This window comes from Streptomyces sp. NPDC058157, assembly GCF_042884105.1.
Lineage (GTDB): Bacteria > Actinomycetota > Actinomycetes > Streptomycetales > Streptomycetaceae > Streptomyces.
Genome location: NZ_JBHVUQ010000003.1, coordinates 1 through 113988, shown reverse-complemented (window position 1 = coordinate 113988; position 113988 = coordinate 1). Strand labels below are relative to the sequence as shown.

General features: G+C 74.1%; 98 protein-coding genes. 26 read left to right on the top strand and 72 right to left on the bottom strand.

All coding sequences use genetic code 11. The features are described from left to right. Positions 1–225: 225 nt before the first annotated feature. Together ACFVXK_RS01765 and ACFVXK_RS01760 are read left to right on the top strand one after the other, a co-directional pair. Positions 226–1731, top strand: coding sequence for an AlkA N-terminal domain-containing protein (locus ACFVXK_RS01765; protein ID WP_389609367.1), 1506 nt, complete (start codon positions 226–228; stop codon positions 1729–1731). Then, positions 1728–2231 (top strand): methylated-DNA--[protein]-cysteine S-methyltransferase, encoded by a 504-nt coding sequence (locus ACFVXK_RS01760; protein WP_389609365.1) that lies wholly within the window; start codon positions 1728–1730, stop codon positions 2229–2231. The genes ACFVXK_RS01765 and ACFVXK_RS01760 overlap by 4 nt, the downstream gene beginning before the upstream one ends. Positions 2232–2235: 4 nt before the next feature. On the opposite strand, the gene ACFVXK_RS01755 is transcribed toward ACFVXK_RS01760, so the two are convergent. From ACFVXK_RS01755 to ACFVXK_RS01745, 3 genes are all read right to left on the bottom strand, one after another. After that, on the bottom strand, positions 2236–2664 hold the full coding sequence (locus ACFVXK_RS01755) for a hypothetical protein (protein WP_079430546.1): 429 nt from the start codon (positions 2662–2664) through the stop codon (positions 2236–2238). Between the two features lie 74 nt (positions 2665–2738). Further along, positions 2739–3248 carry an NUDIX domain-containing protein gene (locus ACFVXK_RS01750; protein WP_389609363.1) on the bottom strand — a complete coding sequence of 170 codons (510 nt, stop codon included), beginning with the start codon at positions 3246–3248 and terminating at the stop codon, positions 2739–2741. Between the two features lie 43 nt (positions 3249–3291). Next, positions 3292–5013: a BCCT family transporter gene (locus tag ACFVXK_RS01745; RefSeq protein ID WP_389609361.1), complete on the bottom strand. Its 1722-nt coding sequence runs from the start codon at positions 5011–5013 to the stop codon at positions 3292–3294. Positions 5014–5156: 143 nt separating this feature from the next. Between ACFVXK_RS01745 and ACFVXK_RS01740 the strand changes: the two genes are divergently transcribed. Then, positions 5157–6305, top strand: coding sequence for a glycerate kinase (locus ACFVXK_RS01740; RefSeq protein WP_389609359.1), 1149 nt, complete (start codon positions 5157–5159; stop codon positions 6303–6305). Between the two features lie 38 nt (positions 6306–6343). Here ACFVXK_RS01740 and ACFVXK_RS01735 read toward each other — a convergent pair whose 3' ends face one another. Further along, on the bottom strand, positions 6344–7009 hold the full coding sequence (locus ACFVXK_RS01735; protein ID WP_389609357.1) for a cysteine hydrolase family protein: 666 nt from the start codon (positions 7007–7009) through the stop codon (positions 6344–6346). A gap of 113 nt (positions 7010–7122) precedes the next feature. On the opposite strand from ACFVXK_RS01735, the gene ACFVXK_RS01730 reads away from it, so the two are divergent. Genes ACFVXK_RS01730 through ACFVXK_RS01715 form a run of 4 tightly spaced genes read left to right on the top strand, consistent with a single transcriptional unit; the run spans position 7123 to position 13042 of the window. Beyond that, a complete protein-coding gene (locus tag ACFVXK_RS01730; RefSeq protein WP_389609355.1) occupies positions 7123–8109 on the top strand; it encodes a GlxA family transcriptional regulator in 987 nt (328 codons plus the stop codon). Further along, positions 8106–10898 (top strand): SpoIIE family protein phosphatase, encoded by a 2793-nt coding sequence (locus ACFVXK_RS01725; protein WP_389609353.1) that lies wholly within the window; start codon positions 8106–8108, stop codon positions 10896–10898. Before ACFVXK_RS01730 ends, ACFVXK_RS01725 begins: the two co-directional genes overlap by 4 nt. Positions 10899–10922: 24 nt before the next feature. Next, positions 10923–11597: a response regulator transcription factor gene (locus ACFVXK_RS01720; RefSeq protein ID WP_389609351.1), complete on the top strand. Its 675-nt coding sequence runs from the start codon at positions 10923–10925 to the stop codon at positions 11595–11597. Continuing rightward, the gene (locus tag ACFVXK_RS01715; RefSeq protein WP_389609349.1) at positions 11594–13042 is read left to right on the top strand and encodes a sensor histidine kinase; all 1449 of its coding nucleotides are present in this window, start codon (positions 11594–11596) and stop codon (positions 13040–13042) included. The genes ACFVXK_RS01720 and ACFVXK_RS01715 overlap by 4 nt, the downstream gene beginning before the upstream one ends. On the opposite strand, the gene ACFVXK_RS01710 is transcribed toward ACFVXK_RS01715, so the two are convergent. From ACFVXK_RS01710 to ACFVXK_RS01675, 8 genes are all read right to left on the bottom strand, one after another. After that, positions 13005–13514 (bottom strand): SgcJ/EcaC family oxidoreductase, encoded by a 510-nt coding sequence (locus ACFVXK_RS01710; RefSeq protein WP_389609347.1) that lies wholly within the window; start codon positions 13512–13514, stop codon positions 13005–13007. The genes ACFVXK_RS01715 and ACFVXK_RS01710 overlap by 38 nt on opposite strands. 131 nt (positions 13515–13645) lie before the next feature. Continuing rightward, positions 13646–15709: a SpoIIE family protein phosphatase gene (locus tag ACFVXK_RS01705; RefSeq protein WP_389609345.1), complete on the bottom strand. Its 2064-nt coding sequence runs from the start codon at positions 15707–15709 to the stop codon at positions 13646–13648. Positions 15710–15873: 164 nt separating this feature from the next. After that, on the bottom strand, positions 15874–16359 hold the full coding sequence (locus tag ACFVXK_RS01700) for a DUF3574 domain-containing protein (RefSeq protein ID WP_389609343.1): 486 nt from the start codon (positions 16357–16359) through the stop codon (positions 15874–15876). A 96-nt stretch (positions 16360–16455) separates the two neighbouring features. Beyond that, complete coding sequence (locus tag ACFVXK_RS01695; protein WP_389609341.1) at positions 16456–17415, bottom strand: DNA-binding protein; 960 nt, start codon at positions 17413–17415, stop codon at positions 16456–16458. Then, positions 17412–18620 (bottom strand): MAB_1171c family putative transporter, encoded by a 1209-nt coding sequence (locus ACFVXK_RS01690; protein WP_389609339.1) that lies wholly within the window; start codon positions 18618–18620, stop codon positions 17412–17414. The genes ACFVXK_RS01695 and ACFVXK_RS01690 overlap by 4 nt, the downstream gene beginning before the upstream one ends. Next, complete coding sequence (locus ACFVXK_RS01685; protein ID WP_389609337.1) at positions 18617–19231, bottom strand: hypothetical protein; 615 nt, start codon at positions 19229–19231, stop codon at positions 18617–18619. Before ACFVXK_RS01685 ends, ACFVXK_RS01690 begins: the two co-directional genes overlap by 4 nt. Before the next feature lie 130 nt (positions 19232–19361). After that, positions 19362–20558, bottom strand: a complete 1197-nt coding sequence (locus ACFVXK_RS01680; RefSeq protein ID WP_389609335.1) for an aromatic amino acid transaminase — start codon at positions 20556–20558, stop codon at positions 19362–19364. Then, complete coding sequence (locus tag ACFVXK_RS01675) at positions 20551–21558, bottom strand: EamA family transporter (RefSeq protein WP_389609333.1); 1008 nt, start codon at positions 21556–21558, stop codon at positions 20551–20553. Before ACFVXK_RS01675 ends, ACFVXK_RS01680 begins: the two co-directional genes overlap by 8 nt. Positions 21559–21724: 166 nt before the next feature. Between ACFVXK_RS01675 and ACFVXK_RS01670 the strand changes: the two genes are divergently transcribed. Further along, on the top strand, positions 21725–22207 hold the full coding sequence (locus ACFVXK_RS01670) for an Lrp/AsnC family transcriptional regulator (protein WP_389609331.1): 483 nt from the start codon (positions 21725–21727) through the stop codon (positions 22205–22207). A gap of 48 nt (positions 22208–22255) precedes the next feature. On the opposite strand, the gene ACFVXK_RS01665 is transcribed toward ACFVXK_RS01670, so the two are convergent. Next, entirely contained in the window at positions 22256–23170 is a 915-nt protein-coding gene (locus ACFVXK_RS01665; protein ID WP_389609329.1) for a LysR family transcriptional regulator, read from the bottom strand. A 72-nt stretch (positions 23171–23242) separates the two neighbouring features. Between ACFVXK_RS01665 and ACFVXK_RS01660 the strand changes: the two genes are divergently transcribed. Next, positions 23243–24829, top strand: coding sequence for an AMP-binding protein (locus ACFVXK_RS01660; protein WP_389609327.1), 1587 nt, complete (start codon positions 23243–23245; stop codon positions 24827–24829). Here the strand turns inward: ACFVXK_RS01660 and ACFVXK_RS01655 are convergent. After that, the gene (locus ACFVXK_RS01655; RefSeq protein WP_389609325.1) at positions 24820–25782 is read right to left on the bottom strand and encodes a phosphotransferase family protein; all 963 of its coding nucleotides are present in this window, start codon (positions 25780–25782) and stop codon (positions 24820–24822) included. The two genes, ACFVXK_RS01660 and ACFVXK_RS01655, sit on opposite strands and share 10 nt — an antisense overlap. Before the next feature lie 80 nt (positions 25783–25862). On the opposite strand from ACFVXK_RS01655, the gene ACFVXK_RS01650 reads away from it, so the two are divergent. Beyond that, positions 25863–26624: a GNAT family N-acetyltransferase gene (locus ACFVXK_RS01650; protein ID WP_389609323.1), complete on the top strand. Its 762-nt coding sequence runs from the start codon at positions 25863–25865 to the stop codon at positions 26622–26624. Between the two features lie 25 nt (positions 26625–26649). Here the strand turns inward: ACFVXK_RS01650 and ACFVXK_RS01645 are convergent, their stop codons facing one another. The 23 genes from ACFVXK_RS01645 to ACFVXK_RS01535 form a co-directional block, all read right to left on the bottom strand. After that, a complete protein-coding gene (locus tag ACFVXK_RS01645) occupies positions 26650–27405 on the bottom strand; it encodes a thioesterase II family protein (RefSeq protein ID WP_389609321.1) in 756 nt (251 codons plus the stop codon). A gap of 119 nt (positions 27406–27524) precedes the next feature. Beyond that, positions 27525–27986: a hypothetical protein gene (locus tag ACFVXK_RS01640; RefSeq protein WP_389609319.1), complete on the bottom strand. Its 462-nt coding sequence runs from the start codon at positions 27984–27986 to the stop codon at positions 27525–27527. Further along, positions 27986–28768 (bottom strand): thioesterase II family protein, encoded by a 783-nt coding sequence (locus ACFVXK_RS01635; protein WP_389609318.1) that lies wholly within the window; start codon positions 28766–28768, stop codon positions 27986–27988. Before ACFVXK_RS01635 ends, ACFVXK_RS01640 begins: the two co-directional genes overlap by 1 nt. A 12-nt stretch (positions 28769–28780) precedes the next feature. Beyond that, positions 28781–29047 carry a phosphopantetheine-binding protein gene (locus tag ACFVXK_RS01630; protein WP_389609316.1) on the bottom strand — a complete coding sequence of 89 codons (267 nt, stop codon included), beginning with the start codon at positions 29045–29047 and terminating at the stop codon, positions 28781–28783. Then, on the bottom strand, positions 29041–29817 hold the full coding sequence (locus tag ACFVXK_RS01625; protein ID WP_389609314.1) for an SDR family NAD(P)-dependent oxidoreductase: 777 nt from the start codon (positions 29815–29817) through the stop codon (positions 29041–29043). Before ACFVXK_RS01625 ends, ACFVXK_RS01630 begins: the two co-directional genes overlap by 7 nt. Further along, positions 29814–31157: a class I adenylate-forming enzyme family protein gene (locus ACFVXK_RS01620; protein WP_389609312.1), complete on the bottom strand. Its 1344-nt coding sequence runs from the start codon at positions 31155–31157 to the stop codon at positions 29814–29816. The genes ACFVXK_RS01625 and ACFVXK_RS01620 overlap by 4 nt, the downstream gene beginning before the upstream one ends. 101 nt (positions 31158–31258) lie before the next feature. Next, entirely contained in the window at positions 31259–32611 is a 1353-nt protein-coding gene (locus ACFVXK_RS01615) for an MFS transporter (protein ID WP_389609310.1), read from the bottom strand. Between the two features lie 57 nt (positions 32612–32668). Next, complete coding sequence (locus tag ACFVXK_RS01610) at positions 32669–34084, bottom strand: GNAT family N-acetyltransferase (RefSeq protein ID WP_389609308.1); 1416 nt, start codon at positions 34082–34084, stop codon at positions 32669–32671. Continuing rightward, the gene (locus ACFVXK_RS01605; protein WP_389609306.1) at positions 34081–38643 is read right to left on the bottom strand and encodes a condensation domain-containing protein; all 4563 of its coding nucleotides are present in this window, start codon (positions 38641–38643) and stop codon (positions 34081–34083) included. Before ACFVXK_RS01605 ends, ACFVXK_RS01610 begins: the two co-directional genes overlap by 4 nt. Then, complete coding sequence (locus tag ACFVXK_RS01600; protein ID WP_389609304.1) at positions 38640–43091, bottom strand: amino acid adenylation domain-containing protein; 4452 nt, start codon at positions 43089–43091, stop codon at positions 38640–38642. Before ACFVXK_RS01600 ends, ACFVXK_RS01605 begins: the two co-directional genes overlap by 4 nt. Beyond that, complete coding sequence (locus ACFVXK_RS01595; protein WP_389609302.1) at positions 43088–43933, bottom strand: hypothetical protein; 846 nt, start codon at positions 43931–43933, stop codon at positions 43088–43090. The genes ACFVXK_RS01600 and ACFVXK_RS01595 overlap by 4 nt, the downstream gene beginning before the upstream one ends. Then, positions 43933–45075, bottom strand: coding sequence for a tryptophan 2,3-dioxygenase (locus tag ACFVXK_RS01590; protein WP_389609301.1), 1143 nt, complete (start codon positions 45073–45075; stop codon positions 43933–43935). The genes ACFVXK_RS01595 and ACFVXK_RS01590 overlap by 1 nt, the downstream gene beginning before the upstream one ends. Positions 45076–45215: 140 nt before the next feature. Beyond that, entirely contained in the window at positions 45216–45965 is a 750-nt protein-coding gene (locus ACFVXK_RS01585) for a 4'-phosphopantetheinyl transferase family protein (RefSeq protein WP_389609299.1), read from the bottom strand. Then, positions 45962–48379 (bottom strand): amino acid adenylation domain-containing protein, encoded by a 2418-nt coding sequence (locus ACFVXK_RS01580; protein ID WP_389609298.1) that lies wholly within the window; start codon positions 48377–48379, stop codon positions 45962–45964. The genes ACFVXK_RS01585 and ACFVXK_RS01580 overlap by 4 nt, the downstream gene beginning before the upstream one ends. Continuing rightward, positions 48376–51630 carry an AMP-binding protein gene (locus ACFVXK_RS01575; RefSeq protein WP_389609297.1) on the bottom strand — a complete coding sequence of 1085 codons (3255 nt, stop codon included), beginning with the start codon at positions 51628–51630 and terminating at the stop codon, positions 48376–48378. Before ACFVXK_RS01575 ends, ACFVXK_RS01580 begins: the two co-directional genes overlap by 4 nt. Beyond that, a complete protein-coding gene (locus ACFVXK_RS01570) occupies positions 51627–52301 on the bottom strand; it encodes a GNAT family N-acetyltransferase (protein ID WP_389609295.1) in 675 nt (224 codons plus the stop codon). Before ACFVXK_RS01570 ends, ACFVXK_RS01575 begins: the two co-directional genes overlap by 4 nt. A gap of 47 nt (positions 52302–52348) precedes the next feature. Continuing rightward, complete coding sequence (locus ACFVXK_RS01565; RefSeq protein ID WP_389609293.1) at positions 52349–52633, bottom strand: acyl carrier protein; 285 nt, start codon at positions 52631–52633, stop codon at positions 52349–52351. Positions 52634–52698: 65 nt separating this feature from the next. Continuing rightward, positions 52699–52863 (bottom strand): hypothetical protein, encoded by a 165-nt coding sequence (locus tag ACFVXK_RS01560; protein ID WP_389609291.1) that lies wholly within the window; start codon positions 52861–52863, stop codon positions 52699–52701. Between the two features lie 206 nt (positions 52864–53069). After that, on the bottom strand, positions 53070–53402 hold the full coding sequence (locus ACFVXK_RS01555; protein ID WP_389609289.1) for a hypothetical protein: 333 nt from the start codon (positions 53400–53402) through the stop codon (positions 53070–53072). A 149-nt stretch (positions 53403–53551) separates the two neighbouring features. Further along, positions 53552–54430 carry a LuxR C-terminal-related transcriptional regulator gene (locus ACFVXK_RS01550; RefSeq protein WP_389609287.1) on the bottom strand — a complete coding sequence of 293 codons (879 nt, stop codon included), beginning with the start codon at positions 54428–54430 and terminating at the stop codon, positions 53552–53554. 262 nt (positions 54431–54692) lie between these two features. Continuing rightward, entirely contained in the window at positions 54693–55211 is a 519-nt protein-coding gene (locus ACFVXK_RS01545; RefSeq protein WP_389609285.1) for an O-acetyl-ADP-ribose deacetylase, read from the bottom strand. After that, complete coding sequence (locus ACFVXK_RS01540; RefSeq protein ID WP_389609283.1) at positions 55211–56629, bottom strand: phytoene desaturase family protein; 1419 nt, start codon at positions 56627–56629, stop codon at positions 55211–55213. The genes ACFVXK_RS01545 and ACFVXK_RS01540 overlap by 1 nt, the downstream gene beginning before the upstream one ends. Positions 56630–56868: 239 nt before the next feature. Then, positions 56869–57696 (bottom strand): inositol monophosphatase family protein, encoded by an 828-nt coding sequence (locus tag ACFVXK_RS01535; protein WP_389609282.1) that lies wholly within the window; start codon positions 57694–57696, stop codon positions 56869–56871. Between the two features lie 130 nt (positions 57697–57826). Between ACFVXK_RS01535 and ACFVXK_RS01530 the strand changes: the two genes are divergently transcribed. Beyond that, positions 57827–58897 (top strand): S1C family serine protease, encoded by a 1071-nt coding sequence (locus ACFVXK_RS01530; RefSeq protein ID WP_389609281.1) that lies wholly within the window; start codon positions 57827–57829, stop codon positions 58895–58897. Between the two features lie 17 nt (positions 58898–58914). Here the strand turns inward: ACFVXK_RS01530 and ACFVXK_RS01525 are convergent, their stop codons facing one another. The 8 genes from ACFVXK_RS01525 to ACFVXK_RS01490 all read right to left on the bottom strand — a co-directional run bounded on the left by ACFVXK_RS01525 (position 58915) and on the right by ACFVXK_RS01490 (position 67921). Beyond that, positions 58915–59886, bottom strand: coding sequence for an alpha/beta hydrolase (locus ACFVXK_RS01525; protein ID WP_389609280.1), 972 nt, complete (start codon positions 59884–59886; stop codon positions 58915–58917). Positions 59887–60068: 182 nt separating this feature from the next. After that, complete coding sequence (locus tag ACFVXK_RS01520) at positions 60069–61085, bottom strand: TIGR03842 family LLM class F420-dependent oxidoreductase (protein WP_389609279.1); 1017 nt, start codon at positions 61083–61085, stop codon at positions 60069–60071. A 13-nt stretch (positions 61086–61098) separates the two neighbouring features. Continuing rightward, a complete protein-coding gene (gene hydA, locus ACFVXK_RS01515) occupies positions 61099–62499 on the bottom strand; it encodes a dihydropyrimidinase (RefSeq protein WP_389609277.1) in 1401 nt (466 codons plus the stop codon). Between the two features lie 9 nt (positions 62500–62508). Further along, complete coding sequence (locus tag ACFVXK_RS01510; RefSeq protein WP_389609275.1) at positions 62509–63804, bottom strand: aspartate aminotransferase family protein; 1296 nt, start codon at positions 63802–63804, stop codon at positions 62509–62511. After that, positions 63801–64643 (bottom strand): nitrilase-related carbon-nitrogen hydrolase, encoded by an 843-nt coding sequence (locus ACFVXK_RS01505; protein ID WP_388947405.1) that lies wholly within the window; start codon positions 64641–64643, stop codon positions 63801–63803. The genes ACFVXK_RS01510 and ACFVXK_RS01505 overlap by 4 nt, the downstream gene beginning before the upstream one ends. Before the next feature lie 191 nt (positions 64644–64834). Further along, complete coding sequence (locus ACFVXK_RS01500) at positions 64835–66082, bottom strand: MFS transporter (protein WP_389609371.1); 1248 nt, start codon at positions 66080–66082, stop codon at positions 64835–64837. Positions 66083–66244: 162 nt separating this feature from the next. Further along, positions 66245–67408 (bottom strand): hypothetical protein, encoded by a 1164-nt coding sequence (locus ACFVXK_RS01495; RefSeq protein ID WP_389609273.1) that lies wholly within the window; start codon positions 67406–67408, stop codon positions 66245–66247. Between the two features lie 261 nt (positions 67409–67669). Further along, entirely contained in the window at positions 67670–67921 is a 252-nt protein-coding gene (locus ACFVXK_RS01490; protein WP_389609271.1) for a helix-turn-helix domain-containing protein, read from the bottom strand. Between the two features lie 64 nt (positions 67922–67985). Here ACFVXK_RS01490 and map point away from each other — a divergent pair, with 64 nt between their 5' ends. Then, the gene (map, locus tag ACFVXK_RS01485) at positions 67986–68753 is read left to right on the top strand and encodes a type I methionyl aminopeptidase (RefSeq protein WP_389609269.1); all 768 of its coding nucleotides are present in this window, start codon (positions 67986–67988) and stop codon (positions 68751–68753) included. 3 nt (positions 68754–68756) lie between these two features. On the opposite strand, the gene ggt is transcribed toward map, so the two are convergent. Beyond that, positions 68757–70556, bottom strand: a complete 1800-nt coding sequence (gene ggt, locus ACFVXK_RS01480) for a gamma-glutamyltransferase (RefSeq protein ID WP_389609266.1) — start codon at positions 70554–70556, stop codon at positions 68757–68759. A gap of 101 nt (positions 70557–70657) precedes the next feature. Between ggt and ACFVXK_RS01475 the strand changes: the two genes are divergently transcribed. Further along, entirely contained in the window at positions 70658–71383 is a 726-nt protein-coding gene (locus tag ACFVXK_RS01475) for a hypothetical protein (protein WP_389609265.1), read from the top strand. Here ACFVXK_RS01475 and ACFVXK_RS01470 read toward each other — a convergent pair. The 5 genes from ACFVXK_RS01470 to murJ all read right to left on the bottom strand — a co-directional run bounded on the left by ACFVXK_RS01470 (position 71343) and on the right by murJ (position 77317). After that, positions 71343–72656, bottom strand: a complete 1314-nt coding sequence (locus ACFVXK_RS01470; RefSeq protein WP_389609263.1) for a cytochrome P450 — start codon at positions 72654–72656, stop codon at positions 71343–71345. The genes ACFVXK_RS01475 and ACFVXK_RS01470 overlap by 41 nt on opposite strands. Before the next feature lie 299 nt (positions 72657–72955). Next, complete coding sequence (locus tag ACFVXK_RS01465) at positions 72956–73462, bottom strand: hypothetical protein (protein ID WP_389609261.1); 507 nt, start codon at positions 73460–73462, stop codon at positions 72956–72958. Continuing rightward, on the bottom strand, positions 73459–74922 hold the full coding sequence (locus ACFVXK_RS01460) for an ATP-binding protein (RefSeq protein ID WP_389609260.1): 1464 nt from the start codon (positions 74920–74922) through the stop codon (positions 73459–73461). Before ACFVXK_RS01460 ends, ACFVXK_RS01465 begins: the two co-directional genes overlap by 4 nt. A gap of 9 nt (positions 74923–74931) precedes the next feature. Further along, the gene (locus ACFVXK_RS01455) at positions 74932–75612 is read right to left on the bottom strand and encodes a response regulator (protein ID WP_389609259.1); all 681 of its coding nucleotides are present in this window, start codon (positions 75610–75612) and stop codon (positions 74932–74934) included. Positions 75613–75652: 40 nt separating this feature from the next. Next, a complete protein-coding gene (gene murJ / locus ACFVXK_RS01450) occupies positions 75653–77317 on the bottom strand; it encodes a murein biosynthesis integral membrane protein MurJ (protein WP_389609258.1) in 1665 nt (554 codons plus the stop codon). Positions 77318–77651: 334 nt separating this feature from the next. Between murJ and ACFVXK_RS01445 the strand changes: the two genes are divergently transcribed. Both ACFVXK_RS01445 and ACFVXK_RS01440 read left to right on the top strand, forming a co-directional pair. Further along, positions 77652–78878 carry an Ig-like domain-containing protein gene (locus tag ACFVXK_RS01445; RefSeq protein ID WP_389609256.1) on the top strand — a complete coding sequence of 409 codons (1227 nt, stop codon included), beginning with the start codon at positions 77652–77654 and terminating at the stop codon, positions 78876–78878. Between the two features lie 140 nt (positions 78879–79018). After that, positions 79019–80611: an alpha/beta fold hydrolase gene (locus tag ACFVXK_RS01440; protein WP_389609255.1), complete on the top strand. Its 1593-nt coding sequence runs from the start codon at positions 79019–79021 to the stop codon at positions 80609–80611. Between the two features lie 29 nt (positions 80612–80640). Here ACFVXK_RS01440 and ACFVXK_RS01435 read toward each other — a convergent pair whose 3' ends face one another. The 12 genes from ACFVXK_RS01435 to ACFVXK_RS01380 all read right to left on the bottom strand — a co-directional run bounded on the left by ACFVXK_RS01435 (position 80641) and on the right by ACFVXK_RS01380 (position 90607). Further along, a complete protein-coding gene (locus tag ACFVXK_RS01435; RefSeq protein ID WP_389609253.1) occupies positions 80641–81519 on the bottom strand; it encodes an amino acid ABC transporter permease in 879 nt (292 codons plus the stop codon). Then, positions 81516–82160 carry an amino acid ABC transporter permease gene (locus ACFVXK_RS01430; RefSeq protein WP_389609251.1) on the bottom strand — a complete coding sequence of 215 codons (645 nt, stop codon included), beginning with the start codon at positions 82158–82160 and terminating at the stop codon, positions 81516–81518. Before ACFVXK_RS01430 ends, ACFVXK_RS01435 begins: the two co-directional genes overlap by 4 nt. Positions 82161–82177: 17 nt before the next feature. Then, on the bottom strand, positions 82178–83086 hold the full coding sequence (locus ACFVXK_RS01425; RefSeq protein ID WP_389609249.1) for a glutamate ABC transporter substrate-binding protein: 909 nt from the start codon (positions 83084–83086) through the stop codon (positions 82178–82180). 11 nt (positions 83087–83097) lie between these two features. After that, positions 83098–83841 (bottom strand): amino acid ABC transporter ATP-binding protein, encoded by a 744-nt coding sequence (locus ACFVXK_RS01420; RefSeq protein WP_389609247.1) that lies wholly within the window; start codon positions 83839–83841, stop codon positions 83098–83100. Positions 83842–83981: 140 nt separating this feature from the next. Next, positions 83982–84425, bottom strand: coding sequence for a DUF6278 family protein (locus ACFVXK_RS01415; RefSeq protein WP_389609246.1), 444 nt, complete (start codon positions 84423–84425; stop codon positions 83982–83984). A gap of 63 nt (positions 84426–84488) precedes the next feature. Further along, entirely contained in the window at positions 84489–85268 is a 780-nt protein-coding gene (locus ACFVXK_RS01410) for an exodeoxyribonuclease III (protein WP_389609244.1), read from the bottom strand. Between the two features lie 30 nt (positions 85269–85298). Further along, a complete protein-coding gene (locus tag ACFVXK_RS01405) occupies positions 85299–85931 on the bottom strand; it encodes an MBL fold metallo-hydrolase (protein WP_389609242.1) in 633 nt (210 codons plus the stop codon). Between the two features lie 24 nt (positions 85932–85955). After that, positions 85956–86546 (bottom strand): hypothetical protein, encoded by a 591-nt coding sequence (locus ACFVXK_RS01400; protein ID WP_389609241.1) that lies wholly within the window; start codon positions 86544–86546, stop codon positions 85956–85958. Next, positions 86543–87706 (bottom strand): ROK family glucokinase, encoded by a 1164-nt coding sequence (locus ACFVXK_RS01395; RefSeq protein WP_389609239.1) that lies wholly within the window; start codon positions 87704–87706, stop codon positions 86543–86545. The genes ACFVXK_RS01400 and ACFVXK_RS01395 overlap by 4 nt, the downstream gene beginning before the upstream one ends. Then, on the bottom strand, positions 87703–88560 hold the full coding sequence (locus ACFVXK_RS01390) for an ATP-binding cassette domain-containing protein (RefSeq protein ID WP_389609237.1): 858 nt from the start codon (positions 88558–88560) through the stop codon (positions 87703–87705). Before ACFVXK_RS01390 ends, ACFVXK_RS01395 begins: the two co-directional genes overlap by 4 nt. Beyond that, the gene (locus ACFVXK_RS01385; protein WP_389609236.1) at positions 88557–89600 is read right to left on the bottom strand and encodes an ABC transporter permease; all 1044 of its coding nucleotides are present in this window, start codon (positions 89598–89600) and stop codon (positions 88557–88559) included. The genes ACFVXK_RS01390 and ACFVXK_RS01385 overlap by 4 nt, the downstream gene beginning before the upstream one ends. After that, on the bottom strand, positions 89597–90607 hold the full coding sequence (locus ACFVXK_RS01380; RefSeq protein ID WP_389609234.1) for a sugar ABC transporter substrate-binding protein: 1011 nt from the start codon (positions 90605–90607) through the stop codon (positions 89597–89599). Before ACFVXK_RS01380 ends, ACFVXK_RS01385 begins: the two co-directional genes overlap by 4 nt. A gap of 143 nt (positions 90608–90750) precedes the next feature. Between ACFVXK_RS01380 and ACFVXK_RS01375 the strand changes: the two genes are divergently transcribed. Further along, positions 90751–91755 (top strand): Gfo/Idh/MocA family oxidoreductase, encoded by a 1005-nt coding sequence (locus ACFVXK_RS01375; protein WP_389609232.1) that lies wholly within the window; start codon positions 90751–90753, stop codon positions 91753–91755. A 90-nt stretch (positions 91756–91845) separates the two neighbouring features. Here ACFVXK_RS01375 and ACFVXK_RS01370 read toward each other — a convergent pair whose 3' ends face one another. Together ACFVXK_RS01370 and ACFVXK_RS01365 are read right to left on the bottom strand one after the other, a co-directional pair. Next, positions 91846–92772 (bottom strand): DMT family transporter, encoded by a 927-nt coding sequence (locus ACFVXK_RS01370; RefSeq protein ID WP_389609230.1) that lies wholly within the window; start codon positions 92770–92772, stop codon positions 91846–91848. Between the two features lie 185 nt (positions 92773–92957). Further along, positions 92958–93575, bottom strand: coding sequence for a dihydrofolate reductase family protein (locus ACFVXK_RS01365; RefSeq protein WP_389609228.1), 618 nt, complete (start codon positions 93573–93575; stop codon positions 92958–92960). 166 nt (positions 93576–93741) lie between these two features. Between ACFVXK_RS01365 and ACFVXK_RS01360 the strand changes: the two genes are divergently transcribed. Beyond that, positions 93742–94476, top strand: a complete 735-nt coding sequence (locus tag ACFVXK_RS01360; protein WP_389609226.1) for an SDR family NAD(P)-dependent oxidoreductase — start codon at positions 93742–93744, stop codon at positions 94474–94476. Positions 94477–94646: 170 nt separating this feature from the next. Here the strand turns inward: ACFVXK_RS01360 and alc are convergent, their stop codons facing one another. Further along, the gene (gene alc / locus ACFVXK_RS01355; protein WP_389609224.1) at positions 94647–95765 is read right to left on the bottom strand and encodes an allantoicase; all 1119 of its coding nucleotides are present in this window, start codon (positions 95763–95765) and stop codon (positions 94647–94649) included. A 2-nt stretch (positions 95766–95767) separates the two neighbouring features. Beyond that, the gene (allB, locus tag ACFVXK_RS01350) at positions 95768–97102 is read right to left on the bottom strand and encodes an allantoinase AllB (RefSeq protein WP_389609369.1); all 1335 of its coding nucleotides are present in this window, start codon (positions 97100–97102) and stop codon (positions 95768–95770) included. 335 nt (positions 97103–97437) lie between these two features. Between allB and ACFVXK_RS01345 the strand changes: the two genes are divergently transcribed. Then, a complete protein-coding gene (locus ACFVXK_RS01345; RefSeq protein WP_389609222.1) occupies positions 97438–98241 on the top strand; it encodes an IclR family transcriptional regulator in 804 nt (267 codons plus the stop codon). Positions 98242–98340: 99 nt separating this feature from the next. On the opposite strand, the gene ACFVXK_RS01340 is transcribed toward ACFVXK_RS01345, so the two are convergent. Together ACFVXK_RS01340 and ACFVXK_RS01335 are read right to left on the bottom strand one after the other, a co-directional pair. Next, on the bottom strand, positions 98341–99051 hold the full coding sequence (locus ACFVXK_RS01340) for an ABC transporter ATP-binding protein (protein ID WP_389609219.1): 711 nt from the start codon (positions 99049–99051) through the stop codon (positions 98341–98343). Further along, complete coding sequence (locus tag ACFVXK_RS01335; RefSeq protein ID WP_389609217.1) at positions 99048–100136, bottom strand: ABC transporter permease; 1089 nt, start codon at positions 100134–100136, stop codon at positions 99048–99050. The genes ACFVXK_RS01340 and ACFVXK_RS01335 overlap by 4 nt, the downstream gene beginning before the upstream one ends. Before the next feature lie 134 nt (positions 100137–100270). Here ACFVXK_RS01335 and ACFVXK_RS01330 point away from each other — a divergent pair, with 134 nt between their 5' ends. The 3 genes from ACFVXK_RS01330 to ACFVXK_RS01320 are packed head-to-tail and all read left to right on the top strand — an operon-like array spanning position 100271 to position 102578. After that, positions 100271–101536 (top strand): sensor histidine kinase, encoded by a 1266-nt coding sequence (locus tag ACFVXK_RS01330; RefSeq protein ID WP_389609215.1) that lies wholly within the window; start codon positions 100271–100273, stop codon positions 101534–101536. A gap of 2 nt (positions 101537–101538) precedes the next feature. Then, on the top strand, positions 101539–102168 hold the full coding sequence (locus tag ACFVXK_RS01325) for a response regulator transcription factor (protein WP_042815756.1): 630 nt from the start codon (positions 101539–101541) through the stop codon (positions 102166–102168). A 44-nt stretch (positions 102169–102212) separates the two neighbouring features. Then, on the top strand, positions 102213–102578 hold the full coding sequence (locus ACFVXK_RS01320; RefSeq protein WP_389609213.1) for a peptidoglycan-binding protein: 366 nt from the start codon (positions 102213–102215) through the stop codon (positions 102576–102578). A gap of 11 nt (positions 102579–102589) precedes the next feature. Here ACFVXK_RS01320 and ACFVXK_RS01315 read toward each other — a convergent pair whose 3' ends face one another. Beyond that, on the bottom strand, positions 102590–104062 hold the full coding sequence (locus ACFVXK_RS01315) for a PLP-dependent aminotransferase family protein (protein WP_389609211.1): 1473 nt from the start codon (positions 104060–104062) through the stop codon (positions 102590–102592). Positions 104063–104341: 279 nt separating this feature from the next. Here ACFVXK_RS01315 and ACFVXK_RS01310 point away from each other — a divergent pair, with 279 nt between their 5' ends. From ACFVXK_RS01310 to ACFVXK_RS01295, 4 genes are all read left to right on the top strand, one after another. Continuing rightward, the gene (locus ACFVXK_RS01310) at positions 104342–104983 is read left to right on the top strand and encodes an NTP transferase domain-containing protein (protein ID WP_389609209.1); all 642 of its coding nucleotides are present in this window, start codon (positions 104342–104344) and stop codon (positions 104981–104983) included. Between the two features lie 283 nt (positions 104984–105266). Next, positions 105267–106886: a malate synthase A gene (aceB, locus tag ACFVXK_RS01305; RefSeq protein WP_389609207.1), complete on the top strand. Its 1620-nt coding sequence runs from the start codon at positions 105267–105269 to the stop codon at positions 106884–106886. Positions 106887–107176: 290 nt separating this feature from the next. Continuing rightward, positions 107177–108460: a GDSL-type esterase/lipase family protein gene (locus ACFVXK_RS01300; RefSeq protein WP_389609205.1), complete on the top strand. Its 1284-nt coding sequence runs from the start codon at positions 107177–107179 to the stop codon at positions 108458–108460. Positions 108461–108563: 103 nt separating this feature from the next. Beyond that, positions 108564–109220, top strand: a complete 657-nt coding sequence (locus ACFVXK_RS01295) for a 1,4-alpha-glucan branching protein (RefSeq protein WP_389609203.1) — start codon at positions 108564–108566, stop codon at positions 109218–109220. Between the two features lie 11 nt (positions 109221–109231). Here ACFVXK_RS01295 and ACFVXK_RS01290 read toward each other — a convergent pair whose 3' ends face one another. Both ACFVXK_RS01290 and ACFVXK_RS01285 read right to left on the bottom strand, forming a co-directional pair. Continuing rightward, on the bottom strand, positions 109232–110299 hold the full coding sequence (locus tag ACFVXK_RS01290) for a saccharopine dehydrogenase (protein WP_389609201.1): 1068 nt from the start codon (positions 110297–110299) through the stop codon (positions 109232–109234). Between the two features lie 436 nt (positions 110300–110735). Continuing rightward, the gene (locus tag ACFVXK_RS01285) at positions 110736–112670 is read right to left on the bottom strand and encodes an ATP-binding protein (RefSeq protein ID WP_389609199.1); all 1935 of its coding nucleotides are present in this window, start codon (positions 112668–112670) and stop codon (positions 110736–110738) included. A 179-nt stretch (positions 112671–112849) separates the two neighbouring features. Between ACFVXK_RS01285 and ACFVXK_RS01280 the strand changes: the two genes are divergently transcribed. Continuing rightward, positions 112850–113917, top strand: a complete 1068-nt coding sequence (locus ACFVXK_RS01280) for an Lrp/AsnC family transcriptional regulator (RefSeq protein WP_389609197.1) — start codon at positions 112850–112852, stop codon at positions 113915–113917. Positions 113918–113988: the final 71 nt, after the last annotated feature.

Below are 113988 nucleotides of genomic sequence, written 5' to 3'. Positions count from 1 at the left end.
GACCCCGTTCCGTGCGCTCCGCGCCCGGTGCGCTCAAACGCCGCGCGGGCTACATATAGCCCCGCCGGCGTTTGAGGCGCGGGGTCAGGGGCGGAGCCCCTGGGAACGGTGGAAGGGCGGGGAGGGGCAAGCCCCGCGCAGCGGTACCCCCGCCCCCTGGGAGGGCTAGCCTTGATGTCGGAAAACCGCCAGCCCGGACACCCCCCGGGCCGGGATGCTGGAGCCATGTACACCGACACCGACCGCTGCGTCAGGGCCGTGCAGTCGAAGGACGCCCGTTTCGACGGGTGGTTCTTCACCGCGGTCCGGACGACCGGCATCTACTGCCGGCCCAGCTGCCCGGCCGTGCCGCCCAAGGTCGAGAACATGAGCTTCCTGCCCAGTGCCGCCGCCTGCCAGCAGGCCGGCTACCGGGCCTGCAAGCGGTGCCGGCCCGACACCAGTCCCGGGTCGCCCGAGTGGAACGCCCGCGCCGACGCCGTCGCCCGCGCGATGCGGCTGATCCAGGACGGGGTCGTGGACCGCGAAGGGGTCCCGGGGCTGGCCGCGCGCCTCGGGTACTCCGCCCGGCAGGTGGAGCGGCAGCTGAACGCCGAGCTCGGCGCCGGCCCCCTCGCCCTGGCCCGCGCCCAGCGCGCGCAGACCGCCCGACTGCTCATCGAGACCTCCGAGCTCCCGATGGGCGACGTGGCCTTCGCCGCCGGGTTCTCCTCCATCCGCAACTTCAACGAGACGGTCCGGGAGGTCTTCGCGCTCACCCCCGGCGAGCTGCGGGCCCGCGCGGCCCGGGCGGGGCGGCGGGAGCCGCGCGTCCCCGGGACCCTCAGCCTGCGGCTGCCCTACCGGGCCCCGCTCACCCCCGACAACCTCTTCGGGCACCTCGTCGCCACCGCCGTCCCCGGCGTGGAGGAGTGGCGCGACGGGGCCTACCGGCGGACCCTGCGCCTCCCCCACGGCTCCGGGATCGTCGCCCTCACCCCCGGCCCCGAGCACATCGGCTGCCGGCTCGCCCTCACCGACCTGCGGGACCTGACCATCGCCATCAGCCGCTGCCGGTGGATGCTCGATCTGGACGCCGACCCCGAGGCCGTCGACGGCCAGCTGCGCACCGACCCGCTGCTGGCCCCGCTCGTGGACAAGGCCCCCGGACGCCGGGTGCCCCGTACCGTGGACGCGGCGGAGTTCGCCGTACGGGCGGTGCTGGGCCAGCAGGTGTCCACGGCCGCCGCGCGGACCCACGCGGCCCGCCTGGTGACCGCGTACGGGGAGCCCGTCGAGGACCCGCAGGGCGGGCTGACGCACCTGTTCCCCTCCCCGGAGGCCCTGGCGGGCCTGGACCCCGAGGCGCTGTCCATGCCGCGCAGCCGCCGCGCCACGCTCACCACCCTGGTCGCGGCCCTCGCGGACGGCTCGCTGCCGCTGGGCATCGACAGCGACTGGGAGGCCGCCCGCGCCCGGCTGGACGCCCTGCCCGGCTTCGGGCCCTGGACCACCGAGATCATCGCGATGCGGGCCCTGGGCGACCCCGACGCGTTCCTGCCGTCCGACCTCGGCGTCCGCAAGGCCGCCCGGGGGCTGGGGCTGCCGTCCACGCCCGCCGCGCTCACCGCCCGGGCGGCCGGCTGGCGGCCCTGGCGCGCCTACGCCGTCCAGTACCTGTGGGCGACCGACGACCACGCGATCAACCGCATGCCCGCAGTACCCGTAGCAGGAGAAGGAGCACCGTCGTGAACAGCGCCAGGCAGCACACCGTGGTCGAGAGCCCGTACGGGGCGCTCACCCTCGTCGCCACCGACGGGGTCCTCAGCGGGCTGTACATGACCGGCCAGCGCCACCGCCCCGACGAGGAGTCCTTCGGCGAGCGGGTGGCTGCGGACGAGGAGCCGTTCCCGGAGGTGGTGCGGCAGCTGACCGCGTACTTCGCCGGGGAGCTGACCGAGTTCACCGTGCCGGTGAAGCTGGAGGGGACCGCGTTCCAGCGCAGCGTCTGGGAGCAGCTCGTCCGGATCCCGTACGGGCAGACCTGGTCCTACGGGCGGCTGGCGGCCGAGCTCGGCAAGCCGGGCGCCTCCCGCGCGGTGGGCCTGGCCAACGGGAAGAACCCGGTGGGCATCATCGTGCCCTGCCACCGCGTGATCGGCGCCTCCGGCTCGATGACGGGCTACGGCGGCGGGATCGAGCGCAAGGTGCGGCTGCTGGAGTTCGAGAGCCGCGGCGCCGGCGCCCGGTAGCGGGTCAGACCACCGCCAGGGGGACGAGCAGGGCGAAGCCCGCGCCCGCTTCGACGGCGTAGGCGTAGAGCGACGGGTGCTGGACCGGCGCGGCGAGCAGGACCACGCTCTGCTGGGTCGCGGCGGCCTTCACCCATTCGTCGTCGGCGCCGAGGCGGCCCTGGTACCAGCCCTCGCAGGGGCCCGGGCCGGTGACGGCGAGGACGTCGTCCTCGCGGCGGTAGAAGGCCTGCCAGCCCTCGGCGGGCGCAGACCAGGCCTCGAAGTCCTCGAAGGAGGCCCAGCCGCCCTCGCGGATCGCGGTGTCGAACAGCCAGACCGGCATCCCCTCGGGGGAGAGTTCGCCGCCCGACTGCTCCTCGGTGGTGAAGTGGACCATGGGAAGTGCGTCGGGACCGTCGGCCGTGCTCGGCCAGGCGTACATCGTGATCATCTGTTGATTCTGCCCTGGGTGGAGGAGTTCGGGACAGGCCGGCGGCCGGGCCTCGTCAGGTGGTCTTCCCCCAGCTACCGCTGGGAGGTGCCCCCAGGGCGGCGGCCGTTCTCCAGTTCCACGGTGCCCTCGCCCGACTCCAGTACGCGGCAGGCCTCTTGGGTGCGCAGGCCGAGCGATCCGAGGAGGTACGCGGGGAGTTCGGCCGGCTCGACGAGCTTCCAGGAGAGCAGTTCCTCCTCCTGGAGGGTGATCGAGGCCAGCTGCGCGGCGTCGAGCACTCCGCCGTCGTAGAGGTAGGCCGCCAGCGGCGGGCGGCCCGGGCCCACGCTCCAGTCGACGGCGAGGAGGCGGCCCAGCGGCAGGTCGAGGCCGATCTCCTCGGCGCTCTCCCGGCGGGCCGCCGTGCGCGGGGACTCGTTCCGGTCGGATTCGATCGTGCCGCCCGGCAGGGCCCAGCCCTCGCGGTAGTTGGGCTCCACGAGCAGGACGCGGCCCCGTTCGTCGCGGAAGAGGGCGGCCGCGCCGGCCAGGACCCGGGGCAGGCTCGCGATGTAGCTGGCGTAGTCATCCGTGGTGGTCACGCCGCCACCCTAACGGGCCCGCCCGGGCCCCGTTCCGGGTGGTTCACCCCTGCGGGTCCGGGCCGTCCCCGCGGTCCCGGGCCCGGGTCTCGGCGACGCGCCGCAGGCGGGGGTGGCGGTCCGGGCCGCTCTCGCCGACGGCCTCGCCCACCATGGCCCGGACGGCGTCCCGCAGCCCGTGCAGGGCGGGGTGGCGGGCGGGTCCGGCGCCGGGGTCCGCGCGCAGTTCGCGCAGCAGCGCCCAGCACAGCAGCAGCATGACGATCACGAACGGCAGGGCGACGAGGATGGTCGCGGTCTGCAGGGACTTCAGGCCGCCCGCGACGAGCAGGACGGCGGCGACGGCGGCCATCAGGACGCCCCAGGTGACGACGAGCCAGGTGGGCGGGTGCAGGGAGCCGCGGCTGGTGAGGGAGCCCATGACCAGGGAGGCGGAGTCGGCGCTGGTGATGAAGTACGTCATCACCAGCGCCATGGCCACCCAGGAGGTGAGGGTCCCGAGCGGCAGGGCGTCGAGCATCCCGAAGAGGGAGGCCTCGGCGCCCTCCTTGGCCTTGGCGGCGAGGTCGGCGGCGCCGGTGGAGTCCAGGCGGATGGCGGTGCCGCCCATGACGCAGAACCAGACGACGGTGGCGCCGGAGGGGACGAGGAGCACCCCGACGAGGAACTCGCGGATGGTGCGGCCCCGGGAGATCCGGGCGATGAAGGTGCCGACGAAGGGGGCCCAGGACAGCCACCACGCCCAGTAGAAGATCGTCCACGCGCCGAGCCAGGCGCGGTCGGTGAAGGCGCCGGTGCGGCTGGCCATGGGCAGCAGCTCGTGCAGGTAGCTGCCGACGCTGGCCGGGATGACGTCGAGGACGTAGACGGTGGGGCCGAGCACGAAGACGAACAGCATCAGGGCGGCGGCGAGCACCACGTTGAGGGTGCTGAGCCATTTGACGCCCTTGTGCAGGCCGGAGAAGGCGGACAGCACGAAGGCGGCGGAGAGGGAGCCGATGATGACCAGCTCGACGGTGGTCGAGTCCTGGAGGCCGGTGGTGAGGTTCAGGCCCTTGGCGACCTGGAGGGCGCCGAGGCCGAGGCTGGTGGCGGTGCCGAAGACGGTGGCGAAGACGGCGAGGAGGTCGATGGCCTTGCCGGGCCAGCCCGCGGCGCGGCGGGCTCCCATGAGGGGGACGAAGGCGGAGCTGAGCCGGTTGCCGCGGCCCTTGCGGAAGGTGGCGTAGGCCAGGGCGAGGCCGGCGATGCCGTAGATGGCCCAGGGGGTGAGGGTCCAGTGGAAGAAGGAGTAGTCCAGGGCCGCGCGGGCCGCGTCGCCGGTGCGGGGGGCGGCGCCGCTGGCGGGGGGCGGGGCCAGGTAGTGGGTGAGGGGCTCGCCCACGCCGTAGAACATCAGGCCGATGCCCATGCCGGCGCTGAACATCATCGCGATCCACGCGAGGTTGCCGAACTCGGGCTCGGAGTCGTCGGCGCCCAGGCGGATCCGGCCGAAGCGGCTGACCGCGAGGACCACGCACAGGACGAGGAACACGTCGGCGGCGATCACGAACAGCCAGGCGAAGTTGTCCAGCACCCAGGACAGCGCGGAGCCGGAGGCGCTGTCGAAGGAGTCCTTGCCGAGGGCGGCCCAGGCGACGACGGCCAGCACGGCGACCACCCCGACGATGACGACCGTGCGGTCGGGGCTGTCGTCCGGCGGGCCGCCGCCGGGCCCCGCGCCGGGGGCGTCCGGACGTGCCTGTTCCAGTGATTCCGCGCTCATCCGGCCACACTATGCAGACGTATATCCGTATTTAGGCGTATGACGCGCCGCATGTGGCCCAGGCCACTCATGGGCATAGGAGGATCCTCCGGATAAGCTCATGGTGGCGCGACTGCACTGTTCGATAGCAAGGGATTAGCAAGGTGACGGACGGAGCAGTAACTGAGGCCGCGCGCGTGCTCATCGCCGCGGACAAATTCAAGGGCTCGCTCACGGCCGTTCAGGTCGCGGAGCGGGTGACGGCCGGTCTTCGCCGGGCCGTACCGGGCGTGGAGGTCGAGACCCTCCCCGTCGCGGACGGCGGCGACGGTACGGTCGCGGCCGCCGTGGCGGCCGGGTTCGAACGCCGGGAGGTCCGGGTCACCGGTCCCGTCGGCGAGCCGGTCACGGCGGCGTTCGCGTTCCGTGACGGCACCGCCGTGGTCGAGATGGCCGAGGCCTCCGGGCTCCAGCTGCTCCCCGCGGGCACCTTCGCCGCGCTGACGGCGACCACGTACGGCTCCGGCGAGCTGCTGAAGGCCGCGCTGGACGCGGGCGCGCGCTCGATCGTCTTCGGTGTGGGCGGCAGCGCCACCACCGACGGCGGCGCGGGCATGCTCGCCGCGCTGGGCGCGGTGTTCCTGGACGCGGACGGCGAGCCGGTGGGCCCGGGCGGCGGGGCGCTGGCCTCGCTGGCGTCGGCGGACCTGTCGGGCGTGGACCCGCGGTTCGCGGACGTGGACTTCGTCCTGGCCAGCGACGTGGACAACCCGCTGACGGGCCCCAAGGGCTGCGCGGCGGTGTACGGCCCGCAGAAGGGGGCTTCGCCGCAGGACGTGGCGACCCTGGACGCGGCGCTCGGCCACTACGCGCAGGTGCTGGAGAAGGCGATCGGCCCCAAGGCCGCCGAGCTCGCCGCCTCCCCCGGCGCGGGCGGCGCGGGCGGCATCGGCTACGGCGCGCTGCTGCTGGGGGCGAGCTTCCGCCCGGGCATCGAGCTGATGCTGGAGGTGCTCGGGTTCGCCCCGGCGCTGGAGCGGGCCACGCTGGTGATCACCGGTGAGGGCTCCCTGGACGAGCAGACCCTGCACGGCAAGGCCCCGGCCGGTGTCGCCGCGGCGGCGCGGGCCGCCGGCAAGCCGGTGGTGGCGGTGTGCGGGCGGCTGCTGCTGGGCCAGGAGGCCCTCGAGGCGGCGGGCATCCGCAAGGCGTACCCGCTGACGGACCTGGAGCCGGACCCGGCGAAGTCCATCCCGAACGCGGGGCCCCTGCTGGAGCGCGTCGCGGAGAACATCGCCGCCGAGGTCCTCTGACCCCGTCCCGGCTACGACTCCCGAGGCCCGGTACCCCGCTACGGGGTACCGGGCCTCGGCCTTATGAGGCGCGCCCGGCGGTGCCGCTGCGCGGGGCGGAGGTCCCCTACCCGCCCTTCCGCCGTTCCCCGGGGCTCCGCCGTCGTCACCACGCGGGCGAAGCCGCCGCCGTGGAGGTTGACGGCGGTGGCGGCGGCCAGCTGGGCGGCGGTGAGGGTGAGGCCCCCCGGACCCGTGAGGTCGAACGTGTGGGTGGCGTCCAGCGGGACGAGGACCTCGTAGCCCAGGTTGCCGCCCATCCGGGCCGTGGTCTCGACGCACATGTTGGTCTGGATGCCGACGACCACCAGCTGGCGGATCCCCCGCGCGGTCAGCCACTCCCCGAGGTCCGGGGTGCCGTAGAAGGAGGAGTTCACGGTCTTGGTGACGTGCAGGGCCTCCTGGCCGAGCCGGTCGGCGACGAAGTCCTTGAAGGCGTGGCCGGGCTGGTCCTCGGCGAGGACGGACCCGGGCCGCAGGGAGGCGTGCCGGACCAGGACCAGCGGGCGGCCGGACGCCTGCCAGGCGTCCATCAGCGCGGCGATGTTCCCCTCCGCCGCCGGGTTGTCGCGGGGGCCCCAGAAGGCGGCGTCGTCGAAGCCCTTCTGCACGTCGACGACGATCAGGGCACTGTCGGGGGCGATCTCGATCGCGTTCTCGGTCATGGATCGATCATGTCGGGCCCGGAGCGGGCGCCCCAGGGGTGCCCGGGACCCGAAACGATGGGTTCCTGCCAGGCTGGCAGGAACCCCGGGCGGCACTCTGGCAGAGTGGCCGCATGCACCGCGTCGCGATCGTCGCCCAGCCCGGGATCCGCGCCTTCGACCTCGCCGTCATCACGGAGGTCTGGGGACCCGACCGCAGCCGCAGCGGGGTGCCCCCGTTCGAGCTGCGCCGCTGCGCGCTGGAGCCCGGGCCCATCGCCCTGCCCGGCGGGCTCACCCTGGCCCCCGACCGGGGACTGGACTGGCTCGACGAGGCCGACCTGGTCGTGGTGCCGGCGCTGGCCGAGCCCGCCGACCCGACGCCCGGGGCGGTGCTGGCCGCGCTGCGGCGGGTGCACGCCCGGGGGACGCCGGTGGCGGCGCTGTGCGCGGGGGCGTTCGTCCTCGCCGAGGCGGGGCTGCTGGACGGGCGGCGGGCGGTGACGCACTGGTGGCTGGCCCCGCAGCTCGCCGCCCGGTATCCGGCGGTGCTGGTGGAGGAGGCCCCGCTGTTCGTCGAGGACGACGGGCTGTGGACCTCCGCCGGGGTCGCCTCGGGCATCGACCTGTGCCTGCACCTGGTGCGCGAGGCCCACGGCGCGGAGGCCGCCGCCGCCGTCGCCCGTTCGATGGTGACGGGCCCGTTCCGCGCCGGGGACCACGCCCAGTACCTGGACCGGCCCGTCCCGGCCGCCGACCGGACCGCCGAGGCGCTGGCCGCCGTACGCCAGCAGGCCCTGCGCCGGCTGCACGAGCCGCTGGACGTGGCCACGCTGGCCCGCTGGGCGGGGATGTCCCCGCGCTCCTTCGCCCGGCACTTCGCGGCCTCCACCGGCACCACGCCCCACCAATGGCTGCTGGGCCGCCGGCTGGACGAGGCCCGCAAACTCCTGGAGCGGACCGACCACCCGGTGCCCGAGGTGGCCCGCCGGGCCGGGTTCGCCAGCGAGGTCACCTTCCGCCAGCGCTTCGCGGCGGCCTTCGGGCGCAGCCCGCGCGCGTACCGCACGGCGGCGGCCAACGCTCCCATAACCGGTGACAGTGTTAGAAATGGCTCATGACCGGACGTTCGGGTCGGCACAGGGAGACGCGGCCGGCGAGCCTGCTCGCGCGCCTCTCGCTGGCCCGGAACAGTCTCGCCGGCCAGGTCTTCTCCCTCCAGGCGCTCATCGTGCTGCTGCTGATCACGGCGGCCTCGCTGGCCCTGTTCTTCCAGGCCCGCTTCGACAGCGAGAAGGACGCCCGCAACCGCTCGCTGGCCGCCGCCGAGGCCTTCGCCCACGCCCCCGGGCTGCCCGCCGCGCTGGCCTCCCCGGACCCCACCGCCGAGCTCCAGCCCCTGGCCGACGCCGCCCGCAAGGCCTCCGGGGTCGACTTCATCTCCGTCCTGAGCACCGACGGCGTCCGCTACACCGACGCCCGGCCCGACCTGATCGGCAAGCGGGCCACCGGCGACCTCGCCCGGGCGGTCGCCGGGCAGCCCTTCACCGAGGTGTTCCGGGGGGCGCCCAGTGACGCGGTCCGGGCGGTCGTCCCCGTGCGGGACGCCGGGGGCCAGGTGGTCGGGCTGGTCTCCACCGGCATAGAGATCGAGAACGTAGGCCACGTGGTCGAGGGGCAGCTCCCGCTGCTGATCGGGGCCGCGGCGGGCGCCCTGCTGCTGGGGACCGCCGGGGCCGCCCTGGTCAGCCGGCGGCTGCGGCGCCAGACCCGGGGCCTGGGGGCCGCGGAACTCGCCCGGATGAACGAGCACCACGAGGCGGTCCTGCACGCCGTGCGCGAGGGGGTGCTCATCGTGGACGCCGACCACCGGCTGCTGCTCGCCAACGACGAGGCCCGCCGGCTGCTGGACCTGCCGCCCGACGCCGAACAGCGGGACGTCGGCGAGCTGGGCCTCGACCCGCGCACCGCGGAACTGCTGCTGTCCGGGCGGGTGGCCACGGACGAGGTCCACCTGGCGGGCGACCGGCTGCTCGCCGTCAACGTACGGCCCACCGCGCCCTTCGCCGGACGGCCCTCGGGCAGCGTGATGACCCTGCGCGACACCACCGAGCTCGCCGCGCTCTCCGGCCGCGCCGAGGTGGCCCGGGAGCGGCTCCAGCTGCTGTACGACGCGGGGGTGCGGATCGGCACCACCCTGGACGTGGTGCGCACCGCGGAGGAGCTGTCGGAGGTGGCCGTGCCGCGGTTCGCGGACTTCGTCACCGTCGAGCTGCTGGAGCCGGTGCTGCGCGGGGACGAGCCCTCGCCGGTGGCGGGGATGCACGCGCGGATGCGCCGGGCGGCGATGACGGGGGTGCGCGCCGACCAGCCGCTCCAGCCGGTCGGCGACACGATCTTCTTCGCGGTGCCGAACGCCCCGATGGCGGAGGCCCTGGACGCCGGGCAGGCGGTGCTCGCCGCCGACCTGCACGCGGCGATGGGCTGGCGGGCGGCCGACGCGGCCGGGACGCGGACGGCGCTGGAGTACGGGTTCCACTCGCTGATCTCCGTACCGCTGCAGGCGCGGGGCGTGGTGCTGGGGATGGCGAACTTCTGGCGGGCGGCGGACACCCCGGAGGCCTTCGACGAGGAGGACCTGTCCTTCGCGGAGGAGCTGGGGGCGCGTGCGGCCGTCTCCATCGACAACGCCCGCCGCTTCACCCGCGAGCACGCCACCGCCGTGACCCTCCAGCGCAGTCTGCTGCCCCGGGTGCTGCCGGACCTGAGCGCGGTGGAGACCGCGTTCCGCTACCTGCCGGCGAAGGCGGGGGTGGGCGGGGACTGGTTCGACGTGATCCCGCTGCCGGGGGCGCGGGTGGCGCTGGTGGTGGGGGACGTGGTGGGGCACGGGGTGCACGCGGCGGCGACGATGGGGCGGCTGCGGACGGCCGTGCACAACTTCTCGACCCTGGACATGCCCCCGGACGAGCTGCTGGGGCACCTGGACGAGCTCATCGACCGGATCGACCAGCTGGAGGCCGGGGAGCCGGCGGGGGGCGGGGAGTCCGACGAGGGGGTGGTGGAGGAGCCGGCCGGCATCACCGGCGCCACCTGCCTGTACGCCGTCTACGACCCGGTGTCGGGGCACTGCGTGATGGCCAGCGCCGGCCATCCGGGTCCGGCCCTGGTCCACCCCGACGGGCGGGTGGAGTTCCCCGAGCTGCCGACGGGGCTGCCGCTCGGGGTGGGCGGGATGCCCTTCGAGGCGGCGGGGCTGGCACTGCCCGAGGGGAGCCGGCTGGTGCTGTTCACGGACGGGCTGCTGGAGGACCGCGACCGGGACTTCGACGCCGGGCTGGAGCTGCTGGGCCGGACCCTGGCCCGGCCGGGCCGCAGCCCCGAGCAGGCCTGCGCGGACGTGCTGGCGGCGATGCTGTTCCCGGCGCCGAGCGACGACATCGCCCTGCTGATCGCCGAGGCCCGGCGGCTGGATCCGCACCGGATCGCGGAGTGGGAGGTGCCCGACGACCCGTCGGCGGTCTCCCGGGTGCGCCGGGCGGCGGCCGGGCAGCTGGAGGCGTGGGGGATGGAGGAGCTCTCGTTCACGGCGGAGCTGGTCCTGAGCGAGCTGATCACCAACGCGATCCGGTACGGGAACGAGCCGATCCGGGTCCGGCTGCTGCACGACCGGAACCTGATCTGCGAGGTCTCCGATGGCAGCAGCACCTCCCCGCACCTGCGCTACGCGGCCACCACCGACGAGGGCGGCCGCGGGCTGTTCCTCGTCGCGCAGTACGCGGAGCGGTGGGGCACCCGCTACACCGAGCGGGGCAAGGTCATCTGGGCCGAGCTGTCGCGCACGGCGGGCGCGGAGCCGCAGCTGCCGCCGGGGCTGGACCTGGACGCGCTGGAGGACCTGGCCTGGTGATCGGGAGCGCTTAGGGTTCGGCTTGTGGACGTTCTGCTGGTGGAAGACGACGAGCCGGTCGCGGAGTCGCTCAGGCGCGGTCTGCTGCGCTACGGGTTCGGGGTGGAGTGGGTCACCACCGGGGCGGCGGCGCTGGCCGTGACCGCCCCCTACGACCTGGTGCTGCTGGACCTCGGGCTGCCCGACACGGACGGGCTGGACGTCTGCCGGGAGCTGCGCGGGCGCGGGGACGTGCCGATCATCGTGATCAGCGCGCGCAGCGACGAGACCGACCGGGTCGTCGGGCTGGAGATCGGGGCGGACGACTACGTCTCCAAGCCGTTCGGGGTGCGCGAGGTGATCGCCCGGATCCGGGCCGTGATGCGCCGGGCCCGGCCCCAGAGCGAACCGCAGGGGCCGCAGCGGTACGGGTCCCGGCTGACCCTCGACCGGAAGTCGGCGCGGGTGCGGCTGGACGGCGCGGAGGTGGCGCTGACGCCGAAGGAGTACGACCTGCTGGCCTTCCTGACCGAGGAGCCGGGGGCGCTGATGTCCCGGGAGCAGATCATGGAGGCGGTCTGGGACGCCAACTGGTTCGGGCCGACCAAGACGCTGGACGTGCACGTGGCGGCGCTGCGGCGCAAGCTCGCCGGGGCGGTGGTCATCGAGGCGGTGCGCGGGGTGGGGTTCCGGCTGGTGCCGGCCGGGGACCCGGCGTGATCAAGCGGCTGATCATCAGCTACGTGCTGCTGGTCGGCGTGGCCCTGGCCGCCTTCACCGTGCCCGTCGCGTTCACGCTGACGGCCCAGCTGCGCGGGGACACCGAGGAGTCCGTGCGGCGCGAGGCGACCACGATGGCGCTGCTGCTGGGCAACGGTGACGGGCCCTCGCGGCAGGCGCTGGCCCGGGTGGCGGCGGCGTACGCGGACGAGACGCCGGGGACGGTGGAGGTGGTGGCGGCCGGCGGGGGCGCGGCGGCCCCGCTGCTGCCGGCGGCGCACCCGGGCGACCGGGCGTTCACGGCGGCGCTGCGGGAGGGCCGGACCACCGTGGACTGGGGGTCGCGGTGGGTGTGGGGGCCCGAGCTGGTGGTGACGGTGCCCGCGCACGCGCGGCCGGGGGCGGGGGCCGGTTCGGAGCAGGTGGTCGGGGCGGTGCGCGTGCGGTACGCGACGGCGGCGCTGACCGACCGGCTGTGGCGGATCTGGGGTTTCCGGGCGGTCCTGGCGGTCGGGGTGCTGGCGATCGCGGCGGCGATCGGCGCGGTGGTGGCGCGGCTGCTGACGAAGCCGCTGCGCCAGCTGAACGAGATGGCCAGCCGGTTCGGCGACGGCGATCTGACGGCCCGCTCCCCCGTGACCGGCCCGCAGGAGACGCAGACCCTGGCGCGGACCCTGAACCAGGGCGCGGAGCGGCTCGACACGCTGGTGGCCTCGCAGCGGATCTTCGTCGCGGACGCCTCGCACCAGCTGCGCACCCCGCTGACGGCGCTGCGGCTGTCGCTGGACAACATCGCGGACGGGGTGGACGACCCGTTCGTGCGCGAGGACGTGGAGCAGGCCACGGCGGAGGTCGTGCGGATGAGCCGGCTGGTCAGCGGGCTGCTGGTGCTGGCCCGGGCGGAGGCCAAGGTGTCGGTGCCCGAGCCGCTGGCGCTGCGGGAGCTGGTGGCGGAGCGGCTGGGTGTGTGGCGGCCGGCGGCGGACGAGCGCGGGGTGACGATCGTGCTGGCCGGGGACGCGGACGACCGGCTGCGGGTGCTGGCCGGGCCGGGCAACCTCGACCAGGTGCTGGACAACGTCCTGTCCAACGCGCTGGAGGTGTCCCCGGACGGGGGGACCATCACGGTGCGGCTGGAGGCGGGTGGGGCGGCCGGGGCGGAGGAGACGGTGCTGGAGGTCCTCGACCAGGGGCCCGGCATGTCCGCCGCCGAGCAGTCCCGCGCGTTCGACCGGTTCTGGCGTGGTCAGGGCCTGACCGGCCGGTCGGGTTCGGGCCTGGGGCTGGCCATCGTCAAGCAGCTGGTGACGGACGACGGCGGGAGCGTGGCCCTGCGGGACGCGCCGGGCGGCGGACTGTGCGTGCGGATCAGCCTGCGGACGGGGGCCGAGGCCGCGCCGCGGTGGATCAGCCCTCGGCCGGGAGCACCGAGGAGTGGTGGTTGACGATCAGCCACTTGCCGCCGCGCTTCTCGTACTCGTACGTGTAGCGGGCCTCGACGGGCTTGGTGACGCCGGTCTTGGGGTCGGTGAGGTGGAAGCGGTAGAGACCGGCGTCGATGGCGGAGTTCGCGTCGAGGACGTTGATCACCGAGCGGATCTTCTCGCCCTTGGGCTTCTTCTGGAGGAAGTGCTCGAAGTAGTCGCTGATCTCGGCGCGGTTGGTGCGGATCTTCGGGGAGGCGGTCGGCAGCAGGACGGCGTCGCGGGCGTAGCGGTCGGCCACCTTGCCGGCGTCGCCGGTCTGGAGGGCCGCGTTCCACTGGTCGAAGAGGGCGGCGATCTCGCGCTCGGTGGGCTTGCCGGGCCCCCGGTCGCCGGCCTGTGCGACACCGGCGCCGATGCCCGCGGTGAGGGTGGCGGCGGCCGCCACGGCGATGGCGGTACGGGCCGCACGCGTACGGAATATACGGTTCATGGGCTCCTGCTTCGAGTGAACTTCCCCCGGACGTCCTTGCGTTCGGGTGGTTCCACTCTCGCGGGGGCAGGGTTAGCCCCCGTACAGCGCAGGTGCAGTGGCCGGACAAGGATCGGCCAGGACGGACCGGCCTACGCCGTGGTGCGGGCCAGGAGGACCGCGACGTCGTCCTGGGGGGCGGTGGGGAGCAGGCGGGTCAGGATGCCGTCGCAGAGTTCCTCCAGCGGCCGGGCGGGCCGGCGCAGGGCGCGGGCGAGGCGGTCCATGCCCTCGTCGAGGTCCCGGTCGCGGGCCTCGATCAGCCCGTCGGTGTAGAGGGCGAGGAGGCTGCCCGGGGGCAGCCGGACCGTCTCGGTGCGGAAGTCCTGGCCGCCGGTGCCGAGCGGGGTGCCGGGCGGCCCCTGGAGGAAGGCGACGGTGCCGTCGGCGGCGACCACGGCCGGCGGCGGGTGGCCGGCGCGGGCGATGACGCAGCAGCCGGTGGCCGCGTCGTGCACGGCGTAGACGCAGGTGGCCATCTCGTCCTCGCCGAGGTCGCGGACGGCGGCGTCCAGGGAGCGGAGCATCCGCGCGGGGGGCACGTCGTGCCGGGCGAGGGTGCGCACGGCGGTGCGCAGCTGTCCCATGACGGCGGCGGCGTGGATGCCGTGGCCCATGACGTCGCCGATGACCAGGCCGGTGCGGCCGCGGGGCAGCTGGATGACGTCGTACCAGTCGCCGCCGACGTCGTGGTCGCTGGCGGGCAGGTAGCGGCCGGTGAGCTGGAGGCCGGGGACGTCGGGGAGGGCGCTGTTGGTGAGGCTGCGCTGGAGGGTGAGGGCGGCGTGCCGCTGGGTGGTGTACATGCGGGCGTTGTCGATGTTGAGGGCGGCCCGGGCGACGAGTTCGTCGATCAGCACGCAGTCCTGCGCGTCGAAGGGCTCGCGGCTGCGCAGCCGGGTGACGGCGACGGCGCCGAGCACCTTGCCGCGGGCGACGAGGGGGACCATGCGGGCGGAGCCGAGGGTGGCGAGGTAGGCGCGCAGGGCGCCGGCGCGGGGGTCGGTGATCAGGGCGGGGACGTCGGAGGCGTAGAGGTTCATGGGCACGCCCTCGGCGATGACCCGTTCGTAGACGGAGCCGGCGGGGATCTGGAGGGTCTGGCCGGGGGCCAGGCGGGCGGTGGGGGCGGTGGGGTCGGGGAAGGTGGCGGCGAGGCGGCGCATGACCCCGTGGGCGGCGGCGGGCGCGGCGTGGGTCTCGTCGGGGTCGAGGACGGCTTCGAGGAGCTGGACGTCGGCGGAGTCGGCGAGCTGCGGGACCAGCAGGTCGACGATCTCCTGGGCGGTGCGGCCCAGGTCGAGGGTGGTGCCGATGCGGGTTCCGGCCTCGGCGAGGAGGGCGAAGCGGGTGCGGGCGCGTTCGGCCTCCAGCTGGGCGCGCTGTCCTTCGGTGATGTCGATGAGGGAGGCGATCAGGCCGAGGGTGCGGCCGCTGCCGTCGAGGAGGGGGGCGTAGGAGCAGGACCAGGTGTGGTCGTGGCCGGGGTCGGCGGGGGTGCGGCCGGTGCGGCGGACGTCGAGGACGGCGGTGCCCCGCTCCAGCACCTGGCGCATGGTGGCCTCCAGGGCGGTGGCGTTGACTCCGGGGACCACCTCGGAGAGGCGCCGGCCCAGGTGGTCGGCGGCGGGGACGCCGTTCATCCGGGCGAGGGCGTCGTTGACGCGCAGGAAGCGCAGGTCGGGGCCGAGGGTGGCGAGGCCGATCGGGGACTGGGTGAAGAGGCTCTGGAGGGCGGCGAGGGAGTCGCGCATGCTCAGGACCTGGGAGGTCTCGACGGCGATGAGCATGGCGCCCGTGCGGCCGCGGGGGTCGGCGGCGGGCACGATCCACATCTCCATGGCGACCCGGTGGCCGTCGCGGTGGCGCACGGGCAGGGTGCCGACGACGGTCTCGCCCGCCTGGACGCGGCGGGTCAGGTCGTCGGCGAGCCCGTGGTTGGCCTCGGGGACGAGGACGGCGGTGCCGGGGCGGCCGAGGATCTCCTCGGGGCGGTGGCCCAGGAGCTCCTGGGCGGCCAGGGACCACTCCACGACGATGCCGTCCGCGTCCTCCCGCCACAGGGCGATCGGCAGCAGCTCGCGCAGGACGCCCGCGTACCCGACGGCCGCTTCCGGCGGATCGGGCACCCTGCTCGCCGACTGGTACGTGTCCAAGGCACCGACCTCACCCCGAGGGGTCCGATTCGTACCGATTCACCCTATCCGAGCGCTCGGTGCGGGGCGCTGCGGCGGGGGCGGAACGGCGGGGGCGCGGCGGCGCGCGCGGGGGCGCCCGGTGCCGGGGCCGCTCCCCCGGCGCCGGGCGTCCGCCGCGGCGGTCAGAAGTCGACCTGGGCGCGGACGTCGGCCCGGCCCACGGACTCCAGCTCCCAGGTCTTGCAGTACAGCTTGCGGATGTACTCGATGTCGGCGTTGCGGGCGGCGGCCTCGCGCACCGGGTACATCACGGTGAGCTCGTACGATCTCTCGCTGTTGATGTCGCCCTCCTTGTCCCGCCACTGGCCCCGGCCCTCCTGGAGGGTGAGCCCGGAGGGGAACCGGGGGGTGATGACGTCGGCGAGGAACTTGTTGAACTCCGCCTCGGTGATCGGCGGGTTCCCGTTGTGCCGGCCCGTGCCGAAGTAGAGGTGCGTGGAGATGTACGGGGTGCCCTGCAGGTCGGCGGCGGGCTGTGCGGCCGGGGCGGCGGCGGAGGCCGTGGGCGTGCCGAAGGCGGCCTGCGACACCGGGCCGCCGAAGGCGAAGAGGAGGGCCGCGGCGGCCAGCAGGCCGGCGGCGGGCGTCGAGATCCGTGGAGAGCGCATGTCGTCGTCCGATCTGTGAAGTGGTGGGTGGTGCGTCCGTGTCGCGCGTCGTGGGGGCCGGCCGGCGGGTCCGTTCCGCCCGGGGGCGGCCCAGGCCTAGGCCGGCAGGGATTCCCGCAGGTGGACGGCCGCGTCCCGCAGGGAGGCCGGGGCCCCTCGGCGGTGGTGCAGGCCGGCCGCGGTGGCGGCCAGCGTCTCGGTCGTGCGGACCGATCCGATGGCGGCGGCCCGGGGGGCGATCCGCCCGATGAGCTCCTCCGCCTCCCGCCAGGCCCCGGCTCCCGCGTAGGCCGCGAGGAGCTCGGCCGTGAACAGGTGCCGGTAGGAGGGGCCGGGGGCGGTGGCGGCCTCGTACAGCAGCGGGATGGCCCGGTCCCAGCGGCGCAGCCGGGCGTGGACCCAGCCCTGGTGGCCGAGGAGCTCGGTCTGGTCGATCCACCACGCCCAGTGCGGGTCCCGGGGGGAGATCCCGTCGAGGAAGCGGCTCTGGGCCCGGGCGATCAGCCGCAGGGGTTCGCGGTCCGCGCCGAGCAGGGCGGTGGCGTGGGCCCTGCGGATCAGGACGAGGCCGGCGACGCGGGCGGGCAGCGGGCGCGGCCCGGCCACCCGGGCGGCGGCGTCCAGGGCGGCCCGGGGGTGGCCGGTGTGGGTGGCGAGCATGCTGTGGTTGAGCAGGGTGAGCCGGGCCGTCCAGCGGTCCCCGCACAGGGCCGCCAGGGCCAGGGCCCGCGCGTTCATCCGGTGGGCGCGGCGGTAGCGGCCCGCGTCGAAGAGGATCCAGCCGATGACCTCGGCCAGCTCGGCGAGGGCGGCGAGCGGGTCGGGGCCGAGCCCGCGCAGGGTGTGCGGGGCGGCCGACAGCTGCGGGAGCGGTCGCAGGGCCTCCCGTACGGCCGCCACGGCGGCGGTCGCGCCCCGCCCGGCGTCGAGGGCGACCAGGCGTGCGACGGCCCCCGCGGCCAGGGGGACCAGGCCGTCGGGGTCTGCGGGGGCTGCCGGGTCTGCGGAGCCGTCGGGGTCTGCGGGGGCCCCCGCCTCCCGCCCGGGTGCCGTCATGACGGCAGGCCCGCGTCGACCGGCCCGGGGCGGCCCTGGCCGAGCCGGTTGAAGGAGGAGGCCACCTGGCTCAGCCACTCCACCTCGTCGCGGAAGTCCTCGTACGGGGGCCGCGCGGGGATCTCGGAGGCGTCGGCGCGCTCGGCCCGCTCCTCGGCGGGCCGGCCGAGGACGGCGCGCACCTGGAGGGCCTCACCCAGGGGCGAGGTCGGGTCCTCGGGGAGGTCCAGGGAGCGGGCCACCCGGGAGAAGTCCTCCAGGGAGAGGGAGGTGCGCAGGATCAGCTGGCCGTCGCGGATCTCGATGACGCGGCGGTAGAGGCGGTAGTGCGGGTCGCGGGGCGGTACGAGGTCGCGCAGCCGCGAGCGCGGCGGGTCCAGGGCGATGTCGGGCGTGGCCTGGTAGAGCGCCCACCACAGGGGCCGCAGCCGGCGCCAGGAGCGGTAGGAGCGGATCCAGCCGCGGGCGCGGGTGATGCGGATGCCCCAGGAGGGGATGGTCCAGCCGGCGATCTGGAGGAGGGCGCCGACGCTGCCGGCCGTCCACTGGATGGGGTCGAGGGCGCTGCCGTCGAAGTCCAGGCGGGTCCCGGCGATCTGGACGCCGCGGGTGACGCAGTAGACGAGGATCATGCTGGCGCCGACGGTGACGGTGCGCATGCCGACCTTGAGCCACTGGCGGTTGGCCATCGTGGTGAAGCGCAGCGACAGGCGCACGGTCTCGAACTGCCCGACCGCGCAGATCAGCAGGTAGAAGGACATGTACACGGCGTATCCGCCGTGCTGGATGCTGAGCAGGATCGTCGAGGTCGCCGTCTCCGAGTGGGCCACGGGGCCGACGTAGAAGGAGGAGACGACGAGCACGGCGAGCGCGCCGCCGAAGCCGAGGACGCGGCGGCGGGCCATGCGGCGGGCCTCGGCGGGCGGCGAGGACCAGTAGACGAGGACCACCTGCTGGGCGGCGGTGAGCACCACGACCGCCGACTGGGTGATCAGCGAGGTGATGTTCGGCAGCCCGAAGAAGGCGGAGATGTGCAGCCGCAGCAGGTCCAGGTCGACCAGGAAGCTGATCCCGGAGCAGAGGAAGTAGGTGCACAGCGCCCACAGGGCGACGTCGTGCCGTCGGCGCAGCAGGTCCGGGAGCCGGTAGGCGAAGGCCGCGAGGCCGACGAAGGCACAGACCCACGCGAGGATCGCGTAGATCACGCCGGCCCCTGCTCGGGCCTGCCCAGGCCGCTCTCTATCCGGGCCACTATCTCGGCGGCCGCCTCCGGCACCCCCCAGGCGGGCTCGGTCCAGCGCTTGTTGGCCCGGGCCAGGATCAGTGAGGCCATGGTCTCGGCCTCCTGCTCCTCGTCGTCGCTGTAGCGGGAGCGCATCAGCACGCCGCGCACGGCCTCGGGGTCGACGTCGGAGAACAGCCCGCCCGCGCCGCCCGCCCCCTCCGGCTCCGGCGCTGCCGGACCGGCCTGGTCCAGTTGCAGGGACCCCTGGTGGTCGAAGGCGATATGGGCGAGTTCGTGGGCGATGATGTGTTCCTTGTGCGACGCCGAAGCCGCCTTCTCGAAGGCGATGATGTCGAAGTCATCCGTTTTCAGCCAGATCCCGAACAGGTGGCGTTCGGGGAAGGCCGTCGGGATGAGGTGGATGGGACGCCCGCGCCGCTCGCTGAGGTGCGCGTGGAGCTCGTCGATGCCGCAGCCGTGCTCCATGCCCCATTCCGCGAGCAGCCCTTCGCAGGTCCGGCGCACCTTCTTCAGCCGCCGCCTGAGCCTGCGGTCCTCCGACGCCGGTAACGCGGAGCCAGGTAACTTCATCCCTCAGTCCTCCGGCGAACCCAGCGGTCGACAACGCGGCCATGATGCCACACGGCCAACTGCCCACCGCTCTCTGTGAGTTCTATCCGGCCATTCTCCAGGGGCCTTCGACCTGCACCGCTCCGTCCGGTCAGCGGCCGGCGAGTACGCCCGCCACCGCGCGCGCGAGGCAGGGGATCCGGCCGGCCTCGATGCCCGCGATGTTGATCCGCCCGGCGGTGGTCCCGTAGACGGCGTACTCGCGGCGCAGCCGGAGCATCTCCCCGGGACTCAGGGGCAGCATCGAGAACATCCCCCGCTGCCGCGCGAGCGAGGCGGCCTGCGCGCCCCAGCCGAGCTCCGCCAGTTCTGCGGCGAGGCTCGTGCGGTTGGCCTCGATGCGGCCGCGCATGACCTCCAGCTCGGCCCGCCAGGCGGCCCGCAGCCCCTCGTCCTCCAGGACGGTGGTGACGACGGCGGCCCCGTGCTCGGGCGGCATCGAGTACAGCGTCCGGGCGGCGTTCTGCAGGGCCGTCTCGGCGTGCCGCACGGCCTGCTCCGAGGCGCCCAGGACGATGGCGCAGCCGGTGCGGTCGCTGTAGAGGCCGAAGTTCTTCGAGCAGCTGACGGCGATGAGCATCTCCGGCACCCGCTCGGCGAGCAGGCGGGTGGCCGCGAGGTCGGCCTCCAGCCCGTCGCCGAGTCCGTGGTAGGCCAGGTCGACGAACGGCACCCAGCCGTCGCGGGCCGCCAGCGCGGCCAGGGCCTCCCAGTCCTCGGGCTCGGGGTCGACGCCGGTGGGGTTGTGGCAGCAGCCCTGGAGCAGCACCACGTCGTCGCGGCCGGCCGCCGAGAGGTCGCGCAGGACGCCGGCCGCGTCGAAGCGCCCCTCGGCGTCGCGCCAGCCGTAGCTGCGCACCTCCAGCCCGGCCGCCTCCAGGATGGGGCGGTGGTTGACGTACGCCGGGTCGCTGATCCACACGGTGGCGCCCGGGCGGGTGCGGCAGATCAGGTCGGCCAGCAGCCGCAGCGCGCCGGAGCCCGCGACGGTCTGGACGGCCGCGGCCCGGCCGGCCGGGCCCTGCGGGCCGGTGTCGCCGAGGACCAGGGTGAGCAGGGCCCGGTTGAAGGCGGAGTTGCCGGACAGGCCCCGGTACTCCTTGGACTCGGAGCGGTCGGCGAGCCGTATCTCCGCCTCGCGGACGGCGGCCATGACCGGCGTGCGGCCCGTGTGGTCGCGGTAGACGCCGAGCACCAGGTTCAGCCGCTCGGCCCGCTCGTCGGAGCCGAACTCGTACGTCAGGTCCCACAGCGGGTCGGTGGGCGGCGGGGGGAGGAGCTCAAGCATCTGCGGGGACCTCGGGACGGGGGCGGGCGGAGGGACGGGGCCGGGGGCCGGGGCGCCGGTTGGCGAGGACGACGCCGGCGGTGATCAGGGGGACGCCGACGAGTACGGCGGCGGTCGGGGACTCCCCGAGCACGGGGACGGCGAGCAGGACCACGGCGACGGGACTGAGGCTGCCGACGGCGGAGCTGCGTTCGGCGCCGAGCCGGCGGATGGCGAAGGCGTACAGCAGGCCCGCGCACAGTCCGACGCCGAGCCCCTGCACCACGAGGAACAGGGCGATGTCGGCGCCCGCCGCGTGCGCCAGGCCCGTCGGGAGGACCCCGGTGAGGACCAGCAGCGCGATCACGGCGAACGAGGGCAGGCACAGCAGGCCGATCGAGCCGACGGGGTCGAGCTCCACCTCGCGCAGCCCCACCGTGTAGAGGGCCCACAGGCCGCTGGCCACGAGCAGGGTGCCGGTCCCCTCCAGTACGGCGGCGTCGACGGGGACGACGTAGCGCCAGACCAGGGCGGCCACGCCGGCCGCGATCAGCGCCAGCCCGGCCGCCTGGGCGCCCCGGGGCAGTCCGCGGCCGCGGGCGGCCATCAGGGCGGAGACGAACAGCGGGACCATCCCGGGGACGATCGAGCCGACGAATGCCGCCGAGGTCAGGGAGCCGCCGTGCATGGCCGCGAGGAAGAAGGGCACCCCCGCCCCGCAGACGATCTTCAGGGCGGCGCCGGGGCGGACCGCGGCGATCGCGCGCCTGCGCCGCCACAGGGCGGGGGCCAGGACGAGGAGGGGGACGCCGAAGCGCAGCAGGGCGGCGTCGGCGGGCAGCAGGGTGGAGGCGCTCAGGGCGCGGGCGCTGAGCGCGAAGGCGGCCCAGATGGCCACGGTCACGGCGAGGGCGAGCATGCCCTCGCCGTTCGGGGAGAGCCCGAACCGGCCGGTGTTTCCGGCCGGCGGGCCCGCCGGTTCGACAGGCGCGGACGCGCCGGTGGTGTTGGTCGCGACCAAGGAAGGGACTCCAGCCTGTGAGAGCGGACCGGTCCGGCCCGTTCACCGGCAACGTTAGGGCGTGGGCCGGGGCAGCCGATTGCCAGTTCTGCCGCTCGGACATACGTTTGGGGCAGGATCTGCCAAGAATCGCCGAAGAGGGCGCCGAGGAACCGCGGGAGTGGACATGGACGCCGTCGACCTCCAGATCATCCGGGAGCTGCAGGCGGACGGGCGGCTGTCCAACCAGGACCTCGCCGACCGGGTGCGGCTGTCCCCCTCGCCGTGCCTGCGCCGGGTCCGCCGGCTGGAGGAGGCGGGGCTGATCCGCGGCTACACGGCGGTGGTGGACCAGGTGGCGTTCGGGCTGCCGATCACCGTCTTCGTCCGGATCCGCCTGGAGCGGCACACCAAGGAGGCGGTCGCCGAGTTCGAGCAGCACGTGGCGGTGATCGAGCACATCCAGGACTGCTATCTGATGGCGGGCAGCAGCGACTACCTGCTGCGCGTGGTGATCGAGGACCTGGAGGCGTACGAGGCCCTGGTCCGCCACCGGATCCACGCCATCCCCGGGATCGCCTCGATCGAGTCGAGCTTCGCGTTCGGCAGCGTCAAGCGGTCCCTCACCTACCCGCGGCCCACCCCGGGCACCGCCGCCCGGACCGTCTGACGCCCGCCTGGCGGCTCGTCCGGCGGCCCGTCCGGCGGCCCGGTGCCCTCAGGCCTCCCGGGCGGCGGGCGCCGCCGTGAAGTGGGCGACGGCGAAGGCGGCGAAGTCCCGGACGGCGGCGGGTGCGAAGGCCTCGCGGTCGCGGACGAGCCACAGCACCCGCCGGGCCCCGTCGTCCGCCAGCCGGGCCCAGGTGACGTCCGCGCGCAGACCGGCGTCCCGGGCCATCGCCGGGAGCAGGGCGACCCCGAGGCCCGCGCCGACCAGGTCCAGGAGCGCGCCCGGCTCGTTCCCCTCGCAGACGACGGCGGGCCGCAGCCCGGCCCGGGCGAACAGCCGGTCGGCGAGTTCCCGCTGCCAGTGCCCCGGCCCGGGGGTGAGGAACGGCTCCCCCGCCAGCTCCGCCACGGCGACGTCCTCCCGCCCGGCCAGCCGGTGCCCGTCGGGTACGGCGAGCAGCACCTCCTCGCGCAGCAGCTCGACCGACTCCAGTCCCGGCCCGGTGAGCGGCTCGGAGGCCAGGCAGAGGTCCGCCCCGCGGGTGCGCAGCAGGTGCGCCATCGCGTCGGCGGGGCACTGGCGCAGCCGCAGGTCCACGCCCGGGCGGGCCCGGCGCCAGCCCGGCAGGAGCGCGGCCAGGGTCATCAGGGTCTCGGAGGCCACCGTCAGACCGCCGCTTCCGGCGCCGGCCGCCTCCGCCAGTTCTCGGCGGCCGTCCTCCAGTTCGGCCAGCGCCCGGTCGACGCGGCGCAGGAAGGCGGCGCCGTGCCGGCCCAGGCGGATGCGGCGGCCGCGGCGCTCGAAGAGGTCCACGCCGAGCTCGGCTTCCAGGCGGGCGACGGTGCGGCTCACCGAGGGCTGGGCCACGCGCAGTTCGGCGGCGGCCCGGCTGATGTGCTCGTGGCGTGCGACGACCTGGAAGCAGCGCAGGGCGAGCAGGTCCATCGCGGTGTCCCCCTTCATAACGGTGGGGGCATCCTTACATGGCCGAACCGGTCTTGGACCGCATGAGCGGTGCGCTCCTAGCCTGCGGACATGACCGAGAACACCGAGAAGAGGCCCGACGGACGCGAGGCGTACACGAGTTACGTGGAGGCCGTGCTGGAGGTGCTGGCGCGCGACCCCGGGCGGGAGGTCCTGGTCCCCGCCGACGGAGGCGCCGTCCGCGCCGGGGAGTTCCGCGCGGGGGTGCTGCGGACGGCTGCGGAGCTGGCGGGGCGCGGTGTCGGACGGGGCTCCTCCGTCGCCTTCCTGACGGGAAATCAGCCCGGGGCGCTCATCGCCCGGTACGCGGTGAACCTGCTCGGCGCCCGGGTGGTGTTCCTGGGCGAGGGCATGGCGGCGGAGGCCCGGGCCCGGATCGCGCGCGGCGTCGAGCCCGTGACACTGCTGACGGCACCCGGAGCGGAGGCCGCCGCCGGGGAGCTGCTCGCCCGGGGGGCGGTGCCCTCCGTGCTGTCGCTGGGGCCCTCCCCGGACTTCGAGGACGTCACGGCGGCCGCGGCACTGCGGCCGCTGCGGCCGGTGGCGGGCGCGGCGCGGCCCGGGGACGACTGGTGCGTCCGGTTCACCGGCGGCACCACCGGGATCCCCAAGGGCGTCCGGATGGCGCACGGCCCGTACGCCGGGGCGCTGGCCCTCTACGCGGGCCGGATCCCGGCCGGGAGCCGGCCCCGGGCGCTCGCCTGCACCCCGCTCGCGCACATGGCCGGCATCCTGGCGGACATCACCCTGCTGGCGGGCGGCACGGTGGTGCTCCGGCCCGCGTTCGAGGCGGGCGAGGTGCTCGCCGCCCTGGCCGGTGAGCGGGTCACGGACGTCTGGCTGCTGCCGCCCCTGCTCTACGAGCTGCTGGACCATCCGGACCGCCCGGCGGCCGACCTGTCCGCCCTGCGGCGCGTCTTCTACGGCGGCACCGCCGCTTCGGCGGGGCGGCTGCGGGAGGCGGCCCGGGCGTTCGGGCCGGTGCTGCACGGCTGGTACGGGCAGACGGAGGCGGGCAACATCGCCGAGGTGCTGCCGCACGAGCACGGGGTGACGGGCCCCGGGGGCCGGCCGACGGCCGGGCGGGCCGCGCCCGGCGTCACCATCGAGATCCGCGGTGCGGACGGGCGGCCCCTGCCCGCCGGGGAGGCGGGGGAGATCGTCGTGCGGACGCCGATGACGATGAGCGGGTACTGGCGGCGGCCCGGTGCGACCGCCGAGGTGCTGCGCGACGGCTGGATCCGTACCGGGGACGTCGGCTGCCTCGACGCCTCGGGGCACCTGTTCGTCGTGGACCGGCTCGGGGGCCAGGTCGTCGTGGTCGGCGGGCACGTCCACCCGGCGGAGGTGGAGGAGCTGCTCCTCGCCCATCCCGCCGTCGCCCGCTGCGCGGTGTTCGGGGTGCGCCGGGCGGACGGGACCGAGGAGGTGCACGCCGCGGTCGTGCCCGTCCCGGGGCGGGACGCGGGAGCCGGGGTGATCCGGGAGTACGTGACCCGGCACAAGGGCGCGATGTACGCGCCCCGGGCCGTGCACACCGTGGACCGGATCCCCCTGACCGAGGTCGGCAAGCCGGACAAGCGGCTGCTGGCGGCGGTCCTCGGGGCGGCGGGCGGGCCGCCCCCGGCTCAGCCGTAGCGCGTGAAGAGGGCGTCGAGGTAGTCCTCGAGCCGGCCCGCCGTCACCGCCGGGGTGAGGTCGGTCCGGCCCAGCGCGCGCCAGGGGACGGCGACCTTCTCGGCGTCCGGGGCGAAGGCCAGCGCGTCGAGCAGCCGCCAGTGGAGGTGGTCGGCCGGGTCCTCGGCCAGGGTCCCGCCCGCCGCGAGGTAGCGGTCGGCGAAGCCCATGCCCGCCGGCACCCCGTGCAGCAGGGCCAGGGCGGTCGAGCAGTGGGCCACGTCGAGGTCGGCCGGGCCCCAGGAGGTCTCCACCCAGTCGACGACCCCGCCGATCCGCAGCTCCGCGCCCGTGCCCTCGAAGAGGACGTTGCCGGGGTGGAAGTCCCGGTGCAGGAAGCAGGCCCGGTACCGCGGGGGTTCGCGGCGGATGACGTCCACGGCCCGCCGCCACAGCTCCGGCCGGCGGGTGTGCGCGGGCACGGCGACCCGCTCGGGGGAGGTCCACGCCTGGTAGGCGCGGGGCCGGTCCCGCTCGTCCACCTCCAGCCGGTGGACGGCCAGCAGTTGACGGGCCATCAGGTCGGCGCGCCGGTCCGCCTCCTCGCCGTCGAGCCGGACGGTTCCCGGCAGCAGGGACATCAGCAGCGAGGGGTGGTCGCAGTGCTCGGCCGTCGCGTCCACGGCCACGAAGGCCGCGGCGGGCACGTCCGTGCCGGCGAGCAGCCGCAGGACGTCCGCCTCGCGCGTCAGCAGCCCTTCGGCGGCCCGGAGGTAGAACGGGCGGACGAAGGAGCGCAGCACCAGTGTCCTCGGACCCGCGGGCCCGCCCGTCAGCTCCAGTCCGCGCATCCGCGAGGTCCATCCGCCCCGCAGCAGGGAGGCGCCTCGGACGCGCTCACCGCCGGACAGCGTCTTCTCCACCCAGGCGCGCGTGGCCGCCCAGTCCTCTTCGGTCTCCACTGACGTCTCCACGGCGCCACCCTAGTTGTACGAGCCACGGACCGGGGGAAATTCGGCGGCGGTCACGGGGTCCGGGCGCCTAGGCTCGCCCCATGGCCGGCTCGCAGATGCACCAGATCAACACCTTCCTCGTGGCCTTCGCGCGCCGCAGGGCGGGGCGGACCGTCGCGTTCCCCGGCGGTTTCGCCGCGCTCGACGACGAGTTCGCGCTGTCCTACTCCAACAACCACGTCGTCGTCGACGGGGCGCCGGATCCCGAGGCGCTGCCGGCCCTGGTCGACGGGGTCATGGGGCACCTGTCGCACCGCCTGGTCACGGTCCTGGACGACGAGGTCGGCGAGGCCTGCGCCGGACCGCTGGTGCGGGCCGGGTACACCCGCTCCACCTATCTGGTCATGCTGCACCAGGGCCCGGTACCGGTCGGCGGCGGCGCCGAGGAGGTGGACCTGGAGGCGCTCCGCGCTCCGCTGGCCCGCCGCTGGCGCGGCTATCTGCCCGACGTCGGCGAGGAGGTGATCCGCCAGCTCGTGGACCGGCGGGAGACCGCCCGGCGCGGGGCGGACACCGTGCGGTTCATCGGGGCCCGCACCCCGGAGGGCGAGGTCGCCTCGTGGGCCGACCTCTACGTGGACACCGCCTCGGGCACGGCCCAGATCGAGGACCTGATCACCTCCGAGCTCCACCTCGGGAAGGGCTACGCCGACGCGGTGCTGGCCACCGCCCTGCGCGGGGCCGCCGACGCGCACTGCGCCACGCGTTTCCTGACCGCCGACGCGGACGACTGGCCGCGCCACTGGTACGAGCGCCGCGGCTTCACCGTGATCGGCCGCCACCACGGCTTCGAGCGGACCTGACGCCGGCGCCCGGGCCGGGGCGGCCTCAGACCGGGGCGGCGAGCCGCCCCGCGAGCTCGCTCAGCAGCGCCTCGCGCTGTTCGACCAGGTAGAAGTGACCGCCGGGCAGGACCCGCAGCCGGAATCCGGCGGGCGCGACATCGGCCCAGGCCTTCATCTCTCCCGGCGGCAGGGACGGGTCCGCGTCGCCGATCCAGGCGTGGACCGGGCAGCCGACCGGGGCGGCCGGGCGCGGGCCGTAGGTGTCCGCGACGGTGAGGTCCGCCCGCAGCGACGGCAGGACGAACTCCTGGACGTCCGGGTCGTCCAGGAGGGCGGAGTCGGTCCCGCCGAGCCTGCGCAGTTCGGCGATCAGCGCCGCGTCGTCCCCGCGGTAGAGGTCCCGGGGAGGCACCCGGTGCGGGGCCTCGCGGCTGGAGACGTGGAGGGCGGCGGGCCGGACGGCGTGCCGCTGTTCCAGACGCCGCACCACCTCGTAGGCCAGGGAGGCGCCCATGCTGTGGCCGAAGAGCGTCAGGGGCAGGTCCGCGAGGGGCAGCAGTGCGGCGGTCACCCGGTCGGCGAGCTCGTCCATGGTGTCGACGAAGGGGTCGGCCAGCCGTTCGTAGCGGCCGGGGTACTTCCCCACCAGGACCTCCGTGCCGTCGTCGAAGGCGCGGCCCCAGGGGTGGAAGAAGTTCGCGGAGCCTCCCGCGTGCGGCAGGATCAGCAGGCGGCGGCGGGGTGTTCCCGCCGCGCGGTACCTGCGGAACCACGTGTCGGCTTCCAGGCCGGTGGTCATGCTCGTGTGCACCTCGTCGTCGCGTCGGTCGTGTGGTCGTCCTCGTTCACGGGGTCTGCCCCGGAGGCCGGGCGGGTCCACGCGGCGAACCCGCGCGGACCCGGCCTCCGGCCCGTGCCCTACGGCGTGTCCGACGGTGCGGACAGGGTCGCCCGGACCGAGACGGGCAGGTCCAGGGCGATGACGAGGAAGCACTCCCGGTGGGCGGTCAGGGACAGTTCCCGGAACAGCTCCGGCGGCAGGTCCGCGTCGCCGCGCACGGTCAGGGAGCCCGAGGTGAGGGAGTGGCGTCCGGGTTCGACGAGCTCCAGGTGGAGGGTGGCCTCGACGTCGAGCTCCCGGGCGAGGTGACCGCGCTCCTCCAGCTTGTGGGTCAGGCACTGCGCGTAGTCCATGGCCAGCGCGGCCGCCACCAGCTCCTCCGGGGTGCTCTCCCCGGCGGGCTCGGAGATCCGGCTGCTCCACCGCATCGGCAGGCCGGCGCCGACCGAGTCGAGGGAGACCGACCCCTCCCCGGCGTCCTGCGGCCGTTCACCGAACAGGGGGCCCCGCCATACGGCGCGGGCGGATCGGGTCGCCATCAGCGGACTCCTGTCGTCTCGGTACGGGCGGCTGCCGCGGTGATGGCGCCGACGATGCCGGCGGACACCTCCGGGGCGCGGTCGAAGAGGTAGAAGTGGTCCCCGGGCCAGCTGCGGAACTCCGTGGTGTCCGCGTGGTCGGCCCACGGCCGCATCTCCTCGGCGGTGACCAGCGGATCGCCCTCCCCTCTCATCACGGAGAGGGGGGAGGCCAGGGGCGTGCGGTCCTGGTACCGGTATCCGTGGTTCACGACGAGGTCGTTGCGCAGTGCGGTGATCATGCGGTCCGCGAGGAGGGTGTTGTTCCACAGCTCCTCGGGGGTGGCGCCCAGCCAGCGCATGTACGCGACGTACTGCTCGCGCGTCCAGTCCTCGGGCCGGCCGCCGGCCGGTTCGGGGACGACCAGTCGCGGCGCCGGGCTCCCCGACACGCCGACCCACAGGGGCCGTCGGTGTCCCCGTGCGGCGAGGGCGTGGACGAGCTCGAAGGCGATCAGCGAGCCGAGGCAGTGGCCGAAGACCGCGTAGGGGCCGGCGAGTTGTCCGGTCAGCTCCTCGGCGAACGAGTCCACCGCGCTCGTGACGCTCGGGCAGACCGGCTGCCGGGGCGCGGTCGCCCGCGCCGGCAGCTCGGGGGCCAGGATCCGCCAGCTCTCGGGGAGGTGGGGCAGCAGGGGCACGAAGCTGCCCGCCGACCCTCCCGCGTGGTGCAGGAGGATCAGGGTCAGTTCAGCGGGTTCCACGGCGGCCGTCGACCGGCCGCGCAGGACGCAGATGCTCAAGGTCCCCCTCCCTCACCCTCGCGCGGACTCTGCGGCGAGCGCGTCGTCGTAGGCCGTGACCAGGTCGCCGACCGTCCGCATCTCGACGATGGAGGTCTCGCCCTGGAACGGGTCGACCCCGAGCTCCATCTCCATGCCGATGAGCAGTTCCGCGAACATGAGCGACGTGAGGCCGAGTCCGACCAAGTCGGTGGTCAGGGACAGCGCGGGCGCGTCCCCGCCCGCTCCCTGCACCAGCCGGACGATTTCCGCCTCGATCGACTCTCGTGCGTTCAGCATGTAAGACCTCCGTCGATGACCATGGATTGCCCGGTGACGAATTCCGCCCGGGGGGAGCTGAGGTAGAGGACGGCGTCGGCCACGTCGTCCGCCGCGGCGAGGCGGCCGAGGGGGGTCCGGCGTTCGATGCGCGCGCGGGACGCGGCGGGCATCTCCGCCGTCATCGCGCTGTCGAAGTAGCCGGGCACCACGGAGTTGACGCGGATGCCGTGGCCGCCGAGTTCACGGGCCAGGCTGCGGGTGAACCCGTCGAGGCCCGCCTTGGCCGCGGCGTAGACCGAGACGCCCCGGTAGCCGCGGACGGCGTTGATGGACGAGATGTTGACGACGGACCCGCCGCCCTGGCGGGTCATGACCCGGGCGCAGGCCTGGGTGAGCATGATGGGAGCCACCAGGTTGGCGGTGATCAGTGCTTCGATGGCCTTCGGCGGCATGGTGAAGAGGAGTTCCTCGCGCACGATGCCGGCGTTGTTGACGAGCAGGTCCAGCCTGCCGAAGACGCGGTGGACGTTGCGGACGAAGGTCCGGGCCGTCTCCGGCTCGCCCAGGTCGACGGCCTCCCAGTGGAAGGACCCGGGATGGGCGGCCCTCGCCTCGGTGACGAAGTCGGAGGCGGAGCGGCTGAAGGTGGCGACGCGCCAGCCGTCGGCGAGCAGGCGCTCGACCAGGACGCGGCCCAGCCCTCGGCTGCCGCCGCTGACGACGGCCACCCGGCCCTCGCCGGCGGTCTTGTCCGCCGTGGTGCCGCTGGTGTCGGGATTCTCTGTCATGCGGGAGTACGCACCTTCTTGAACCGGTCGGAGTGCTGGTCGGCGTCGGAGACCTCCACGACGAGCGGCACCTTGTACGCTTCGAGCCTTCGGCCGCAGTACTCGCGGACCTGGCGGGTGACTTCGCGCGGGTCGGCGGGGGCGACCAGCTTCACGGTGGCCTTCACCACCATGCCCGTCACGTGGCTGGGCCTGCCGGAGACCGTGGCCTCGGCGATGTTGGGGATTTCGAGCAGGACGCTCTCCACCTCGCTCGGGTAGACCTTCTCCCCCGCCACGTTGATCAGTTCGCTGACCCGGCCGAGGATCCGCACGTAGTCGCCGTCGGTCTCCACGGCGTCCTGGGTGTTGAAGTACCCGTCCGCGTCGAAGGGGGCGGTGGCGTTGAGGTAGCCGAGCATGGCGGTGTCGGAGCGGATCCAGAGGATCCCGTCGACGATCCGGTGGTCGAACCCGGCGCCGCCGAGCTTGACCCACAGGCTCCCGTCGCCCTTCGACTTGGTCGACATGATGCCGAGCTCGGAGAGGCCGTAGGTCTGCTTGAGCCGGACCGACGGGAGGGTCTGGTTGAGGAGTTCGAGCGTGCGCTGGGGCATGGGCTCGGTACCGTAGGTCACCAGGCGCAGCGAGCTCAGGTCGTGCCGTTCGTGGGCGTGCGAGATGAGCAGCATGTTAAGGAACGTCGGGGTCGTGGGGAGGACTTCGACGCCGTGCGAGGCGATGGCCGCGCACACCGTGTCGGGCCGGCGGTCGGAGACCGTGACCAGGGTGCCGCCGTGGTTCAGGGTGTGCAGCAGGGTGTTGATGCCGCCGATGTGGTCGATGCTGAGGAAGCCCAGGGTGCGCCGCGCCCGGGACGGCTCGCCGTACTGCGCGAGCATCTTGCCGAGGTCGAGCACGATCGCCTTGCTGCGCCCGGTGGTTCCCGAGCTGAACAGCACCAGGCCCGCCGTCCCGGCGTCCCGCAGCCGTCCGTGGAGCGGGTGCATCGCCGTCAGGCCGGTCCGTTCGAGGACCCGTCCCCCCGCGCCGTCCACGACGACGGCCACTTCCACCTCGGCGCTCTCGTGGTACTCCGCGCGCCGGGCGTCCGTGGAACGCGGCAGGGGCACGGCGATGGCGCCCCGGCCGGCCAGTGCGACGAACGCGGCGCACACGTCGGCGTCGCAGGCGCCCTCCAGGGCGACCACCTGGCCGGCGCGGACGTCGTGTTCGTCGAGGTAGGCCTGCCAGTCGCGGACGCGGTCCGCCAGGGCCGCGTAGGTGTGCCGGACCCCGTCGACGACGAGGGCGTCCGTGTCCCCGAAGTCACGGAACCGGTCGATCAGTGGGCTCGTCACGGTTTCCTCGCTGCAGTGGTCATGGTGCTGTCTTCCTTCGGGCAGGGGCGGGGCGCCGGGCCGGAATGCGCGGGGCTCGCGGCCCGGCGCCCCGTCGGGGATCAGGCCGTGGCCGCGGCCGGTTCGCCCTCGGGGGCGGCCTCGGCCTCGGTCCCGGCCTCGGTCCCGGCCTCGGTCTCGGCCTTGGCCTCGGCCTTGGCCTCGGGGAGGTCGTGCTCGTCCGTCAGGCTCCGGCGCAGCCGCAGGCCCGCCAGCGGGACGAGCAGGCTCCCGATCGCCAGGACCACGATCAGCACCCGGCCGTGGTCGACGTCGAGGAGGGCGGTGGTGAGCAGCGGGCCGAGGATCATCCCGCCGGAGATGACGAAGGAGAACAGGGCGTTGGTGCGCCCGCGGACCTCGTCCGTGACCAGTCCGTTGATCAGCGCGGCGACGACGGGGATCACGATGACCTCGGCGACCGAGAAGATCGCGACACCCGCGACGAGCGTGACCACGGCGGCCGTCCCGGAGGTCAGGCCGGCGAAGTAGACGCACGCCCAGCTGGCCGCCGAGAGCACGCCCGAGGCCGAGATCAGCGCGCTCCTGCGCACCTTGGCCAGCCGCGGCATGAGCAGGAACTGGGCGAGGACGATCACCACGACGTTGGCGATGAAGGCCACGGAGATCCCGCGCGGGGTGACCGCGTCGTTGACGGTGACGTAGCCCGGCAGGGCGGACTGGAACTGGCTGAGGGAGACGGTCGCGCACAGCAGCATGCCCAGCAGGGCCAGCGCGAGCGCCGGGGTGGCCAGGACGGTGCGGTAGGAGGGCTTGGGCGCGTCGGGGTCGCCGCCGGCCTGGGGGCGGCTCGGCTGCGCGGACTTCGGCAGCAGGACCAGGAAGGCCACCGCGGTGATCAGGAAGGAGAGCCCGTCACCCACGTAGAGCAGCTGGTAGCTGCGCAGGGTGCCGGCGGCGACGAGGCCGCCGACCAGGACCCCGATGCCGACGAAGGCGTTGAAGAGGGTGAACTCAAGGCCGAAGGTCAGGGTGCGGTGCTCCTTCGGGACCACCGTGGCGAACATCGTCTTGGTGACCGTGCCCACACCACCCATGCCCAGGCCGTACAGGGCCGCGACCGCCAGGGCGATCCACGGCCGGTCGGCGACGGCGTAGAGGCTGGTGCCCACACCGGCGATGATCATGACGACCGGCATCACGATCCGGTAGCTGAACTTGTCCAGGAGGTGGCCCCATACCAGCCCGGAGCAGAACGAGCAGAGGCCGGTGACGGCGATCGCGGCGGGGCCGGTGCGGATGTCCAGACCGCGGACGTCGCCGAAGTACACCAGCAGGAACGGCATGACCAGGCCCGCGCCGAAGGAGTTCACCGCGTTGGCGACCAGCAGCGCCTGGGCGCGGCGTGGCAGCAGGCCGATCACGTGGAGCGGGTGTTGCTTGGTGGAGGACATGGGAGGCAACTTTCGGTTCGACGGGTGCGGCCGGTGCCCTGGCGCCGGCGCGGGGGGTCAGGCCTGGGGAGCGGCGGTGCCGAGGGCGAGCCGCCAGATCGTGCGGCCGCTCTCGCGTACGAAGCCGGCCCGGACGAGGGCCTCGGCGAGTTCGGGCTGCCCCTTCTCCTCGATGACCGCGGTGATCGTGATCCCCTCGCGGTCCGCCCGCGCGGCCGCGGAGGCCAGCAGCGCCTGCAGCACACCGGTGTCGGCGAACTCGGCGAGCACCTGCGCGTCCACGAGGCGCACGCCGCCCTCCTGGACCGAGTCCGACGCGACCCAGCCGGCGGGGCGCCCGTCCTGGCGGCAGAGGAACAGCAGGCCGTCGCCCCCGCCCTTGCCGAGGACGATGTGCCGCACCGTCTCCGGCTCCAGCTTGAGCTTGACGCCACCGGGCAGCACCACTTCGGAGCAGGTCTGCACGGCGAGGGCGACGAGCTCCTCCACGGCCTCGGCGTCGGCCCGGTCCACCTGCTCGACGACCAGGTGGGCGGCGGCCCCGGCGGCCGGGGCGCCGGGGGCGCGCTTGCTCACGCCGTGCAGGCCGATCACCTCGAAGCCGTGCTTGCGGACCCAGTCGCCGGATATCGCGTCCTCGTCGGCGGTGGCGGCGATCAGGCCGCTCTTGCCCTCCGCCCGGCCGAAGGCGCGGGCCTCGGCGAGCAGGCGCGACGCGAGGCCGCGGCGGTCGGCTCCGGGCCGCACCACGATGTCCAGGAAGTGGTTGTCCTGGTCGTCGACGCCCTTGATGGCTCCGCACTGGACGAAGGCCAGCGCGGCGCCGTCCTCGCGGATCACCCGGACCAGCGGCTCGGTGCCGGGGGTGAAGACCAGCTCGTGGCGGCGGCCGTCCGGCAGGCGCGCTTCGATCAGCCCGGCGATGACGGCGGCGCCCTCGTCGTCGAGGCCGAGGGGCTCGGAGGCGGGCGCGAGGTCCGCCGGGCCGAGCACGAAGCGCTCGATGTCCCCGTCGCGGGACTCGTGGCGGAAGCCCGCCCGGGTCAGCACGCCCTGGGAGGGGGTGTTGGCGGTCAGCGTGCGGCCGACGACCTGGTCGACCCCCGGCTGGGAGAAGGCCCAGCGGGCCAGCCCGGTCAGGGCCTCGGTGGCGTAACCCGCGCCGCGGCAGGACTCGGCGAGGCCGAAGCCGACCTCGACGGTGCCGCCGCTCGGCGGCTGGTGGAAGCCCATCTCGCCGATCACCAGGCCGTCCTCGGCGCGGACGAGGTGGTACATGCCGAACCCGAACCGCATCTGGTCGGGGGTGCGGCGCCCGAAGCCCGTGGCGGCGTTCTTGCTGCCGGGCAGCGGGTAGCCCTCGGTCCAGTCCTCGGACGCGGCGTTCTCGTCGAGGAGTCCGGCCACCTGGGCGGGCGTCAGCTCCCGCAGGACCAGGCGCTCCGTACCGAGGGTGTTGACTTCGTGGATCACTGTGCTGCTCCAAACGCGTTCGGGTTGTCGAGGTGGGTCGCGAAGTCCCAGAGCCGGGACTTCGGGAAGAAGCCTGTTTCGATGCCGTGGCCGATGAGGGTGCGCAGCAGGGCCGCGTCGGGCCGGGGGCAGCGCAGGTCGCCCAGGGCCTGCGCGGTGGCCTGCGCGTCGTAGGCGACCAGCGTCTGCACCGGCTTGACGAACTGGGCGAGGAAGGCGTGGGCGTTGGCGTCGGTCGCGTCGGCCCCCGGTCGTCCCAGCCACTCCCCCACCGCCTGCGGCGCGGCCGGGATCACGGCGTAGCCGAGGTCGCGGAGGATGACCGCGAGGTCGGTCGAGGGGAGGCTCACCGGGTTGGAGACGTGGAAGGTGCGTCCCGAGTGGGCGGGGTCGCGCGCCAGGCGCAGGATCGCGTCGGCCGCGTAGTCGACGGGGGTCAGGTCCATGCCCCAGCCCGGCGCCGAGGGGACCAGGCCGCAGCTGAGGATCACCCGCAGGATCTGGTACATCATGTTCACGCTCGGGTCGGGCAGGAAGGTGCCGGTCCGGGTGTTGCCGACCAGCGTGCCCACGCGGTGCACCGTGGCGTCCAGGCCGTCGGCGATCGCCTTCCTGACGGCCAGTTCGGCCTCGTACTTCGAGCGGGCGTAGGGGCTGTCGAAGTTCTCGCCGCGGTCGAAGTCCTCCTCCCGGAGGGTGACCAGGGGCCCGTCGCCGGGGGCGGGGCCGACGGCGGAGAGCGTGGACATGTGGGCCATGCGCCAGCCGCGGTCCAGGGCGAGGCGGGCGAGCAGGGCGGTCGGGGCGACGTTGTTCGTGGCGTAGCGGTCGTCGGGACCGTAGTGGCGCACCTCGGCGGCCGCGTGGATGAGCTCCCGGACCCCTCCGGTGGCGGCCGCCAGCTCGTCGGCGCCCAGGGTGCCGAGGTCGCCCTCGACGATCCGTACCCGGTCCCGCAGTGCGGGCAGGACGTCCGGCACGTAGTATTCGACGACCCGCGCGAGCCGGTCCCCGGCCGGGGCGTCCGCGTTGCCCCGCACCACGCAGGTCACCCGGCGGCCGGGCTCGCGCAGCAGCGCGGCCAGCAGGTGCGCGCCGAGGAACCCCGTGGCGCCGGTGAGGAGGACCTCGCCGCCGTCGGCCGCCGGTCCGCGGGAGCGGACCGGACGCGGCTCGGGGGCCGTCCCGGCGGGCGCGGCCGGCTCCGCGGCGGGGGCCGCGGGCGCCTCCGCGCCCAGTTCCGCCAGCCGGGCGGCGAACTCCGCCACGGTGGGGTACGCGAAGAAGTCCTGGATGGTGGTGTCGGGGTAGCGCTCCTGGATCTCGACCAGACAGGCCAGGACCTGCAGGGAGTGGCCGCCGATCGCGAAGAAGTCGTCCCCGGGGGCGGTGACTTCGGTGTTCAGGGTCTGGGACCAGAGGTCCGCGACGTAGCGTTCGAGATCGCCGAACGGCTGGTCGCCGTCTTCCGTCATGTGCGTGTCTTCCGTCGTTGCGGTGTCGTCCGCGGGTGCCTCGGGGGCGGGCAGGGACGGCGGGCTGCCGGGGTCGGCCACCACCGCCTCCAGCAGGCGGGTGTAGTCGGCGCCCCACTGCCGGACCGTGGCCTCGTCGAACAGGGCCGGGTCGTACTCCAGGTCCAGGTGCAGACCGCCGTCGGCGGCCGGGGTGACGTACAGGGTCAGGTCGAACTTGGCGCCGAGGCCCGGCAGTTCCACGGGGCGGCTGGGGTGGCCGTCGAAGTCCGGCAGGGGGAAGTCCACCGGCATCGCGAACATCACCGAGAACAGCGGGGTGCGGCCCGGATGCCGCTTCGGGTTGAGCTCGGCGACCAGCCGGTCGAACGGGAACGCCGAGTGCCGGATCCCGTCGAGGACCACCTTGCCCACGGACCGGGCCAGGGAGGTGAACGACTCGTCGTGGGCGGCCTCGACCCGGAGCACCAGGGTGTTCAGCATCAGTCCGAAGACCCGCTGCGCCGCCTCGCCGGACCGGCTGGTGACCGGTGTCGCGATCGCCATGTCCTCGGCGCCGCTGTGGTGGCGCAGCAGGACGGCGTAGGCGGTCAGCATGGTGCTGAACGGTGTGGTGTTCAACTCCGCGGACAGGCCGCGGATCCGGGACGCCAGGGCGGGGTCCAGGTCGCAGCCCCACATCGCGCCGGCGCCCGCCCGCACCTCGGGCCGGGGCCGGTCGGTGGGCAGGGGCACCAGGTCGGGCGCGCCTTCGAGCCGGGCCCGCCAGTAGGCGCTGCTCCCCGTGGTGTCGCTGCGCTCGGCCCGCTCCAGTTCGGCGAGGACGTCGTGGAACTGGTGGCGGTCGGCCCGGGCGGGGGTGTCGTCGCCCGCCCGGCGGCGGTGGTAGTCCTGCGCCAGGTCCTCGACCATGACGCCCATGGAGGTCGCGTCGGTCACCGCGTGGTGCACCGTGGCCACCAGCAGGCTCCGCTCCGGGCCGAGGACCAGCGTCGCGCGGACGGGCGGCTCGGCGAAGCAGCGCAGGGGAGGCGCTCCGAGCTCGCGCACCCATTCCCGGGCGTCCTCGTCGCAGGCGAGCGGCCGCGGGGTGGCGGACGCCGGTCCCGCGTGTGCCGTGTCGAGGACGGTGAGCTCCACGCCGGGCTCGGCGAGGATCTCCGTCGCGAACCGGCCGCCCTTCCGGTGGAAGACGGTGCGCAGGCCGGAGTGGCGGCGCTGCGCGTCGGTGAAGGCCTCCCGCATCGCGGCCGGGTCCACGCGGCCGGCGATGTCCACGGCGAGCGTGACGTTGTGCTGGTTGGAGTCCTCCTGCATCAGGTCCACGAACAGCATCCGCTGCTGGGCCAGGGAGGGCTGGTAGGACGCCGTCTCCGGGGACCCGGCCGGAACCGCGACCGGAACCGGGTCGGCGGCCGGATCCGGGGCCGGGGGCGTGGCGGAGGGCTCCGCCGCCTGCTCGGGCAGCAGGGCGAGGATCGCCTCGAAGGTGCCGGCGTCCAGCAGTTCGGCCAGCCCGGGTGCGCCGCCCAGCTCCGCTTCGAGGCGCTGGCGCAGCCGCAGCAGGGCGAGCGAGTCGCCGCCCGCCTCGACGAACGAGGCGCACGTGTCGGGGGTGACGGCCAGCAGGTCGGTCCAGATGCCGCTCAGCACCTCACGCGCCGCGGGCCGGCCGGCGGCCGGCGCCACGGCCGCGACCGGGGTCGTCGCCGTGGCCGGACCCGTGCCCGCGCCCGTGTCCGGCGCGTGTTCCGGTCGCTGCGAGTGGACCCGCCGGTCGAACCCGTAGGCCGGCAGGTGGATCCTGCGGCCGGACACGCCGCCGGTGAGGTCCGCGGGCACGCCCAGGCACCAGGCCTGCGCCGCCGCTCCCGCCAGGGCGAGGGCCGCGTCGCGCTCGCGGTCGAGCGTCTGCACCAGGCCCGGCGGGTCGGCCAGCTGTCCGGCGAGCTGGAGGAGCGTGGGGTGGGGGCCGATCTCGACCAGGACGGTCGGGGTCGCTCCGGCGCACACCCGGGACAGCGCGTCCCAGAACTCCACCGGCCGCAGCAGGTGCTCCCGCCAGTACGCGGCGTCGGGTGCCGCGTCCACCGGCCCGGCGGCGCAGCCGAACCACTCGGCGGAGGCGGGCGCCGACCAGGCGACCGCTTCGGCGGCCCGCTGGAACCCGTCCGCCATCGGGTCGAGGAGCGGGGAGTGGAAGGCGTGCGAGACCGACAGCCGGCGCGTGCGCAGGCCCTCGCCGTCCAGCAGTTCCCCGATCCGTTCCAGGACCCGGCTGTCGCCGCTCAGCACCAGGTCACGGGGGCTGTTGACGGCGGCGACCGACGCCAGGGGCTCGTCGGCGACCAGCCGGGCCACCCCGGCCGCGTCCCAGGCGGAGCCCGGGCGGCAGCGGACCGACAGCATGGTGCCGGGCTCGGTCCGCTCGACCATCAGCCGGCCGCGCTCGGCCACCAGCAGGAGGGCGTCCTCCTCGGACACCGCTCCCGCGACGGCCGCGGCGGCGAACTCGCCGACGCTGTGCCCCAGTACGGCGTCGGGACGGATCCCGTACCGCGCGAGCACGCGCACCAGGCCGAACTGGACGGCGAGCAGCGCGGGCGCCGCGATGTCCGTCCGGGCCAGCCGGTCCGCCATGTCCGGGTCGAACAGGCAGTCCCGCAGCGGGTACGGCAGCACGCCGTCCAGCAGCGCGTGGGCCCGGTCGATCCACTCCCGGAACTCGGGGTACGCGGCGTACGCGCCCGCCGCCATGCCGGTGTACTGGCCGCCCTGGCCGGTGAAGGCGAAGACCGTGCGGCACCCGCCCGCGCCGGCCACGCCCGTGCGGACGGCCGCCGAGGGGTCCCCCGGGTGCCGCAGCAGGGCCGCGGCGGTCCCGGTGTCGCCGGCGAGGACGGCGAGGCGGTGCTCGAACCGCTCCCGGCCGTGGACCAGCGTGTGCGCCGCGTCCCGCAGGCCGGTGTCCCCCCGGTCTTCGAGGAAGCCGCCGAGAGCGGCCGAGGTGCGGGCGAGGGCGGCCGCGCCCCGCGCGGAGACGGGAAGGATGAAGGGTGGTTCCACCCTGTTGTCTTCAGTCACTGATGGGTCCCCCCAGTCGGCTCGGTGAATTCCTCCACGAGCACGCAGGCATTGGTGCCGCCGATTCCGAACGAGCTCACCCCGGCGAGCCGCGGTGCGTCCCCGGCCGGCCACGGCTCGTTCGCGGTCAGCAGCCGAAGGCTCCGGTCCGTGAGCTCCTCGATGGGCTGTCCGGAGTTGACCGTGCCCGGGAGGACCCGCTCCCGCAGCGCGTAGACCGCGGTGAGCAGCCCGGCGACGCCGGCCGCCGTGTTGCAGTGGCCGATCGCGGACTTCACCGAGCTGACGGGCAGCGGAGCGGCCCGCTCCCCGACGACCTCGCCGAGCGCCGTCGCCTCCACCGCGTCGCCCAGCCGGGTGCCCGTGCCGTGGGTCTCGACGAAGCCGAGGTCGTCCGCCCCGCGGCCCGCGACCCGCAGTGCGCCGCGGACCACGGCCACCTGGCCGTCGGCCCCGGGCGCGGTGTAACCGGCCTTGCGGTTGCCGTCGTTGTTGACGGCCGAGCCGACGATGACGGCATGGACCGGGTCCCCGTCGCGGAGCGCGTCGGAGAGCCTGCGGAGCAGGACGGCACCGGCGCCGTCCCCGCCCACCGTTCCGGTGGCGCGGACGTCGAAGGGGCGGCAGACCCCGTCCGTGGCGTAGATCATGCCGGGTTCGTAGACGTAGCCGCCGTGCTCCGGGTCGAGGATCGACACCCCGCCGGCGAAGGCGTAGTCGCTGGCGCCCGAGCGCAGGCTCGCGCAGGCCATGTGGACCGCCACGAGGGAGGTCGAGCAGGCCGTGTCGACCATGACGCTCTCGCCCTGGAAGTCGTGCCGGTAGGAGTAGCGGGTGGCGGCGAAGGAGGGCCGGGAGGTGAAGGCCCGGGAGAGGTCCTCGGCGAGGGAGCCCTCGCCGGGGGCCGCCTGGGCCCCGGTCTCCGCGCAGCCCGCGTAGAGGCTGGTGCGCCCGCGCAGCCGGTCCGGGGTGACCGCGGCGTTCTCCATGGCCGACCAGAGGCATTCGTGGAGCAGGCCGTGCTGCGGGTCGGTCGCCCGCGCCTCGTCCGGGGACATCCGCAGCAGCTCGGCGTCGAAGGCGCGCGCCCGGTCGAGCAGGCCCCAGCGGTCGACGCGCAGCCGCCCGTCGCCGAGGTCGACCGCCGGAGCGTCCGCGCCGGCGACGCAGTCCCGGGCGTCGCGCAGGTTGTCCCAGAAGGCGTACACGTCCGGCGCCTGGGCGAAGCGCGCGGCGACGCCGATGATGGCGATCGGCTCGTCGGTTCCGGCGGTGACGGCGGCCGGGGCTGCCGGCGCGAGGGCGTCGGCGGTGCCCAGCCGTCCCGCCTGGGCGCGGACGGTGGTGTACCTGAGCAGTTCGGCGACGCCCAGCTCCAGACCGGCGTGCCGCTTCAGCATGGCCTGGAGGCGCACCAGCAGGAGCGAGTGGCCTCCCGCTTCGAAGAAGTTGACGTCGTCGTCGGCGGGGACCTCGCCGAGGACCTCGCTCCACGCGGCCCTGACGGCTTCGAGGCCGTGTCCCGCGGGCGCCGGGCGGGCCGTGGCGGCCGCCGGGCGGGCCGCGGAGCGGCGCTCCGGGGCGGGCAGCCGGCGCCAGTCGACCTTGCCGTTGGCGTTGAGCGGGAGTTCGTCCAGTTCCGCCCAGGCGGTCGGCACGGCGAAGTCCGGGAGGACCGCGCCGATCCGGGACCGCACGTCCTGCCCGCTGCCGCCCGGCCGCATCACCAGGTAGGCCGCGATCTCCTTCTCCCCGCGCGGGTTGCGCCAGGTGGTGACGTGGCAGGCGCGGACCGCGGGGTCGGCGAGCAGGGCCGAGCGGATCTCGCCGAGTTCGATGCGCTGGCTGCGGATCTTCACCTGGTCGTCCATGCGCCCGACGAACTCGATCTCACCGCCGGGCAGTCGGCGGACCCGGTCGCCCGTGCGGTACAGCCGGCTGCCGGGCCGTCCCCCGAAGGGGTCCGGCACGAAGGCCTCGGCGGTGCGGCGCGGGTCGCCGAGGTAGCCCCGGGCCAGGCCGACGCCGCCGAGCAGCAGCTCGCCGGGGCAGCCGACGGGGGCGGGGTCGAAGGTCCCCTCGTGGACGACGTACGCCTCCGTCCCCGGGACGCAGCGGCCGATGGAGAGGGTGCGGCTGCCCTCCTCGACCGCGTCGACCTCGGTGAACATCGAGGTGAAGGAGTTCTCGGTCGGTCCGTACCCGTGCAGCAGCACGCCGGGGCCGCACCACTTCACGGCGCGCGCCACCTGCGGTATCGCGGCCGTGTCACCGCCGAAGACCATGACCCGCAGGTGCTGGAAGAGGTCGGGGGCCTCGGTGACGAGGTTGTGGAACAGGGGGGTGGTGACCATGAGCATGGTGACGCCGTGGTCCGCGACGGCGTCGCGGAGCGCCGCGGGTGCGAGCGCCAGCTCCCGGTCGAGGATCACCAGGCGTGCACCGTGGGTCAGCGCCCCCCAGATCTCGTAGGTCGCGCCGTCGAAGTTCAACGGGGACAGGTGGGCGATCCGGTCGTCCGCTTCGAGGCGGACGTAGCCGTCGCCGCGCATCAGCCGGGAGACGCCCAGGTGCGAGAGCATCACGCCCTTGGGCCGTCCGGTCGATCCGGAGGTGTACAGCACGTTGAGGAGCATGTCGGGGTGGAGTGCGACGCCGGGCGGGTCGGCCGGCAGGCCGGCGGCCGCCGCGCGCACGTCGGTGACGGAGTGCGCGGGGTGGCCGAGACGGGCGACGCGCTCCACGCCGTCGGGCGAGGTGAGCACCCGGCGGACGCCGGAGTCGCGGAGGATCGCCGCGAGCTTCTCGTCGGGGTATCCGGGCTCCATCGGCAGGTACGCCTTGCCCGCGAGGGCGATGCCGAGGAAGGCGACGACGGCGTCGACGCCCTCGCCGAGCAGGACCGCCACGATCTCCTCGGGGTCCTGCGGGCGGCCGGTGGCGTGCGGGTCGTCGCGCAGGAGCCACCGGGCGAACCGGGAGGATGCCGCGACCAGTTCCCCGTAGGTGAGCGACTGCGTGCCGTGGACCACCGCGATGCGGTCGGGGTCGCGCCGCGCGGCGTCGAGGACCATCTGCGGCGGTGTCACCGTCGGGTGCGGGGTCACGGGCTCGGGGTCCGCCGCGGGCGTGGCGGCGGCGTCGGCTGCCAGCAGGAGGGTGCCCAGGGGCTCCGAGGGGCCGGCCGCGGCGGCGAGGAGGAGGCCGAGGACCTGGTCGAGCATCGCCCGGGCGGTCGAGGGCCGCAGGATGCCGGCGTCGTAGTCCAGTTTCAGGGTGAGGCCGCCGTCGCCCTCGACCGCCATCAGTGCCACGTCGTGCTTGACGGCGCCGAGCCGCACGTCCGTCCGGGTGACGGTGGTGCCGCAGGACAGCAGCCGGACGCCGGGCTCGGTGCGGTGCGTGTAGGTGGCCCGGAAGGCGGGGTGGCGCCGGCCCCGCGCCGCGAGTTCCGCGCGCAGGGCGCCGGTGTCGACGCCCGAGTGCTCGAAGGACTGGAGCACTTCGGCGCGGACGGCGGCCAGGTGTTCGCTCCACGGGGTCCGCGGGGCGAAGGACGACCGCACCGGGAGCACGCGTGCGACGAGGCCGACGGTGTCGTCACGGCCGGAGCCGGTCCGCCCGCTGAACGGGATGCCCAGCAGGCCCTCGGACTGTCCGCTCCACTGGTGGAGGACGGCGGTCCACGCCGCGAGGACCCCGATCGCCGGGGAGACCAGGGCGGTCTCGAAGTGCTCCCGGAGGGCCGACAGCGACGCGCCGGTGACCGACGCCTCCTCGCAGCCGGCGGCCGAGGGCCGCACGCCGCGGACCAGGTCGGGCAGGGGCTCCAGCGTCTCGGAGGACTCGTGGAGGACCGCGAGCCAGTGGGCCAGGTCCTCCGCGGCCCGCCCGTACGGCTCCTCGCCGTCGTCCTCGTCCTCGTCCTCGTCCTCGTCCCGCGCGCTCTCCCCGGCCCCGTGCGGCCGCGCTCCGGTCGCCTGCTCGTAGAACGAGCAGAGGTCGTCCACGAGGACGTCGACGGAGGCGGCGTCGAGCACGATGTGGTGGCCCGTCATGACCAGCACGGCACCGGCGGGCTCGACCAGGAGGTCGGACCGCAGGAGGCCGGGCGTGGTCATGTCCAGGGGGCGCAGCCCGGCCTGCTCGGCCCAGGCCGTCCTGCCCGCGTCGTCGAGGTCCCGGACGGACCGGACGGTCCTGAGGGACGGTTCGACGTGCTCGGCGAAGATCTGGCGCACCGTGCCGTCGTCGTCCGTCCGGAACGACGAACGCAGGGCCGGGTGGCGCTCGTGCAGCCGCGCGAGGGCCGCGCGCAGGGCCGCCTCGTCGACCCGGCCCAGGAACCGCAGGCAGACGGGGACGTTGTAGCGGGAGGATTCCGGTTCCTGGCTCGCGGCCAGCCAGAGGTCGAGCTGTTCGGCTCCGGCGGTGACGACAGTGCTCATATCTGCGGGGTCCGGTCCGGGGTCGCCTGCCGGTAGGCGTCGTCGACGCTCTTCCACAGGAGCGGGAAGACGGAGCGCTCGGACAGCCGCTCGAGCTCGTTCACGGGTTCACCGCGCAGGCTCGTCGGGCCGTCGGCGGCCGCGGGGGCCTGCTCGGTGCGCGCCGCCGGGTGACCACCCAGGTGCTGGCGGACCAGGCGCAGGTGGAGCTGGTTCCACTCCATGAGCTTGCAGTCGAGCGCGTGGAGTCCGGTCTGGACCGTCGAGAGCCCGCTCAGCCACGCGGCGGGTGCCTCGCCGCCCTCCCGGGCGAACTCCTCGATCAGGTCCTTGGAGGTCACGCCGCCGCGCTGCATGGCGGCTTCGAACGACTTCCACACCGCGCGGCAGACCCGGCGCAGGTTGCGTCCGCCCGGCGAGTCCAGTCCGCTGGTGTTCGCCGGGAGGTGGTCGCGCATGCGCAGGAAGCTGGCCTGGGGCAGGTGGTCCATCAGGATCCGGACGCACTGGACGGGCAGTTCCGCCAGTGAGTTCGTCCGGGCCACGAGCCGGGCGGCCAGGCCGAAGTCGTCGTCGTCCAGGGCTCCGGCCACACGGCCCAGTTCGTTGTGCATCGAGCACCAGACGTACTCGTTGACCAGGTGGACGATCTGGAACATCCGGTGGTCGGAGTTGATGAGCTCCTCCTCGGGGACCAGTGCGGCCATCGCGAGGGTGATCCGGGTGTCCATCTCGTAGTTGCTGCCGCGGTCGTACTCGAAGCGCAGGAGCGGGTTGGGCTCGCTGGGGTTGAGAACCGCCTTGGCCTCGCCCGGCCGGCCTTCTTCGATGCGTCGTGCCATTAGTGCGTTGTCTCCTCAGCTCGGCGGAACAGCCTGTTGTCGATGACGGATCTCAAGTAGGGGGTGCCCTCGGTGTAGCCCGTGCCGCTGACCGAGCCGATCATGCGGACGGCCAGCCGGTAGTGGGTGCGCTTCCAGCGCTGGTGGACGGCCTCGATCTGGGCCATCTCCCGGGCCAGGCGCGCCTCGGTCTCCGGGTCGTGGGCGCGGCTCGCGATCAGCGCGTCCGCGGCCCCGCGCACGGTGGTCATGCTCTCCAGGACGCGGCCGCGCACCTGGGGGACGGACCGGAAGGCCGGCGACTCGACGCGTTCGGGCGCGGGCGTGCCGCACAGGGCTTCGAAGGTCTTGTAGTTGACGGACTGGATGGCGCTGGCGCCCTCGGTGAACTTCCTGAAGAACTCGAAGGACTCGCGCTGCATCGTGGCGAGCAGGGAGAACAGCGGGAGTCCGCCGCTCAGCACCCGGGAGATCGCGGAGAGGCTGCGGAGGGCTTCCTCCGCGTCCCGGGCCTCGAGCCTGCGGATCGCCTCCGACGCCAGCCGGGCCAGGCACTCGAAGATCGACTCGAACGACTGGAGCACCCGGATGAAGAGGTACTCGTCGTGGATGACGTAGACCGGCATGAGGGTCTGGTCCAGCCTGGCGGCCATCCCGGACGGCGCCGTCCCGATCACTTCGGTGAGCTGGTCGAAACGCTCCTGCAGACCGGAGACCTTCGGGGTCAGCGGCTTCCCGCTCAGCATATCCATTTCGACGGCGACGCGGAGCCCGTGTCGCAGTCTTTTTTCCACGACTTCTCGGGACGGCCGCATGCACGGCAGTTGGGAACGGTGACCCAGCGCCGCACCGCTTTCGAATGCGAGGGCGTCGTAGAGCAGGAACGCTATGCGCGTGCCGACCTCGTCCTCGAATTCCGGGAGCGGCGGCGCCTGCCGCGGGCGCAGCAGGTCGAGGGCCGTGTAGGTGGTGTAGTCGTAGGTGCCGTCGTGCTTGTCCAGCACCACCGAGAGGAAGCGTCGCAGGTGGTCACGGGCCTTGTCGTCGCCGGCGGCCCCGGACCCGGCGGCGCGGGCCCGGACGAGCGCGTCGACGACGGGCGTCGCGAGGAAGTGCTTTCCGACGGATCTGACATAACGCACGACATTGGCGTAGGGAAACTCTTCGGCCAGTGGCGACTGCTGCCAGGAATCGAGCTCCATCAGCAGGAGTCCCGGGAGACCGAATTCCCCCTCGTCGAAATACATACAGAATCCCCCAAAGAATAAGCGAAAGGATTGCCTTACGGCAGTGAATCGCGCATGTCGACGGCCGGCGTCAGCGGCGAATGCACCGCGAGGGCCGCCGCGTGCCCGTCGTCCACCGGCAGGTCGACGAGCCGCCAGCCCGCGATGGGGGACCCGGTGTCGTCCTTGCCGAGGTCGCGCCCCAGGCCGGTGCCGATGCCCTTGAGGTACGCCTCCTTGCGCGCCCACACCCGGGCGAAGGCGGCCGCCCGCCCGGCGAGCGGCACCGACGCGATCGCGGCGCGCTCCGCGGGGTGCAGGGCGCGTCCCACGTCCATGACGGTCGTACCGCTCGGGATGCCTTCCACGTCGACGCCCACCGTCGGCTCGGCGACGGCGATGAGCACGCGCCGGCCGCTGTGGGACAGGGAGAACCGGGGCCGTGCGGCGGGCCCCTCCAGTACGGGCCGCCCGTGCGGCCCCGAGCAGAGCGGGCAGGGGTCGCGGCCGAACCGCACCGCGTACGGCTCGACGTCCAGCCGGGCGCCCAGGACCCGCCGCAGGGCGACGTGGGCGAAGGCGTAGCGGACGCGGTCGGCCTCGTGCCGGAACTTCGCGATGCGGCGGTGTTCCTCCGCGTCGAGCACGGACAGGTCGAGTGCGTCGAGTTCACGGGCGGGCGGCACGCGCACCGACCAGACGGAGACGTGGGGAGCGGGACCTGCGGCGGGTTCCGCCGGGGCCGTCGCCGCCGCCGTCGCAGCCGTCGCCGTCGTCGTCGCCGCCCGGGTCGCGGCCCGGGTCACCGGGCGTCCGTGCGCGCGTTCCCCGCCGCCGCGTCCGCGAGGAGCCGGTCCCGGGCGATCTTGCCGGTGGGGCCGACCGGGAAGGAGTCGACGGCCTGGAGCCGGCCGGGCACCATGTACGGGGGGAGCAGGGTCCCGAGGACGGCCAGGACCTCGTCCGGCGCAGCCCCGGCGGCGGCGCCGTCCGCCGTCCGCTCGGGGACGTAGAAGGCCGCAAGCTCCCGCCCGTGTCCGGTCTCCGGGGCGAGGACCACCGCCGCCCTGACCCCGGGACAGCGGGCCAACGCGGCCTGCACCTCGCCCAGTTCGACCCGGTACCCGCGGATCTTCACCTGGTCGTCGAGACGGCCGAGGAATTCGAGGTTCCCGTCCGGCAGCCAGCGGGCCCGGTCGCCGGTGCGGTACATCCTGGCCTCCGTCCCGTCCGGTGCCCCGGCGGGGGCGAACGGGTCCGGCAGGAACCGTGCGGCCGTGAGTCCGGGAGCCCCCGCGTAGCCGAGGGCCACGCAGGTGCCGGCGATGTGGAGGTCACCGGGGACGCCGACCGGGCAGGGCCGCATCCCGGCGTCGAGCACGTAGTACCGGGCGTTCTGCATCGGGCGCCCGTAGGGGACGCTCGGCCAGGAGGGGTCCACGTCCGCGACCGGGAAGCCGTTGGACCAGACGGTGCACTCGGTCGCGCCGCCCAGCGCCAGCACGCGCGCTCCGGGGAACTCGCCCCGGATCTCGTCCGGCAGGGTCACCGGGATCCAGTCACCGCTGAGCATGACGAGGCGCAGGTCCTCGCGTCCCCGCGGGTCACGGCATTCCAGGAACGGCATCACGTGCGCCATCGCCGCCGGAGCGGAGTCCCAGATCGTGACCGGCTCCTGTTCGAGCAGGTCGACCAGGAGGTCGGGCTCCGTCAGCGCCGCGTCCGGCACCACCCGGACGGAGCCGCCCGCGGCGAGCACGCCGAACATGTCGTACACCGACAGGTCGAAGCAGAAGGAGGTGACGAACAGCAGCCGGTCGGCCTCCCCCACCTCGTGGACGCGGTTGATCCAGTCGACGAGGTTGACCACGGCCCGGTGGTCGACCATGACGCCCTTCGGCTCCCCGGTGGACCCGGAGGTGAAGATGACGTAGGCGACGTCCTGCGGAGCCGGCCCGTGCGGCACCGGCGCGGCCGGGCGCCGGTCGACGTGCCATCCGGTCCAGGAACGCAGCGCGCGCAGCCCGTTGTCCTCGGGGATCCGCGCCCGGGCGGTGATCACCACGTCGTAGCGCGCGGCCAGTTCGGCGGGCCACTCCTCCCCGTCCCGGCCGAGCACCCTGACCTCGGCTCCGGGGACGGCCCGGCCCAGCGCCGCGAAGAACGACCGCGGCACGCCGAGGCCGGTGTGCCGCCCGAGCTCCGGGTCGACGAGATCGGCGAGCACGACGGACCCGCCGGGGGCCAGCTTCGCCAGGACGTCCGCCAGGACGCGCACGAGGTAGTCCATGTCGGGGAAGAACTGCACGGTGCTGGCGAGCAGTACGAGGTCCACCGGGTGGTCGAGGGCGCCCGCGGCCTCGTGGGCGAACGCGGTGGCGCCGGTGAGCGCGACCCCCGCCCCGGCGGCCCGGTCCCGGACGGCCGCCACCGCGGAGGCGGCGGGGTCGACGGCGGTGTACCGCGCGGCGTGCGGCGCGAGGGCCCGCGTGATCAGACCCGAACCGCAGCCGATCTCCAGGACCGCGCCTCCCCCGGAGGGCAGCGCCTCCCGGGCCAGCCGCACGACGTGGTCCCGGTAGGCCGTGACCTCGTCGGCGGTGTAGACGTGCCCGGGGGTGGTGGCGAGGTTGAAGCCCGCCGCCTGGAGCGGGTCCGGCAGTTCCGCCACGTAGTTCCAGAGGTCGCCGACGGCTTCCTCGTCGAACGAGTCGGCCCAGGTGTCCTCGGTCGCCAGGTCGTGCACGACGACGTGCCGCAGGCTGGGGACGTCCCAGCGGACCGCTGCGACGGTCGGGAGCTGGTCGCGGGAGGTGAGCAGGGCGCCGACGCCCAGCTTGGCGAGGAGCGAGCGGATCCGCGACGCCGGCCACCGGATGTCGAGCGGTACGTAGGTGGCGCCCGCCTTGAGCACGGCGAGGAGGCTGATCACGGCCTCCGCCGACCGGGTGGACAGCAGGCCCACGTGGGAGCCGCGGCCGATGCCCAGCGTGCGCAGGTGGTTGGCCAGCCGCTCGGCCCGCTCGTCGACTTCGGCGTGGGTCAGGGTCCGCGTACCGTCCAGGAGCGCCGGCCGGCCGGGCACCCGGCGCGCGGCGTCGGCGAGCAGGGCGGGGAGGGTGGTCTCCCGGTCGAAGGGGCGGAGCGTGTCGTTCCAGGCTTCCGGGGGGAGGTCCCGCGCCCCCACGGGGCTCGGTACGGCTTCACTCGGGGGGTTCATCGGGTGGTGTCACTTTCTGTGGGACAGGAAGGCCGCGCGGGGACGTCCAGCGCGCCGAGCAGCGCGTCGAGCCGCTCCCGCAGCGAACGGGCCGTGGCGGCGGGGAAGGCCCCGGTGCGGAACTGCAGGGTGCCCGTGAGCCCGTCGCCGGCGGCCGCGCCGTGGTGCGGCCACAGTTCCCAGGTGAGTTCGAAGCCGCCGTCGCCGGCCGGGGTCGGCGCGGGGTGCGAGCGGGCGGGCGGCAGCGTCAGGGTGGCGTCGGCGTCCGTCTGGTAGGCCATGCAGACCTGCACGAGCGGCATCCGGTGGCCGCGGTCCCCGCCGGCCGCCGCCACGACGTCGTTGAACGGCAGTTCGTCGCGCAGCGCCCGCAGGAAGCGCCGCCGGAGCACCGGCACGAGCGAGAGCGGGTCCGTTCCCGGCTCGGTGTCGACGCGTACGGGGACGGTGTTCACGCAGAAGCCCACCGTGCGGGCGAGCCGGGGGTCCGACCTGCCCGCCACCGGGACGGCCACGCAGAACCGGCGCGCGCCGGTGATGTCGGAGACCGCCTGGGCGAACACCGCGAGCAGTACGACGGCCGGGGTCGCCTCCGTCGCACGGGCGAGGCCGCGCACCACGGCTCCGGCTCCGGGCGCGACGGGCGCCGGTATGACGCCGACCTCCCCGCCGCCGGCGGGCCCGGCGGAGGCGGGCGGCGCGGTCGGCGGTACGTCCTGGACCCCCGCGAGCTCCTCGCGCCAGGCCCCGAGCCGCCGCTCCCGTTCGGCGGGGTCGGCCGCGGCCGCCTCCGCGCCGTGCCAGGCCGCGTATCCCACGGCCTCCGCCGGCAGGACGGGGGCCTCCCCGCGCGAGCGCGCCTCGTAGGCGGAGCGCAGGTCCTCGACGACGACGGGGAGGGACCAGCCGTCGACCGCGATGTGGTGCACGGCCAGCACCGCCGTGGCGCGTCCGGGTGCCTGCGGGTCGTGCAGCACGCCGAGCCGCAGCACGGGGCCCGTGGTGAGGTCCACCGGGGCGGCGGCGAGCGCCCGGGCGCGTGCGGGCAGCTCCGCCGCCGGGACGCGGACCTCCTCCAGCGGCGGGACGCCGCCGGCCGGCAGGATCCGCTGGAACGGAACGCCGTCCTCGTCCTCGAGGTAGACCGTCCGCAGGACCGGATGGCAGTCGATCACGTCGCCCAGGGCGGCGCGCAACGCCTCGATGTCGAGCGGTCCTTCGAGCGCGGTGGTGCGCTGGACCAGGTTCTGCGGGCAGCCCGGGGCGAGCTGCTCGGTGAGCCAGATCCGGATCTGTCCGGCGGACAGCTCCGGCTCGGCGGCCGCGCCCTGCGCGGCGGCGGACACCGGGGGGAGTTCGGGCAGGCGCGCCGCGAGTTCGAAGACCCGGGGCGAGGACAGCACGTCGGCGGCGGTGACCCGGCGGCCGGCCGCGAGCGTGAGCCGGTGCGCGATCCGGACGGCGGCCAGGGAATCGCCGCCGGAGTGGATCAGGTGGGTGTCCGCCCAGGCCCGCGGGGCGCCCAGTACGGCGGCGAACACGCCCGCCACCAGCTCCTCCTCCGGTCCCCGCGCGGGCGTCGAGCCGCTCGGCGCGGTGACCTGACGGGCGGCGAGGCGTTCCAGCTCCGCGTAGTCCGTCTTGCCGGAGCCGCCGCGCGGGAAGGCGTCGAGCCGGCCGATCCAGCGCGGCGCCAGCGGCCCGGGCAGCAGCTCCGCCAACCGTTCCCGCAGCGCCGTGACGTCCAGTTCCCGTCCGCCGGTGACCCAGGCGGCCAGCCCGACGGGGCGCTCGCGCACGTCGCGCAGCGGCACCACGGCGGCGTCGTGCACGCCCTGCTCGCGGCGGAGCGCGGCCTCGGTCTCCGTGGGCTCGACGCGCACTCCGCGGATCTTGAGCTGGCGGTCCACGCGGCCGCGGTACCAGAGCACCCCGTCCTCGTCGACCGCGCCGAGGTCGCCGGTGCGGTAGAGCCGGACGCGGGTGTCGGCGGGCAGACCGGTGCTCCGTGCCGGGAGCACCGACTCTACGAAACGTTCCGCCGTCTGTGCCGGGTCACCGAGGTACCCGCTGACGAGTCCCGGGCCGCCCAGCCAGATCTCGCCGGTCTCGCCCCGGTCCGCGACGGCGCCGTCCTCGCGCAGCACGGCCACGAGGGTGCCGGGCAGCGGCGTGCCGATGGGCGCGTCGACGGCGTCCTGGAGGGCCGCCGCGTCGTGGACGCGGACGGTGGTGGCCAGGATGGTGCACTCCACCGGCCCGTATCCGTTGACCAGGTGGATCCCCGGGTGGGCCGTCAGCAGCCTCCGCGCGTGTTCCGTCGACATCCGCTCGCCCCCCGACAGCGTCTGGGTGATGCCGTCGAAGCACTCGGGGGCCTCGTCCACGAGGGTGTTGAACAGCGACGCCGTCATCAGCAGCGTGTTGACGCCGTGGGCCCGCACGGCTTCCCGGACGGCGGCGGGGGTGAGCGGACCGGGAGGGCCGTAGACCACGCAGCCGCCGTTCAGCAGCGGCCCCCACGTCTCCATGGAGGCCAGGTCCCAGGCGACCGAGGAGGTGCGCAGCGCGACGGTGCGCGGGCCGAAGTGCGCGAGCGGGCCCCGCCCGGGGAACAGGTCCGGGCAGTCGTCGAAGGGCGCGCCGGGCTCGCAGGAGTAGGGGGCGGGCGTGAAGAGGCGCAGGGTCGCCGCGTGCGGTGACACGGCCCCCTTGGGCTCTCCGGTGGAGCCGGAGGTGAAGAAGACGCAGGCCGGCGAGTGGGCCGAGCCGGCGGCCGGGACCGGTTCCCCGGTCCGCTCCGGCGCGAGGGCCGCGACGTCCGACGGGACGCGCACGCTGTGCGGTCCGGCCGGGGCGCTCGCCACACCGTCCCCGACGACCTGGACGCGGGCGGCACACCGGTCGGCGATCTGCCGCAGCCGCCCGGCCGGCCAGTCCACCGGCAGCGCCACGTAGGCCGCACCGGTCTTGAGCACCGCGAGGAGCACGGCGGGCAGGACCGGCCCGTCCGGCACCAGGACCGGTACGAAGTCGCCTTCGCCGACGCCCCGTTCCAGGAGCTCGGCGGCGAGCCGGTCGGCGGCCGCGTCCAGCTCCCCGTAGCCGACCGTCCGGCCGTCCCCGTACCGCAGGGCGACCGCGTCGGGGCGCAGCGCCGCGACGGCGGCGACACCGCCGTGGATCGTCGCGGAGGCCGGGATGTCCTTGGGGTGCACGAGCACGGCGCCCGCCCGGGTGGCCACCGTCATGCGGCACCCCGGACGCACGCGTAGTGGAACAGGTCCGCGTCTTCGGCGCGGCGGTGGAAACCGGCCCGCTCCAGCACCGCCTGCGACGCGGCGTTGTCCTTCGCGGTGCGCGCGACGACGGTGGTGACGCCGGGCTGGTCCAGTGCCCAGCGGGTCAGCTCCTGGAGCGCGCCGGTCGCGTAACCGGCGCCGCGGCCGGATTCCACGAGGCCGAAGCCCACCTCGACGGAACCCTCGTGCGGCGGGGCGTGGAAGCCGATGTCGCCGATCACCCGGCCGTCCGCGCAGCGTACGACCTGGTACATGCCGAACCCGCGGGGGTGCTGGTCCGCGGTGCGCGTCCCGAACGCGGTGGCCGCGGCGCGCGACCCCGCGGTGGGGTAGCCCGGGGCCAGGTCGTCGCCCGGCACGTCGTCCCGCAGCAGCGCGGCGACCTGGCCGGCGGTCAGCTCCCGCAGGACGAACCGCTCGGTCGCCAGGACGTTCGGTCCGGCCGCGGACAGCTCGCGCAGGGAGCGGGGGCGCATGTCGGTCCAGATCTCCGCGATGTGCCCGAGGCACTCGTCCTCGGTCCCGGAGAACCCGGTGGCCCGCCAGCCGGAGGGCACGTCCAGGGCGTGCGGCCAGAGCGAGTGCTGGCCTTCGCCGTTGGCGACGACGTGATGAGACATGGGGTGGCTCCTGGGAAGGGTGGGGGTGGTCCGCTGTCACGCGGGGGTCATGCCGTCGGCGTCTCCGGGGCGGCCGCGGCGGCGGCCGCGGCCAGCTGGGCGTGGACGGCGGCCGCCAGCTGCTCCACCGTCCGGTGGTCGAAGATCAGCTGCATGGGGAGCCGCGTCCCGACCGCACGGCCGAGCCGCGCCATGACCTTGGAGGCGAGGAGGGAATGCCCGCCCGTCTCGAAGAAGCTCTCGCTGTCGCTGAAGTCGGAGCGGCCGAGGACCTCGGCCCAGATGGCCCTCACCCGGTCGGTGAGTTCGCCCGGCGTCGTGTCGGTCTGCATCAGTGGCACTTCTTTCTCGGCTCGTGCCGGGAGTCGTCGATCGGGGGGGCCTCGGGGGACGGGGGTCAGTCCCAGGCCCAGTTGACGGGCGCCGCGGGGGCCGCCAGGACCACGCCGTCCTCGGCCGCCGGGGCGGACGCCGTGGTCGCGGTGCCGGATCCGCCGCCGGAGAAGAGGACCGGAAGGGCGAGGAGGAGGGAGAGGACAGCCATCCGGAACAGTCGGTTCATGCGGTCGTGCACGGTTACCCCTCAAGGAAAATGGCATGCCGGAACCACACGGGTGGGTGTGGGAGGCAGAAGAGAAAGCGATGGGCTGGGCTGGTCTTCGCAAGGGACCGGCGCTGTGCGGCGTCCCGTCCTGATCGATACTCGTCGCAGCCGCTAGCCGGTGTCGACGGTTCCGCATGGCCCATGTAGGTCATGGCACCAACCGGTCAATTCAAGCCAGTTTCCTGAACGAAAGGCTCCGCGGCCGCCCAGACCCCCAGCAGCAGATCGGCGCCGCAGGAGGACATCTTCCAGTCGGCGGACCATTCACGGCCGAGCCAGGTGTCCCAGGCCTCGGCGGCCAGCCGTTCGGCGGCTCCGAGATCGGCGGCGACCACGAAGGTCATGGCCACGACCTGCGAAGACAGGGGAACCAGGCTCACATGGGCGATGCCCGGCTGGGGGTCGACGAGGATCCGCTCCCCGATGTCGGCGCTGCTGCGCGCGCCGGCGGTCCGGGCGTCGTACGGCGATTGCAGTAATACCTTGATCGCATACACGGGCACACCATAGCCATCCTTTGAGCACCTCAAAGGAGAACTGATCCGGCCACCTGGTGCCATGGCATAAGGAGGCCAGCAGGCGGGCTCATACGGCCGGCCGGCCATATGAGCCCGGCGGATGCGAAAAGGGCTGAGGGCTTTTCGGCTCAGATCCAGCCGCGCCGCGTGGCCTGTACGCCGGCCTGGAATCGGCTTTCGGCGTTCAGCGTCTTGAGCAGGTCGGCCATCAGACGGCGGACCGTACGGATCGAGACCCCGAGCTTGCGCGCGACGACCTCGTCGGTGTGGCCGTCCTCGAGCATCCTGAGCAGGGCCAGCTCGCGCTCGCTGGGCCCGTCGCAGGGCAGCGCACAGGGCTCTCCGAGCGGGGTGGCGCGCTCCCAGGTCAGGTCGAACAGCTGGTTGAGCGCGGTGACGATGCTGGTGAGCCGGATGACGAACGCCCCCTGCTCGCTCGCGTCCGGCTTCACCGGGAGCACGGCCACGGAGCGGTCGCAGAGGATGAGGCGCATGGGCAGCGAGGGCATGGTCCGCGTCTGGCCCCCCTGCTGGGCGAACCAGGTGGCGTACTCGACCGTCGCGGGGTCCTTGCGCACGGTCTCCAGGTACACGGTCTGCATCCGCACGCCCCGCGCCAGGTTCTGCACGTCGAGGGGGCGCGACGCGTCCAGCGCCGCCTGGCTGAGCGCCGGCCCCGGCATGAACGCCCGCACCTCGGAGGTGGCCTCCCGGGCGAGCTGCGAGAGGCGCGAGCGCACCGCCTCCAGCCCCACGAGACGCTCGACGCCGGCCACGTCGTTCTGCACGCGCCGGGCGGTGTACTCCGACGTCAGCGCCGTCAGCATCGCCCGGTCCCGGGAGAGCTTGGCCCGGTGCTCGTCGAGCTCGGCTTCCATGACCTGGAGCAGGGGAAGGAGTCCGAGCTCGGGGCTGGCCGGCACGAGCGGTTCGGTTCCGGAGGTGGAACGCAGGAGCGAGAACCCGGTCAGCCGGTCGAGCGTCTCGCGGACCTCGGCTTCGTCCATGCCCAGATTCTGCGCGATGTCCCGCATATCCCAGTCGGGGTGGACGAGAAGTGCCCGATAAACGTCGCGGTCGCGATTCTCAAGGCCGATGCTCTCGAGCACTTACCTCTCCCCCTGTGGTCGTTCCTCAGCGGGATCACCCTGCCTCCCCCGAAGCGCGAGCACAGCATACCCGCCCGTATGTGCAGGTCAACAAGGGTATTCGTCCGCACTACGGGCCATTCACGCCCATTCACGGAGGTCGGGGGAATTCGCCCCCTTGTCAGGAAGGAGAACCGATCGCTTCAGCGAACACCCGGTACGCGTGCTCGTCGTAGAGGACGAACCGGATCTCCTCGACATCGGTCCGGGCGCCCCGCGCCGTCTCCACGGCGATCCGGGCACCGTCGTCCATGGGCCAGCCGTAGATCCCGGTGGAGATGGCGGGGAAGGCGACCGTGCGGGCCCCCAGCTCGTCGGCGACCCGCAGCGACTCCCGGTAGCAGGAGGCCAGGAGCTGCGAACGGTCCTCCGTGCGGGACCAGACCGGGCCGACGGTGTGGATGACGTGCTCCGCGGGGAGGCGGCCCGCGGTCGTGGCGACGGCCCGGCCGGTCGGCAGGCCCTTGCCGTAGTGGGAGCGGCGCAGGTCCTGGCAGGCGGCGAGGATCTCGGGGCCGCCGCGCCGGTGGATGGCGCCGTCCACGCCGCCGCCGCCGAGCAGCGAGGAGTTGGCGGCGTTGACCACCGCGTCCACTTCCTGTGCGGTGATGTCGCCCTGGACGAGGGTGATCCTGGCCATCACTGTCCCTTCCTGAGGTGGCGCCAGACCGCCTTGGCGGCGTTGTGCCCGGACATGCCGTGCACGCCGGGGCCGGGCGGGGTCGCCGAGGAGCAGAGGAAGACCGCCGGGTGGGCGGTGGTGTACGGGGAGAGGGTGGCCTTCGGCCGCAGCAGCAGCCGGAGTCCGGCGGCGGAGCCGCAGGCGATGTCCCCGCCCACGTAGTTGGGGTTGCGGGCGGCGAGCTGGGGCGGTCCGGCGGTGGCGCGGGCCAGGACCAGGTCGCGGAAGCCCGGGGCGAAGCGCTCCAGTTGGCGCTCGACCGCCTCGGTGAGGTCGCCGTCCCAGCCCGCCGGGACGTGCCCGTACGCCCAGAAGACGTGCTTGCCCTCCGGCGCCCGGCCGGGGTCGACCAGGCTGGGCTGGGCGGTGATCAGGAAGGGGTTGCGCGGGGGGCGGCCGCCCGTGGCCAGTTGGAGGGCGGCGTCGATGTCGCGGCTGCCGGGCCCGATCTGGACGGTGCCGGCCCGGCGGGGGGCCTCGGCGGTCCAGGGGACGGGGCCGTCCAGGGCGTAGTCGAGCTTGAAGGCGGCGGCCCCGTACCGGTAGCCGTCGTAGGCCCGGCCCAGTCGGGCGATCCGGGCCAGCGCGGTCGGGGAGGTGTCGAAGACGTACGCGCGGGCGGGCGGGAGGTCGTCGAGCCGTTTGACCTCGAAGCCGGTGTGGACGGCGCCGCCGAGGTCGGCGAGGTAGCCGGCCAGGGCGTCGGAGACCGACTGCGAGCCGCCGCGCGCCACCGGCCAGCCGCCCGCATGCGCGGCCAGCGCGAAGACCAGGCCGACGGCGCCGGTGCCGATCCCGCCGAGCGGGGCGATGACGTGCGCGACGAGCCCGGCGAACAGGGCCCGGGCCCGGTCGTCGTGGAAGCGGCGCATCAGCCACGTGGAGGGCGGCAGGCCGGTGAGGCCGAAGCGGGCGAGGAGGAGCGGGTCCCGGGGCAGGGCGGTGTTCGGCAGGGACATGAAGTCCCGTGCGAGGGTGTCCCAGTGGCCGAGGTACGGCTCCACCAGACGCCGGTACGCGCCCGCGTCCCGGGGCCCGAGGGAGGCCGCCGTCTCCGCGACGGAACGGGAGAGGACGGCGGCCGTGCCGTCGTCGAAGGGGTGCGCCATGGGCAGCGGGGCGTGCAGCCACTCCAGCCCGTACCGCTTCAGCGGCATCGTCTTGAACACCGGGGATCCGGCGCCCAGCGGGTGCACCGCCGAGCAGGGGTCGTGGCGGAAGCCGGGGAGGGTGAGCTCCTCGGTGCGGGCCCCGCCGCCGACCGACCCGGCGGCCTCGAACACGGCCACCGAGTGGCCCCGGCGGGCCAGTTCGACCGCGGCCGTCAGCCCGTTGGGCCCCGCCCCCACCACGACTGCGTCGAGAATCGACGGCACTGAGAGCTCCTTCGTCCGACGTCGGCCACTGCCCCCAGCCTAGGCCCTGTCGTCAAAGTCCCGCCGTCGCCCGGAGGGCGGCCCCGCGGCGTCTGGTGCGTGCTCTCGGCGCGCCGGGCGTAAGACCTCGTACTGGACGTACTTGGTCTGGCGCCCGGTGCGGCGAGAGTGCGTGCCAGGCGTCGCGGGGCAGGCGGGACTTTGACGACAGGGCCTAAGGGGTGGGGCCGGAGGGCTTCTCAGTCCTCGCCGCGCAGCAGTTCGCGGACGCGGAGCGTGGTGGCCTCGTCACGTCCCACCGCGAACGGCAGGGCGTTGTCCCGGTCGATCCGGAACGGGACCCGGTCGACGGTGCTCTGCGCGCCCCCCGCCTCCGCCACCAGCAGCAGCCCGGCCGCGTGGTCCCAGGCCGAGGGCCAGGTGAAGGCCAGCGCGTCCATCTCGCCGCGCGCCACCCTCAGGTACTCCAGGCCCGCCGAGCCGCAGGGCCGCGCCGCGACTCCGGGCACGTCGAGCCGGGCGAGGTGGCGCCGGTCCTCTTCGGAGGTGTACAGCGGGTGGGCGGTCGCCACCCGCAGGTCGGCGCCGGGCTCGGGCGAACCGCTGTGGATCCGCTCGCCGTTGGCGTACGCGCCCTGCCCCCGCACGGCGGTGGCCAGCAGGTCCAGGGCCGGGGCGTAGGTCCAGGAGGCGAGGATCTCGCCGTGCTGCGCGAGGGCGACGAGGGTGCAGAAGTGCGGGTCGCCCGCCACGAACTGCCGGGTGCCGTCGACCGGGTCGACGATCCACACGGGCGCGTCGCCGCGCAGTGCCGTGTAGACCTCCGGGTCGGCGTGCACGGCCTCCTCGCCGACGACGGCGGAGCCGGGCAGCAGCCGGGTCAGCGCGGCCGTGAGGTGCTCCTCGGCCTTGCGGTCCGCGACGGTCACCAGGTCGTGCGGGCCGTTCTTCTCGTCGACCTCGTGCTGGGCGAGCTGCCGGAACCGCGGCATGATCTCGACCGCCGCCGCCTTGCGGACGGCCTCTTCCACGTCGGACAGGCCCTGGGCCAGGAACTCATCGATCATGCCCTCCATCACATCATGGCGGGCCGGACACCGGGTGACGGGGAGGTGAACCCGTCCGGCAGGACACCGCCCGGAGCCGGGGCTAGCCTGGGAGCGGGGTCGTCCGTGCGGGGAGAGAGGCGGCGGGCTCATGAGGGGACGCGCCAGGAACGCCGTGGCGGTCGCCACGATGGTGGTACTGGGAACGGGCAGCGCCGGGGTGGCCTTCGCCGACGACCTGTCGCCCAAGGAGATCTACGCGCGCGCGGCGCCCGCGACGGTGCACATCATCGGGACAATGGGGTCGGGGACCGGGTTCGTCTACGACGCCGAGAAGGGGCTCATCGTCACCAACGCCCACGTGGTGCTGGACGAGCCCTCCCTGCGGGTCGGCGTCGGCGACCGGGCCCCGGTGGCGGCCCGCCTGCTGGGGATCGACCCGTGCGAGGACGTGGCGGTGCTGACGTTCTCCAACCCCCAGCCGGACCTCAAGGCACTGAAGTTCGCCGACAGCAAGAAGGTCTCCTTCGCCGACAACGTCACGGCCCTCGGCTACCCCGCGTCGATCGAGGCGCAGGGCTCGCAGACGCCGGTGTTCACGACCGGCGCGGTGCAGAACCCCGACGTGAAGGACTCCACCCCGGACCCGGACCTGCCGCGCTACCCCGAGACCATCCAGCACTCCGCCACCATCAACCCCGGCAATTCCGGGGGCCCGTTGCTCAACGGCAGGGCCGAGGTGGTCGGCATCAACACCCTCTCCCTCACCGGCGGGGGCGTGCAGGGGCAGTACTACGCCATCAGCAGCGACCACGTCCGGCCCCTGCTCGACCAGTTGGCCGCCGGCGACGTCAAGAACGACCCCGGCTGGCAGCTGGTGTCACTGCGGAACCCGGACCTGGCGGACTACTTCCCCGAGGAGGACGCCCCGAAGGTCGAGGCCACCCAGAAGCAGTTCAAGGGCCAGGACGGCATGGTGGTGACCTACTCCCGGACCAACTCCCCGGCCGACAAGGCGAAGCTGGAGCCGGGCGACGTGATCACCGGCCTGAAGGACACCACCGTCGCCTCGTACGCGGACGTCTGCGACGTACTCCAGTCGGCCGCCCCCGGCGAGACGCTCCCGGTGACGGGCGTGTACTCCCCCATCACGGCGAACGGCAAGGACATCAAGGCCGGCGAGGAGTGGACCACCGACCTGGTGGTGGCCAAGGCCAAGTAGGGCGCGGCCGAAGGGGGTCAGTCGTGGGCGGGGCCCTCCAGGTTCTTGGTGAACCACTGGAGGGCGTCCGGGATCATCTTCTTGAAGTCCGAGGTCAGGTGCTTGCCGCCGGGCTGCTCGTAGTACTCGACGGCGACCGGCGGGGCCGCCTTGGCCATCCAGGCCTTGACCACGCCCTTCTCGTACGGGTCGGCACCGCCGGCCGTGACCAGCATCTTCACGTCGGCCTTGCCCTGGGTGACCAGCTGGTCGGGGTTGTTGGCGGCCTTCTCCGCTTCGTGGCCCTGCCACAGGCGCGAGTCCGGGGTGAAGTAGCCGTCGATCGGCACCGCGGCCCTGTAGACGTCCGGGTACTGCAGGGCGAGCTTGGCGCTGCAGAACCCGCCCGTGGAGGCGCCCATGACGCCCCAGCTGTCGCGGCCCTTGAGGGTGCGGAAATGGGCGCGGACCCAGTCCGGTATGTCCTGGCTCATCCAGGTCGCCATCTTGGGCTGGCCGGGGATGTCCGAACAGTCCAGCGCCCTCTTCTCGTCGCCGCTGAAGTTCTGCACCGGCATGACCATGATGAACGGATGGGCCTTGCCCGCCTTGGCCAGCCGCGCGTTCTCCTCCTGGATCGGAAGCTCGCTGCCGGCCCAGGTGTTGTAGCCGTTGCTCTGACCCCCCGCGAACAGGGTCAGCACCGGAAAGCCGGTCGTGGCGTACTGGGGGTCGTTGTACTCGGGAGGGAGCCAGACCCAGACCTGTCCGGTCACCCCGGACTTCGGGCCGGTCAGTCTGATCACCGATATCGGGCCGGCCGCGGTCTCCCGGGCCTTGGTCATGGCGGGGGCCGGGCCGGTCGGCATCCGCACCTTCCCGTCGGGCGAGGGGGAGGCGGCCGCGGCGGGACTGTTCGCCGCCGCCGGGGTCTTTCTCCCCTTCTCGCCCTGGGGACCGCCACAGCCCGCGAGCGAAGCGGCCAGTACCGCCACGGCGACGCCGGTCATGACGGCATGCGAACGGGAAGGCTGTCCGAACACGGCGAGATCTCTCCAAAGCGCTGGGCGTGACGCCCGTACGGAATCGCACCTACAGCAGCTTTGCGACAGGGGCCGCGATGGGCAGGTTGCGTGTGCCGTGGCATATTAGCCCGGCCGTTCCGGGTTGCCGGACATGCCCTCCCCGGTCGTCATCCGGCGAATGCCGGGATGATGCCCGCGCCGTACGCGTCGATGGTCGCCTCCCTCGCGTCGTGCATGGCGTAGACGGCGAACTGGTCGACGCCCAGGTCGCGCAGGGCGCGCAGCTTCTCGATGTGGGCCTCGGGCGGGCCCAGGAGGCAGAAGCGGTCGACGATCTCGTCCGGGACGAAGTCCGTGGAGGGGTTTCCGGCGCGGCCGTGGTGGCTGTAGTCGTAGCCCTGGCGGGCCTTGATGTACTCGGTGAGTTCGTCCGGGACCATGCCCGAGTGCTCGCCGTAGCGTGAGACCAGGTCGGCGACGTGGTTGCCGACCATGCCGCCGAACCAGCGGCACTGGTCGCGGGCGTGGGCCAGGGCGGCCGGGGAGTCGTCGGCGGTGACGTAGGCGGGGGCCGCGACGCAGATGGTGACCGAGGCCGGGTCGCGGCCCGCCTCGGTGGCGGCCTGGCGGACGGCCTTGACCATCCATTCCGTGAGGAAGGGGTCGGCGAGCTGGAGGATGAAGCCGTCGGCCTTCTGCCCGGTCAGGGCGAGGGCCTTCGGGCCGTACGCCGCCATCCAGACGGGGAGCCTGCCGTCCTTGATCCACGGGATGCGCAGCGGCTTGCCGTCGACCTCGGCCTCTCGGCCTTCGGCCAGGTCGCGGATGACCTCGATGGCCTCGCCGAGGCGGGCCAGGGTGTTGGGGGCGCGGCCGGCGACCCGCATCGCCGAGTCGCCGCGGCCGATGCCGCAGACGGTGCGGTTGCCGTACATGTCGTTGAGGGTGGCGAAGGTGGAGGCGGTGACCTCCCAGGTGCGGGTGCCCGGGTTGGTGACCATCGGGCCGACGTGGAGCTTCCGCGTGTTGGCGAGGATCTGACTGTAGATGACGAACGGTTCCTGCCACAGGACGGCGGAGTCGAAGGTCCAGCCGTAGCGGAAGCCGTTGCGTTCGGCCCGCTTCATCAGGCTGATCACCTGCGAGGCGGGCGGGTCGGTTTGCAGGACGAGGCCGAAGTCCATGCGGGGACTCTCCTTACAGGTACTGGCAGGTGGAGCGGTGGACGAAGGCCCCGTGGCCGGCCCGGCCGGTGTACTCGCGGCGGTCGATGACGAGTTCGCCCCGGGAGAGGACCGTGTCGACGCGTCCGGTGATCCGCCTGCCCTCGTACGCCGAGTAGTCCACGTTCATGTGGTGGGTCTCGGCGGAGATGACCTGCTCGGCGTGCGGATCGTAGAGGACGATGTCGGCGTCGGAGCCCGGCGCGATGGTGCCCTTCTGCGGGTAGAGGCCGAACATCCGGGCCGGGGTCGCGCAGCCGATCTCGATCCAGCGGCGGCGGCTGATGTGCCCGTCCAGGACGGCCTGGTGGAGGAGGTCCATGCGGTTCTCCACGCCGGGGAGACCGTTGGGGATCTTGGAGAAGTCGCCCCGGCCCAGTTCCTTCTGGCCGCGGAAGCAGAACGGGCAGTGGTCGGTGGAGACCACCTGGAGGTCGTTGGTGCGCAGGCCCCGCCAGAGGGCCGCCTGGTGCTCGCGGGGGCGCAGCGGGGTGGAGCAGACGTACTTGGCGCCCTGGAAGTCCGGCTCCGCCAGGTTGTCGGTGGACAGGAAGAGGTACTGGGGGCAGGTCTCGCCGAAGACCGGCAGGCCCTTGTCGCGGGCGGCGGCGAGTTCCGCGACGGCCTCCTCGGCCGAGACGTGGACCACGTAGAGCGGGGAGCCGGCGACCCGGGCGAGCTGGATCGCCCGGTGGGTGGCCTCGGCCTCCAGGAGCACCTTGCGGACCTCGCCGTGGTGGCGGGGGTCGGTTTCGCCGCGGGCCAGGGCCTGTTCGACGAGGACGTCGATGGCGATGCCGTTCTCGGCGTGCATCATGATCAGCCCGCCGTTGCCGGAAGCCCGCTGCATGGCGCGCAGGATCTGTCCGTCGTCGCTGTAGAAGACGCCCGGGTAGGCCATGAACAGCTTGAAGGAGGTGACGCCCTCGCCGACGAGGTGGTCCATCTCCTTCAGGGTGTGCTCGTTGACGTCCGAGAGGATCATGTGGAAGGCGTAGTCGATCGCGCAGTTGCCGTCGGCCTTGTCGTACCAGGTGTCGAGTCCCTCGCGCAGGGAGCGGCCCACGCTCTGGACGGCGAAGTCGACGATCGTGGTCGTGCCGCCCCAGGCCGCGGCGCGCGTGCCGGTCTCGAAGGTGTCGGAGGCGGAGGTGCCGCCGAAGGGCAGCTCCATGTGGGTGTGCGCGTCGACCCCGCCCGGGATGACGTACTTGCCGCTCGCGTCGATCGTGCGGTCGGCCGTCCAGGCCCCGGCGGCGGCCGAGCCGGTGGCGGCGAGGGCCGCCACACGGCCGTCCTCGACGAGGACGTCCGCGTGGAGCTCGTCGGCGGCGGTGACGACCAGGCCGCCTCTGATCAGGGTGCGGATGCTCATTCGGTCCCCCTACTCGATGCTGCGGAGCGCCTGTCCGAGGATCTCGGCCCCCTCTTCCGCCTCGGCGACGGTGAGGGAGAGCGGCGGCGCGATGCGCAGCACGCTGGTGTCGTGCCCGCCGCCCTTGCCGATGAGCAGGCCGCCCGCGCGGGCCGCCTCCAGGACGGCGGCGGCCGCCTGCGGGTCGGCGCGGTCGGTGCCGGGCTCGGTGAGCTCCAGTCCGGCCATCAGGCCCCGGCCGCGGACCTCCCGCACGGCGGGTGACGTGGCGGCGATGGCGCGCAGCCGCTCCAGGAGGAGGCCGCCGACGCGGCGGGCGTTGCCCTGGAGGTCGTGGTCCAGGAGGTAGGCGAGGTTGGCGAGGCCGGCGGCCATCGTCACCGGGGAACCGCCGAAGGTGGAGATGGAGTTGGCGTCGAGGCAGTTCATCACCTCGGCGCGGGCGACGACACCGCCGATGGACATGCCGTTGCCGATGCCCTTGGCGAAGGTGAGCATGTCCGGGGGGCCGCTGCTCGCATGGGCCTGCCAGCCCCAGAAGTTGTCGCCGGTGCGGCCCCAGCCGGTCTGCACCTCGTCGCTGATCCAGAGGATGCCGTGCCGGTTGAGGACCTCGCGGAAGGCCCCGTAGAGGCCGTCCGGGGGTGAGGTGAACCCGCCGACGCCCTGGACGGGTTCGGCGATGAGAGCGGCCACTCCCCCGCGGGCCTGGCCGAGCACGTCCTCGAGGTCGGCGACGGCCGCGGCGGTGAAGGCGGCGTCGTCGAGGGCGGCGAAGGGGCCGCGGGTGCGGACGGCGCCGTGGACGTAGTACGTCTGGAGCGGGGAGAGGCTGGTCGGGGACCAGCCGCGGTTGCCGGTGATGCCGACGGTGGAGAAGGACCGGCCGTGGTAGCTGTTGCGCATCGCCAGGATCTGGTTGGAGCGGCGGTAGGTGGTGGCGAGGAGCAGGGCGGCGTCGTTGGCCTCGGTGCCGGAGGTGGTGAAGAAGACCCGGGCGTCGGGGATGCCGGACAGGGCGGCGATCCGTTCGGCCAGCTCGATCATGGGCCGGTTGAGGTAGAGGGTGGAGGAGTGGATGATCCGCCCGGCCTGCTCGGAGACGGCCTTGGTGACCTCGGGCAGGGCGTGGGCGGTCATGGTGGTGAGGATGCCGCCGAAGAAGTCGAGGTACCGGTTGCCGTCGGCGTCCCAGACGTGGCGGCCCTCGCCGTGGGTGAGTTCGATGGGGCGGTCGTAGTAGAGCGCGAGCCAGTCGGGCAGGACGGTGCGGTGGCGGCTGTGCAGGGGGGTGGGGTTGGTCACGGCTGAACGAGCCCTCCGTAGGCGTCGGGGCGGCGGTCGCGGTAGAAGGCCCACTGGTCGCGGACCTCCTTGATCAGGTCGAAGTCGAGGTCGCGGACGAGGAGTTCCTCCTCCTTGTCGCTGGCGACCTCGCCGACGAACTGGCCGCGGGGGTCGACGAAGTAGCTGGTGCCGTAGAAGTCGTTGTCGCCGTACTCCTCCTGGCCGACCCGGTTGATGGCGGCGACGAAGTACTCGTTGGCGACGGCGGACGCCGGCTGTTCCAGCTGCCACAGGTAGGCGGACAGGCCGCGGGAGGTGGCGGACGGGTTGTAGACCAGCTGGGCCCCGGCCAGGCCGAGTTGGCGCCAGCCCTCGGGGAAGTGGCGGTCGTAGCAGATGTAGACGCCGACGCGGCCGACGGCGGTGTCGAAGACCGGCCAGCCGAGGTTGCCGGGGCGGAAGTAGTACTTCTCCCAGAAGCCCTTGACCTGCGGGATGTGGTGCTTGCGGTACTTGCCGAGGTAGCTGCCGTCGGCGTCGATGACGGCGGCGGTGTTGTAGTAGAAGCCCTCGCTCTCCTTCTCGAAGACCGGGACGACGATCACCATCCCGGTCTCGCGGGCCAGCTCCTGCATCCGGCGGACGGTGGGGCCATCCGGGACGGGCTCGGCCCAGCGGTAGTGCTCGGGCTCCTGGACCTGGCAGAAGTAGGGGGCGTTGAACACCTCCTGGAAGCCGATGATCCGCGCGCCCTGGGCGGCCGCCCTGCGGGCGTGCTCCTCGTGCTTGGCGATCATCGACTCGGTGTCTCCGGTCCAGGTGGCCTGGACGAGTGCGGCGCGGACGACTTGGGCCATGGGCTGCTCCTCGCGACGGTACCGCCGACTTCTACGCACGTAGACGGTGTGCGTAGGGAGTCGAAGGTAGGCCCCGGCTCAGCGTGGGGCAAGAGCGCCGTGCGCGGTTGGAGTAGTCGATCAAGTTACGTCGCCGGGCGGTCGTTCGTGGTTGTTTGCGGTCACCCGATGGACGTTTGACGCGGGTCGGATCAGCCGGATCCGGCGGTGCGCATACGGCCGTAGGCGTACACGCAGCCGGCCAGCGCGAGGTCGGACAGCAGCATGAAGCCGATGGCGTACGAGGACTGGGCGCTGTAGACGGCGCCCATCACCAGCGGCGGGACGAAGCCGCCCAGGCCGCCCACGGCGCCCACGATGCCGGTCACGCTGCCGACCTGCGGTTCGGGAGTGACCCGCGAGACGAGGGCGAACACGGCGCCGCCGGCCGTTCCCAGTCCCGCGGCCATCAGCAGCAGGCAGACCGTGGCGGTGGGCGCCAGCGGCGGGTCGAAGGCCTGCAGGACCGCGAGGACGGCCACCGCGCCCAGCGCCCAGGCCGTCACCACCGCCGGGTGGACCCGGTCCGCCAGCCAGCCGCCGATCGGCCGGAACACCACGGTGACCAGGGCGAATCCGGCCGCCTTGGTGCCGGCGTCGGTCGGGCTGAGGCCGTACCAGGTCTTGAGGTAGGTCGGCAGGTACACCCCGAACGCCACGATCCCGCCGAAGCCGATCGCGTACAGGGCCGACAGTTCCCACGTCACCCGCAGCCGCCCGGCGGCGGCCAGCCGGGCGGCCAGGGGGGAGGTCGGTACGGGCCGTCCGGGCCGGTCGCGCAGCAGGAGGGCGGCGAGCAGGGCGTACCCGGCCAGGGCGGCGGCAAGGACGAGGAACGGCAGGTCCTCGCCGTGCCGGTACAGCCGCGGGGTGAAGTAGCCCGACAGGGCGACGCCGCCCATGCCCATGCCGAAGACGCCGAGGGCCGCGCCGCGGTGGCGGGGCGGGAACCAGGAGTTGACGAGGGGGACCCCGATGGCGAAGGTCGTGCCGCCCAGACCCAGGAGGAAGCCGACCGCGAGCAGGGCCCCGTACGAGCCCTTCGCGGGGACGAGCAGCAGGACGGGCACGATGGTCAGGGCGCTGACCAGCGGGAACATCCGCCGGGCGCCGAACCGGTCGGTCAGGGCCCCGACCGGCACCCGGCCGACGGAGCCGACCAGGACGGGCACGGCGACCAGCACGGACTGGGCGAAGGAACTCATGTGCAGCCGCTCGTCGAGATCGCTCGCCAGCGGGGCGACGAGGTCCCAGGCCCAGAAGGTGAGGGTGAACCCGACGGTGGCGACGGCGAGGTTGAGCCAGGCGGCGGACGAGGGCCGCTCCGCCCCGGCGCCCGGACCGGCGTCCGGACCGGGCGCGACGGCCGTCGCGGGGGCGGGGGGCCCGCCGCCCGTCATGGCGGGGACCCCCGTGTCGTCGTGACCGGCCATCGGCACGCTCCCAGGCCCGCCCGCGGGCATCGGGCGGGCCCGCGCGGCCCGCGGAGTGCGGTGACGCCACCCATGATCGGCGTCGGCGGGCGGGGGCGCATCTCGGGCCCGCCCCCTCGCGGGTGCCGCTCAGGCCGCCGTCAGGCCGACCGCGCGCAGGGCGTGGACGAGGTCGCGGTGGCGGTGGGCGGAGAGGGCGCGGGCGGCCCGGAGCAGGCGCGGAGTGAGCCGGTGCGGGTCGTGACGGGCCAGGGCGGCGCTCTCGTCGGCGGTGCGCAGCCGCACGTAGGCCTCCAGCAGGGCCCGGGTCTCGCGGTCGTGGCCGGCCTCGCCGAGGGCGAGGGCGGTCGCAGCGACCTCGGCGGCGGGGCGGGCCACGCCCTGGCGCAGCAGCCGGGCCGCATCGTCCTCCCGGCCGGCCTCCCCCAGGGCCCCGGCGGCCGCGGCGAGCCGGTCGGGCGGGAGCGAGGCGGTCTCCCACAGGAGGGTGGCCCAGTCGGCGGCCAGCCCGGCGTGCCCGAGCTCCTCGGCGAGGCCGGGCAGCTCCCCCGCGGGCCACAGGGCCGCCTCGCACAGCAGCGCGTGCGCCTCGCCGCTGCGCCCCTGGGCCCGCAGCGTGAGCAACCCGGCCACGAAGGCCCCCCGAGCGACCCCGCCGGGCACGGCCCCGGCAGGGTCGGCGCCGGTGGGCGCGGCCCACGCGGGTGCGGTGGCGGCCGGGGCCGACGCGGTGGGGCCGGGGGGACGGGGTTGCCGGCGGGGGTCGGGCAGGCGGTCGCGCTGGCGGGGGACGGCCGGGAGGGGGACGGCCGAGAGGCGGGCCTGGAGGTCCGCCTGGCGGGACGCCGCCCGGACGGCGTCGTCGTGGGTCCACGCCAGTTCGCGGGACAGGGTCTCCGCCTGCGCCGGGTCGGCCGTCGCGTCGAGCCGGGCGGTCAGGGTCCGCAGGGCCTCCTCCGTGGCGGCCCGCTGTGCGGCGGCCGCGGCCAGCAGGGTCCGCAGCTCCCGCGCCCCCTCGGGCCGGGCGTCCCACGCGGCGACGGCGGCGGCCCGCAGCCCCTGCGCGTACGCCGCTTCCCGCGCGGCGGCGGCCGGCTCCCCCGGCAGGTCCAGCAGGAGGGATTCCAGTACGTCCCAGGGCGCTACCGCGACCCCGTCGAGGCAGGCCCGCATCCCCTCCGGGTCCCGCCGCAGGAACTCCCCGTACCATCCGCTCCCGGGGTCCAGCCTCCGCGTCAACTCCCTTAAATATTGCGTGAGTTGACCGATCACCAGCGCAGTCGGCGTCTCCATCCCCGCATTGCACCGCACCAGCGTTACGGGCGCGCTACGGGAGCCTCAAACCTTGACGGCGAGCCCGCGTCCGCCGGAGTGGAGCAGGCGGCGGCCAGCAGGCCGGCCGCGAGGACGGCACCCAGGAGCGCGAGACCGAGCCGCTTGGACGAGTTCATGGTCGACACGCCTTCACCCTGCCCCGGACCGGGCCGCGCCGATCACCCGTTGCGCCGTCCGGCCGCCGGAGACGACCCCCGAGGGGCCCGGAGGGTCGCGGCGTCAGGCGGGTACCAGCGCGCAGCGGCGGATGACCTCGTCCAGCGAGAGGCCCAGGGTCCCGGCCAGGGCCGCCACCGTGAAGAAGGCGGGGGTCGGCGCCCGGCCCGTCTCGATCTTGCGCAGGGTCTCGGGCGAGAGGCCGGCTCCGGCGGCGACCTCGACCATGCTGCGGCCGCCGCGCGCCTCGCGCAGCAGCGCGCCCAGCCGTTCGCCGCGCTCGCGTTCTTCAGGGGTCAGGGGGGTTCGCACCATGCCCCCATCCTACCCCGCGCGCCGATAACTATCCCGTTAAACTTATACCGGTATAGTTATCGGCATGGTGAAGCTCAAAACGGATGAAGCGATCGACGAGATGCGTGCCGCCGGCCGGGTGGTCGCGCACGCCCTGACAGCCGTACGGGAGGCGGCCCGCGTCGGGGTGTCCCTGCTGGAGCTGGACGCGGTGGCCCGAGCGGTCCTGCGCGAGGCGCGGGCCACCTCCCCCTTCCTCGGCTACCGCCCCCACTTCGCGCCGGTGCCCTTCCCGGCGGTGGTCTGCGCCTCGGTGAACGACGCCGTCGTGCACGGCATCCCCGACGGCTACCGGCTGCGCGACGGCGACCTGGTCAGCATCGACTGCGGGGCCCGGCTGCGCGGCTGGTGCGGCGACGCGGCCGTCAGCTTCACCGTCGGCCGGGCCCGCCCCGCCGACCTGCGGCTGATCGCCACCGCCGAGGCGGCCCTCGCGGCCGGTATCGCCGCCGCCGTCCCCGGCAACCGGATCGGCGACATCGCGCACGCGGTGGGCAGCGTCTGCCGTGCCGCCGGCTACGGCATCCCGGAGGGCTTCGGCGGGCACGGCGTGGGCCGGAGCATGCACGAGGACCCGGGCGTCCCCAACGAGGGCCCGCCGGGGCACGGCATGCGGCTGCGCCCCGGCATGGTCCTGGCGATCGAGCCGATGCTGATCGCGGGCGGCGGGGACGACTACGTCTGCGACCCCGACGGCTGGACCCTGCGCACCACCGACGGCTCCCGCGCCGCGCACGTGGAGCACACGGTCGCGATCACCGCCGGCGGGCCCAGGATCCTGACGGCGCTCTAGTGGCTACGGCCTCCCCTGCGGGTGGACGACCATCGCCGAGCCGCCGCCCCGCCGGGTGGTCTCGGCGGCCGCCAGCCAGCGGCCGTCCGGCAGCCGCTGGACGCCGGTCGCGGCGCCGATCTCCGGGTTCTGCCGGAACGCCTGCCCCAGGCCCTCCAGTTCGGTGCGCAGCGGACTGTTCCACAGCGCCGGTTCCAGCTCGGTCGTCGTCTGGTTGCGCTGGCTGGCGCGCGGCGCCTTGATCGCGTCGACCAGGGGCAGGCCCCGGTCCAAGTGGCCGATCAGGGTCTGCAGGACGGTGGTGATGATGGTCGCGCCGCCCGGGGAGCCCACGGCCAGGACCGGGCGGCCGTGCTCCAGGACGATGGTCGGGGACATGGACGAGCGCGGCCGCTTGCCCGGGCCGGGCAGGTTGGGGTCCGGGACGCCGGGGGCGGCCGGGGCGAAGGAGAAGTCGGTCAGCTCGTTGTTGAGCAGGAAGCCGCGCCCGGGGACCGTGATGGCGCTGCCGCCCGTGGACTCGATGGTCAGGGTGTACGAGACCACGTTGCCCCAGCGGTCGGCGACCGTCAGGTGCGTGGTGTTCTCCCCCTCGTAGGTGGTCGGGGCGGCCTGCCCGGTGCCGCCGCAGGCCGCCGGGTGACGCGGGTCGCCGGGGGCCAGCGGGCTGGTCAGGGTCGCGTCCGGCCGGATGAGGCAGGAGCGCGAGTCGGCGAACCGCTGGGAGAGCAGCTCGCGGGTCGGCACGTCCTGGGCGGCCGGGTCGCCGACCCAGCGCCCCCGGTCGGCGAAGGAGATCCGGGAGGCCTCGATGAACCGGTGCAGGTACTGGGCCTCGGAGAGCTTCGAGAGGTCGGTGCGCTCCAGGATGTTCAACGCCTCGCCGACGGTGGTGCCGCCGGAGGAGGAGGGCGCCATGCTGTAGACGTCCAGGCCGCGGTAGTTCACCTGGGTCGGGGCCTGCCGCTTCGTCCCGTACGCCCGCAGGTCGGCGGCGGTCAGGTCGCCGGAGCGGACCTTGCGGGTGGCGGCCGGGTCGACGGGGGGCTTGCGCACGGCCTGGACGATGTCGTCGGCGATCGGGCCCCGGTAGAGCGCCCCGGTGCCCTTGCGGGCGAGTTCGGCGTAGGTGGCGGCGAGGTCGGGGTTCTTGAACGTGGAGCCCACGACCGGGAGTTGCCCGCCGGGCAGGAACAGCTCGCGGGTGGCGGGGAAGTCCTTGAACCGGTCCTGGTTGGCCTGGGTCTGGGCCCGGAAGGTGGCGTCGACGGTGAAGCCGTCACGGGCCAGCTTCTCGGCCGGGCGCAGGAGTTGGGAGAGCGGCTTGCTGCCCCAGGCGTCGAGGGCGGTCTTCCAGGTGGCGGGGGTGCCGGGAACGCCGACACTGCGGCCGCTGGTCTGGCCCTCCTCGAAGGGGATGGGGACGCCGTTCTCCTGGAACAGGGTCGCGGTGGCCGTGGCGGGCGCGGTCTCGCGGCCGTCGATCGTCTGCACCCGGCGGGAGGCGGCGTCGTAGTAGACGAGGTACCCGCCGCCGCCCACGCCGGCCGAATAGGGTTCGGTGACCCCGAGCGCGGCGGCGGTGGCGACGGCCGCGTCCACGGCGTTGCCCCCGGCCCGCAGGACGGCGATCCCGGCCGCCGAGGCGTCGGCGTCGACACTGGCGACGGCCCCGCCGTAGCCGACGGCCACCGGCACCTTGGCCGGCGCGGCCTCCGCCGAGGGCGGGGCGGCGGCTCCGGTGGAGACGAGCGCCCCGGCGAGGGCTGCGAACGCTAACTGACGTGCTGCGGAAGCGCGCATCCGGTTCCTCCAGTCGACTGCCTGTCAGACCATGGACCGGCAGCCTAGCTTCGCCGCACCCTCCGCGTCATGGAGGCGGTCCGGCCGCTACCATCCGCCGCATGAACGACGACGTGCGCAACATCGTGCTCGGAGTGGTGGCGACCGCCATCAGCGGCGGCTCCGGCTGGTTCACCCGTACGTACCTGTGGCGCAGGGCGCTGCGCCGCAAGCAGGCCTTCTTCGGGCTGCCGGCCGGCTCGGACTGCCTGTTCGTGGTCAACCGGCAGATGGGCGGCACGGAATCCTCCCTGCACCGCAGCGACGCCTTCGCCCTGCTGGAGATATCGGCCCTGATCAAGGACTGCGGGGCGACGGTGCGGATCGTCACGCACGAGGCCCGCCAGGGATTCGGGGAGCGCGCCGAGTTCTGTGTCGGCGGCCCCGCGTCCAACTCCCGTACGGTGGCGCACCTGCAGTCGATGCTCCCCGGGGTGCGGGTCGACCTCTCCGCCGAACCGGGGCCGGCACACCGGGGGTCGATCAGCGTCGGCGGGGAGACCTACCGGTGGGAGCCCGGCCTGGTCGAGCACGTGCTGCTGGCTCGGCTGACGACGGACCAGGGCGCGCGGCCCGTGTTCCTGCTGTCGGGGCAGACCGCCAACAGCAACCAGGCCGCGGCCCGTTACCTGGCCCGCCACCACGAGAAGCTGGCCCGCACCCACCGCAACGCGCCGTTCTGCCTCATGCTGAAGGTGGTCAACTCCGATGCATACGGCCCGGACGTGACGGAGCTGGTCGCGGACGTCACCGCGGCGGCCCGGACACCCGTAGCGGCAGCCGCGTGATCCCGTTGATGAAGTTGGAGACCAGCCGGCGCGGCTCCCCGGCGAGTTCGGGCGCGGGCATGGCCGCGAGCCACTCCTCGTAGAGGGTGCGCAGCTGGAGCCGGGCGAAGTGGGCGCCCAGGCAGACGTGCGGGCCGTCGCCGAAGGAGACGTGCGGGTTCGGGGAGCGGCCGAGGTCCAGGCGGTGCGGGTCGGTGAAGACGCGTTCGTCGTGGTTGGCGGAGGCGTGGAAGACCACCACCTTGTCCCCGGCGCGGATCCGGGTCCCGGCGAGCTCGGTGTCCCGGGCGGCGGTGCGGCGGAAGCTGAGCACCGGCGGGTGGACGCGCAGCAGTTCCTCGACGGCCCGGTCGACCGGGACGCCGCCCTCGGCGAGGGTGCGGTAGGCGCCGGGGTCGCGGGCCAGGGCGAGGAGGCCGCCGGGGGCGGCGCTGCGGACGGTGTCGTTCCCGGCGACGGTCAGCAGGAAGAAGAACATCTCCAGTTCGGCGGGGTCGAGTCCGCCTCGGGCGAGGGCGGTCATCACGTCGTCGCCGGGGTGGCGGAGCTTGTGCGCGGCGAGTTCGCGGGCGTAGCCGAACATCTCGCCGAGCAGGGCCGGCGAGCGGGGGTTGAGCGGTCTGCCGTCGGGGCCGAGGAGCGGGGCGGGGGCGTCCTCGGGGTCCTGGTAGCCGATGACGCGTACGGTCCACTCCAGCAGCAGGCCCCGGTCGGCGGCCGGGACGCCCAGCAGGTCGGTGAGGTTCAGCAGGGCGTACTCGTCGGTGACGGCGCGGACCAGGTCGGCGGAGCCGTCCTCGGCCCCGTCCCGGGCGGCGGCCAGGAGCGTACGGGCGCGCTCGCGGACCCGGGCGCCGAAGGCGTCGACCCGGGCGGGGGTGAAGGCCCGGGAGACCAGGCGGCGCAGCCGGCCGTGCTGCGGAGGGTCCTGGTTGAGCATGGTGCGGCGCAGGAAGGGCAGGTCGGCGGGGTCGGGGTCGCGGATCTGGGTGGCGCCGAGCCAGGAGGAGTACGCGGTGTGGTCGCGCAGGACGCGGACGACGTCGGCGTGCCGGGTGACGGCCCGGAACCCGGTCCCGGCGGGCCATCCGTCCACCTCGGGCTCCTCCTGCCAGGCCACCGGGTACCGCTCGCGCAGCACCCGGTAGCTCTCGTGGGGGACGCCCGCGGCGTAGAGGCGCGGGTCGAACACGTCGGGCACGCCGGGCAGGCGGCGGGCGCCCGGGGCGGCGGGCCGGCCGGGCGGGGCGGAATCGGGTGCGGCGGGTTCCATGGTCCACAAGGTGACGGCACCCGGGGCACGACCGCAAGGGAACGACACGCCCGCCGGGCCTGACAGGCAAACCGGCCGGATCCCGCACCCGGCAGGGCAGGGCAGGGCCCGGCAAGCCGAGCCGGGCCCCGTGTGCACGCGCGGCGCGCGCCGGGCCGGGTAGCGCCAGGCACCGCGAAGGCGGGCCGGCCGCCCGAGCCACGCCGGGCACGGGCGTGGGGACGGACCGCCCGCGCTCGGCCGGAGCCGGCGAGCCCGCGGGACGGCCCGCTCCCCCACCCCCTGCCCGCACCGGCCGGTCAGTGCCCCGCGTCGCAGCCGGCCGGGTCCAGGGCCGTGTCGGTGCCGCGCAGGACCACCTCGTACAGCGGGTCCACCGTGGACAGGGCGCTGCACACCAGCTGGCGGCGGCCCAGCGGGTCGAGGCCGGCGACGGGGAAGGGCAGGCTCACCTCCAGCCGGTCGGTGACCGTCACGCTCACCCCGCCCTCGGCCGCGTCCTCCCCCAGCACCGGCACCCGGGTGCGCAGCCCCGCGTCCTGCTCCGCCGGGCCGGGTCCGCGCAGCAGTCCGATCACGCTGCCCCGGGGCCCGCCCTGGGTGTACTCGGGCTGCGGCGCGGGGGCCAGGCGCCCCTCGGGGGTGACGAAGTAGGCCGTGGCGGCTCCGGCCCGCGCGACGGCCACCCGTGCGGCGGCGCCGCTCTCCACGACCCCGGTGGGCTTGATCCCGCAGGCGGTGGCCGCGAGCAGCGGGGCCAGCAGGGCGGCGGCCACGGCCGGGCGGCGCAGCGGCCGCGGGCTCACGGGGCGGCCTCCAGCGGCATGTCGAGGGTGAACACCGCTCCCCCGAAGCCGTCCGCCCCCTCGGGGGCGTTGGCGGCGCCGAGGGTGCCGCCGTGCAGCCGGACGTTCTCCAGGCTGATCGCGAGGCCGAGGCCGCTCCCGGCGGAGCGGGTGCGGGCGGCGTCGGCCTTGAAGAAGCGGTCGAAGATGTGCGGCAGCACCTCGGGGCCGATGCCGGGCCCGCTGTCGGCGACCTCCACGACGAGCCGCTCCCCCTCCGCCGCCGGGGCGGTGCGCACGGCGACCCGTACCGGGGCGGCGCCGTGCCGCAGCGCGTTGCCGACCAGGTTGGCGAGGACCACGTCGAAGCGGCGGGGGTCGAGGCGGGCCCGGACCCCGTCGGGCAGGTCGGTGACGACCCGTCCGTCGTCCCAGTGGCGGCGCTGGAGGGTCTTGCCCACGGCCTCGGCCACGTCCACCTCGTCGAGGTTGAGTCCGGCGGCGCGGGCGTCGAAGCGGGAGATCTCCATCAGGTCCTCGACGAGCACGGCGAGTTTGCCGGTCTCGGCGCTGATCAGCCGCAGCGCCTTGGCGGTGTCGGGGTCGAGCTGTTCGGCGTCCTCGTCGAGGACCTCGGTGACGGCGAGCATCCCGGCGAGCGGGGTGCGCAGTTCGTGGGAGACGTCGGCGGCGAACCGGCGGGCCCGGGCCTCGGCCTCCCGCAGTTCGGCCACGGACTCCTCCAGGGCTCCCGCGGTCTCGTTGAAGGTGCGGGCCAGGCCCGCGAGTTCGTCGGCGCCGCGGACCTCGATCCGGGTGTCGAGGCGGCCGCGGCCCAGGTTCTGGGCGGCGCGGCGCATGTCGCGCACGGGCCGCAGCACGCTGCGCGCGGCGAGCAGGGCGGGGACGACCGAGATGGCCAGGCCCGGGACGGCGCCCTGTTTGGCGGCCTGGACCATGGCGTCGACGGTCTGCTGTTCGGTGGAGAGCGGCATGACGGCGTAGAGGACGGCTCCGGTGGCCTCGCGGGCACCGTTGTGGAGGAAGACGGCGGGCATGCCGATGGTCAGGTAGGGCTCGCCGCGGTCGTCGGTGACCCGCTGGAAGGCGCCGTGGGGGTGGGTGGACACCTGGGTGCGCAGGGTGTCGGTGACGACGTCGGAGACGGCGGGGCCGAGGTCGGCGGAGGTGGCGCGCAGGGTGCCGTACTCGCCGAAGACCACCCAGGGGTGGGGTTTGCCGCGCCGGCCGACGTCGTCGACGACGCGCTGGAGCTGGCGCTGGTCCAGCGGGAGGGTCAGGGCCACGGCCTCCAGCTGTTCGCGCAGGGTGCCGACGGCGGTGTCCTGGCTCTGGGTGAGGACGGCGCTGCGCGCCTGCCGGTAGGTGAGGGCGGCGGTGCTGACCGCGCAGATCGCGGCGACCAGGAGGAACGCGGCGATCAGGCGGGTGCGCAGGCCGAAGGGCGCGCGGCTGGACACAGGGGTCTCCTAGAGCGGCCCGAAGCGGTAGCCGAAGCCCCGCACCGTCTGTATGTAGCGGGGGCCGTGGGCGGGGTCCTCGATCTTGTGGCGCAGCCGGCGGACGCAGGCGTCCACGAGCCGGGCGTCGGCGTGGTAGCTGTGCTCCCACACGCCCTCCAGCAGCTGCTGGCGGGAGAAGACCTGTTCCGGGTCGGCCGACAGGTGGAGCAGGAGTTTGATCTCGCTGGGGGCGAGGGCGAGCCGTTCGCCGTTCCTGGAGACGGTCAGTCCGGCGCGGTCGACGGTGAGCTCGCCGTGGTGTTCCACGCCGGGGCGGCCGTCGGGCGCGGGTCGGCGGCGCAGCACGGCGCGGACGCGGGCTTCGATGATGGCGGTGCGGGCGGGTTTGACGATGTAGTCGTCGGCTCCGGCCTCCAGGCCGACGACGATGTCGAAGTCGTCGCCGCGCGCGGTGAGCATGATGATCGGGACGAGGCTGGTCTCGCGGATCCGGCGGCAGACCTGGACGCCGTTGATCCCGGGGAGCATCAGGTCGAGCAGGACGAGCTCGGGGTGGAAGGCGCCCATCAGGGCGAGGCCTTCCTCCCCGGTGCCGGCGGCTCTGACCTCGTGTCCCTTGCGGCGCAGGCCGAGGGCGACTCCTTCCCGGATGGAAGGGTCGTCCTCGATCAGCAGTACGCGTGGCATCCGGTCCAGTATCCCAAGGTGCTCTGTCGCCTTTCCTCCGCTATCGGCCGGTCTTGCGGCGCAGGGAGTCCAGCAGGTCGGTGATCTCCGTCAGGCGCAGGGGCCTGGCGAGGAGTACGACGACCAGGGCGAGCGCCGCGGTTCCCGCCCCGGCCGCGGCGAAGGCGCCCAGGCCGTCGGCGGCGCGGGCGGCCGCGTACCCGGCGGCGGCCGCGGGCAGGCAGGCGGCGAGCAGCCGCAGGTGGGTGCGCAGGGCGGTGGCCCCGCGGGGGGCGGGGCGCGGGCCGAGCCTGCGGGAGAGGACGAGGGCGGTGACGGCGGCGCCGCCGATGAAGGCGAGGGAGGTGGCGGCGGCCATGCCGGTGACCGCCCAGCGGGCGGGCAGCAGCAGGTAGGCGGCGTAGGAGAGGCCTGCGTTGAGGGCCACGACGACCAGGTTGAGGAAGAAGGGGGTGCGGGTGTCGGAGAGGGCGTAGAAGCCGCGGGCGAGCACGTACTGGGCGGAGTAGGCGACCAGGCCGGGGGCGAAGGCCATGAGCATGCCGGCCATGGCGGTGACGCCTTCGGTGGTGACGGATCCGTATCCGGAGACGCAGTCCATCACCCAGGGGGCGAGCGCGGCGAAGAGGGTCGCCGCGGGCAGGACGAGGGCGGCGCTGGAGCGCAGGGCGTAGGAGACGTCCCGGCGGACGGCGCCGAGGTCGCCGGAGGCCGCGGCGGAGCTCATCCGGGGCATGAGGGCGGTGACCAGGGAGACGGTGACGATGCCCTGCGGGACGATCCACAGCTGGTAGGCGCTGCTGTAGGCGGCGTAGCCGAAGCCGGCGCCGCCCGGCTGGTCCTGGACGGTGGTCGAGAGGCTGGTCACCACCCAGTAGGCGAACTGGTTGGTGAGCACGAGCATGACCAGCCAGCCCGCGTTGCGCAGGGGCCGGGTGAGGCCGCTGCCGCGCCAGTCGAAGCGGGGGCGCCAGCGGAAGCGGGCGGCGCGCAGGGCGGGGACCAGGGCGAGGGCCTGGACGACGATGCCGGCGGTCGTACCGAGGCCGAGCAGCCGGGTCTCGGCGGCGGTGAGGCCGCCGCGGCCGCCGCCGGAGGCGTAGAGGAACCAGCCGAAGACGGCGATGATCACGAAGTTGTTGAGGACCGGCGTCCACATCATCGCGCCGAACCGGCCGCGGGCGTTCAGGACCTGGCCGAGGAGGGTGAACAGGCCGTAGAAGAGGATCTGCGGCAGGCAGAAGCGGGCGAGGGCGACGACCGTGCTGCGCTCCGCGTCCGTATAGGAGGCGGGGGTGTACGCGTCGACGACCAGCGGGGCGGCGAGGACGGCGGCGGCGGTGAGGACGAGGAGCGCCACCGTGCAGGCGGTCAGCAGCCGGTCGGTGTACGCGGCCCCGCCGTCGCGGTGCTCCTTGGCCGCGCGGACCAGCTCGGGGACGAAGACGGCGTTGAGCGCGCCGCCTATGAGCAGCATGTAGATGATGTTCGGCACGGTGTTGGCGACGGCGTAGCCGTCACCGAGGAACGCGGTGCCCAGCGCGGCGAGGACCACCGCGGAGCGGACGAAGCCAGTGGCGCGGGAGACGACGGAGCCGGCCGCCATGAGGGCGCCGCTGCGCAGCACCGAGGTCTTCGCGGGACTGCGCCCCGAAGCCGGAGCCGGTGGGTCCGCCGCGTCCGGCCTGGTGTCGGTGGCTGTCACGCGGGTCTCCCAGTGGTTCGGGTGTGCGGGGTCGAAGGGGGAGGGTACCCCGCGCGGGGCGGCGGTCCGTGCCCCGGAATTCGCGTCCGTCAGGTGCTGTTCGCCCCTTTCCGGGTGGCCGAAGGTCCTTTATCCGCAGCCGACACGGTTTTCGGACAGGGGCCTTGAGGACCGGTCACCGCCCCGCCCCTAAGCGGAATGTGACCGTTCGGCAACCGTTTCGCTGCGGCCCATGTCACAACGGCGATCGCGAGCTTTTCCGGGGAATCCGCAACCTAAAGTCGTCCCGTTCACTCCTCCCTTGTGGACGATCATTGCTTCGGAGGGATTTTCCTTGAGCCGCTCACGCCGTACCGCACTCCCGCGCCGCCGGGCCCGCCATGCCGCGCTCGCCGGCACCGCGCTGCTGGCCGCCGCGCTGACCGCCTGCTCGGGCGGCTCCGGCGACGGTGCGGACGGCGGCGGCAAGGCCGCGGACGCGAAGAACAAGGCGCCCATGGCCGTGTCGGTGAACCTGACGGACGGCCAGGTCAAGTCGGGTGAGCCGGTCAAGGTGACCCTCGCCGACGGCAAGCTGGCCCAGGTGAAGGTGACGGACGGCAAGGGCGGGGAGCTGGCCGGGCAGATCGCCTCCGACGGCAAGAGCTGGACCTCGGGCCGCAACGCCGCACCCAACACGGACTACAAGGTCGAGGCGCAGAACACCGACAGCCAGAGCGCCGGCACACAGTTCAAGACCTCGGCCGCCGACAAGGTGAACAAGGTCTCCATCAACATCCCGAAGGACAGCACGGTCGGGGTCGCGATGCCGGTCTCGCTCGTCTTCGACAATCCGGTGAAGAACAAGGCCGAGGTCGAGAAGCAGCTGAAGGTGACCACCTCGAACAACACCGAGGGTTCCTGGGGCTGGGTCAAGGACTATTCCGGCAACGACCGCGTGGACTGGCGGCCCAAGGACTACTGGAAGTCCGGCACCGACGTGAAGGTGGAAATGAACCTGAACGGCGTGGACTCCGGCGCCGGCGGCGGACTCTTCGCCCGTGATTACACCACCGAGTTCAAGATAGGCAAGGACCACCGGATGGAGGTCAGCCTCGACACCAAGAAGATGTCCGTCACCGAGGACGGCAAGGTCGTCAAGACGGTTCCCGTCTCGGCGGGGACTCCGGGCGGCGAGAAGGCCTCCTGGTCCGGGAAGATGGTGCTGATGGCCAAGGAGGGCACCATCTTCATGGACTCCCAGACGGTGGGCCTCGGCAACTCCTACGCCAAGATGGTCGACTACTCGATGCGGCTGACCTGGTCGGGCATGTACGTGCACGCCGCACCGTGGAACGACGACAAGTTCGGCAAGACCAACGCCAGTTCCGGTTGCGTGGGGATGAGCGACGCCAACGCCAAGGCCGTATACGAGCAGGCGCAGCCGGGCGACCCGCTGGAGGTGGTCGGCAGCGGCTCGAAGGGCAAGGCGGACGTCGGCAACGGCTACGGCGAGTGGAACCTGTCCTGGGACCAGTGGAAGGCCAAGAGCGCGCTGACCGGAGCCACCCAGGCGGGCTGACGGCCCTGCGGGGACGCGGGCGGAGCCTGACGTTCCACCAATTGTTACCGCTACGTAACTTACTGGCGGGTTACCTCGAGTAAGCCCCTCCCGTTACCGTCGGGTCACTTTCGGACACCGGCGCACGCGAGGAGCGTTCGATGAGAGCCCGCCCCCACACCGCAGCGGCAGCGGCCGCCCTGATCGCGGCGACCGCCCTGGGCCTGGCCCCGCACCAGGCCCGGGCGGCGACCGCCGCCACCCCGCAGCCCTCCCCCCAGGCGTCGTCGCCGGACCTGACCTTCCACGACATCCCCGGCTCCGGCGGCATCACCCTCAAGGGCAACGTCTTCACCCCGGCCGGCGCGGAAGCGGGCCGGCGGTACCCGCTGATCGTGCTCCCCACCAGCTGGGGCATGCCGCAGGTCGAGTACCTCGCCCAGGCCAAGCAGCTGGCCGACTCCGGCTACACCGTGGTGAGTTACACCTCGCGCGGCTTCTGGCTCTCCGGCGGGCAGATCGAGACGGCCGGCCCGGCCGACGTCGCCGACGTCTCCGCCGTCATCGACTGGGCCCTCGCCCACACCCCCGCCGACCCGGACCACGTCGGCCTGGGCGGGGTCTCGTACGGCGCGGGCATCAGCCTGCTGGCCTCCGCGCACGACCCCCGCGTCAAGGCCGTGGTCGCGCTCAGCGGCTGGGCCGACCTCATCGAGTCCATCTACTCCGGCCGCACCCAGCACCTCCAGGCCGCCGGACTGCTCGGCGCCGCCGGCTACCTCACCGGCCGCCCCGGACCCGAACTCCAGAAGGTCCTCGGCGACTTCCTGGGCTCCCGCCTGGAGAACGAGCAGGCGATGATCGACTGGGGCCGCAAGCGCTCCGCCGCCGGGCAGGTCGACCGGATCAACGCCAACGGCGCCGCGGTCATGCTGGGCAACGCCTGGGGCGACACCATCTTCCCGCCCAACCAGTACGCGGACTTCTTCGAGAAGCTCACCGGCCCCAAGCGCCTGGAGTTCCGCCCCGGCGACCACGCCACCGCCGAGGCGACCGGCCTGCTCGGACTGCCCGACGACACCTGGACCGACGCCCACCGCTGGTTCGACCGCTACCTCAAGGGCGAGCGCAACGGGGTGGACACCGAGGCCCCCGTCCGGATCAAGTCCCGCAGCACCGGCGGCTACGAGGACTACCCGGACTGGAAGTCGGTCGGCGCCGGCGGCGAGGAGCGGATCCCGCTGGACGGCAGCGAACACCTCTGGGCGAACGTCGACTCCGGCGCCGACGGCGGGGTCGTCCTGCTGTCCAGCGTCCTCGACCAGTTCGCCAAGGCGCCCCCGGTCGTCTCCGTCCCGCTGCTGCCGCGCGCCTTCGCCGCCGTCTGGCAGTCCCCGCGCTACGAGCGGGAGCGCCGCGTGCGCGGCACCGTCCGGCTGCACACCACCGTCACCCCCACCAAGGGCGACGGGACCTTCGTCGCCTACCTCTACGACGTCGGCCCCCTCGGCGTCGGCAAACTGGTCAGCAACGCCCCGTACACCTTCCACGGGAAGACCCCCGGACAGTCCTTCGGCGTGGACCTGGACCTCTTCTCCACCGCCTACGACGTGCCCGAGGGCCACCGGCTCGCCCTCGTCGTCGACACCGTCGACCCGCTCTACATCGAGCACAACCCCACCGGCGCGCAGCTGACCTTCTCCTCGCCGCGCACCGACCCCTCGTACCTCTCGGTGCCCCTGCGCGAGCAGTGATCGCCGGCTGCCGCCGGGGGGCCGCGCGCCTACCTCCCCGGCAGCACCGGCCCCGGCTCGGCGGGTGCGACCTCGACGGCCCTGGTCTTGAGGCTGCGGCGCTCCCGCCGGGCCACCCAGGTGGCCAGCCAGGAAAGGAGCATGCACATCCCGATGTAGATCGGCGAGATGATCATCACCACGGGGATGAACGGCAGGTCGTAGTCCAGGTTCGAGGCGATCAGCTTCCCCGCGTGCAGGAACTCCTCGTAGGTGATCAGGTAGCCGAGCGAGGTGTCCTTCAGGGCCACCACCAGCTGGCTGATGATCGTCGGCAGCATCGCCCGGACCGCCTGCGGCGCCAGCACGAAGGTCATCACCTGGGTCTTGCGCATGCCGAGCGCGTACGCGGCCTCGCGCTGCCCCCGCTCGACGGAGTTGATGCCCGTGCGGAAGACCTCGGCCAGTACCGAGCCGTTGTACAGGGTCAGCCCCGCCACCAGGGCGGGCAGCGGCTGCACCTTCAGCGCGACGAAGATGAAGAAGATCATCACCAGCACGGGCATGGCCCGGAAGAACTCCACGCACAGCGTGGCCAGCCAGCGCACCGGCCGGTGCACCGAGAGCCGGCCGGTGGCCAGCACCGCGCCCAGCACCAGCGAGAGCACCGACGCGTACAGGAAGGCCTTGAGGGTGTTGGCCAGGCCCTTGAGCAGCAGGTCCTGGATGCCCTCGTAGGCGAAGGGGCGCCACTTGGCGGCGGTGAACTGGTGGGTGTCGAACAGCAGGTAGAGGATCCAGGCGAGCAGGCCGAGGATCACCACCGTCGAGACGATCCCGTAGAGGAAGTGGCGGCGCAGGGTGTTCGGGCCGGGCAGGTCGTAGAGGGCGGTGGACTGCTGGTCCCCGTGCAGCGCGTGGGCGGTCATCGGGCGACTCCGTAGCGCTTCTCCAGCACGTTGAAGATCGCGCTGATGGACAGGGTGATGATCAGGTAGCCGACGGCGATCCAGACGAAGGTCCAGATGATGCTGTAGCCCAGCTCGTTGAGGGTCTTGTAGGTGCCCAGCAGCTCGGTGACGCTGAAGGCGCCGGCGATGGCCGAGTTCTTGGCGAGGGCGATCAGCGTGGAGCCGATGGGCGGGATGACGGAGCGGAAGGCCTGCGGCAGCACGACCGTGCCCAGGGTCTGGCCGAAGGTCATCCCGAGGCTGCGGGCGGCCTCCCCCTGCCCCTTGGGCACGGTGTTGATGCCCGAGCGCAGGGCCTCGCAGATGAAGGCCGAGGTGTAGCAGCCGAGCGCGAGGACGGCGAACAACTGGAACGGCAGGACCAGTCCGAAGCGCGGCAGGCCCAGCAGCACGGCGAAGAACAGCAGCGTGAGCGGGGTGTTGCGCAGCACGGTCACCCAGACCGTGCCGAAGACCCGGAAGGAGCCGACGGGCGCGACGCGGAAGGAGGCCATCAGGAAGCCGAGGACCAGGGCGAGCAGCGAGGCGTAGACGGTGAGCTCGACGGTGCCGAGGAAGCCCTTGCCGTAGAGCGCGAAGTTCTCGGTGAGTACGTCCATGGTGGTGCGCTCTCCCCTCAGCCCGCGGGGTAGCGGTCGATGGCGGGCGGTTGCGGGGCGGGCTGGCCGGAGAGGCCGAGGGTGGCCTCGTAGGCCTTCTTCCAGTCGCCGTTCTTCTCGTGCGCCTCCAGGGCGTCGTCGAGGGCGAAGCGCAGGGCGTTGTCGGAGCGGGGGACGCCGATGCCGTAGGGCTCCTCGGAGAAGGGCTTGCCGACGACCTTGAGTTCCTCGGGGACCTTGGCGGCGTAGCCGAGGAGGATGGAGTCGTCGGTGGAGACGGCGTCGACCTGGTAGGTCAGCAGGTTGTCCACGCAGACCGAGTAGGTGTCGTAGGCGACGAGCACGGCCTTGGGGTAGTCGCTCTGGAGGCGCTGGTACGGGGTGGATCCGGCGGCCGAGCAGACCCGCTTGCCGGCGAGGTCCTCCGGTCCCTTGATGTCCTTCTCGTTCCGGCGGACCAGCAGGGACTGGCCGGCCAGGTAGTAGGGCCCGGCGAAGCCGACCTGCTTCTTGCGCTTGTCGTTGATCGTGTAGGTGCCCACGTAGTAGTCGATCTGACCGTTCTGCAGGGCGGTCTCGCGGTTGGCGGAGGCGATGGTCTTGAACTCGATCGTCTTGGGGTCGAAGCCGAGCGAGGCGGACATCATCTTGGCGATCTCGATGTCGAAGCCGGAGTAGCGGCCGCTGGCGGGGTCCTTCTCCCCCATGTACGGCTGGTCCTCCTTGGCCCCGACCACCAGGTGGCCGCGCCGCTTCGCTTTCTCCCAGGTGGGCGAGGCGGGCAGGGTGAAGCCGGTGTCCACGTGGTAGACGGGCAGGTCCTCGGGCTGCGGGCCCTTGACCGGGGGGCTGCCGCTCCTGCCGCAGCCGGAGGCGGCCGCGAGCAGGACGAGGGCCAGGGCGAGGGCGCGCAGGGTGTGCTTCATCGGGCCGCCCCTCAGTGCTTGAGGATCTTGGAGAGGAAGTCCCGGGCCCGCTCGCTCTCCGGGGCGGTGAAGAACGCCTCCGGGGTGCGGTCCTCGATGATCCTGCCGTCCGCCATGAACACGACGCGGTTCGCGGCGGAGCGGGCGAAGCCCATCTCGTGGGTGACCACCACCATGGTCATGCCCTCGGCGGCGAGCTGCTGCATGACCTCCAGCACCTCGTTGATCATCTCGGGGTCGAGGGCGGAGGTGGGCTCGTCGAAGAGCAGGGCCTTGGGGTTCATGGCCAGGGCGCGGGCGATGGCCACGCGCTGCTGCTGTCCGCCGGAGAGCTGGGCGGGGAACTTCTCCGCCTGACCGGCGAGGCCGACCCGCTCCAGGAGTTCCCGGGAGCGCTTGTCGGCCTCCTCCCTCCCCCGCTTCCTGACCTTGACCTGGGCCAGGGAGACGTTGGCGAGGACGGTCTTGTGCGCGAAGAGGTTGAAGGACTGGAAGACCATGCCGACCTCGGCGCGCAGCTGGGCCAGTTCCTTGCCCTCGGCGGGCAGCGGCCGGCCGTCGAGGAGGATCTCGCCGGACCCGATGGTCTCCAGGCGGTTGATGGTCCGGCAGAGGGTGGACTTCCCGGAGCCGGAGGGGCCGATGATCACCACCACCTCCCCGCGGCCGACGGTGAGGTTGATGTCCTGGAGGACGTGCAGATTCCCGTAGTGCTTGTTGACGTCCCGCAGCTCGATCAACGGTTCGACGGCCATACGCTGCCCTGCCCACTTGTCGGTGTGTCGAGGTCAGCGCAAACTATCCAGCGCGTGCAGGGCACTTCACCACGACACGCCCGAAAGGTACATAAAGCACATCGGCTCTTTGATGCGGCCCCCAGGGAGCGGCGGCGTGCTCAGCCCTCGGAGGCCTCGGCGTAGGCCTGGCTGAGCTCGGGGGATCCGGTCATCGCCCAGGACACCCCCGACTCCACCACGTTCAGCTCCCGCCCCGAGGCCAGCCGGATCACTGGCTGGCCGCCCGGCCGGATCTGCCAGCCGGTGCCGGGCACGGTCCGGACGATCACGGTCCCCAGGTAGAAGCCCGCGTCGTTGCCGAGCCAGGGCACCGCCTCCGGGTCGCGGCGCCAGCGGGGCATCAGCTGGTCCAGGGCCTCCAACGAGGCCGGGGTCTGGTCCAGTTCCAGTCCCGCGGACCTCGCCTGGACGCGCAGCAGCTCGCACTCCGCGAACAGTTCGCCGATGCCCTCGGGATCCTCCGCGAGGGCGGCGGCCAGTCCCGCGGCGCCGTGTTCCGTATCGTCCCGGTGGAGCCAGTTGGCCAGGAAGGGGATGCGCATACCGACCAGCGTGGCACCCGGACGCGCCGCCGGCCACAGGGCGCGCCCCGGTTCCGGAGGCTTCTACAGGTCGAGGTCGACCACGACCGGGGCGTGGTCGGAGGCGCCCTTGCCCTTGCGCTCCTCGCGGTCCACGTAGGCGTCCTTGACGGCCTTGGCGAAGGGCTCGTTGCCGTACACCAGGTCGATGCGCATGCCCCGGTTCTTGGGGAAGCAGAGCTGGCGGTAGTCCCAGTACGTGTACGGGCGGTCGTACTTGAGCGGGCGCGGCACCACGTCGGTCAGGCCGGCGCCGCGCAGCGCCTCCAGGGCGGCGCGCTCGGCCGGGGTGACGTGGGTCAGGCCCTCGAAGACGGCCGGGTCGTACACGTCCTCGTCGGTGGGGGCCACGTTGTAGTCGCCGAGCACCGCGAAGGGGCGGGGGCCGGCCGCGTCCTCGGCGACGGCGGCGGTCAGGGCGCGGAACCAGTCCAGCTTGTAGCCGTAGTGGTCGTGCTCGACCTCGCGGCCGTTGGGCACGTACACCGACCAGACGCGCACCCCGCCGCAGGTGGCGGAGATCGCCCGGGGCTCCTGCACGCCCTCGTAGTCCGGGCCGCCGGGCAGCCCGACCACGACGTCCTCCAGCCCGACCCTGGACAGCAGGGCAACGCCGTTCCACCGGCCGGTGGCGTTGACGGCCGACTCGTAGCCCAGCTCGCGCAGCGCGTCGGCCGGGAACTGCTCGGCCGTGCACTTGGTCTCCTGGACGCAGAGCACGTCGGTGCCGGAGGACTCCAGCCAGGCGAGCAGGCGGGGCAGCCGGGCGGTGATCGAGTTGACGTTGAACGTGGCGATACGCATGCCCACCAACCTACCGCCCGCCGCCGACAGTCAGAGGGCGGCGCTCTCGCCGGCCCCGAGGCGGCTGTGAGGGGCGCCGCCGAGGTTGGCCAGGGCGGTGTCGTAGATCGGCCGGGCGATGTCCGCGAGGTAGGCGTCGTGGATGTCGATCGCCCGGCGCGGCTTGACCTCGCGCACGTAGTCGATCACTTCGGCGATCTTGTTCCAGGGGGCGTGCACCGGCAGCATCAGGGTGTCGACGGGGGCGCCGGGGACGGTCAGCGCGTCCCCGGGGTGGAAGAGGGAGCCCTCGACGAGGTAGCCGACGTTGGTGACGCGCGGGACGTCCGGGTGGATCTCGGCGTGCAGTTCGCCGTGGACCTGGACCTCGAACCCGGCGGCGGTGAAGGTGTCCCCGTGGCCCACGGTGTGCACCCGGCCCGGATAGGCGGCGGCCATCCGCTCCGCGACGCTGCGCAGGGTCCACAGGCCCGCCGCCGGGTTGGCGTCGAGCGCGGCGCGCAGCCGGCCCTCGTCGAAGTGGTCGGGGTGCTCGTGGGTGACCAGCAGGGCGTCGGCCCCGAGGCCCGCGTCCGGTTCGCTGAAGGCGCCCGGGTCGATGACGAGCGTGTGCCCGTCCTTCTCCAACTGGACGCAGGAGTGCAGCCGCTTGGTGAGCTTCATGATCCCCACCCTATGCGGCCCGGGTTACGGAACGGTGGTGGAGACCACGTAGACGCGGGGGGCCTCGGGGTTGGTGAAGTCGACCGTGACGTCCCGGGTGGGGCGCGGGTCCTGGGCTTCCAGCGTGGTCCCGGACCACTGGTGCTCCGGGCTCCAGCTCCAGCCCGCCACGTGCGCGTCGCGCTCGGAGACCGAGACGCCCGGGGTCAGCGCCCCGCGGCTGGTGCCGACGTCGGCCAGGAAGGTGTCCAGCTGCTGGGGGGTGACCTGGAACTGGACGTACAGCCGGCTGGTGTGCCAGTTGTTGGTCTCCAGGTAGCCGACGTGCGAGGCCATCAGCGGGATCGGCACCTCGTAGATGCTGCGCTGCACCTTGGACGGCCAGTCCGGGCGGACCTTGACGGCGCCGACCCGCGCCGCCTTGTCCCGGCCGCTCTCGCGGCTCTGCTGGGCGGAGATGGCCAGGTAGCCGGCCGGGACGCCGACGAGGAGCAGGATGACGATCGCGGTGATCCAGCGCCGTCGCACGGTACGGCGCCGCTCCTCGGCGGTGGGCGGCCGGTCGCCGCCGGCCTCGGGCGAGGAGGCCTGGCGGGGCAGGATGGGGGGTGTCACGGCTGCTGTTCCTGGTCCTCGGGGCCGGCGGCGCCGCGCCGGCCGAACTGCGCGTAGCGCTCGTGGCGCTCGACGCGCCGGCGGGTGGCGCGCCGGAAGCGGCGGGCGACCAGCCGGGCGAGGTCGGCGGCGCCGACCATGCCCGCCTCGGGGCCCAGCTCGGCCTTGGTGATGCGGGCCTCGGGGCGGTAGCCGCGGCCGGTGAGGTGGCGCCGGAAGGCGTCCCGGGCGGGGCCGATGAGCAGGTCGTCGGCGGCGCTGACGCCGCCGCCGATGACGAAGCACGAGGGGTCGAGGGCGGCGGCGAGGTTGGCGATGCCGACGCCGAGCCACTGGCCGATGTCCTGGAGCAGCTCGACGCACATGGCGTCGCCCTCGCGGGCCAGCTCGGTGATCAGCGGCCCGGTGATCTCGTGGACGTTGCCGCCGACCTTGGCGATGATGTTGTACGCGACCGGGGAGTCGGCGGCCGCCAGTTCGCGGGCCTCGCGGACCAGGGCGTTGCCGGAGCTGTACTGCTCCCAGCAGCCGCGGTTGCCGCAGGGGCAGCGGTGTCCGCCGGGGACGACCTGCATGTGGCCGAACTCGCCGGCCACCCCGTAGCGGCCGCGCTTGACCTGGCCGCCCTCCAGGATGGCCCCGCCGATGCCGGTGCCCAGCGTGATCATGACCAGGTGGTCCTCGCCGCGGCCGGCGCCGAAGCGCCACTCGGCCCAGGCGGCGGTGTTGGCGTCGTTGTCCACCATGACCGGGACCGCGAGGCGGGACTGGAGGGCGTCGCGCAGGGGCTCGTCCCGCCAGGCGAGGTGGGGGGCGAACAGGACCCGGGAGCGGTCGGCGTCGACCCAGCCGGCCGCGCCGATGCCCACCGCGTGCACGTCGTGCCGGTCGGAGAGGTCCAGGACCAGCTCCACGATGGTGTCCTCGACGACCTTGGGGCTCTTGGACTTGTCGGGGGTCTCGGTGCGGATCTTCTCCAGGATGACCCCGTCGGCGTCGACGACGCCGGCCATCACCTTGGTGCCGCCGATGTCGATGCCGACCGTCGGGACGCGCGGGGCGGTCAGGTGGGAGCGGCGCTCACGGGTCCCGATGGTCCGCAGGACGGTGCCTCGCGCCGACCCGCGGTGGGTGAGCGAGAAGTCCCGGTAGGTGGTCATCGAGTCGTGTCGTCCCTGTCGGAGGCGGTGGCGGGGGTGGCGGGGAGGGGGCCGGACGGGGTGTCCGGTGCTGATTCTGCCACCCGCTCCAGTTCGTGGCTCAGCTCCTCCAGCTCGGAGCCCCCGGCCATCTGCCGGGTGAGCTCGTCGAGGGTGATGGAGTCGCGGGTGTGACTGCCCGCCATGGTGCCGCGCTTGAGGAGGACGAAGCGGTCCCCGACCAGGTGGGCGTGGTGCGGGTTGTGGGTGATGAGGACCACGCCGAGGCCGGCGTCGCGGGCCGCGGCGACGTACTTGAGGACCACGCCGGACTGCTTGACGCCGAGCGCGGCGGTGGGCTCGTCCAGGACGAGGACCTTCGCGCCGAAGTGGACGGCGCGGGCGATGGCCACGCACTGGCGCTCGCCGCCGGACAGGGTGCCGATGGGCTGGTCCACGTCCCGCAGGTCGATGCCCATGCGCAGCAGCTCGGCGCGGGTGGTCTCGCGCATGAGGGCCACGTCGAGGCGGCGGAAGGGACCGCGGCCCCTGGTCGGCTCGGAGCCGAGGAAGAAGTTCCGCCAGACCGGCATCAGGGGGACGACGGCCAGGTCCTGGTAGACGGTGGCGATGCCGCGGTCCAGGGCGGCGCGCGGGTTGGCCAGGACGGTCTCCTCGCCCTCGATCTCGAAGGTTCCGGCGTCGTGCCGGTGCAGCCCCGCGATGATCTTGATGAGGGTGGACTTGCCGGCGCCGTTGTCGCCGAGGACGCAGGTGATCTCGCCGGCCGACACCTCCAGGGAGACGTCGCGCAGGGCGCGGATGTTGCCGTAGTACTTGCTGACGCCGGTCAGCTTGACCAGGGGCTCGCTCATGACCGTGCCTCCGCCCGCTTGCGGACCCATGCGTTGAGCAGCGTGGCGAGCAGCAGCATGGCGCCGAGGAAGAACTTGAACCAGTCGGGGTTCCACTGGGCGTAGACGATGCCGTTGCTGGCCATGCCGAAGATGAAGGCGCCGACGGCCGAGCCGATCGCGGAGCCGTAGCCGCCGGTCATCAGGCAGCCGCCGATGACGGCCGCGATGATGTAGAGGAACTCGTTCCCGACGCCCTCCCCCGACTGGACGACGTCGAAGGAGAAGAGGATGTGCTGCCCGGAGATCCAGGCGCACAGGGCGACGCCCATGTAGAGGCCGATGCGGGTCTTGACGACGGGGACGCCGGTGGCGCGGGCCGCGTCGGCCCCGCCGCCCACGGCGAAGATCCAGTTCCCGGCGCGGGTGCGCAGCAGGATCCAGGTGGCGACGGCGACCAGGGCCAGCCACCACAGGATGGTGACCTTGAGGGTGACCGAGCCGACGTTCCACTGGGAGGCGAACAGGGCGCGGGCGGAGGGGAAGCCCTCCATGTCGGCGATGGTCTTGGTGGAGACGGTGCCGCTGATCAGCTTGGTGAAGCCGAGGTTCAGGCCGGTCAGCATGAGGAAGGTGCCGAGCGTGATGATGAAGCTGGGCAGCTTGGTGCGGGTCAGCATGAACCCGTTGAAGAACCCGATGGCGAGGGTGACCAGCAGGGACACCCCGACGCCGACCCAGACGTTGGCGGTCATCTGGTAGCTGAACATCGAGCTGAACAGCGCCGAGGTGGTCACCATGACGCCGGCGGACAGGTCGAACTCGCCGCCGATCATCAGCAGGGCCACCGGGACGGCCATGATCCCGATGGTGGAGGCCGAGTACAGGACCGTGCTGAGGCTGGCGGCCTTCAGGAAGCTGTCGGCGGCGAAGGAGAAGAACACGAAGACGGCGGCGGCGCCGACGACCGCGCCGAGCTCGGGGCGGCCCAGCAGCCGGCGCACGTAGGAGACGGGGGCGAGCCGTTCGTCGGAGGCGGGGGCGGGGGCGGCGGCGCTCATCGGCTGCCCCGCTTGATGAACGGCTCCAGCTTGGCGACCTGGTCGGCGGTGACGATCTGCGGCCCGGTCAGCACCGGGCGGCCGCCGCCGAGCACGTCCCCGTTGTAGCGGTAGAGCCACAGCAGGTCGACGGCCTCGTAGCCCTGCAGGTAGGGCTGCTGGTCGACGGCGAAGCCCAGGGCGCCGGACTTGAGGTCGCGGGCGACGGACTCGTTGAGGTCGAAGGTGTCCACCTCGGCCTTGCTGCCCGCCGCCTCCTTGGCCTTGACGGCGGTGGGGGCGAAGGGGGCGCCCAGGGTGAGGATGCCGTCGACGGACGGGTCGGCCTGGAGCTTGGCCTGGATGGCGGCCTGGACGGAGGGCATGTTGGTGCCCTCGACGTAGAGGTTCTCCATGGTGCCGCCGAAGGTCTTCTTCGCCCCCGCGCAGCGCTGCTCGTGGCCGACGTTGCCCTGCTCGTGCAGGACGCAGACCGCCTTCTTCAGGCCCCGCTTGGTCATCTCGGTGCCGACGGCCTCGCCCGCGATCTCCTCGTCCTGGCCGATGTGGGCCAGCGCCCCGTACGCGGCGGACTGGGCGGAGCCGGAGTTGACCGTGATCACGGGGATCCCCGCCTTCACCGCCTTGCCGACGACGTCCTTGAGGGCCTCGGGCTTGGCGAGGCTCACGATGATCCCGTCGACCTTCTGGTCGATGGCGTTCTGCACGAACTGGGCCTGCTGCTGCGCCTGGTCGTCGTGCGAGTAGACGAAGTTGATGTTGTCCTTCGCCGACGCCTCCTTGGCGCCCTTCTGCACGATGTCCCAGAAGGTGTCGCCGTCGCCCGCGTGCGTGACCATCGCGAAGGTCCAGCGCGGCGTGGACACGGCGGGCCGGCCCGCCTCCGCGGCCTTCGCCCGTTCCTCGGCACGCTTGCCGCCCGTGCTGCTGCAGCCCGCGAGGGAGGCCCCCAGTACCGCCGCGAGGACGGCGCCGACGACGCGTACCCCTGTCCGAACCCTAGCCACGTCCCCGTGCCCTTCCCTCGTCCGTCATGAATCGGTCATTTCCGGTGTCAGCCGCCCAGTATCCGCCACAGTGGACCATGAAGGGTCATCGGGGCGTGCGGGCGCGGATTGACAGGTCCCCCGTACGGGGTCACGTTGAGTGCATGCGCATCGGGCTCATCGGAACGGGCCGGATCGGCTCCTTCCACGCGGCCTCCCTGGCCCGCCACCCGGACGCCGGCTCGCTGCTGCTGGCCGACGCCGAGCCGGGGCGGGCCGCGCGGCTCGCGGAGCGGCTGGGCGCCACCGCCGCGCCCTCCGTCGACCAGGTCTTCACCTGGGGCGTGGACGCGCTGGTCGTGGCCTGTGCCACGGACGGGCACGCCGGCCTCGTCGTCCGGGCGGTGCGCGGCGGGCTGCCGGTGTTCTGCGAGAAGCCGCTGGCCCCCGACCTGGAACGGACCCTGGCGGTGCTGCGCGAGGTGGCCGCCGCCGGCGGGGTGCTCCAGGTGGGCTTCATGCGCCGGTTCGACGCCGGGTACCGGACCGCGCGGGAGCTGGTCCGTTCGGGTGCCCTGGGCCGGCTGCACACCGTCCGCACGATGACCGCCGACCCGGCGCCGCCGCCCGCCGCCTACCTCGCCGCCTCCGGGGGCCTGTACCGGGACTGCCTGGTGCACGACTTCGACATGGCGCGCTGGGTGACCGGGCGGGAGGTCACCGAGGTGTACGCGGCCGGTTCGGACGCCGGGCCGGCCGTCTTCCGCGAGAGCGGGGACGTGGACACGGCGGCGGCCGTCCTCACCCTGGCCGACGGGACCCTGGTGACCTGTACCGGCACCCGCTGCAACGGCGCCGGCTACGACGTGCGGATGGAGCTCGCCGGGGAGCGGGACCAGGTCTGCTGCGGGCTGGACGACCGTACGCCGATCGCCTCGACGGAGCCGCACGGGCCGCCCCCGGCGAGCAAGCCGTGGACCGGGTTCCTGGAGCGGTTCGCCCCCGCCTACGAGGCGGAGCTCGCGGCCTTCGTGCGGCTGGTGCGCGGCGAGGGGGCCAACCCGTGCGACGGGCGGGAGGCACTGGCCGCCTTCCGGGTCGCCGAGGCGTGCGAGCGCTCGCGCCGGGAGCGGCGCCCGGTACGGCTGGAGGAGCTCCCGGACCTGTAGGGCGGGCATGCGGGCCACAGTAGGCCTGGTGATCGAATGCGCTGAGGCGATTGTCGGCCAATCGCCCCCGCCGGTCGGCCCGTCAGGGGTTCATTCCGGGTTCCGGTCCGCCGCGCGCCGCCCCCAGGCGGTACCGGCGAGGACGAGCGCCGCTCCGGCGAGACCGGCCGGGCCCGGATGGTCGCCGCCGAGGGCGATCCCGGCGGCCGCCGCCCACAGCGGTTCGGTGCCCAGGAGCAGGCTGACCCGGGAGGGCGAGGTCCGGCGCACGGCCCACATCTGCACGAAGAAGGCGAACAGCGTGCAGCACACGGAGAGGAAGGCGAGCCCCGCCCACTGGGCCGGGCCGAAGTCCGCGGCAGCGGCCCACGGGCTCGCGCCGGTGCCGGGCAGGGCGGCCAGCAGGACGAAGACGAGGACGGCGGAGCCGAGCTGGACGGTGGTGAGCGAGAGGGAGTCGGCGTCCCGCACGGCCTCGATCCGGGCCATCAGCAGCACGTGCAGGGTGCGGGCGAGGGCCGCGCCGAGGATCAGCAGGTCCCCGGCGCCCGGAGCGGTGAATCCGGCGCCCTGGGTGAGCAGGACGACACCGGCGACGGAGAGCCCCGCGGCCGCCAGGAAGGCGGCCGGGGGCGCCGTGCGGCGCGCGGCGGACTCGGCGAGCGGGGTGAACACCATGGTCAGGCTGATGATCAGCCCGGCGTTGGTGGCGGAGGTGTGCACCACCCCGTAGGTCTCCAGCAGGAAGATCCCGCCGAGGACGAGGCCCAGCAGGGCGGCGCCGCGCAGCTGGGCGGCGTTCAGCGCCCGCAGCCGGCGGCGTCCGGCGAGGGCCAGGGCGGGCAGGACGAGTGCGAAGCGCAGGACGAGCACGGCGACGACGGTGTGGGAGGCGGTGACGCCCTTGGCCGCGAGGTAGCTGCAGCCCCAGAAGACGGCGACGAGCAGGACGGGCAGGTCCGCGAGCCGGGCCCGGCGGGGGGCGAGGGCGGGGGCGGGGGTGACGAGGCTGGACACCGGGGCGGCTCCGACGGCGGGAAGGGGTGGGAGACGTCGGCGGCTCGCACGGATGCGGGGCCACGGTAGCCCGGGGTGGTCGTGCGGTCGAGCGGATATCACCGCCGCCCGCGGCCCCGGCCCGGGCCGCCCCGGGCCGCCTGGGCCCGCCTCGACCCGCCCCGGGCCGCCCGGCCCCGGCCTCCTCAGGCCTCGAAGTCCTGGAACGGGGCCCGCCCCGTGGGCCGGTAGGTGTGGATGGCCGTGCCGCGCTCCGTGGTGCGCGAAGCGGTCAGCTCGCAGGCCGTGGGCAGCCCGCCGGTGGGGAACAGGCGCCGGCCCGCGCCCAGGAAGACCGGGAAGACGAGCAGGTTCAGCTCCTCGACCAGGTCCCGCGCGAGCAGCCACTGCGCGAGCCGCCCGCTGCCGTGCACCTGGAGCTCCCCCTCGGTGGCGTCCTTGGCCCGCACGACCTCCGCCTGGAGCTGCTCCCCGTCCAGGACGGCGGCCGGCCCCCAGGCGGGCTCCTTGAGCGTGGTGGAGGCGACGTACTTCGTCAGCCGGTTCAGCCGGTGCGCGATCGGGTTGGCGGGGTCGTCGTGGTGGGGCCAGTACGCGGCGAAGATCTCGTACGTGCGCCGGCCGAGCAGGAAGGCGCCCGCGCGGCCGAAAACCTCCTCCATGAAGGCCTGCATGCCCGCGTCGGCGTGGGGGGCGAGCCAGCCCCCGTAGGCGAAGCCGTCGCCGTCGTCCTCCTCACGCGCTCCGGGGGCCTGCATCACCCCGTCGAGGGTGAGGAAGGTGGTGAGGGTCAGCTTGCCCATGGGTCGGCGCTCCTCGTGTCGGTGTCCTGTCCCCTTCCAGCCTCCCGGGCGCCCCGGCACTCGGCGCCGCGGCGCGCGTGAACGCGAGGTCGGATTCCCGCCAGCGCCACCGGGAGCGCCCGGATTTGATTGAACTCGCAACCAATCAGTACGGGAGGGAACGGGAATGAACGGCAACACGGTGGCCCTGGTGACGGGCGGCAGCCGGGGGATCGGGGCGGCCACGGCGCTGCGGCTGGCGGAGGACGGCTTCGACGTGGCGCTCACCTACGTGGACGGCGCGCGGGCCGCGGCGGAGGTGGTCGCCAGGATCGAGGCGCTCGGCCGGCGGGGCCTGGCGGTACGGGCGGACGCGGGCGCCCCCGAGGGCCCGCGGGAGGCGGTGGAGGAGACCGTGCGCACGCTCGGGCGGCTCGACGTGCTGGTCAACAACGCGGGCGTGGGTGTGCTCGGCCCCGTCGGGGCGCTCGGCGCGGCGGACGTGGACCGGGTGCTCGGCGTCAACGTCCGGGGCGCGTTCCTGGCCGCGCAGGCGGCGGCCGGGCACATGGGCTCCGGCGGACGGATCGTCACCGTCGGCAGTTGCATGGTGGCGCGGGTCCCCGGCCCGGGCGGCACGCTGTACGCGATGAGCAAGGCGGCCATGACGGGCCTGACGAAGTCCCTCGCCCGGGAACTCGGCGGCCGCGGCATCACGGCCAACCTGGTCCACCCGGGGCCCACGGACACCGACATGAACCCGGCCGACGGCCCGTACGCGGACCCGCAGCGGGCGATGACCGCGCTCGGCCGCTACGGCACACCGCAGGAGGTGGCGGCCATGGTGTCCTTCCTCGCCGGACCGGACGCCGCGTACGTCACCGGGGCGGAGTTCTCGGTGGACGGCGGCCACGCGGCGTAGCCCTCGGAGCCGGGCGTGCGGACGGGTTCCGGGGCCGCTGCGGGCCCCGGCCCCCGGCGGTCCCGGCCGGGGAGCGCCGATGGGGCGCACCACGAAAGCGGTGCTCCCCTTCGGCGTCTTCCTGACCCCGGGGGTGTCGGCCCCCGGGGCGGGTCGAAAGCGGGCCCGGATCAGCCGCCCAGCTCCTGGTGACGGGCGGCCAGGGCGGCCGCGCCGTTCTCCGTCAGCGAGCCGAAGAGGCGCAGGCGGGAGAAGCCGCCGTCCGGGAAGATGTCGATCCGGACGTGCGTGCCGACCGCCGGGACGTCCAGCACGAAGCGGTGGTTGGTGTCGGGCTGCAGGCGGGTGCGCGGCAGGAACTCCGTCCACTCGCCCTCCTCGCCCGTCTTGACGGAGAGCGAGGCCCAGCCGGCCGAGTTGCCCTTGAGGTAGGCGGTGTCGATCTCGACGGCGCGGATCTCGGACTCGGTGACGAGCTGGTAGCGGATCCAGTCGTTGCCGTTGTCACGACGGCGCGCGGTCTCCCAGCCGTCGTCCATCTTGCGGGAGCGGCCCGGGTTGATGGTGTTGGTCGGCGGGGAGTAGAAGCGGTTGGACGCGTCCTGGACCGAGCCGCCGTTCTCCAGCGCCACCACGTCGAAGGAGCCGAGCGCCGCGAGCCACTTCGGGTCCGGGAGGACCTCGCCGTAGACGCGCAGGCGGGCGATGCCGCCGTCGGGGTGCTGGTTGACGCGCAGGTGCGTGAAGCGCTGCTCCACGGCGATCTCGAAGCCGTTGGCCGCGTGGCCGCCGACCGGGGTGCGCTCGACGAGGGTCGTCCACTTCACGTCGTCGCCCAGGAGCTCCTCCGGGGTCGGCGCCAGGGCGCCCTCCCAGTTGGTGCCCTCGACGGAGACGGCCTGCGGCATGTTGCCGCGGAAGTGGGCGGTGTCGACGACGATGCCGCGGATCACGCCGGGGGCGCCCAGGCGCACCAGCGCCCAGTCGTGGTCCTCGGGGGTCGGCCAGGGCTGAGTGGCGGAGACGCCGCGGCGGCGGCGGGTCTCCCAGCCGTCCATGACCTTGCCCTTGTGGCCGAAGTCCTCGGGGTCGAAGTGCGCGGCCTCGGAGATCAGCAGGTTCTCGCGCTGGGCGAAGAACTCGTCGTTGGCGGCGATGACACCGGCGCCCAGCTCACGCGCGGCGAGGTTCGCGTACTGGGTGAACGGGAAGTCCGCGGTGCGGTAGTCCGCGTACGGGTCGCCGCCCCCGTACGGGTTCGCGTTACCGGTGAAGGATTCAATCGCCACTGTCAGTTCTGCCTTTCAAGGAGGAGGCCCGTGGGCTCGGTCGGGGTGCCGTGGTCGGCGATCTGCGTGCCGCGCAGCCAGGTGGACTTCACGACGCCGTGCAGGGTCTTGCCCGCGTACGCCGTGACCTGGTTGCGGTGGTGGAGTTCGGCCGGGTCCACGGTGAAGGTCTCTTCGGGGGCCAGGACGGCGAAGTCGGCGTCGCGGCCGGCCTCGATCGCGCCCTTCTGCGCCAGCCCGGCGAGGGCGGCCGGGGCGGTGGACATCCAGCGGACGACGTCCTCCAGGGTGCGGCCGCGCCTGCGCGCCTCGGTCCAGATGGCGGGCAGGCCGAGCTGGAGGGAGGAGATGCCGCCCCAGGCGGTGGCGAAGTCACCGGTCTTGAGGTCCGCGGTGGACGGCGAGTGGTCGGAGACGATGCAGTCGATGGTGCCGTCGGCGAGCGCGTCCCACAGGACGTCCTGGTTGGCGGCCTCGCGGATGGGCGGGCAGCACTTGAACTCGGTGGCGCCGTCGGGGACTTCCTCGGCGGTGAGGGTGAGGAAGTGCGGGCAGGACTCGACCGTGATCTGCACGCCCTCGGCCTTGGCGGCGGCGAGCAGCGGCAGCGCGGAGGCGGAGGACAGGTGCAGGACGTGGACGCGGGCGTTCAGCCGCTTCGCCTGGGCGATCAGGTTCTCGATCGCGGTGTTCTCGGCGTCCTGGGGACGGGAGGCGAGGAAGTCGGCGTACTTGGGGCCCGGGTTCTGCGGCGCGGACTCCAGGTGGTGCGGGTCCTCGGCGTGCACGATCAGCAGGCCGCCGAAGCCGGTGATCTCGGCGAGGGAGGTGGCCAGCTGCTCCTGGTCCAGCAGCGGGAACTCGTCCACGCCCGACGGCGACAGGAAGCACTTGAAGCCGTAGACCCCGGCGTCGTGCAGCGGGCGCAGGTCCTTGACGTTGTCCGGCAGGGCGCCGCCCCAGAAGCCCACGTCCACGTGCGCCTTGGCCCGGGCGACCTCCTGCTTGACGCGGAGGTGGTCGACCGTGGTGGTCGGGGGCAGGGAGTTGAGGGGCATGTCGAGGATGGTGGTGATGCCGCCGGCGGCGGCCGCGCGGGTCGCCGTCCAGAAGCCCTCCCACTCGGTGCGGCCCGGGTCGTTGACGTGGACGTGGGTGTCCACGAGACCGGGGAGCAGGACGTCGTCGCCGAAGTCCTCGAGCCGGGCTCCGGCCGGTACCTCGGCCCCGTACGCCAGCACGGCCGCGATCTTCCCGTCGGCGACGGCCACCGAGGCGGCGCGCGTCCCCTCGGGGGTGATGACGCGCGTCGAGCGCAGTACCAGTTCCACAGGCACGTCGGCCACCGGAACCTCCCCATCTACTTCCACAGAGCGAAATTCAACGTTCTGTTGACGGAGTCTCCATCCCGATCCGGGGCCAGTCAAGAGCGCCCGGAGGGACTGCTGACACGTATGCACCGCAATTGGATGTTTCCACGAGATGGAATTAAGATTTCACTATCCAGAATGTAGCTACCACCACCGGCACCCGGACCGGTAACTTCCGAGGACGTCCGCCACCAGGACAAACCGCCTCTGACCGGCGGGGACGGCCGAGGCCCGGCTCTAGGGCCGACGTCGACCGACCGGTAGGCTGCTTCCTTGCCTGCCAGCACCGAAAGGACCGCGCCGTGCCGACGTCCAGCGCCAGCACCACCGACGCTTCCGCCAAGCCCACCGCCGCCAGCGGTGGCGTCCAGTCCCTCGAGCGCGCCTTCGATCTGCTCGAACGGATGGCCGACGCCGGGGGCGAAGTCGGTCTCAGCGAGCTCTCCGCCGCGAGCGGCCTGCCGCTGCCCACCATCCACCGTCTGATGCGCACCCTCGTCGCCTGCGGCTACGTCCGGCAGCAGCCCAACCGACGGTACTCCCTCGGCCCCCGCCTGATCCGCCTCGGCGAGTCGGCGTCGCGGCTGCTGGGCACCTGGGCGCGCCCCTACCTCGCCCGGCTGGTCGAGGAGACCGGCGAGACCGCCAACATGGCCCTGCTCGACGGGGACGAGATCGTCTACGTCGCCCAGGTGCCGTCCAAGCACTCCATGCGCATGTTCACCGAGGTCGGCCGCCGGGTGCTGCCGCACTCCACCGGCGTGGGCAAGGCGCTGCTGGCCCACACCCCGGCCGAGGAGGTACGGGCCCTGCTGGCGCGCACCGGGATGCCGGCCGCGACCGAGAAGACCATCACCACGCCCGAGGGCTTCCTGGAGGCGCTGGAGCAGGTCCGCAGGGCCGGGTACGCGGTCGACGACAACGAGCAGGAGATAGGGGTCCGCTGCCTGGCCGTGTCGGTGCCGAACTCGCCGACCGCCGCCGCGATCTCGATCTCGGGACCGGCCGGCCGGGTGACGCAGGAGGTGGCCGAGTCCTTCGTGCCGATCCTGCAGGGCGTGGCCGCGGAGCTGTCGGTGGCCCTGCAGAGCCAGAGCCCCGCGTAGGGCCCGCAGGCCGTCACGCGCGCACGAGAGCCCCGGCGTCCCTCCCCCTGTGGGGGGCGCCGGGGCTCTCGCGTGCGCGGGCCCGGGTGGGCCGGGGGGTCAGGCCGCCGGGGCGGCCGCGGAGGGCTCGGCGGGCCGGGCGCCGCGGGTGAGGCGGCCGTCGGTCATGGTCGCCGTGCGGTCCATCCGGTCCAGGTGGGCGTGGTCGTGCGTGACCAGCACGGTGGCGGTGGAGCGCTCGCGGGTCAGGGTGACCAGCAGGTCGAGGACGGCCGCGCCGCGCTCGTGGTCCAGGGCGCTGGTGGGCTCGTCGACCAGCAGCACGGAGGGCTCGTTCATCAGGGCGCGGGCGATGTTCACCCGCTGGCGCTGCCCGCCGGAGAGCTGGTGGGGGCGCTTGTCGGCCTTGTCGGCCAGGCCCACCGCGTCCAGCAGCTCCAGGGCCCGGCGGCGCAGCTGCCGGGCGGGGCGGCCGGAGAGGTGGGCCATCACCTGGAGCTGCTCGGCGGCGGTCAGCGAGGCCAGCAGGTTGGGCTGCTGGAAGACGATGCCGATCTCCTCGCGGCGCAGGGCCGCCTTCTCGGCGGGGCCCAGCCGCGCGGTGTCCCGGCCCGCGACGAGGAGCCGCCCGGAGTCGGGGGTGACCAGGGTGGCCGCGACGGCCAGCAGGCTGGACTTCCCGGAGCCCGAGGGCCCCACGATCGCGGTGAGGGTGCCGGCGGGGACCTCCAGCTCCACCGCGTCGAGGGCGGTCAGGCGGCCGTCGCCGTCGGGGTAGGTGAGCGTGACGTCGTGGAGGAAGAGGGTCATCGGGCGCTCCCCAGGGCGGTCAGCGGGTCGACGGCGGTGATCCGCCGGATGGACAGGGCCGCGCCCAGCGCACCGAGCACGATCATGATCCCGGCGGGGGCCAGCACGGTGGCCGCGTCGAGGACGAAGGGCACGTCCCCGCCGCTGATCAGGGCCCCGATCCCGGACGCGAGGGCGGTGCCCGCGCCGGTGCCGATCGCCAGCATCACGACGGCCTGGCCGAGGGCGTCCTTGAGGAGGTACGGGGTGGAGGCGCCCAGCGCCTTCAGCACGGCGATGTCGGCGCTGCGCTGGATGGTCCACACGGTGAAGAAGGCCCCTATGACCAGCGCCGAGATGGCGAAGAGGAAGCCGCGCATCAGCTGGAGCGAGCCGTTCTCGGCCTGGTAGGACCCTATGGCGCCGAGGGCCTCGTCGACGGTCTGGCTGCGGGTGCCCGCCGCCTCGTCGCCGGCCGCCCAGTCCACGTTCCCGGAGCCGTCCAGGGCGAGGACCGTGGCGGTGGTGCCGGAGGGGGCGCCGGGGTTGCCGACGCGCTGCCAGTCGCCCAGGTCCGTCCAGACGACCGGGGTGTGGCTGTAGGCGGCGGTGCCCGAGACGGCGGCGACGGTCAGCTCCAGCGGACCGGCCCGGAACCGGTCCCCGGCGGAGAGCCCGCCCAGTTCCTTGGCGGCCTTCTCGGAGAGGACGGCCCTGCCCGGGCCGAGCCCCGTCCCGGCGGGGGCCAGGCGGCCGGCGGGCTCGACGCCGAAGAGGGAGACGGCGGCCGTGCGCTCACCGGCGAGGGCGTTGGTGGTGCGGATGCCGAGCGGCTCCGCGGCCTTGACGCCGGGGCGCCCGCGCCAGGTCCGCCAGGCGCTCTCGGGCAGCTGGGAACCGGTGAAGGAGACCTTCTGGTCCCCGGGCGGGACGGCGAAGGCCAGACGGGAGGCGGGCAGCCCGGTGACGGCCGAGATGTTCTCCCGGGCCAGACCGGACGTGAGCCCCGACAGCAGGCCGACCAGCAGCGTGATCAGCAGGACGACCGAGCCCATGAGGGCGAAGCGGCCCCTGGCGAACCGTAGATCTCTCCATGCGACGAACATGTCCCCCACCTTGGTCGTCCGCCCGTGCCCCGGGCATCGCGCCACGGGAGGGATCCTGGTATCGAAGGAGGCATTCCGATATCGAACTTTCGGTTGACCGGGGCCCCCCGCGGCCCGCTTACGCTGGTCGGACGATGTCCTCCGCCGCGCCCTCCCGCCCCCTGACCCCCGTCACCCGCGTCCTGCGGCTGTGCCTGCACGCCCTGTTCGCGGGGCTGCTCGCGCTGGCCGCGGGCCGGGCCGTCACCGGCTCCGGGACCCGGGCCGGATGGGTGGTCGCCGTCTGCGCCCTGCTGGCCGCCGTGTACGCGGCGGGGGTACGGGCCCCGGCGGTCGGGCGGTCGGCGCGCGCGGCCGGGGTGTGGCTGGCGGGGATGGGCGCGGTGTGGGCCGCGCTGCTCGTCCTGTCCCCCGACGGGCTGTGGATCGCGTTCCCGCTGTACTTCCTGGAACTGCACCTGCTGCGGCTGCGCTGGGCGCTGGCGGCGGTCGCGGTGACGGCCTGCGCGGCGATCGGCGGGTTCCTGGGGCACAGCGGCGCCGTCACCCCGGGGGCCTTCCTCGGGCCGCTGCTCGGCGGGGCCGTGGCGGTGGCCACGGTGCTGGGCTACCAGGCGCTGTACCGGGAGAGCGAGCGGCGCCGCGAGCTGATCGAGGAGCTCATCGCCACCCGGGCCGAGCTGGCCGCGGCCGAGCGGGGCGCGGGGATCCTCGCCGAGCGGGAGCGGCTGGCCCGGGAGATCCACGACACCCTCGCGCAGGGCCTGTCCTCGATCCAGCTGCTGCTCCGCGCGGCCGAACGGGCCCTGTCGGAGGACCCCGCGCCCGCCGGTCCCGTCCCCACCCCCGCTCCGGCGGAGGGCGCCGCGGGGACGGCCGGCGCCGTTCCCCCCGCTCCCGCAGCGGCAGCGCTGGCGCACATCGGCCGGGCCCGGGAGGCCGCGCAGGAGAACCTCGCCGAGGCGCGCCGGTTCGTCCGGGCCCTGGCTCCCCCGGACCTGGAGCACGGCTCGCTGGCGGGGGCGCTGGAGCGGCTGTGCTCGGGCGCGCCCGGCCCGCGCGTGCGCTTCTCGGTCAGCGGTCCGCCGCGCGAGCTGCCGACCCCGTACGAGGTGGCCCTGCTGCGGATCGCCCAGTCGGCGCTGGCCAACGTGGTGCGGCACGCCCGGGCGGACCGGGCGGAGATCACGCTGACCTTCATGGACACCTCGGTCACGCTGGACGTCGTCGACGACGGCCGCGGCTTCGACCCCGCCTCGGCCCCCTCCGGCGAGGGCGGCTTCGGCCTGCCCGCGATGCGCGCGCGGGCGGAGTCGCTGGGCGGGCTGTTCACCGTGGAGTCCGACCCGGGCCAGGGCACCGCCGTGGCCGTCACCCTGCCGCTGCCCCTGGAGGCCTGACGATGACCATCCGGCTGCTGCTCGCCGACGACCACCCGGTGGTCCGCGCCGGGCTGCGCGCGGTGCTGGACACGGAGCCGGACTTCGCGGTGGTCGCGGAGGCGGCGACGGCGGAGCGGGCCGTGGAGCTGGCGGCGTCGGAGCCGGTGGACGTGGTGCTGATGGACCTCCAGTTCGGGGCCGGGATGCACGGCTCGGCGGCCACGGCGGCGATCACCGCCCGGCCGGGCGGGCCCCGGGTGCTGGTGCTGACCACGTACGACACGGACGCGGACATCCTCGCGGCGGTGGAGGCGGGGGCCTCGGGCTACCTGCTCAAGGACGCCCCGCCGGAGGAGCTCGCGGCGGCGGTCCGCACGGCCGCGGCCGGCCAGTCGGCGCTGGCCCCCGCGGTGGCGCTGCGGCTGATGGACCGGATGCGGACCCCGGCGGAGGCGCTGACCAAGCGGGAGCTGGAGGTGCTCCAGCTGGTCGCGGACGGCCTGTCGAACCAGCAGATCTCCAAGCGGCTGTTCCTCAGCCAGGCCACGGTCAAGTCCCACCTGGTGCACGTGTACGCCAAGCTCGGCGTGGACTCCCGTACGGCGGCGGTGGCGGCGGCCGCCACCCGCCGGCTGATCCGCACGCCCTGAAATATCGGTGTCGCGGCGGCGTCGTGATCATTAAGGTCCGGACCATGGATCTCTTACGCACACGCGCCGTGGCCTCGGCCGCACTGACCGTCTCCCTCCTCCTCGGCTCCGCCGCCGCGGCCTCCGCGGCCACGCCCGAGCCCGCCGGGCCCGTGCTCACCGGCCTGTCCTGCGGCTTCGACGGCCGGACCCCGCCCCCGCCCGTCACCCCGGGCGACAAGGGCCGGACCGTCATGGAGGCCCGCTGCCTGCTGACCTTCTGGACCGGGCTGCAGGCGACCGAGGAGGAGCCGAGGGACTCCTTCGGGCCGGACGCGGAGGAGGCCACCCGCCTCTTCCAGGTCCGCCGGGGCCTGTCGGAGACCGGCACGGTCGACGCCGCGACCTGGACGGAGCTGCGGCACAGCTGAGCCGCGGCTCGCTACGCCACCCAGTAGGGCCGGTCCACCCCCGGGGCCAGCGGCACGCCGTCGTGGAAGGCCGCCGCGAGGAGCCGTACGCCCTCGTCGAGGCGGTCGGGCGGCAGGGTGTACGGGATGCGCAGCCGGTGCTCGAAGGTGCCGGGGTCGACGCCGAAGCGGGCGCCCCGGCCGATGTGCACCCCGGCGGCGGCCGCCCGTTCGGCGAGGGCGGAGCTGACGGGCTCGCCGAGGTCGACCCAGAGCGAGAGGCCGCCGGGCGGCAGCCGCCAGGACCACTCCGGGGTGTGCCGCTGCAGCGAGCCCACCAGGGCCGCCCGCCGGACCCGCAGCTCGGCGAGCCGCCGGGGCAGGGACCGGTCGAGGCCCTCCAGCAACGGCAGGGCCACCACCTGGTCGAGGACGGAGCCGGTCATGTCGGCCGACACCCGGACCGCCGTCAGCTCGTTGACGAGCTTCGCGGTGGCCCGGATCCAGCCCACCCGCAGCCCGCCCCAGTGGGTCTTGCTCAGCGAGCCGATGGTGATCACGTGGTCGGCGCCGGAGCGCGGAGCGAGCGAGGCCAGCGGGGCGGGGGCGGGCACGTCCAGGGCGATGTCGGCGATGGTCTCGTCCACCACCAGCCAGGTCCCGGTGGCCCGGGTCGCCGCCAGCAGCCGCAGCCGGTGCTCCTCGGGCATCAGGGCGCCGGTCGGGTTGTGGAAGTCGGGGATGGTGTACGCCAGCCGCGGGACGGTCTGGTGGAGGGTGGACTCGGCCGTCTCCATGTCCCAGCCCGCGTCGGAGACGGGGACGGAGCCGGTGCGCAGCCGGGCGTGGCGCAGGGCGTCGAGGGCGTTGGCGTAGGTGGGGCTCTCGGTGACGACCCGGTCGCCGGGCCGGCAGAGCAGGCTGACGACCAGGGCGAAGGCCTGCTGGGCACCGGCGGTGACCAGGATCTGCTCGGGGCGGGTGGGCAGCCCGCGCCGGGTGAAGCGGTCGGCGACGGCCGCGCGCAGGTCGGGCAGGCCGAAGGGGTGGTAGCCGGGGTCGCGGGCGAGGGCGGGCAGCCGGGGGGCGGCCCAGGCGAGGGCCTGCGCGAGGCTGTCCGCGGGGGCGCCCATCGCGGCGATGGCGAGGTCGATGCCGGGCTCCCCGTCGGCCCGGCCGCCGACCCCGCCGACCAGCAGGTGGGCGCCGACCGGGCCGTGCCCCTCGGGGAGCTCGGTCCAGGTGCCGGAGCCGCGGCGGCTGCGGACGTAGCCGCTCTCGCGCAGCAGGTCGTAGGCGCCGGTGACGGTGGCGCGGCTGGCGCCGACGGCCTCGGCGAGCTCGCGTTCGGCGGGGAGGCGCACGTGCAGGGCGATCCGGCCGTCGAGGATCAGGGTGCGGACGGCGTCGGCGAGGGACCGGTAGCCGGGGCGGGCCAGGACCTCGGCCGGGAGCATCGCCGCCAGTTGGCGGCTGCCGACGGTCCTGTCGGCCGTATGGACCACTCTGTGGACCTCTCGCCCGTTCGCCATGCCAACCTCCCCTGATTGGCTCTGCCCGCCAGGCCAATCCGGGACCAGACTCGCTGTATTGGCCCCCGATTGGCAAGGAGAGTCCGGAATGCCGTACGACGTGTTCACCGACCGTGACGAGCGGGCGCTGCTGGCTGCCGCCGAGAACCGGATCTCCGAGCCCCTGCGGATCGGGGCCGCGCTGGCCTCCGTACGGCGGCTGCTCGCGCGGCACTCACCCGTACGGGCGACGAGGGCGCGAGAATCGCTGCCATGTCAGCAGCCGAACACACGACCCAGTCCGCTCCCCCGGTGAACGCCGGCGCGCCCCCGGTGATCGCGGGCCTGCTCCTCGCGGCCGGCGGCGGCCGGCGGCTCGGGGGGCGCCCCAAGGCCCTGCTCCCGTACCGCGGCCGCCCGCTGGTGGAGAACGCCGTCCGCGTGCTGCGCGAGGCCGGCTGCGGTCCGGTGCACGTCGTCCTGGGCGCGTCGGCGGCCGAGGTGCGCGAGCGGGCCGACCTGGCGGGGTGCGTGGTGGTGGACAACCCGGACTGGGCCGAGGGGATGGGCTCCTCCCTGCGGGTGGGCCTGGCCTCGCTGGCCGGCACGGGGGCGCACGCGGCCCTGGTCTCCCTGGTGGACCAGCCGGGCATCGGCCCGGAGGCGGTGGCCCGGGTGCGGGCGGCGTACCGGTCCCCGGCCAGCCTGGCGGCGGCCGCGTACGACGGGGAGCGCGGGCATCCGGTGCTGTTCGGGGCGGAGCGCTGGGCGGACGTAGCGGCGACGGCGACCGGGGACCGGGGGGCGCGGGTCCACCTGAAGAACCACGCGGACGAGCTCATGATGGTGGAGTGCGGGGACGTCGCGGCCGCCTTCGACATCGACACCCCGCCCGATCTGGCGCGCCTGGTCTGAGCCGGGCCCGGGCCGGGCCGGGGCGCCGCCGGAGCGGGCTGTGACCGCGATGGCACTGAGGGCCACGGGCAACTGGAATCTGTCGACTCAGAGAATCTCGACATCAACAAACCATTGAACTTCCACCATGAGGAAATTACTATCCACTGGTCAGAAGCGCCCGAACCCCCAGACGGCGCCCGCGACCGTTACCCGGAACTCTCCACACCCGACGGCACTGCGTGCCGTCTCGCGCGAGCATTCCCCGCGGCCGCAAGGCACCGCCGCTGAAGGAGTGACAGATATGTCCGCACCAGCGCCGTCCCCGCTGGCCATCGTCGACGCCGAGCCCCTGCCCCGGCAGGACGAAGTCCTCACGGATGCGGCCCTCGCCTTCGTGGCGGAGCTCCACCGGCGGTTCGCCCCCCGCCGCGCCGAGCTCCTCGCCCGACGCGGCGAGCGGCGCGCCGAGATCGCCCGCACCTCCACGCTCGACTTCCTCCCGGACACCGCACAGGTCCGCGAGGGCGACTGGAAGGTGGCGCCGGCCCCGGCCGCCCTGAACGACCGCCGCGTGGAGATCACCGGTCCCACCGACCGCAAGATGACCATCAACGCCCTGAACTCGGGCGCCAAGGTCTGGCTCGCCGACTTCGAGGACGCCTCGGCTCCCACCTGGGAGAACGTGGTCCTCGGCCAGCTCAACCTCATCGACGCCTACGAGCGCCGCATCGACTTCACGGACGCGCGCACCGGCAAGGCATACGCCCTGAAGCCCAACGACGAGCTCGCCACGGTCGTCATGCGCCCGCGCGGCTGGCACCTGGAGGAGCGCCACCTCAGCTTCGAGGGCGGCCCGGCCTCCGGCTCCCTCGTCGACTTCGGCCTGTACTTCTTCCACAACGCCCAGCGCCTGATCGACCTGGGCAAGGGCCCCTACTTCTACCTCCCGAAGACGGAGTCGCACCTGGAGGCCCGCCTCTGGAACGAGATCTTCGTCTTCGCCCAGGACTACGTCGGCATCCCGCAGGGGACCGTCCGCGCGACCGTCCTGATCGAGACCATCACCGCGGCCTACGAGATGGAAGAGATCCTCTTCGAGCTCAAGGACCACGCGGCGGGCCTCAACGCGGGCCGCTGGGACTACCTGTTCTCCATCGTCAAGAACTTCCGCGACGGCGGCGAGAAGTTCGTCCTGCCGGACCGCAACGCGGTCACCATGACGGCGCCCTTCATGCGCGCCTACACCGAACTGCTCGTCCGCACCTGCCACAAGCGCGGCGCGCACGCCATCGGCGGCATGGCGGCCTTCATCCCCTCCCGCAAGGACGCCGAGGCCAACGCGGTGGCCTTCGCCAAGGTCAAGGCCGACAAGGACCGCGAGGCCGGCGACGGCTTCGACGGCTCCTGGGTCGCCCACCCCGACCTGGTCCCGATCGCCATGGCCTCCTTCGACGCCGTCCTGGGCGAGAAGCCCAACCAGAAGGACCGCCTCCGCGAGGACGTGGCCGTCGCCCCCGGCGACCTGATCGCGATCGACTCCCTGGACGCCCGGCCCACCTACGAGGGCCTGCGCAACGCCGTCCAGGTCGGCATCCGCTACATCGAGGCCTGGCTGCGCGGCCTGGGCGCCGTCGGCATCTTCGGCCTCATGGAGGACGCCGCCACCGCCGAGATCTCGCGCTCCCAGATCTGGCAGTGGATCAACGCCGGAGTCGTCTTCGAGAACGGCGAGCGCGCCACCGCCGAACTGACCCGCACCTTCGCCGCCGAGGAACTCGCCGCGATCCGCGCCGAGGCCGGCGAGGAGGCCTTCGCGGCCGGGAAGTGGCAGCAGGCCCACGACCTCTTCCTCAAGGTCTCCCTGGACGCCGACTACGCGGACTTCCTGACCCTCCCCGCGTACGACCAGCTGACCGGCTGACACCCCCACTTCGGCTGAATCGCACAGCAGCCGAACCCCCTCCGCCCCCGCCGCCCTCCCAGGGCGCCGGGGGCGGGGTCGTTCCCCCGGGCTCGCGGCCGTTTGCCGAGGGGGACGCGCCGTGCGCGGGTGCGAAAGCACGCGGCCGTCCCCGCGCGCCGCTGCCGCGCCCGGGCCCCCGTCGGTCCGCCCCGGCGGAGCCTCCCCGCGCCCGACCGACCGGTCGGGCGTTACGTCATCGTAATCCGACTGTACCTAGCGGTAACAAGTGGGCGCGTGCCACCTTTCCGATGCCACCGGCGCCGGCGGTACCCCCACTTTCCAAGCCACGCACAGGAGTTGTTCCCGACTCCGGCGTGGCCGACCGCAGGAGTTCCGCAGTGATCGGATTCCGCAAGGCCGGCAAGGGCCGGGCCGTCCGGCGTCGTGTGCGGCGACTGGCCGGGGCCGGGATGGTCGTACCGCTGGCCGCCGGCGCGCTGCTCGTCGGCGGGGCCGGACCGGCCGCCGCCGGGCCCGGGACCGGGCCCACCGCCGTCGTGTCCATGGGCGACAGCTACATCTCCGGCGAGGCCGGGCGCTGGAAGGGCAACAGCCTGACCAACAGCGGGAGCAGGAACGGCACCGACCGGGCGTGGGTCAGTGCCAGTACCTACGACCCCGCGAAGGTGTACGGCAGCACGGCCGGCGGCTGCGACCGTTCGGACTCGGCCGAGGTGCTGAGCGCGGGCGCGGTCGCCGAGACGGCCGTGAACCTCGCCTGTTCCGGGGCGACTTCGGAGAACGTCTTCCGCGCCTCCAACGGGGGCGTCGCGTACAAGGGCGAGGCCCCGCAGGCAGACCAGCTGGCGGCCGTGGCCGCGAGCCGCAACGTGAAGGTCATCGCGCTGTCCGTCGGCGGCAACGACCTGGGCTTCGCCGACATCATCAAGGAGTGCGCGTACGACTTCGTGCTCTGGGGCTCGTACTGCTACGACGACCAGCAGGCGGCCGTCGACGCGAAGATCGACGGGGTGATGGCGAACGTCGGGAAGTCCGTCGACGAGATCCGGGCCGTGATGCGCGCGGCCGGGTACACCGACTCCTCGTACCGCATCGTGCTCCAGTCCTACCCCTCGCCGATCCCGCGCGGCGCCGAGAACCGGTACACCCAGAGCGACTGGAGCCGGCTCAACAGCGGCGGCTGCCCCTTCTGGAACCGTGACTCGGACTGGGCCCGCGACTCCCTGGTGCCGCAGCTCGCCGGGCGCCTCAAGCAGGTCGCGGCGGCCAAGGGCACCCAGTTCCTGGACCTGCGCGACATGATGCAGGGGCGCGAGGTCTGCGCGAAGGCCAGCAAGCAGGTCACCTCGACGGTCCCCGCGTCGGCGAAAACCAGCGAATGGGCCCGGTGGATCGACAACAACGAGACCCAGGGCCTGGTCCAGGAGTCCATGCACCCGAACTACTTCGGCCAGCTGGCCGTCGGCCGCTGCCTGGCCCTGGCCGTGGCGCAGCCCGCGGACTCGGCGTCCAGCTGCAAGAACACCGCCGGTGGCGACCAGAGCGGGATGTTCCTGACATCCGCTCCGTGATGCGGTGAGGACCCCGGGGGGCCGGCCGTCGGGCTGACATGATCAGGTCGCGATCGCCCGTCCCCCCGGGGAACCCCGTACCACCGAAGGAAGTTGACCGGACATGGCCGTCATCCACCGCACCACCATGAACCCCGGCAAGCTGGACCTGCTCGCCGGCTGGCTCCCCTCCCGCCCCTGGTACGCCGGCGCCTCCGGAGCGCCCGAGCTGGCCCGGGCCGGCGGGTTCCGGATCGACGACCCCGCGGGTGAGGTGGGCATCGAGTTCGTGGTGGTCACCGACGCGTCGGCGGCGGAGCCCGTCGCGTACCTCGTGCCGCTGACCTACCGCGGGGCTCCGCTCGAAGGGGCCGAGGCCGGTCTCGTCGGGACCTCCGAGCACGGGGTGCTGGGCACCCGCTGGATCTACGACGGGGCCCACGACCCGGTGCTCACCGAGCGGCTGATCGCCCTCCTGCGGGGCGACGCCGAACCGCAGCACCAGAGCGTGACCGGCGCCCCCGACCCGACCGTCGTCCCCGAGGCCGGCGAGGGCGCCCTGCCCGCCGGGGCGGCGGCGGTGGCCGTGGAGGACGGGCCGGAGGGCACCCGTCTCGTGGTCGAGGCGGACGGGCGGCGGCTCGGCGCGCTGGAGGTCGTGCGGGTGCTGGAGGCCGACCGGACCGGCGGCCCCGGCGCGCTGGGCCGCGTCACCGCCGAGTGGGAGCTGCCCGACGGGACCCGGGCGCGCGGGGCCGTCGCCGTGCTGCGGGAAGGCTGAGGGACGGGCCCTTACGCCGCGCGGTCCGGGCCCGTGAGGGCCTCCAGCGCCGTGGTGAAGGCCGCCCGGCAGCGGAGCCAGTCCGGGTCCGGGGCCGGGGAGTGCAGGTCGACGAGTTTGGGCAGCAGGTCCGCCGAGAAGGCGCGGGCCGCCTCCGCCGGGAGCAGCGAGGGCAGGTTGTCGATGGCTATCACGTCGAGCGGGCGGGTGCCGCCGCGCAGCCGGCGGGCCGGGGCCGACCAGTCGGTGAGGCGGTCGTAGACCGGGAGCAGGTGCAGTTCTGATCCGGTGTCACAGGTGATGTCGGCGATCACCGAGAGCCGGCCTGTGCCGGTCTCCAGGTCGGCGGGGGTCAGGAAGGGCGGCACGGGCCGGGTCGTCAGGACCGCGTTGACCAGGATGTCGTGGTCCAGCAGCGCGGCCCGGTCGAGCCGGCGGGTGGCCCCGCGCCCCCAGCGGGTGACCGCGATCCCGGCGGTGGTGAGGGCGTCGCAGGCACCGCGCCCGCTGCGGCCGCCCGCGCCGATCACCAGGGCGCGTAACCCGTCGGCCGGCGCGTCCCGCAGGCGGGCGTCCAGCTCCGGCCGGGGCGTCGGGACGAGGGGGGCGGTCAGCCGGCCCCGCACGTGCAGGGCGGCCAGGGCGGCGCCCGCGTACCCGGCCCAGTAGCCGAAGGCGGCGAGGCGCCGGCCCTGGGCGTCGGCCAGGTACTCCAGGTCGAGCAGGGTCCCGCCGCCCGCGGCGAACCGGCGCAGCAGTCCGGGCGCCTGGGGCTGGCCCTTGTAGGCGTGCCCGAAGTAGACGTGCCGGTGGTGCAGGGCCTCGGGTGCGGGCGGGAGCTCCTTGAGGCCGAGGACGTACGCCGTCCCGGGCGCGGCCCGCGCCCAGGAGCCGGCCGGGACGGTGCGGCAGCCGGCGGCGGCGTACGCGTCGAGCGGGAAGACGCGGTGGCCGGAGTCCTCCACGGTGATCCGTACGCCCTGCCGGACGAGGAGCCCGGCGTCCTCGGGGGTCAGGGGCGCACGCCGTTCGGTGGGTCGGGTCTCGCTGCGCATCCACAGCTGCGGGGTCTCGGCCATCGCTGTACCACCTGTCCGGTCAGAGGGGTGGGGCGAGCCAGCGCTCAAGCGATGTCTTTCCGCGTCCTTTACGCCGTACGCCGGATCGAGGCGGCAACTCCGGGCCCCCTGGCACCCCGTGCCCCGCGGGTCCTCCCCGGCCTCATCCCGGGCACCGAACGGCCCTCAGACCCGGCTCCGCATCCGGCCAGGCCCCGGCCCGCGACCGGCTCCGACCGCGCGTCGCGGCCTGCTCCGGCCCCCGGCCCCCCGCGGCCTGCCCCGGTACCCGGCTCCACGGCCGGCCGGGGCCCCGCCGCACGACCGGCCGGGGGCCCCGCCGCACGACCGGCGCCGACCGCGCGTCGGAACCGGCTCGGACGACGGCTCGCGACCGGCGCGCGCTCCGCCCGGAGGCCGGCTCCGGCGCCGCAGCACACCCGGCCCCGGGAGCGGCTCACAGCTCCGGGAGCAGTTCGCGCAAGGGGGTCCGGGCGCCCTCCGTGTAGGCGGTGTGGAGGTCCTCCGGGGTCAGGCGCAGCCGCAGGAGGCGCTCCGCGCGCGGGGGGCAGGCCGAGGCCGGGCGGTGGCCGGAGACGGCGCCGAGCAGCCGGGCGGCCAGCTCGTAGCGGCCGAGGTCGGCCTCCAGCTGGGCGAGCAGCTCCACCGAGAGGGCCTGGCCCAGCCGGTCGCCCAGCGCGAACTGGGTCTCCAGGGAACGCAGCAGCCAGGTGCGGGCCAGCGCCGGGCGGCCCTCGCGGCGCTGGAGGAGGGCCTGCGCGTAGCCGGCCCAGGACCGGGCCCACGGGTCGGAGCCGTCGGACGCCCCGGGGCCGAAGGCCACGGCCGCCGGGTCGGTGTACGCGAGGGCCATGGCCAGGCCCGCCTCCAGGGCCCGCCGCCCGGGCCCGTACTCGGGCTGCGCCGGCAGCAGTTCGAGGGCTTCGAGGTACTCGTCGCCGGCCTCCTCCGGCCGGTCCCGCCACAGGGCGACGGTGCCCCGGACGTGCGCCAGGTAGGCCAGTACGGTGTCCTCCCCCTCCTGCACGGCCGTGGTCCAGGCCTCCACCAGCAGCGGATCGGCCGCCTCCGCCTGGCCGAAGCTCGCCACCAGCCAGGCCGCCAGCCACAGGGCCCGGGCCGGGCGGGGCTCCGGGTGCAGGGCCAGGGCCCGTTCCAGGTGCCCGCGCCCCTCCTCCACCAGCCCGCACGCCGACCAGAGGAACCACAGCGACACCGCGATCTCCAGCGCGCCCGCCGCACCGGCCGGCGACCGGGGGTCCATCGCCAGCCGCAGTTCGGGCAGTTCCCGCAGGGCCAGGGCCCGGGCCTCCAGCTGCGCCCCCGACCGCCACAGCTGCGCGGCGCGTTCCGCGGTGACCCGGCAGCGTTCGTGGTGGCGGCGGACGGCGGTCGGCCCGTCCCCGAGCGGATCACGGGCCAGCCGCCGGGCCGCGTAGGCCCGTACGGTCAGCGGCAGCCGGTAGCGGCCCGCGTACCCGGGTTCCGCCAGCAGGGCCGGGGCCAGCCGCCGGAGGGTCTGGACGGCGGTCCGGGGGCCGAGCGCGCCGAAGCCGCAGACCTCGGCGACGGCGGCCTCGTCGAAGGAGCCCGCGAAGACCGAGAGGCGCTCCCACAGCAGCCGCTCCCCGGGGGCGGCCAGCCGGCACAGGCGCAGGGCGTCGGCCCCGCCCGCCGGGCCCGGGCCGCCGACGAGGAACTCCAGCGGGTCGGCGGTCAGCCGGCGCAGCGCCTCGGCGGGGCCGTGGCCGCGGGTCCGCACGGCCGCGAGCTCCAGCGCGCCGGGGATCCCGTCCAGGGCGCGGCACAGGGCGGCGACGGCCCCGGCGTTGTGCTCGGTGAGCTCGAAGCGGGGGTCGGCCCCCCGCGCCCGTTCCGTGTAGAGCCGTACGGCGGCGGACAGGGCCACCTCGGCCACCGCACGCGGTGCGGCGGGGTCCTCCGGGGCGGCCGGAAGGGCCAGCGGCCCGACGGCGAACCGGGTCTCCCCCGCCACGTCGAGGGTCCGCTGCGATGTGGCCAGAATCCGTACCCCCGGCCACCGTGCCAGGAGCTCCCCCACGAGCTCCCCGGCGAGGTCGCCGAGCTGCTCGCAGCCGTCCAGGACCAGCAGCGCCGCACGCCCGTCGAGCCCCGCGCCCAGCTCGTCGGCCAGGGCCGCCGGGCGGCCGGGACGCAGCCGGGACGTGCCGGCCCATACGATGTCGCCGCCCTGTCCGCCGCACAGCTCGCGGGCGGCCCGCACGGCGATCCGGGTCTTGCCCACTCCGGCCGGTCCCGTGAGCGTGACCAGGCGTTCCGTGGCCAGCAGGGCCAGGACGCGGGCCACTTCGGCGGCCCGGCCGACGAGGCTGGACAGCTCGGCGGGCACCGCTTGAGGCGCGCTCGAGCAGGGCTCCCCCATACGTCCTCCCGCTGCTCTCCTGGGGCTGCGCACGTCCGTCCTCTCCCGCACGGCCGCCCGATGCGGCGGTTGGGCGCACGAAGAGAGATGATCAGTCGAAAGTCCGGTTAACCGGTCCGGGGCCGGGAAAACCGCCAGGGGTAAGTATGAACTCGGCCATTTCCACCATTGACGACACCGACCGTGCGCTGGTGCACGCCCTCCAGCTCGCGCCCCGCGCCAGCTGGGAGCGGCTGGCGCCGGTTCTGGGTGCGCGCCCGGAGACCCTGGCCCGCCGCTGGGAGCGGATGACGTCCGCCGGGGAGGCCTGGGTGTCGGGGCTGGGGCTGCGGACGGGCGGCCAGGCGCCGTGCATGGCGTGGGTGGAGGTGATGTGCGCGGCGGGCGCCTCCCCGGCGGTGGGGGCGGCCCTGGTCGGCGACGCGCACACGATGGGGGTGGAGCACACGACGGGCGGCCGCGACCTGCTGGCCTTCGTGGCCGTGCCGGACCTGCACATGCTGTTCCGCTACCTGTCCTTCCGGGTGCAGCGGATCCCCGGGGTGACCGGGACCCGGTCCTCGATGGTCACGGCGGTGCACTCGCCCCCGGACCGCTGGCGGATGGACCACCTGTCCCCGGCGCAGGTCGCCCTGCTGACGGGGCGCACCCGGCGGGCCCCGGGGGCGCCGGGGGCGGTGGCCCCGCCGGTCGCCCCGGTACCGGAGGAGGACCGGCCGCTGCTGATGGCACTGGCCGCGGACGGGCGGCGCAGCGTGGCCGCGCTGGCCCGGGAGTCGGGGATGAGCGAGTCGACCGTACGGCGCCGGCTGGGGCGGCTGGAGGCGGGGCAGGGCCTGCGCTACAGCTGTGCGATGGCCTCGGGACTGTCCGGCTGGCCGGTGTCGGCGACCCTGTGGGCGGAGGTGCGCGAGCACGAGGTGTCCGACTGCGCGGCGGTGGCCGCGGGGCTGCGGGAAACGCGGACCTGCATGTCGGTGAGCGGCACCTGGAACTTCATGATCAGCGCCCGGCTGCGCACCATCGAGGGGCTCGCGCGCTACACGGCCGACCTGTCCCGGCGGCTGCCGGGGCTGCGGATCACCGACTCCGCGGTGGCGTTGCACGTGCGCAAGTCGGAGGCGCAGGAGCTGGACCAGACGGGGCGGCGGGTGCGGACGGTCCGGCCGGACATCTGGACGGACCCGGCGCCGGGGGTGGTGGACCGGACCTGATCCGGGCGCGCCGCCGGAAACGGCGGTGCCCCCGGCGGGCGTGCGCAGGCGCGTACGCCACACCCGCAGTG

Excerpts from the sequence above, each read along its gene's own strand:
- ACFVXK_RS01470 (WP_389609263.1), bottom strand. The coding sequence starts at position 72,656 with ATGGAACCCGCCGCACCCGATTCCGCCCCGCCCGGCCGGCCCGCCGCC.
- ACFVXK_RS01625 (WP_389609314.1), bottom strand. The coding sequence starts at position 29,817 with ATGACAGAGAATCCCGACACCAGCGGCACCACGGCGGACAAGACCGCC.
- map (WP_389609269.1), top strand. The coding sequence starts at position 67,986 with ATGGTGAAGCTCAAAACGGATGAAGCGATCGACGAGATGCGTGCCGCC.
- ACFVXK_RS01375 (WP_389609232.1), top strand. The coding sequence starts at position 90,751 with ATGCGCATCGGGCTCATCGGAACGGGCCGGATCGGCTCCTTCCACGCG.
- ACFVXK_RS01435 (WP_389609253.1), bottom strand. The coding sequence starts at position 81,519 with ATGACCGCCCACGCGCTGCACGGGGACCAGCAGTCCACCGCCCTCTAC.
- ACFVXK_RS01455 (WP_389609259.1), bottom strand. The coding sequence starts at position 75,612 with ATGCCACGCGTACTGCTGATCGAGGACGACCCTTCCATCCGGGAAGGA.
- ACFVXK_RS01745 (WP_389609361.1), bottom strand. The coding sequence starts at position 5,013 with ATGAGCGCGGAATCACTGGAACAGGCACGTCCGGACGCCCCCGGCGCG.
- ACFVXK_RS01505 (WP_388947405.1), bottom strand. The coding sequence starts at position 64,643 with ATGGCCCAAGTCGTCCGCGCCGCACTCGTCCAGGCCACCTGGACCGGA.
- ACFVXK_RS01730 (WP_389609355.1), top strand. The coding sequence starts at position 7,123 with ATGCACCGCGTCGCGATCGTCGCCCAGCCCGGGATCCGCGCCTTCGAC.
- ACFVXK_RS01560 (WP_389609291.1), bottom strand. The coding sequence starts at position 52,863 with ATGAACCGACTGTTCCGGATGGCTGTCCTCTCCCTCCTCCTCGCCCTT.
- ACFVXK_RS01390 (WP_389609237.1), bottom strand. The coding sequence starts at position 88,560 with ATGAGCGAGCCCCTGGTCAAGCTGACCGGCGTCAGCAAGTACTACGGC.
- ACFVXK_RS01425 (WP_389609249.1), bottom strand. The coding sequence starts at position 83,086 with ATGAAGCACACCCTGCGCGCCCTCGCCCTGGCCCTCGTCCTGCTCGCG.
- ACFVXK_RS01630 (WP_389609316.1), bottom strand. The coding sequence starts at position 29,047 with ATGCTGAACGCACGAGAGTCGATCGAGGCGGAAATCGTCCGGCTGGTG.
- ACFVXK_RS01765 (WP_389609367.1), top strand. The coding sequence starts at position 226 with ATGTACACCGACACCGACCGCTGCGTCAGGGCCGTGCAGTCGAAGGAC.
- ACFVXK_RS01725 (WP_389609353.1), top strand. The coding sequence starts at position 8,106 with ATGACCGGACGTTCGGGTCGGCACAGGGAGACGCGGCCGGCGAGCCTG.
- ACFVXK_RS01295 (WP_389609203.1), top strand. The coding sequence starts at position 108,564 with ATGGCCGTCATCCACCGCACCACCATGAACCCCGGCAAGCTGGACCTG.
- ACFVXK_RS01650 (WP_389609323.1), top strand. The coding sequence starts at position 25,863 with ATGGCCGGCTCGCAGATGCACCAGATCAACACCTTCCTCGTGGCCTTC.
- ACFVXK_RS01640 (WP_389609319.1), bottom strand. The coding sequence starts at position 27,986 with ATGGCGACCCGATCCGCCCGCGCCGTATGGCGGGGCCCCCTGTTCGGT.
- aceB (WP_389609207.1), top strand. The coding sequence starts at position 105,267 with ATGTCCGCACCAGCGCCGTCCCCGCTGGCCATCGTCGACGCCGAGCCC.
- ACFVXK_RS01670 (WP_389609331.1), top strand. The coding sequence starts at position 21,725 with ATGGACGCCGTCGACCTCCAGATCATCCGGGAGCTGCAGGCGGACGGG.
- ACFVXK_RS01475 (WP_389609265.1), top strand. The coding sequence starts at position 70,658 with ATGAACGACGACGTGCGCAACATCGTGCTCGGAGTGGTGGCGACCGCC.
- ACFVXK_RS01340 (WP_389609219.1), bottom strand. The coding sequence starts at position 99,051 with ATGACCCTCTTCCTCCACGACGTCACGCTCACCTACCCCGACGGCGAC.
- ACFVXK_RS01735 (WP_389609357.1), bottom strand. The coding sequence starts at position 7,009 with ATGACCGAGAACGCGATCGAGATCGCCCCCGACAGTGCCCTGATCGTC.
- ACFVXK_RS01360 (WP_389609226.1), top strand. The coding sequence starts at position 93,742 with ATGAACGGCAACACGGTGGCCCTGGTGACGGGCGGCAGCCGGGGGATC.
- ACFVXK_RS01665 (WP_389609329.1), bottom strand. The coding sequence starts at position 23,170 with ATGAAGGGGGACACCGCGATGGACCTGCTCGCCCTGCGCTGCTTCCAG.
- ACFVXK_RS01565 (WP_389609293.1), bottom strand. The coding sequence starts at position 52,633 with ATGCAGACCGACACGACGCCGGGCGAACTCACCGACCGGGTGAGGGCC.
- ACFVXK_RS01575 (WP_389609297.1), bottom strand. The coding sequence starts at position 51,630 with ATGACGGTGGCCACCCGGGCGGGCGCCGTGCTCGTGCACCCCAAGGAC.
- ACFVXK_RS01310 (WP_389609209.1), top strand. The coding sequence starts at position 104,342 with ATGTCAGCAGCCGAACACACGACCCAGTCCGCTCCCCCGGTGAACGCC.
- ACFVXK_RS01710 (WP_389609347.1), bottom strand. The coding sequence starts at position 13,514 with ATGAACCGTATATTCCGTACGCGTGCGGCCCGTACCGCCATCGCCGTG.
- ACFVXK_RS01595 (WP_389609302.1), bottom strand. The coding sequence starts at position 43,933 with ATGGCACGACGCATCGAAGAAGGCCGGCCGGGCGAGGCCAAGGCGGTT.
- ACFVXK_RS01325 (WP_042815756.1), top strand. The coding sequence starts at position 101,539 with ATGACCATCCGGCTGCTGCTCGCCGACGACCACCCGGTGGTCCGCGCC.
- ggt (WP_389609266.1), bottom strand. The coding sequence starts at position 70,556 with ATGCGCGCTTCCGCAGCACGTCAGTTAGCGTTCGCAGCCCTCGCCGGG.
- ACFVXK_RS01330 (WP_389609215.1), top strand. The coding sequence starts at position 100,271 with ATGTCCTCCGCCGCGCCCTCCCGCCCCCTGACCCCCGTCACCCGCGTC.
- ACFVXK_RS01320 (WP_389609213.1), top strand. The coding sequence starts at position 102,213 with ATGGATCTCTTACGCACACGCGCCGTGGCCTCGGCCGCACTGACCGTC.
- ACFVXK_RS01600 (WP_389609304.1), bottom strand. The coding sequence starts at position 43,091 with ATGAGCACTGTCGTCACCGCCGGAGCCGAACAGCTCGACCTCTGGCTG.
- ACFVXK_RS01440 (WP_389609255.1), top strand. The coding sequence starts at position 79,019 with ATGAGAGCCCGCCCCCACACCGCAGCGGCAGCGGCCGCCCTGATCGCG.
- ACFVXK_RS01550 (WP_389609287.1), bottom strand. The coding sequence starts at position 54,430 with ATGGACGAAGCCGAGGTCCGCGAGACGCTCGACCGGCTGACCGGGTTC.
- ACFVXK_RS01290 (WP_389609201.1), bottom strand. The coding sequence starts at position 110,299 with ATGGCCGAGACCCCGCAGCTGTGGATGCGCAGCGAGACCCGACCCACC.
- ACFVXK_RS01280 (WP_389609197.1), top strand. The coding sequence starts at position 112,850 with ATGAACTCGGCCATTTCCACCATTGACGACACCGACCGTGCGCTGGTG.
- ACFVXK_RS01430 (WP_389609251.1), bottom strand. The coding sequence starts at position 82,160 with ATGGACGTACTCACCGAGAACTTCGCGCTCTACGGCAAGGGCTTCCTC.
- ACFVXK_RS01525 (WP_389609280.1), bottom strand. The coding sequence starts at position 59,886 with ATGACCGGCGTCGCCGTGGCGGTACTGGCCGCTTCGCTCGCGGGCTGT.
- ACFVXK_RS01545 (WP_389609285.1), bottom strand. The coding sequence starts at position 55,211 with ATGGCCAGGATCACCCTCGTCCAGGGCGACATCACCGCACAGGAAGTG.
- ACFVXK_RS01385 (WP_389609236.1), bottom strand. The coding sequence starts at position 89,600 with ATGAGCGCCGCCGCCCCCGCCCCCGCCTCCGACGAACGGCTCGCCCCC.
- ACFVXK_RS01495 (WP_389609273.1), bottom strand. The coding sequence starts at position 67,408 with ATGGAGACGCCGACTGCGCTGGTGATCGGTCAACTCACGCAATATTTA.
- ACFVXK_RS01755 (WP_079430546.1), bottom strand. The coding sequence starts at position 2,664 with ATGATCACGATGTACGCCTGGCCGAGCACGGCCGACGGTCCCGACGCA.
- ACFVXK_RS01420 (WP_389609247.1), bottom strand. The coding sequence starts at position 83,841 with ATGGCCGTCGAACCGTTGATCGAGCTGCGGGACGTCAACAAGCACTAC.
- ACFVXK_RS01520 (WP_389609279.1), bottom strand. The coding sequence starts at position 61,085 with ATGGACTTCGGCCTCGTCCTGCAAACCGACCCGCCCGCCTCGCAGGTG.
- ACFVXK_RS01695 (WP_389609341.1), bottom strand. The coding sequence starts at position 17,415 with ATGACGGCACCCGGGCGGGAGGCGGGGGCCCCCGCAGACCCCGACGGC.
- ACFVXK_RS01615 (WP_389609310.1), bottom strand. The coding sequence starts at position 32,611 with ATGTCCTCCACCAAGCAACACCCGCTCCACGTGATCGGCCTGCTGCCA.
- ACFVXK_RS01410 (WP_389609244.1), bottom strand. The coding sequence starts at position 85,268 with ATGCGTATCGCCACGTTCAACGTCAACTCGATCACCGCCCGGCTGCCC.
- hydA (WP_389609277.1), bottom strand. The coding sequence starts at position 62,499 with ATGAGCATCCGCACCCTGATCAGAGGCGGCCTGGTCGTCACCGCCGCC.
- ACFVXK_RS01700 (WP_389609343.1), bottom strand. The coding sequence starts at position 16,359 with ATGCGCTCTCCACGGATCTCGACGCCCGCCGCCGGCCTGCTGGCCGCC.
- ACFVXK_RS01335 (WP_389609217.1), bottom strand. The coding sequence starts at position 100,136 with ATGTTCGTCGCATGGAGAGATCTACGGTTCGCCAGGGGCCGCTTCGCC.
- ACFVXK_RS01580 (WP_389609298.1), bottom strand. The coding sequence starts at position 48,379 with ATGAACCCCCCGAGTGAAGCCGTACCGAGCCCCGTGGGGGCGCGGGAC.
- ACFVXK_RS01660 (WP_389609327.1), top strand. The coding sequence starts at position 23,243 with ATGACCGAGAACACCGAGAAGAGGCCCGACGGACGCGAGGCGTACACG.
- ACFVXK_RS01680 (WP_389609335.1), bottom strand. The coding sequence starts at position 20,558 with ATGCTTGAGCTCCTCCCCCCGCCGCCCACCGACCCGCTGTGGGACCTG.
- ACFVXK_RS01395 (WP_389609239.1), bottom strand. The coding sequence starts at position 87,706 with ATGACCACCTACCGGGACTTCTCGCTCACCCACCGCGGGTCGGCGCGA.
- ACFVXK_RS01530 (WP_389609281.1), top strand. The coding sequence starts at position 57,827 with ATGAGGGGACGCGCCAGGAACGCCGTGGCGGTCGCCACGATGGTGGTA.
- ACFVXK_RS01500 (WP_389609371.1), bottom strand. The coding sequence starts at position 66,082 with ATGACGGGCGGCGGGCCCCCCGCCCCCGCGACGGCCGTCGCGCCCGGT.
- ACFVXK_RS01645 (WP_389609321.1), bottom strand. The coding sequence starts at position 27,405 with ATGACCACCGGCCTGGAAGCCGACACGTGGTTCCGCAGGTACCGCGCG.
- ACFVXK_RS01535 (WP_389609282.1), bottom strand. The coding sequence starts at position 57,696 with ATGATCGATGAGTTCCTGGCCCAGGGCCTGTCCGACGTGGAAGAGGCC.
- ACFVXK_RS01685 (WP_389609337.1), bottom strand. The coding sequence starts at position 19,231 with ATGAAGTTACCTGGCTCCGCGTTACCGGCGTCGGAGGACCGCAGGCTC.
- ACFVXK_RS01415 (WP_389609246.1), bottom strand. The coding sequence starts at position 84,425 with ATGCGCATCCCCTTCCTGGCCAACTGGCTCCACCGGGACGATACGGAA.
- ACFVXK_RS01300 (WP_389609205.1), top strand. The coding sequence starts at position 107,177 with ATGCCACCGGCGCCGGCGGTACCCCCACTTTCCAAGCCACGCACAGGA.
- ACFVXK_RS01570 (WP_389609295.1), bottom strand. The coding sequence starts at position 52,301 with ATGTCTCATCACGTCGTCGCCAACGGCGAAGGCCAGCACTCGCTCTGG.
- ACFVXK_RS01490 (WP_389609271.1), bottom strand. The coding sequence starts at position 67,921 with ATGGTGCGAACCCCCCTGACCCCTGAAGAACGCGAGCGCGGCGAACGG.
- ACFVXK_RS01405 (WP_389609242.1), bottom strand. The coding sequence starts at position 85,931 with ATGAAGCTCACCAAGCGGCTGCACTCCTGCGTCCAGTTGGAGAAGGAC.
- ACFVXK_RS01365 (WP_389609228.1), bottom strand. The coding sequence starts at position 93,575 with ATGGGCAAGCTGACCCTCACCACCTTCCTCACCCTCGACGGGGTGATG.